The sequence below is a fragment of the Vibrio viridaestus genome (assembly GCF_003856525.1).
Lineage (GTDB): Bacteria > Pseudomonadota > Gammaproteobacteria > Enterobacterales > Vibrionaceae > Vibrio > Vibrio viridaestus.
Genome location: NZ_RJVQ01000005.1, coordinates 230,687 through 327,765 on the forward strand (window position 1 = coordinate 230,687; position 97,079 = coordinate 327,765).

Consider the following 97,079-nt stretch of genomic DNA (forward strand, 5'->3'; position numbering starts at 1 on the left):
GTCTTCAATTGCTGCTGCTAATTCTTCCTCAGTAGTTACTGAGTAAGTTTTACAACCATAGCCTTCAGCGACCTTAGCGAAGTCAACCATGACTAGTGGACCAGTCATCTTGCCAGTTTTAGGGTCGCGAGCACGGTTCTCAGTACCAAAGCTTGGAATACCATTACCCATTTGCAGGTTGTTGATACAGCCGAATGCTGCGTTATCAAACAACATAACGTTGATTTTGATTCCTTCCTGAATAGCAGTCTGGATTTCAGAGTGAAGCATCATGAATGAACCGTCACCAACCATTGAGTAAACTTCTTGGTTAGGACAAGCCACTTTAGCGCCCACAGCAGCGTTAATTTCATAACCCATACAAGAGTAACCATATTCAAGATGGTAAGTATCTTGTACTTTTGGACGCCACATACGTTGTAGATCACCAGGTAGAGAACCAGCAGCACCAACAACAATTGCATCATCGTCAAAATGTTTATCCATGATGCCAAGTACAGTTGTTTGGCATAGCTCAGTACCCAATGTTTCGCGGTATTCAGCTAATGAGTCTTCGAAGTGACCTTCAATCTCTGGCACAAATCCATCACCGAAACGAATGTTGTATAAACGATCCATTTCGTCGTTCCAGATTTTCTTAGCTTCAGCAATTTCATCTGTGTAAGCAGTTTTATAACCTGTTGCTTTCAGCGCTTCTTTCAGGGCGTTCAATCCAACTCTTGCATCAGCAACAATTGAAGTTGCGTCCATCTTCATTGCGTCAAACTCTGCAACGTTGATAGTAAGAACGTCCTCCGCACCAAATAGAGATTTAGATGCTGTTGTAAAGTCAGTAAAGCGAGTACCAACACCGATGATTAGGTCTGCTTCTTTCGCGATTAGGTTCGCACCCCAGTTACCAGTCGTACCCATACCACCGATATTTAATGGATGATCGAATGGGATAGCACTTTTCCCTGCCTGAGTCTCACCGAATGGAATGTTAAATTCTTCAGCAAACTCTTTAAATGCTGCGTGAGCTTCAGAATAGCGAACACCACCACCACATACGAGAAGAGGTTTTTTCTTGCGGCTGATAAGAGCCACTGCGTCTTTCAACATACCTTCTGTTGGGATACGACGCTCAAATCTGTGAACGCGCTTCTGGAAGAAGTATTCAGGGAAGTCATATGCTTCGCCTTGAACGTCTTGTGGAAGACAAACGGTTACTGCACCAGTATCTGCAGGATCAGTCAATACACGGAATGCGTTAATCATTGCAGTCATCAACTGTTCTGGACGGCTAACGCGATCCCAGAAACGTGACACAGGTCTAAACGCATCGTTAGTAGTTAACGAACCATCGTGGTATTGTTCCATCTGTTGCAACACTGGATCTGGCTGGCGAGTAGCAAATGTGTCACCAGGTAAATATAAAACCGGAATACGGTTTGCAGTAGCACAAGCAGCTGAAGTAACTAAGTTAGCGGCACCAGGACCAACTGAAGAAGTTACAGCGTAGATTTTTTTGCGTTTGTTTTGTTTAGCAAAACCCATCGCAATATGGCCCATGCCTTGTTCATTACAACCTTGGTGTACGGTCAAATCGCCTGGATCTTCTTCTAAAGCTTGTCCCAGACCAACAACGTTACCATGGCCAAATATTGTATATACGCCCTGTACAAATTTTTGTTCTACACCATCGACTTCGATGTACTGTTGATTCAAAAATTTAACTAACGCTTGTCCTACTGTCATTCTTATGGTGTTCATAACCACTCTCACTCCGAAATACCTAAAATTGGTAGCACCCAGTAAGCTCATAGAGCCGGATATGTCCTAAACATAATGCAACTATATGGAATATAATTTTCATTTCAATCAAATTTTGAAATAAAAACTTCTTTTGTGATCACGTTAAAATTGTGAGCATATTATTGTGTAAAACACTAACCAATAACAAAACGAGATTAAAAACCTATTTAAATTGAAACAAAAATTTCATAAAATCATTCTTGATGGAATTTATAATCCGATTGAGGATGTTCCCTACGTATTTGCATTAAGCAAGCAAGATTGAGGTTAGAAAATGTCAAAATTACTCTCCAAGTACCACGCTCCAGACGAAAATTACTGTACTCAAAAAATCACTCCAGAGAACGCTGGATGGGGCTATGTAGGCTTCCAAGCTTATGAGCTAACTGAAGGTCAATCAATTAGTATGCCTGCGTCAGACAACGAGTTTTGTCTGGTTCTTGTTGGTGGTAGAGCTACGATTACGACTGATTCTTGCACTTTTGAAGACATCGGCGACCGTATGGATCCGTTCGAGCGCAAAAAACCCTATTCTGTTTATGTGACCAAAGGTGAAGGCTTCACTGTTAAAGCGACAACAGCCCTTGAGCTAGCAGTATGTCAAGCGCCAGGTAAAGGTACTTATCCAACTCGTCTAATCGGTCCTGATGATGTTGGCTCAGAAAAACGTGGTTTCGGTAATAACAAACGTTACGTTCAAAACATTCTTCCTGATTCAGCTGAAGCAGACAGTCTACTTGTAGTGGAAGTGTTTACTGATGAAGGTTGTACAAGTTCTTATCCTAGTCACAAACACGACACAGATAATGAGCCAAATGAAACCTATCTTGAAGAAACTTACTACCACCGTCTGAACCCTAGCCAAGGCTTCTGTCTACAACGCGTCTACACAGACGACCGTTCTCTAGACGAAACTAATGCCGTTTATAACAAAGACGTTGTTAAAGCGCCTAAAGGTTACCACCCAGTAGCAACAATGGCTGGTTACGATAACTATTACCTAAACGTAATGGCAGGGCCAACAAGAAAATGGCTATTTACGTGGGAAGAAGACCATAACTGGGTTAATAGCGAAGTATATAAAAACAAACACGGTGAATAATTCACGACGTTGTTAAGAAAAAGCTGCCATTGGCAGCTTTTTTATTTTCGTTAAAAAATGGGCTCTCCTGCCTCATCTGCTTCAACAATGTCTGTTTCAGATAACGCATGTTCTACCCACTCTGCCAGTACCGGTGAATTTAAAACAAAATCAACATATTTCTGGGCATCATCTTCAAGAATCACCCGATATGTTTTAAATCGAAGGACAACGGGTATAAACATCGCGTCAGCAATCGAGAAATCACCAAATAACCAACCATCGTTAATCTCCTGATTATTCGTACGCATTCTTTCTGCAAAGATATCTTCGATACGTAAAATATCTTTCCTTACAGATTCAGAGACATCTACCCTGCGTTCAGCACGAATATTCATTGGCATTGCCGCTCTTAAGGCCATGAACCCTGAGTGCATTTCAGCGGCAATTGCGCGAGCTTGTGCTCTTCGCGCTAAATCTCCCGGCCACGCTTTTCCTGATAAGTATTTATCATTGATGTATTCACATATCGCCAGAGAATCCCAAACTGTCAGGTCATCATCAACAAGACACGGAACTTTCATACTTGGACAGACAAGTTTAAGTTCTTCATAAAACTGAGGAGTATCCAGAGATAACGGTTTTTCTTTAAAGTCTAGATTAAAAAAACGCATTACCATCCAGGCCCTAAGTGACCAAGTCGAATAGTTTTTGTTTCCAATGTAAAGTTCCATGACCTTTTCCTAGCTCTTTTTGTTGTTGTATCCTAATCCCTTCCAAGTAGCGAAACATCTTTGAAAGGACTATTTTAGAAACTTTCTTCAAAACTGTGAGGCAGTTTTATTTTCTTTAGCAGTGGCGTTAATTCTTCTGTCGATAACGGTCGATGAAATAAATACCCCTGGAAATATTCACAACCATTTTCGCTCAAAAACATCAATTGACTCTGCGTTTCAACGCCTTCTGCTACCGTTTCGAGATCCAAATTGTGAGCGAGACTAATTATGGTTGAACAGATCTTCCCATCTTCCATCAACACATCACACTCGTTGACGAAGGACTTATCTATTTTTAACACGTCAATCGGTAAGCGCTTAAGGTAGTTAAGCGAAGAATAGCCCGTGCCAAAATCATCTATCGATATTCTCATACCTAAAGCACGAATCGATGACATGGCAGATATACAACGCTCGATATCCGAAACGAGTACGCTCTCTGTGATTTCAATTTCGAGCAACCGTCCATCAACATCAGTTTCCTCTAGTTTGCTCTGAAGATAATGAATGAATCCTGAGGAAGTTAGCTGCTTTCCTGAGATATTAATTGATATAGGTACAACCGGTATTGCATCATTTTTCCATTGGCGAATCTGTTTACATGCGCTATCAATAACTCGTTCACCAAGCTCTATAATCAGGTTTGACTCTTCAGCAATGGGGATAAATTGCGCTGGCGAAACCATACCTTCTTCCCGATGGTTCCATCGACAAAGCGCTTCCATTCCAATAATAGTGCCATCCTGCATCACTTTTGGCTGATAAAGTAAAAAGACTTTATCTGTCCAAAGGTCTTCTCGTAAGTCGTGTTCGTATGTGTAACGCTGAGTTGTAGCCAAAGCCATGCTTTCTTCAAAAAATTGGTAGTTATCACGCCCTTTGACTTTAGCGTCATACATTGCAATATCAGCACACTGAATTAATTTATCAGCGGAGATTCCCTGAGTCTTGGTTATCGCAATACCAATACTCGTCGGGATATTAACAAGATAACCATCCAAATCGACCGGGCTGCGCATGATACTCAGGATTTCTTCTGCCTTTTGCCGGGCAAGTTCATGAGTGATACGCCCACGCATCAGGATAATAAATTCGTCCCCACCCCATCGTGTAATCACGTCTGACTCTCTGGTTACAGTCGTTAGACGGCTGGCGACTTCACAAAGCAATCCATCACCCGCTTTATGGCCCATGGTGTCGTTGATCCGTTTAAACTTGTCCAAGTCAAGAAAAAACACCACGATACTTTCTTCGCCAACCAGAAACTGCTTAAGGGCCTTATCAATACAATCAATAAGATAAGTTCTGTTATAGAGGCCGGTTAAAGAATCACTATAAGCGAGCTGACGTAACTTAGCTTGGAGTTTTTTATGTCGGGTCACATCTCTGATATTCAGAACGTACTCTCCGCGATTTCCCGAGAGCGATTTAGAATAGGTAATCGAAACTTCAGCGGGGAACTCAGAATCCCCTTTCCGCTTCATAGTAAGATTATTTCTTCGATTGAGTAAGAGTCCATCATGCATAGAGAATCGATGGTGAAGACTCTTTAATACATGGTATTGCTGTGACTTTGGAACCAGATATTCAATAAAACTTTTACCCTGAATTAAAGTTCGAGCCCAATCGAATGCCCTTTCAGCGGATGGGTTAAACTCTAAAATGGTCCCCATCTCATCAATTGTCACAATGCAATCCATTGATGAGTCTAAAATCGCACTTTTGCGTTGCTCACTCGACTGATACTGTTCTATCGCAGAGTCTCGAGCCTCAATCTCAGTGTTAACACGCTTTATCACTTGGTTATATTGCTGCGCGATAATTCCGACTTCTGTGAAAGGTTCTTCCGGTACAGGCTGAGAAAAATCCCCTTCTTTCTGCTGCGCTTGCATAGAAACAAGCAGATCCAGTAGCTCTGTTGCAGAATGGTGTTCTGAAACGTTCATTCCAATTTTTTCGTCTTTTAGCGAAACACGTAAAGGAATGAAACGATTTACCAATCTCAAACACACATATCCAACAGCAAAACACCACCCACAAATGACTAAAATGCCCAAAATTTGTACTAGAACTTGGTGTATGCGAGATAATCCCGTATCCATGATTGAGAGATCACCTAACAATCCGACAGACAGGACGCCCCAGATGCCACAAAATAAATGGGCTGGAATAACACCAATGGCGTCATCGATTTTCAAATGGAGCAACCAAAGCTCGCCGTAATAAACGATAATACCAGCGACAACCCCAATAATAACGGCACTGCTTGCACTCACAGCAAAGCAACCTGCCGTTATACCCACTAGACCACCAACAATACCATTCAGTAACATGGTGACATCAATATATTTATGCTGAACATAGTTAATCGCGCCTGTCATGATTCCACCAAAAGCAGCAGCAAGGCAGGTATTTAATAAAACAACAGGAACGCTTTGATCAAATATAAGTGAGCTACCACCGTTAAAACCGAACCACCCGAACCAAAGTAGTAAGACGCCAAGAGCAGAAAACGGAAGGTTACTACCCTGAGGCATTTGACGTTCGCGGCTAAAACGCCGAAATCTGGGGCCAATAATGAGAACGGCAACAAGGGAAACACAACCGCCTACACCATGAACAACCATTGAACCAGCAAAATCAATAAATCCCAGTCGTTGAAGCCAGCCCGCATTATTGTCATCTATTAACCCGCCCCAAGCCCAGTGACCAACAACTGGGTAGATAACCGCACTAAGGATACAGGCGCTCCATAGATAACCATTAAAGCTCATCCGTTCCGCTACAGCACCAGACATGATAGTCGTTGCTGTTCCACAGAACATAAGTTGAAAAAGAAAAAAACTGATTACCCAAGTACTGTGAGATTCGTCGAAGGCATAATCTGATACGCCAATGAGACCATGAAAGCTCTGACCAAACATGACAGCAAAACCTATCGCCCAGAACAGAGCAACAGCGATAATAAAGTCCGCAACGTTCTTGGCAGCAACGTTGATACTGTTCTTACTTCGAATCCTTCCGCTTTCCAAACATAGAAAACCGGCCTGCATCGTAAATACCAGTAAGGCAGAAATAATCAGCCAAAAATTTTCTTCCATGAGAGTCTCTTGAAGTACAAAAGTATCGCTATTCCAATAAGATACGCTTGATATTGATATTTAAAGTTATACCGATATCATACTTTTATCATATTTGATACAAAAACGTTTCACAAATGTTAAAAAATATTACAGAGATTATAGCTGCTGATATGCGGAGTTCTTTAGTGAATTCAAATTAGTTTTGTCTGAGTTGATGCAATTCATTGTCGTAAAGCTGACAAAATACGTTTCTAAGCTATCCCAAACGTACTGATACCGTTATAAACAAATGGTACACGAATTGCTGCAGAGTCTTGTTGATAAGCAATGTAGTGAGGAAAACTCGTGAAGTTATGTAAGCATGGTGAATTAGAATTGTCATCTCTGGACGAGAACTTTTCACACTTTAAAACTAGGAAGCTGGAAAAAGGGGCTATTCTCAGCTCACCTCGTGACCAAAACAATAGCGTATTTTTCCTTAAATCTGGGCGACTCAAAGTGTATTTGTGCTATGGCGATAAAGTATTGACTCTGAGTATCCTCAATCCAGGAGACATTTATTGCACTCACACACGCGCGTTCGTTGAAGCACTGGAAGATGTCGAAGTAAAACATTGTGACCTGCCGTCTTTTTCGAGACAGATCCATGACAGGCCCGAACTGATCACTACCGTTACAAGAGTACTTTCAGAAACCCTCTCTGGCTGTATCAATACAATAGAAAATTTGGCTTTTAGAGATGTGAAAGCCCGATTTGCTTGCTATTTATTGGGACAAATCCGGGCAGAACAGGAAGTCATCCAGTTGACTTTGAGTATCGAACAAATTGCCCAAATTATTGGCACAAGCCGACAAACACTCTCAACTCTAATTTCTGAATTACATAGAGATAGTATTGTTGAACGGGTAGAGAGGGGATCATTGAAGATTCTCAATCATCAGGAATTGGAAAAAATAGCGGCTTTTTAATGGAACGTCAGCTACCTGACAGACATATCGCTTAACTTTTCATAGAGTATGTAATATCAGGAACGAAGAATAAGGATATGACTATGCAAACCACGATAGTAAGAACTCAATCTCAATACAGCCCAATATCAGATGAAGTGAAAACAGAGGAGATGTTGGACAGAGTACTGGGACTCATTGATAACTTCAAACAAGACAACAAATTCTGGCAGCACTTTAAACAGAAAGCGATTGCGATGAAAAATGGCCAAGGCCCTAAAACCGATGCTCAGTTTCTCTTACATAGTAATGTCTACTATTTACGTGAGCTTTTCGAAGACTGTGAAGATGAGGAAGGACTGAACATTCTCGAAGAATTAGAACGAGATTGCTTTTAAAATAAGCCAGACGATTGTCTGGCTTATTCATGATACGGTTAAGCAGTGTTAGCGATTTTCAAAACGATTGTAATCAAGTAACCCATATTCGACTGGATCATTTTCTCGATACCACTTGTTAACTCGGTCACTAAACGACCAAAATTGAGAGTCAGTTCTGCGGACTCCATATAAATCGAGAAGATGGATATAATCCTCTTCAGATTTAAGGTTCTGCATAATATTAACAAATGCACTAACATCAGACTCTTGCAGAGAAATAAATGCTGCCGGGTAACTGCCTAGCACACCATGCACTAGAGTAAGCGTATCATTTCTATAGTCCCTGCTATCTTCTTCATCAAACAGACTCGAAATATTCTTATGGGCGTTGTTGTGCAGTAAAGTAAACAGTTCATCATGCCCTGACTCACTGCGTACCAGAATTGTAATTATCTGCGGCAACATAGAAATATTTTTACCTCTAACCAAACTAATTTGTTGTAGCCGTTTTTCGTTTGCGTCAGATAAGTTGGTATTCGCTATATCAAAACGTGTCGATAATACCGGTGCTAATTTTGCTCTGAGTTTATCGTATAGCTCAGCTTTGGGATTATCAGTTTGATACTCTACCGACGTTGGCTGATTGAAAGGTTCAACGTTTCGCAATAAGAAATCACTCAGGTTTGAGTCTTTGTCGCGATACCAACTAGAAAGCTCTGCGTGACGCATAATTTTTGGCAATAGCGCCATGAAGTTACTTTCACCTTCCAAACGCATAAAATCCATAAACAGTCGTGTCATTAATTGGTGACCAAAATTACCATATACATCAAACCCAGCGACTAACAGATAGTGGATACGTTCGAGAAGCTCATAGTCCATGATCCAAGCTGTTTTTGGCTTCATACCAACCAACCCCTGAACAACAGAAGCACTATCAAAGTGACGGTATACTGTCAGCGCAGCATTCGGATTCACTCCGTCACCATCCCAAATCAAATCAGTAGTCATGTAACGACCACCTTCAAACTGTGTATTGATGAATTTCGATTTGGCCTTTAGATAATTAGCCTGCTGGACCGAAAACTTAATCCAATTAGTCAATGGAAGTGTATTACTCTCATCTTCAGCCGGTAGTCGAAGATTATCGCGCTGAGACTGATAAAACTCGTTAACTTGTGGTACATCGGATTTATCTGGGTCGATAAAAAACACCCAGAAGTGATCATTTATAACGTTTAAAGCTAACTGACCACGACAGACGGGCCCTTTAATAAAGGACATTATTGTATTTTGCGCGTTGTCGAGCATAAAACGGAAACGGCTGTGTACAGGTAGTTGTGCAAAGGATGTCATCGGGTTTGCAGAAACATCCACTTTATAGCCAGGCAAACTATCTACAAGGTAGTCGGCATTCACAAACCACTTTCGCCAATCTTTCAATTTCTTGTTGTCAAGGGCATATGGCATATGAGTCTTATCGACAATCGTACTCACAACGGGAATAAATCGGTAATACACCCGTTCAACACCCGGATTATCGTAGGGTCTGCGAGTCGCGATGAGATCCACTTTTTGACCCGGTGGTGTTTTGGATCGAATCAGTTGAAAAAAGACAGGACGGCTGGCTTTTGGAGTTACATCCGCAAAATAGAGATGAGACAGAAAAAGATGCTCATAGATATATCGCGCCGCGAGTCTGTTCTTTAATGAGTTTTGGTTTAAAAACAGCTCAAAACGCTCTATTTGAGCATGCAGTGCAGCACTTATCTGCTCATGCTCAGGCATTTGAGCTCCCGACTTTAACCATGAGATTAACGTTTCATGTTCATCTTTGGTCAGGTTTGGCATCCCATAAGGCATCCCCCAGTCGGGATATTTTGCTTTATAAGCCGGATATTCTTCGATTGTGGGACATTGTTGGTCACGGTTGAGCGAAAAATCGAATCCATCGAGTACTTTTTCCTCTGGTAATGGATGCTCTTTCTTTTGTATCAACATCTGCGCCATCACACTCATTTCTATATTCGGCACAGGCGATTGATTTCTTTCGTTCAAAATAGGGCTAAAGCCCCCAGCTCGCCATTGTGAGGTCGTCTGAGCATCTTCAAAAAGTCGCGTGGGCATCTCTGCAACGAGTCTTGTTCCATCATAGACTTTCTTCTTCGTCGCGCCTCTGTCGATACCTTCAGTCGAAGAGAACTTCAATTGACATGGGGCATCGTAGCAAGCGTGGCATACGACACACCTTGAATCTAAAACAGGCTTAACTTCTTGTTCAAAAAACTTCCCAGCTTCACTATCGCGTGCGACAGTTCGTTCTCGCACAGATGACTTGCCATAAATATCGTCATAGTGAAACGCGGCATACACAGAACACCCGGAAAAAAGAAATAACACACTTAAGACAAACCACTTTTTCATTTTCATAGATACATCCACCATTGCTCACGCTAAGTTAAACAGCTTTTATCACGCCGCTCCAGTGATTCTTATGATCTTTTTGATAGCGAAGTAGGATCTTTCTGTCTAATTAGGTCAAAATCCTCTTTACAATTAGTAAGCATTACTTATTATCTGCATTAGATAATATATGTAATGGCAATATAATTATGGCAAAACCAACTCTGGGCTACCTAATGTGGGACATCATTCGAGAAATACGTAAATTATTTCAAGAAGATCCCAGACTATCTTGCTTAACGCTCTCTCAGGCTAAAGTTCTTTCGTGCATTTATCACAATGAAGGAATCAAACAAGTTGAACTGGCCGATTACCTTGACCTATCACCAATGACAGTAGTTCGATTAATCGACTTTCTAGTTGCAGAAGAGTTGATTTCTCGCCAGCCAGATCCCAGTGACCGTAGAGCTCACCTTCTTTATATCGAGCCAAAAGCCGAATCAATTATGGAGAAAGTCAAATTGGTCAGTGATGACATCTGGGCCAAAGCGCTAGAAGGCTTGAGTGCACAGCAAATTACGGGTTTAACAGCAAGTTTAGAGCAGATTAAAAAGAATTTAAGAGATAAAGAGAAGTAACATGGCAGTAGAAAACCAGACATCACAAGAACAATCCGCCTCTGTTGTTAAAAAGCCCAAGAGCAAATTAAAGCGAAACTTTTTCCTTTTCGCTTTGCCCGTTTTAGCTATCTCTGGTGGCGTAATCATCTACTTAAATAGTGGTCGATATGTTTCTACTGATAATGCTTACGTTAAATCCGACATTACGTCTATTGCCCCAGAAATTGCAGGACGAGTTAAGTCTGTCAGTGTAAAAGAAAATGAATCGGTGAAGTCAGGACAGTTGCTTTTTACGCTTGATAAGACACCGTTTGAGATAGCCGTTGAGAAATCCAAAGCCAACCTCAATGACGTAAAAACAGATCTTCTCACCATGCAAGCCAACTACGAAAGTAAAAAAGCTGAAATTGCCGTAGCAAAAAGCCAGCTATCCTACCTACATAAAGATGAGCTTCGCCAGAGAAACCTGCTGAAAAGAAAATATATCTCCCAAGCTGAATTTGATGCTGCACAGCAAAAAACAGAAGTTCAAGCTCTCCAGATAAAAGCGCTGGGTAAGCAATTGCAACAGATAAAGGAAAGCCTTACTGGACTGGTTGATTCTCCTATTACTCAGCACCCTAAATATCAAAATGCGTTAGCCGAACTGAATCAGGCACAAAACGACCTAACACACGTTAATATCTACGCGCCAACATCAGGTATTGTGACTAAAGTGCTTGAAACTGGTCAGTTTGTCTCACCTGGCAGTACTTCGATGATGCTGGTATCCGATCATAATATGTGGATTGAAGCTAACTTTACTGAGTCTGATATGACGCATGTAAAACAAGGCCAACCAGTCGACATCGAAATCGACTATGCTCCAAACCATGAATGGCACGGAACAGTAACCAGTATTGCGCCTGCGACAGGATCTGAGTTTTCCATTATTCCCGCTCAGAATGCAACCGGAAACTGGGTAAAAATCACACAGAGAATCCCAGTAAGAATTCACTTCCAAAGTCAATCTGATGCGCCAGAACTGAGAGCAGGACTGAGTGCGGTTGTCACCATCGATACTGGGTTTAAACGCCAGTTATCTCTTTAATCGATGGTGGAAGTTTAAGTGAGTAGCATTAGCTCCCCTACAAGCAATATCGATAGCAGTAAGCAGAAACTTATAACGTTCTCGATCATGCTTGCGACTATCATGCAAGCACTTGACACGACGATCGCTAACGTTGCTTTGCCTCATATGGAAGGCGCAATGAGTGCCACTCAGGATCAAATATCTTGGGTCCTTACTTCTTACATTGTCGCGTCAGCCATTGCTATGCCATTAACAGGACTGCTCTCTGCGCGAATCGGCCGGAAAAAGCTATTTCTGTACTCCATTGTGGGTTTTACCGTAACCTCAGTATTATGTGGTATGGCTCAATCGCTGGATCAGATCATCATATTTCGTTTACTTCAGGGGATCTTTGGCGCAAGTTTGGTACCTTTGTCTCAGTCAATACTCCTTGATACCTATCCTACAGAGCAGCATGGTTCAGCCATGGCACTGTGGGGCGTCGGTGTTATGGTTGGACCTGTATTGGGTCCCTCTCTCGGAGGATGGTTAACCGAATACTACAGTTGGCGCTGGGTTTTTTATATCAACTTACCTTTCGGCATTCTTGCCTGGCTCGGTATTGCTAATTATGTCTCCGAAACGCCTATCGATAAGAATCGACGATTCGATATTTTTGGTTTTACCTTACTCGCAATAGCAATCGGTAGCCTACAAATGCTTCTGGATAGAGGTGAATCGCAGAATTGGTTTAATAGTGTTGAGGTCGTTATCGAGGCTTGTCTTGCTGCTGTTTCACTTTATATGTTTATTACTCATAGCCTTACAGCAAAACAGCCATTTTTAAACCCAACAATATTTAAAGATAAAAATTTTGTCATCGGTTTAGTCTTTATTTTTATGGTTGGGATTATTTTGCTCGCCACAATGTCGCTACTACCACCTTATCTACAGAATTTAATGGGGTACCCTGTATTGGATGTTGGTATCGTGATGAGTCCAAGAGGATTAGGAACCATGGCTGGAATGATGCTGGTTGGTAAATTAGCAAATAAGGTCGACTTAAGACACCTGATTACCATCGGACTGATTTGTATGACGTACTCTCTCTGGGATATGACCCATTTTTCAGTCGACATAACAAACTACGACATTATCAGAACTGGCGTTATCCAAGGACTGGGCTTGGGGCTGGTTTTCGTGCCCCTATCAACATTGACATTCTCTACGCTAGCAAAAGAATTTCGTAATGAGGGAACCGCTCTTTATAGCTTAGTTAGGAGTATCGGCAGCAGTATCGGTATATCCGTTGTCACCACATATTTATCGCAACGAATACAGATAAACCATGCCAGCTTCGCCACTTACATTTCACCATTTAATGAAGGTTTGGTTCAAGCGTCATCGTCCGGGGCTCTGACAACTCAAACAACCTCTGGGCTTGTAACGGTAAATAACCTGGTCACGGAGCAAGCGACAATACTCGCCTATCTTCAGGATTTCCGCTTTATGATGTGGATTTGTATTTTCATGTTTCCACTACTCTTCTTACTTAGAAAACCTAACCAATAATTGCTTTATTATAAAAAGCCAGACTCTTTTATGAGATCTGGCTTTTTATTTGCTCTTTATCTCTTCACGAATTTATTCAATAATTTACTCTAACAAATCCAATGCATATGGCTTTCGAGAATTCTGATGATTCCAATAATAAAAAATGGGTATGCGCGATTTAAAGCACTACCCAAACTAATACGAGTATTAACCTATCTGCTCTCCACATACACCCTGTTTCTTCTGATTGTTGGCGTGTTAGTTCCTCAGATCGCTCAGAAGCAAATCCCGCAGCAGCTTAATAAAATAACGGGTAGAAACGTCTCTATTGGTGAAGTCCGAATTAACCCCTTCTTACTTAGAGGAACGTTAAACAAATTCAATATTCTTTCGCAAGACGGAAAGTCTACCTTTATTTCTTTTGAACAGTTCCAGATAGAACCACTGTTTTGGAAAAGTGTTTTTACACTCACACCAACACTCGACTATGCAGTATTAAAACAACCTGTCGTTAATGTCTCTTCAAATATTGATAGCCAGGGTAATACACGCTTTAGCTTTCAAGATATTGTGGATCATATCGCCCAAAATAGTGCTGAAGAGCCTAAACAACCAGAATCACAAACGTCAGAGCCCTTTGCATTTATTGCGCACAGTATCCAGTTAGTTGATGGTGAAATTTCATATTCAGATAAAAATAAGAATGTCGATTTCAACTACCCTAACCTCGATTTAGCAGTGGACAACATCAATATCGGAACCCAAGAAGCCCGGTCAGATCAGAGCGGTAGCCACAATGATTTTAGTCTGGCACTAGGTGGTTCCGACAATAAATTGTTGACGATTAACGGCGCGTTTCAGCTATATCCTTTAGACATAAATGGTAAGTTTGCATTCAATCAGTTTGATTTGACCAACGTTTGGCCGTACATAAAAGACTACGTTAACGGTAAGCTCACCAAGGGTATACTGTCTGTTTCAAGCAAGTTTAACGTTGTTGAACACAACGAGAATATTAATATCACCACCAACAGCGGTGAGCTAAGTGTAAAACAGTTAACATTGAAGTCAGCTAATAATGCACCAGCAATCTACCTTGATACTTTTGACATCAATAAAGTATCGATGAATTTAGAAGAAAAGCAGGTTTCTATCGCGTCTTTAGTGTTGGATAAACTGCAGGTCTATGGAAACTTGAACAAAAACGGTGTTGACCTAGCATCACTTTATCGTGAGCCCAAAAGCAAAGTTACTTCTAACACTACGGCAAAAAGTCAATCTGCTAAAAGTCAGACTGAGCAGAACACAATTGGAACAAAAGGTGACGACGATATTTGGTTGATAAAACTAGCCACATTCAAACTGAGCAACAGCAAAGTTTCATTGACTGATAACGCAATCGCAAATAATGTTAAATGGTCTCTGGATCCAATTAATGTCCAGGTGAATCATATCCAAAGTGACTTCCAAAAACCTCTAGATTACACCCTATCAGTTGGATTGTATGACAATGTAAATCAGGGGAGCAAAAATACCGTTGGTACAATAACCAGTGATGGTAACGTCAATATCCAAGAGCAGAATGTATCAAGTAATATTGCTATTTCAAACATCGACCTAAGTGATCTCCAGCCTTATATTTCTCCCTACGTGAATATTGACCTTAAAAAAGGGCTATTCTCAACTAAAGGGAAGCTATCAACCTCATTTGATGCAACACAATTGATCTACCAAGGCGACCTAGGTATCGAGTCCTTACATATTAATGATAAGCTTGAGAATCAGCCATTCCTGACCTGGGCTGATATGAATATTGATAGTCTTTCATATGACCAAAAAGGAAATACACTGAATATTGGTACCGTAACCTTCAATAAGCCTTATGCAAAAGTGTTGATTGATAAGAATCGTAATACCAATATCAACGATATTCTTAATACTAAGGAACAAAAAGCGACCAAAACTAACTCAAGTACAAAAGCCTCAGCTAAAGAGACAAAAACGGCCCAATCTGAAACGACAAAAGAGGCTCAGAGCAGCCTTAAAATTGCGGTACACAAAGTACTGGTGAAAAATGGTTCCGCCTACTTCTCCGATCTGTCTCTTACCCCTAACTTTTCTTCGGGTATAAACAGCATTAATGGTCAAATAGATAAGTTAACCTCAAGCGCTGAAACAACGGCCAACGTAAATCTGAAAGGGAAAATAGACCAATATGCGCCAATCACGATCAAAGGCGATATCAATCCTTTACTTGCTTCACCTTTTCTCGATCTTACACTCGACGTTAAGGGTGCAGAGCTAACTTCGATTAACCCTTATTCCGGGACTTATGCTGGTTATTATATTGATAAAGGTCAGATGTCATTAACCTTAAAATATCTTTTGCAAAACAATCAGCTTAATGGCTCAAATCATGTTTATATTGATCAGCTAAAACTGGGGGAACCAAGTAACTCTAAGGTGGCGACTAGCTTACCAGTCAAACTTGCCATAGCACTTCTGCAAGATAGAAATGGTGTCATCGATCTGGGTGTTAATGTATCGGGAAATGTAAATGACCCAAGCTTTGGTATCGGTAGTGTCATACTCACTGCAGTGAAAAATATCATTGTCAAAGCGGTCACGGCACCGTTCTCATTACTCGCGAACTTAATCGGCAGCGATGAAGATTTAAATATTATCAAATTTGCTCCTGGCTCCTCTGCCTTATCGACTGAAGAACAGAATCGACTGGATCAACTGTTCAAAGCATTACAGCAGCGGCCTAAACTCAAATTGAGTATCGCTGGATATGTTTCTCAGACACAAGATGCTCAAGCACTCGCTGAAACAGAAGTTAAAAATGAGCTGCAGAAACTGATGGGTGATGAAGCGCTTCCTCAAACATTGACGGCAAGTCAACTCCCCACTGAAGGTGACATAATCGATGCTCTGGAAACACTTTATGAGAATAAAGTTGCTGACGACTTATCTGAGTTAAGAGATTCCATCGAACAAAAACTAACACGGGATATGCCAGACAAAGAAATTAGCAGCGAAGACGTGGAAAAAAGACTGCACATTACGATGTACAACCAAATTGTTAACGCAGTCGATGTCCCATTACAAAGTCTAGGCTCGTTAGCTCATCAAAGAGCCTCGGAAGTTAAAAACTACCTTGTAAATACAAAAGGAATTGATCCGCAGCGCATATTCTTGGTGAATAGCCGTCCAACAGAAGATACTGATAAAAGTGAAGTCAGTATCGAGTTGGACAACTGATCTAGAACGGTTCACATTAATTGATTAGGCTCCGCAAGGAGCCTAATTTTTTTGAAATGGTTTCATTGCCTGAAGATAAGATCGGCCAGTTAATTTTTTCATTACAAAAACTGCAGATACGTGAATTAGTGCAGCAAAGAATGTTAAATTCGCTATGACTTCGTGAAAGTCTTCAAGCCAGTGAGGTACTCCATCCCATTTTTCCATTAACAAGCCAGTTATACCTAAAGTAAGAAGACCTAACCACAATAACCAAATCATAACGGCACCGGCAGGATTGTGACCCACGTGTTCATCTTTCCCCTCTCTCACAACGTCTTTAACATGCTCTATTGCTTTTGAAACAGAAGGGAGGAATCTTGTAAGCCTAGCTGGCGAATGTACAAATACTCCCCATATTAGGCGAGTAAGTACGATAACCGCCGCAGAATAACCCACCCATTGATGAATAGTGCTACCCGCTTCTGTAAGAAAATAGTTAATGATAAATAACACTGCCACACTCCAATGGGTAAATCGTACCCATGGATCCCAAATAAATTTGTTCATTTCAGCCTCTTAAACTCATCAAGATAATTTAGAAATCAAATTCAGATTAATCCTGATTTCTTAAGAGAGTCTTAAGTCTCAAAAGATAAAGTGCTCAGCACAATAACTTTAAAGTAGATAAGACTAATTCTCATGAAACCAGGAAACATCGGTATAAAAAGACTTTTTTATGCAGGAATCTATTCAGCACAAGGCCTGAAAGCTGCATGGAAAAACGAAGCGGCTTTCCGTCAGGAAATCATCGTAATCGTTCCTCTATGCTTAATCGCTTTGAGCCTGAAGATCACTGTTATTGAGCAACTCTTTTTAGTGACATCGCTTGTCTTCGTCCTCATTGCCGAATTATTTAATTCAGCGATTGAGGCTGTCGTGGACAGAATCAGTGATGAGCTTCATGAATTAAGCGGCAGAGCAAAAGATATCGGCTCAGCAGCTGTCCTTATCTCGATATTTCTAGCCATCTTTATCTGGGTGTGGGTATTACTATGAAGCTACTGAAGAAAATCAAAAATCAAGGTCTGTCATATCATATTATTACGATGATATTAGCAGCGTACTTTGCTTTGGTCTTGAATCTTCCGATATACAAAGACTTAGCGGGTATTTTCTCGAAATTGGAAACGGTAGATAAAGGCTTTATATTCTCAATACCGTTCTTCTTCTTCTTTGCGCTAACGTTGATTTTTAGTGTTTTCACCTGGCCTAAGATAACCAAGCTTCTTTTCTCAGTCGTTATTTTAGTATCAAGTATTGTCTGCTACGCCACCTTCAATTACGGCATTATTTTTGATGTCGATATGATACAAAATATTCTAGAGACAAATACAGGTGAGGCCTCATCATACCTCAGTATTACCTCGATCGTTTGGATTGTAGGACTCGGTATTTTACCCGTTGCCTTATTGGTTTGGGTTCCAATCAAACGAGAAAAAGTGCTGCCATTTTTCTTTAAAAAAATGGGAACGATGGTAATTGCTTGCTTGGGGATCGTATTAATTGCCTCGATGTACTATCAGGACTATGTCTCTGTTGGCCGCAATAACAGCTATCTCAGAAAACTCATTATTCCTACGTATTATGTCCATAGTATCGACAAATATGTTCGTAATACCTATTTCAGTAAACCTATTCCATTTAAATCGATCGGAACGGATGCAAAACAAGTGGCTGATATCGATAGCAATCATAAGCCAACCTTGATGGTTATTGTATTAGGTGAAACCGCACGCGGACAAAACTACCCATATAACGGCTATCATCGCAATACGACGCCATACACAGATAAAATGAATATGGTGTCGTTTAAAGACGTGCACTCCTGCGGTACCGCGACCGCGATATCTGTACCATGTATGTTTTCACGACTTGATCATGCAGACTATGATGAGCAACAGGCCTATCATCAGGACAATCTACTTGATGTGTTGAAAAGAGCGGACGTAGATGTGCTTTGGAGAGAAAATGATGGTGCATCAAAAGGCATTCCTGTTAACGTCAATTACCAAAATATAGAACGTACAGATAAACATCCATTATGTGATAATAGCAGTTGTCTTGATATGGCTTTACTGCAGGACTTCGACAAAAATGTTGACGACCTAAACGGAAATCGTCTTATTGTCTTACATCTTATTGGCAGTCACGGTCCAACTTACTTTAAACGTTATCCGGATAATTTTGCGTACTTCCAACCCGATTGCCCGAGATCAGATATCGAAAATTGCACTCAAGAACAGTTAATTAACTCCTACGATAACACGATTCGTTACACAGATTATGTTGTTTCAGAGGCAATTAATAAGCTCAAATCTCTCTCAGACAAATACAATACTGGTCTGATGTATCTTTCTGACCATGGGGAATCACTAGGGGAAGATGGGATTTATCTTCATGGGATGCCATATTCGCTCGCTCCAGTCTATCAAAAGCGAGTCCCTATGATGGTTTGGCTATCACCGCAGATGCAGCAAACGAAAGATATTGATGAAAGCTGTCTTCGTACAGAAGCCGGCAAAGGCGGGTTCTCTCACGATAATCTATTTGATTCTATCCTAGGCGTGATGGACGTATCGACGAATATTTACCGTGGTAAAACCGATATATTCGCAGCCTGTCGTGCGCATAGCCCTCTCACACTGGCTAAGAATTAAAAGCAATCTTTGTCTTATCATCACAAAGAGACGCTTTTGCGTCTCTTTTTTCATCTAAAATAGTCCACAAATTCCTACCACGGAAGTTCTTCACCATTGGAGTGCCAAAAGGTTCCTGTGGTCGATATAGATAAAGCATTAATTCGCTCAATCAAGCTAAATGCTGCTTCTTGCGCAGTGATATTCCCTCTTCCACCAACCATTTCAGTCTGTACGTATCCCGGATGGAGAATAGCGACTGCGATCCCCCTAGGTTTTAAATCAATAGACAGTGATTTTCCTGCGGCATTCAATGCAGCTTTTGACATTCGATAACCGTAGCGACCACCAGAAGAATTATCCGCAATTGACCCCATTCGACTGGTCACTAAAGCAATTTTACTACCTTTAGACATATTACCTAAGAGTGCTTCAGTTACTCTGAGCGGACCAAGTGTATTAACGACAAATTGGTCTTCTATGGACTGGTAATCAAGACAGCCTAATTGCTCATCTCTCAAAATTCCTGCGTTATTGATAAGCAAGTCAATTTCATAAGGTGCTAGCGCTTTTGATAATTGCGCGACTGATTCCGCATCAGAAACATCAATATTATTGATTACCATAACATCGAGTTCTTCAAGAGCGGGGCTTGCCTGCCGACACACAGCGTAAACCTTCCAACCCATTTCTACATAGTGTTTCGTTAATTCCAAACCTATGCCTCGGTTCGCTCCTGTGATGACTGCTATCTGGGACATACCCACTCCTTTTTGACTCGATGTTTCGAATTGCTTAAACGCTTATTCGACCATGTTAACCCTTTTGATGACTAAACCTCAAACTCAGACACCTGAAATCGATATATAGCATATGGGCTTAACATCACAAAACTCAATATATCTTATTGATTAGTATATACTAAAATATTCATAGAATTCATAATAACCTTTGCTTTTTGAATAATAGTCTCTATTCTTACAACAAAGAGTTAGCATCAATTATTTATGCGCATAAAAAATCTCACGGTCTTTACATGTATCTTTATTTTGGTTAATTTGATCTGCCTTGCTGGCGTTCTATTCAGTGCGTACAGAACGATTGAAATCAATGCAAATTCTTCCATATCCCAACGGTTTCATTCCATCACAGCTTTATCAGAGAAGTTTGAACGCGCCTACTTTGACGATCTTGTTGCGACCAATGGTGACTGCGAAGCTTTTTCAAGCAAGGCCAAAATGGTCACGTTTTACGAGCCTTATATTCGTGCGTTAACCTATGTTCAAGATAAACATTTGCGATGTGACTCATTGTACGGTGAAAGAAACATTTTCATTCGCGAAGCTGCAAACTCTTTTAGATCAGTGATGTTCTTTGCACATAGTGTTGTTGACCCGACATCTGCGGTCATTGCGTTTAACATATCAAAAGACGACGGAAAAACCGTTGTTTCTTACGGTATAAACTTATCAACTTTTCAAGATATCATGTTAACGCTAGAGCACTTTTACGATGTTAGCATGGTTATAGGGGACTATGAGATAACGACTTCAGGTTTCACTCATCTATCTCAAGATCTCAAGCAAAAGTTTATTAATAACACCATTGAAATGAACGGCTATCAGGTTCACTACGATATTACTTACAGCAAATTTTTAACGTTTACCTTAACCAACTACCGCCAGTTTATATTTATTCTTTTCTTCCTCTCATTTCCGATTACTTACTGGGTATATGGTGGGATCAAACGCTTAGACCTAAATGCACATAAAATTGCTAAAGGTATCAAAAGATCTGAATTTGAACCTTACTACCAACCTATATTCAATGCTAAAGGAAGCATAATTGGCTGCGAAGTGTTAGCTCGATGGAATAGCAAGTCAGGGTTAATACCACCCGATATATTCATTCCGCAAGCGGAAAAATCGGGTCAGATTCAGGCCATTTTTTCTCAGTTGGTAACAAAAACGATTCAAATGCTGTACACATCAGGTAGCTTACCGACGAAAGAATTTCATGTGGGAATCAATATTAGTGCACCTCAGATATCTCAGAGTCAATTTATCGAAGACTGCGTCAAACTCGCTCAGACACTCAAGCGTTACGATGCGATACTGGTCCTTGAGTTAACAGAAAGGATTCATCTCCCTGAAGACGAATTACTACAGCAAACTTTAAAAATACTGAGAGATGAAGGTATTAAACTCGCTCTGGATGACTTTGGTACTGGGTATTCATCCCTGCTTTATTTCGCAAAAATTAAATTTGATATCCTAAAAATAGACAAAACATTTGTTGACCTAATCAGCCAAGAAAATGACCAAAAACTGCTACTAAATAACGTTATTGACCTTGGCCGGCAATTAAAAATCCGAATTACCGCAGAAGGTATCGAAACGCTCTATCAATACGAATATCTCAAACAATATAATATCGATTACTATCAGGGATATTATTTTGATAAGCCTATGCGGGCGAAAGATTTCATGGCCCGTTATTTACTTAATTAAGATATCTAACTCTCGTTCAACCATTGTGTTATAAACTGATCTTTTGAAACCGGCTTTCCGAAGAAATATCCCTGAAATTTACTGCACTCTAAACGGCTTAACGTATCGACTTGCTCTTGCGTTTCAACGCCTTCAGCAATAACTGACATTCCCAGCTTAGTAGCCGTTGTAATAACAACCTCAATGATGGGCTGGGTACTTTTACTCGCACTTAATCCCTGAACAAACGAGCGGTCGACTTTGAGCACTTCTAACGGAAGCTCATTTAGATATTTCAAGGAAGAATATCCAGTACCAAAATCATCAATCGCGAAGGTAACGCCAGCTTGCTTCAGGGTAGCCATCTTATTCGTCGCGATGTCGAAGTTGTTAAGTAACATATTCTCGGTAATTTCTAACTCGATGAAGTCACCCGGAAGATCAAAGTTACGGAGCTGATTGAGAATATAGGAGACAAAATCGACCTGTTGAAAATGAATAGGACTTATATTGATGGATACCCTACCCAAATTGGCCATTAGGCCTTGCTCTCTACAGTGACTTAGAAAACGAATGCTTTCTCGTAAAACCCACTTATCAATGTCGACAATCAACCCACTCTCTTCAGCCTGAGGAATAAAAGCACCTGGCATAACTAATCCTTTAGTCGGGTGGTTCCAGCGTACTAAGATTTCAGCGCCAAACAGCTCTCCCCGCTCAGTAACTTGCGGTTGTAACCATATCGCCAACTGATCATAATTTAATGCAGCGTGCAATTCGTCCTCTAACTGCAAGATCTGCGTTGCATCTGACTGCATTTCATGACGATAAAACTCTATACTGTTTCTTCCCATCGCTTTTGCTCGATACATTGCAGTATCAGCACAACGAAGTAACTCTCCAGCATCAAGACCATCACCTGGGAAAAGACAAATCCCAATACTACACGTGCTGTGTAGAGTCAGTCCTCCGGACGTAAATGGGCGCGCTAGAACCTCCAAAAGTTGCTGGGCAAGGAGCTGTGCCTTTTCAGCCGCCACGATAGACTTATCCGCTAATTGGAACAGTGCGAGTACAAATTCATCTCCGCCTAGTCTTGATGCCATAGACTGATTGGGTGCTATCTGTCTCAGTCTGGTCGAGATTTCTTTTAGTAACGAATCACCAACCATATGTCCCATTGAATCATTGATATATTTAAACCTATCTAAATCAAAATACAGTAAAGCTCCATACTGATGATTCTTAATGTGAGATTCCATCTCACTTTCTAGTTTTTCCGTTAGCATTCTTCGATTCGCTAAATTGGTCAGTGAATCAAAATAGGCCATTTGATAAATTTGTCTTTCTGCCAACTTACGCCTGGTTACGTCTCTGACATTGACCAACACGTAGTCCTCAGCACTCAACGTCAAGGCAACAGCGCGGCATTCCAGGTAGTGGCTGGTGTCTTTAAAATAGACATCTTCGTACTCAACCACAGCCTCATTTGCTGTTTGGGCAAAAATGTTCTGCATTTCATCAGAATCGTACAACTCACTGTATGAGAACGCATATTTTCCAACAATCTCACTGCTGGGCTGACCTGTAATTTCGACGGCTAAACGATTTACCTGACAAATTTCTGTTGATGGCCTACACAAAAACATCGCATCGCCTGAGTTTTCCATAAGTGAGCGAGAAAACTTTTCGTTTCGACTGATTTGCTCAATAGCAGCTTCAAGTTTAGCGGATGCTGCATGATTAGCTTGCCATTCAAACTGAAAGCGCTCCACCAGCAAGCCAAGCTCATCCTTGATCGCGTAGGGCGGATTCTCTATATCCGCTCGAGTTTTAGCGCCACCAATCCAATGAGCAATATTGACTATAGGTTTGGAGAGTAGAAGATAGGACACAAAGAGAATCAAGACGGTTAAAATAGCCGTAAACAGGACGGTTGATGTCAGTATGATGGTCGCCCTAGACGTAATACCTTCAACTAGACTGATTTCATTTAAAGACACCTGAAGTGTTGCGAACCGTTGCTTTAAATTTGAAATGTCTAATTTATACCGCTTTTCAGCCGGGATATTGATAAAGTAAGCACCGAGCTTAGCGACCCAGTTAGGCTTGTCGGTTTTGTTGTTAGTCACAGTTGCTAGTGAATCACCAAAATCGTCAATTAACGAAGCCGATTGTATAATTGGGTTATGGGCCAAACTCTGCAGTGCTTCTTCTGCAAGTTTTTTGTCCAAGTTATAAACCGCACTTGCTAATGCCGGTCGGTGTAAACTGACAAACCTTTCTAGATTATCGAGCTGCCTACTCCGTTCACTGGTGATATCGAGATAGACTTGCGCTATTCCGGAAATAATCCCACATCCAAGCGCGAGTAACATAACATACAATGCCTGCCGGGTTGCTATACCTGTTTTCAACGTTGACACCCTTTATAAGGTGCTTTCTGAGTAACCAAAATATTTTGCTCTAATCTTTTGATAATGCCCATTATTTTTTATTTTCCTAAGCCCCTGATTAAATGTTTTTATGATCTCACTGCTATGTGGATAGTTTTGACTTACGCATAAATGCAGATGAAGTGGACCGACATCGTCAAGGTATGTCGCTTTTATATCTTTAAAGAGTCCCATTGATTTTGCCTGATAAAATACGGGATTTTCCGGTCCATAAAAAACGTCAATGCCACGATAGGCAATACTGATTAATCCGGAACGAAGATCTTTTGTTAAGTCATGGGGAATATTTGCATCTTTAAGCTGGGTTTGAACACCCCAACCATCGACAGCAACAACAGAAAAATGTTTGAGATCATCCAGTTTCGAGATTTCAGTAGTATCTGTAGACTTCAACGTTATCGCGACCTGACGAGGGGCACTGATTGGATCACTGAAATACATAAATGACTTGCGCGATTGACGAATACTACACGACATTGTTCCGGCTATCTCTCCGGCTTTCATGAGCTTTAATATACGCTTCCACGGCAAGACTTTAAATGTTACCGGTTGCCCCATTTCTGAAAAAGCAGCACGAACAACTTCTATATCAACCCCTGAGATGGTATTTTTTTCTAAGTCGACGATAAGATATGGCGGGTAATCAACCGCATAAAAAACCAAGGGTTCACTCGCTTTACTGCCAGAAGTAAAAAATAAACAGAGCAAGAGAAGTTGAGAAGACAGAAAGCCAAATTTCATGTTGTTAGTTTTTGTGTTCGTTTTATTAGTCTCATATTAGGGAATTATTCCTTTGTATTTCAATAGGCAAGTATGAATTTATGGCTAACTATCACTTTATGAATAAAATTATCGACAAAACAAGTCGTATTTGTGAGAAAAATCGACTCAAATAAACAATTAATAAGCAGGTATGTATGACTCAAGAACGTTTCTCAACAATACAGCAGCGTGCTCTAGAGCGAAAAGGAGGAAAGGATAACCTCAATAAATTACTCTCTAGCCCACTGAGTAAAGACCAAATTGCAGACATCACCGAAGATAGATGGTTAGCAGGATTTAGTCTTAAGGTTTTCCAGTCCGGTATTCGCTGGGATGTGGTGAGAAAAAAGTGGCCAGCCTTTGAAGAAGTATTCTTTAAGTTCAATCCTGATTCTTTACTGCTGTTATCAGATGAACAATGGGAGAGCAAAGCTCAAGACCCAAGAATAATCCGTCATCTCACCAAAGTAATGTCAATTCCGCACAACGCGCAGATGATAGTTGAAGCTCGACGCGAACATGGATCGTTTAGCGAGATGATAGCAAATTGGCCTTCTGACTCTATCTCAGAACTTTGGCTTTATTTAAAAAAACACGGTAAACGGCTAGGTGGAAATACGGGCCCCTATTCCCTTCGTCAAATGGGAGTGGATACATTCTTGCTGACTTCTGATATTGAGGCATACCTCAGAAATACCGATATCATCAATACGTCATCCGTTAGTAAAAAAACGCTGATATCGATCAATCAGGCATTCACAGAATGGCAACAGCAATCCGGGCTTCCATTCACTCAGATTAGTCAGATCATCGCCTATAGCGTTGGCGATAACACGCGATTCGCTCAATAAAAAAGGTGGCTGATATTAGCCACCTTACTAAATAGTTAAGCTATTGGATTAGATACTGCTTTTAAAAAATGAAAGTTCTTTTTTCAATGTAATCACTAATCCTGAAATATCGTCATTCGCGGTAGACGTTTGCTCCGTATTCTCTAAGTTATTCTGAACAATCGTATTAATTTGCTCTAAGCGTTGTGATATATCCTGTGTTACGGACGACTGCTCTTCCGAGGCAGTAGCAACCATCGAATTCACCTCCGATAGTAGCGAGACTTTGTCCCGAATTAGGCTAAATGCTTCAGCGATTTCTTGAGTAATCTGATGTGATTCGCCAACCAACTCAGAGTTATGAGTCATATAATCATCCGCTTTTTGTGATTGCTCTTGTAGCTGCACAATAATATTTTGAATATTAACGGTAGACTGCTGTGTTTTGGCTGCTAGCGCCCTAACTTCATCTGCAACCACTGCAAAGCCACGGCCTTGCTCTCCAGCCCTTGCAGCTTCGATAGCCGCGTTAAGTGCGAGCAAATTGGTTTGTTCTGAAATGTTATTGATGACCTCCACTACCGAGCTGATACTTTCAGCATGCAATCTCAATTCATTAACTAATTCAGCGGATTTACCCATCGATTCACTAACTCTGGCTGAAATCTCCTCAGAACGTCGCAACGTTTGAGTACTTGATTCGATAACTTCCATACTGATCGTAGTAGACGATTCAGCCTCCTGAGCATTCTGAGCAACATCTCCCGCAGTAGCCGAAAGTTCGGTTGCTGCTGTAGCAACCTGCTCTATCTCAGCTAATTCGTTTTGTGCGTTTTTATAGTTTGTTTTAATGACTTCTGAAATTTGAGTTTGATTCACACTCAACTGAGATAGTACCGAATCAGACGCATTAACAACACCTGCAACACTGGTCTGAAGCTTCGTCAAAGAACTCGTGATGATGTCGAGTTCATTATTCGCACTCGGGATATCAAATGAGTTAAATTTGCCCTGTGCCATATCCCCCAAGACATTAACCACATTAGGCAGATATCTAAGTTCTCTTTTCAGAATGATATAAACACAGATAGCCAGAATGACGCCAATAATAACCAAAGCAGAAATCATTAGAGTGATAAGGTGATTTGCTGTGGTAACCGCTCGGTCTAAATCGAGAATAGTGAATACAATATTGCCGTCGCTTAAGGTGTGCTTCGAAACACTAAACCATTTTTCTGAAGGTGCCTGATATTGAAGAGGTTCCTCTCCTGCTTCCTTATACACGGGTCTCACTTCATAAATATCTTTATATAACCAGTCTTTCGCCAAACCATCAGACAAAAGTACTTGCCCTTCTTTATCCGCTATCGCATAGCTCAAGCCAAACTCAGGCATGACGTCAGACAGAGCAACGTTAATACCAAACACACCGACTTTTTTATTATTCTGGATGATTGCAGAACTAATCGTGATCACCAGATAACCCGCTCGCGACTTATACGGAGTACTCACATTAAACGGGACATCGTGGTCCATCACACTGACAAACCACTCACGTTTTAGCTCACGAGCACTAAAATTCGCTAACCAACCACCACCATTTAATGTGCCGTATAATTCGCCTTTATCATTTGTAATGTAAACATCCTGAAATGCAGGGTTCGTTTTCTGAATATTTCTGAGCATCGACAACACTTTGTCTTGGTCGAAGTTTTCGTTAGGGTTAAATGAAACGGAATCGGCTAAGGCCTGAGACTGAGCACCCAACGAACCTAAAACAGTGGTATAGGCTTGAGAAATGGTGTTGACAATAACAGCATCAGATTCTTTCACATTATCTGTTCGCCATCCGGCCAGATACTGATAAACACCAAAACCACTTAACACAATTAAGACAGCCAAAATGGCCAGGAAGAACAGGTTAATTCTCTTTATCATAGGATCCACACTTAGCTAATAGAAACAGAACGTTGTAGTAGGAGACACTTTTATTTACTTATTAGTTATTATCGTCTGATGATGTTTAATCTTTATACAAAATAGTACATTTTTAGAAAAAAGATTTTACTTATATATTTTATGAAATTTAAATTTCGAGATGTAACTCAAAGAATATGAGTAACAAGATGAGTATTTAACTGATTTTCAATGAATAAATCACATACTTATAAATCTAACACATCTCATAGAAACCGGTTGCACATAAGGATAAACAAGCAACTAGGTAGAACTTTTTCTGTTTTAGAGGTATCTTAAGAACCGAATTTCCCGTGACATATTTTAATAGGTAAATAAGTGCAATTAAGTGAATTACAACAAGGAGAACTGGTCATTGTTTGTCGATTATATGGAGCACTCTTCTATTACTCGCCAAGTGATTTTGATAAAGTTCAGTTAAACACCTATTTTCAGCATGATGTTGAAACACCAATAGACGACATAAATACCGTTCTTAATGCGTTTAAACATGCTGATAAATACGCGCTTATCCAAGAATATGATCGTCTTTTTACTCAACAGTTCCCATACTGCGTGCCACCTTGGTCATCGGTATACCTCGATAACGGCAACCCACTTTTTGGATCCGCGACAACAAGCTACAGTGAATTCATCGAGCATTGCGGATTAAAGCTCCGAGAAAACGCAACAGACCCTGAAGACCACATTGGATTGATGTTGATGGTTCTGGCGATGCTAATTGACGACGACCAAGATCAACACGTGTCTGAACTGCTCGGCGAGTATCTTCTTCCTTGGTTCCCATTTTTTATTAGTAAAATGCAACAAGAATCGCGTCAAGACGCCTACATTCAATTAACCAAAGGAACACAAGATTTATTATCACTACTGCAAAAGAAGTATTCTGCAAGAGTGCTGATTAAAACTAACTACCTTCCGGTCGTGTAGTCCAGATGTAATATTGTGCTGCTTTAAATCCAGCACAATACATGTCCACTCAGTTAATATGGGTAATACAGCAAAAACAGCTAAGAAATTCGTGTTATAAATTCATCGACCAGCATAAATAACTTCGATATATACCTTTTTGCTTATACCATTCTAACTAACACAAATATCACTTTGTGTTGACATGCCAAATCTCATAGTTCCTTAGCTTGATATTAATAACAACTAGGGGGAAATCATCTAATGACGAAAAAGTGTATTTTTCCTGCTTTGAGTATTTTACTCATTAGCGGTTTTTCAGCCTGTGCATCAGCAGCAGATGATAGTGACCAAGACAAGGCGGCGGACGCTTTAAGCGGAACTGCAAAACTCGGTTTTCTATATTCAAAAGCAAGCGATACTTCAAGCTCGCTAAATTCTGGTCTAAACCTCAAATATAAGCCAGATGAATTTTCTCATGAGTTCAAAGCGAGCACTTACTATACTAACTCAAGCGATGATGATGATGGTGTTAATAAGTATGCGTTGAGTTACAAATTTTCTTATGATCTTGATCCTATCAACGCACTCTTTATTGATAACGAATATCAACATACACAGTATCAGACATACCGCCATACCTATTCTGTAACAGCTGGTCTGGAACACAAGATTATTGATACAAAAGCGACGCAACTCAGTATCGGTGGGGGCCCTGGTTACCGATACACCAAACGTCAGGCAGATGATAGTAGTTATCCAAACCAGGAAGAAAATGACATTATTGCAAATGGTTTCATCCAGGGAGCATCAAAAATTACAGACAACTTGTCGGTTGGTGGAGATGCCAATGTTGATTATGGTGAATCGAATACCACGTACACACTGGGTGCGAACGTCACCAACAAGTTAGTGAACAATATAGCTCTGGTTCTTGACACCCAATACATCTATAACACCGATGTATCCAGTGATGATAGTCACGACGAGATATACAGCTCGGTCAATCTTACATATGGGTTTTAATCATTCTGAGGCTCCTAATGTGGAGCCTTATTCTTTACAGCTATTCAACTCCACGTCTACTTACTTCCCACTGAAATCGGTATAGATAATTAGTAGCTGACGTTTATTTTATATTCGTTATAATTAAGCATCTTATTACATAGTGACGTCACAAGGGATGTGATGCCTTTACATACCATTTTTCGGTTATCAATAAGTATTTTTTTCTTACTTTGCACTTTTGCTATACCTCAGTATGCACATGCAAAGGAAATAATCTCGCCATCTCAAATGGCGTATGAGAATGTCCTCAACAGCAGTACTGACTCGGTAATAATTATCCATTCTGGTCAGTACCTTAAAACGCTCCGCCAAATTGAACACCCATCTAATTTAGCAGCAGCTTTCCCAGCAGCAGACTGGAAAGATATTGGTCATAAAACGCTTAACCTTGGTTCGTATTCGGGTTTTACCTGGGTTAAATTTACAGTTAGTACAGAAAGCGATTTGGGACACGATAAGTGGGTACTAAACATCCCTTGGCCAACCCTAAACTTTCTTGAAATTTACACATACGACACTATTTCGAATACATGGCAATTCATAAATCGAGTTGACCATTGGCAAACAGAGAAAGATTCGATTAACTCTATCCCATTTTCAATGGAGGTAGATTTACCAGCGGCTTCTCCCATCACCTTTTTCCTACAGTTAAAAGGTTCTGATAAAACTATCGTCCCGATTACCCTAACCAAACAGGTTCCGTTTGAACAACACAATCACCGTCTTCAATTTCTTTACGGTGGCTTCTTTGGTATTCTGCTGGCCATACTCGCTTATAACTTGATTATCGCCATTTATCTGAAATCCAAATCTTATGCATTTTACTGTGGTTATATTCTCTGCCTCATTGGGTACACTCTTTTCATTAGCGGAATTGGCACAGCGTATATATGGCATCATTTTGCTTGGATTAATCAATACGCTTTTTACTTTTTCATATCATGCGCATTTCTAAGCGCAGCTCTATTTATAAAAAGTTTTCTTCAACTAAATAGGTATCGTGGCTGGCCTAATTTGCTGGCAAACATGGTGATCGTTTCATGGATATTTATTGCATTAATTACTCTGGCTTTCAAATCTCCGCTCTTCATTTATTTCGCTGATTTTATGGGTATCGTCAGTTGCCTAACTGTACTCTTAGTCTCAGTGTATTGCTGGTACAAAGGTGATGCTGCTGCCAAGTTTTTATTATTCGCGTGGTGTATCGTCATCCTCGCAACTTTTTATCTGATGTTGTGTTTAATTGGTTACACGTCCTACACACCTATCGCTTTACATATTCAGTTTGTCGGTTTTGTTATCGAGGTATTTTTATTGTCTATGGCACTGGCCTATCGAATAAAAATGCAAAGATTGGCTTTACTTGACGAACAAAAGAAATCGATACAACTAACCATGCACGCTAAAGATGCAAAGGAGAAAGAGGTATTAGCCCAACAACGCGCTCTCGTTGCTGAACGTAACGCTCGGATCGAGCTTGAAGCAAAAGTGATGGAAAAAACGAAGGAGCTAAAGCTGACACTAATCGAGCTAGAAGATGCGAATAAAGAATTACATCAATTGAGTCAAACCGATGGACTCACTGCGCTTTCAAACCGACGTCATCTCGATACTACTCTACCCTTATTGGCGCAACAATCTTCTTTAACAGATACACCGCTATGTGTACTGATGATCGATATCGATCATTTTAAAATGATTAACGATCAGTATGGTCACCTTTGTGGAGATGACTGTATTCGATTTGTTGCTAATATCATAAAGCAGCATAAACAAGAAGAAAGTGACGTTGCAGTGCGTTATGGTGGTGAAGAGTTCTGTCTGATATTTCTGCAAAAAAACAAGCAGTCGATTATTAATCTGGCTGAGCAGATAAGAATCACCATAGAACAGCAAAGTTCATCTGAGCAGCAACTTGTTGAACAAGGGGTTCGCTTTACAGTCAGTATTGGCGTTTCGTGTGGCAAGGTTTCTGATTTGGCGCAAGCACATCAACTGCTCAAGTCAGCTGATGCGGCTTTATATGAGGCAAAACAAACCGGGAGGAATAAAGTCGTTTCAGCCTGAGAACTATATTGCGCTAGACTTTGCCGTTGAATCCAATTTCGTCACCAAAATTTGCTCAACACGAACCCCCTCTAGGTCTAAAACTTCGAATTTATAACCTTCATAAATGAAGAAGTCGGTTCTCTTTGGTAGTCTTTTCAACTGATAGATCATCAGGCCCGCTATCGTCTCGTACTGCTCTGTACCAGGGAAATCATCAATATCTAACGCTTTAGCAACATCATTAATTGACGTTAAGCCTTCGATTAACCAAGATTCTTTATCACGTTGGACTATTTGCTCTTCATCTTGTGGGGTGATCAACCCACCCATGAAGCTACTCAATAGGTCTTTAACCGTTGCAATACCAACAACAGTCGCATATTCGTTAACAATAACCGCAAATGGTTGTGGAGCAATCTTAAAGCTGTTGAGAGCCTCAGACAGTGATAGAGTCTCAGGTAAATAGAAGATATCTTTTTCTATTTGTGTTGGTTTTATGTGTTCAAGTTCACCACGAAGAACCAAACGCAGAATTTCTTTTGATTCAACCGAGCCAAGAATGTGATCAAGGCTTCCATCACAAACTAGAAAGTCATTATGAGGGTGTTCAATAATTTTCTGGCTAATATCATCGCCACTATCATCTACATCAATATAGATGATCTGATCCCTAGGAGTCATAGCGCTGGCTACGGTTCGATTTTCTAACTCAAACACACTACCAATTAACTGATATTCCTGCTCCTGAAGACTGCCGTATTTCGCTCCCGCATCCATCATTGCAATGATATCTTCAGTTGTTACGACTTCTTCACGTTCAGTTGGAAGGTTGAATATACGCAAAATAAGATTTGTCACGCCATTAAAAAACCACACCAAGGGGGTCAAAGCTAAGGTAACATTTCGCATCACCATGACTATTCTCATGGCAACAGTCTCAGGCATGATAATTGCGATTCGTTTTGGTAATAAATCGGCAAAAAGAATGAACAGCCCCGTAACCATGAAGAACGAGATCATGAAGCTTACTTTATCAAGAAGTCCACCTTGGTAAACTAGGCTGATCAGCTCTTTAATATAAGGGGTGAGTGCTTCTTCACCAATAATACCGCCTAAAATAGCAATCGCATTTAGCGCTATCTGAATCATAGCGAAAAATGCACCGGGATCATTTTGCATCTTAAGTACGGCAGCAGCTCGAGCATTGCCATCATCGGCCATAACTCGCAGCTTAACTTTGCGCGAGGCTGCGATCGAAATTTCTGACATCGCAAACAATGCGCTCACCGCAATGAGAACAATAATACTAACTAAATCACTCATGATATCTCCGGTAGGAACACGTTACGACGAGGGGTAAAGACATGCCCTGATTAATTTGCGCGCTATTATAGTGATTACTTTGTAGTTGTGTTAGTACTTTTAGAGCTAAATTATAAAACTTGATGCCATTCATTTTCTGCAAATAAAAACCGGAGTAATGCAATATTACTCCGGCCAGATTTGTCTTGATTCTATATCAACTCGACTTAATGACGATAACCACGGTCACCCATTGATTGGGAATAGCCGCGGTCATGCCCACCGTCAAAGTGAGGACCGCCAGGTCCGCCAGGCCCACCGCCTGGAGGTCCCCAGAAAGGGGCAACACATGCCGTCATTAATACCGATAGCGCACCAATGATAAATAGTCTAAACATGATTTAAAACCTCAATCGAACACCGTTCAATTAATACTATATTAACGATGAGAATAAATCTATAGCGTGATGTGTAAAGAAATGTCAGCAGCGAGTCATTTCAAAACTTCACCGATACGGCCACACCAACACCCTCTTTATTAATGATCGGGCTAACAGAGACGTTGGACATGTTCCCACGCGGATCGGCAAGCGATAGTGCGTATTGTGACAATGATGATAAAGCGGCACTCATAACCACGTTGTTCCAATCTTCCGGTTGGAGGTTATCGCCTTCAAAATTATCAGCAGCACTCGATACAACGTAGGCAGACATACCCAGAGTTAACCCATATTGATTCTGAAACTCTCTAGCGCCTTGATGTTGGCTAACCAGATTTTTCTGTGGAAGATCTGAATTGAGACTACCTGAGTTTACGACATAACCTTGTTGGCGTTCGAACATATTAGTCTGCTGAGCCTTAACACTAAAAGAAAGCAGCAGGATAAGCATTAGGCTTGTTGAGTAAAGAGTCTTTTGCATTTCACCACCACCATTATTTTGCCAGAATCAGCTTTGAACAAGCCCATCCAATTTTAGTGAGGCTACAATAACGAAAGATTCTTAATAAATACTTAAGAAAATAAAAAAGCGGACTACAGTGAGTCCGCTAGAAGAAAAGGAGTTGATTAGACTAGCTTATTTTTTTGAAAATAGTTTGTCTGTTGGTTTTACTGCGTATGGTCCATCACCAATGAGTGCAAGTGCAATCAGACCAATGATCCAAAATGCAGGATATTCCCAACCGCCGTTTGCGTTAGTGAAGAAGAAACCAGCTGGGCCATGGACCGTCGCGATAGCACCCAATAGAACAGGAACCATTGCTACAGCAGCAATACGAGTATAGAAGCCAGTCAATAAAGCGATTGCTCCAAGTAATTCCCAAATCATTGTTACGTACGCAAGCCAACCAGGTAATGAAAGTGATTGGAAAAATTGTGCAGTACCAGCAGGAGTAAAGACAAAGTATTTTAAGCCAAGGTGTGCAAAAAATAAGATAGCTAGGGATACACGTAGCAACAAAGCTGCATAAGGTGCGGTTCTTGAATCTGTCATAGTAAAATCCTCTCTTGAAGTTGATAGGAGTACTTTACCTTACTTCCTAAACAAAGATTATCCGTTTGATTTGGGGATATTTATTTCCATATTGGAAGTAATTACCAATCTCTAGATTCTCTCAACTGCTGAACAAGAAAATCGATAAACGCTCGCGAGGTTTGAGCTAAGTGCTTGGAAGGAGGATAAAGTGCAAACAGTCCCAACGCGGCTACCTCAAAATCTTCCAAGATAGGTGAAAGCAAACCAGCTTCTATAGCTTCATTAGCCACAAAGGAAGGCAGTTTCGTGATACCAAGCCCATCAATTGCCGCTTGCTGGCAAACCGTGGCATTAGAAAATCGTAAACGCCCGTCAACTCGGACATAAACAATCTCGCCTTTTTCATTATTAAACGTCCAGTGATTAGGGTCTCTGAAGTTCGAATCGATAACTAAGTGGTGCTCAGCTAAATCACTCAGTTGTGTTGGCGTACCATAGCGCTCAAGATAAGCGGGACTGGCGACAGTCATGACACGAATATCGGTGAGTTTTCTTGCAATTAAACTACTGTCGTTCAAAAGTCCAACGCGTAGCGCAAGGTCATAGCCCTCATCCACTATATTAACTGCTCTATCCTCATACTTGATATCAAGCGATATGCGAGGGTGACTTTTGGCAAACTGCATAAAATGGGGAGTGAGTACCGAGATACCAAATGTAACAGGAACCGAGACTCTTAAGCGCCCAGATGGGGTTTGCGCTGAATTGCGAACGGAATCATCCAGTGCATCAAAATTATCCAGGATTTGTTTGATACCATCATAGTAAGCGCGACCAACATCCGTAGGAACGAGAGATCGTGTGGTTCTTTTCAATAGCTGTACACCCAGATTCTGCTCTAGTTTTGATATGAGTTTTGACGCTTGCCCACTACTCGTGCCTATACGTTCGGCCGCCTTAGTAAAACTACCCAGCTCCATGACCGCAACAAACATACGATCACAATCAATCCGCTCCATACATACTCCCCCATGCTAACGGATTGATTATACTCATAGTCAGCTCTCATAGAACAACTTTAGATACTCAAGTATCTTGATTCATCGATATTTTTGGTCAATCACAACAGCATTGTGCGCATGTAAACTTTCCTGATGCTCAACTTTAAACCAATAGTCATTTACATGCTTTAATGATTCCAAAGCGATTTTTACTCTTCGGGCCGCGTCCTCACAAAACATTAAGTTTTTGGCATTGAGTTCAGCAAATGCCTTCTCATCAACCCTTTTAACTGCTGTCTGTACAGATGTTGCTAAAACGGATTCAAAATGACGCAGCATAGTTTCGATATGCTCAAATGGAGCTTGACTAGAAGTGAGTTTTATATAGGCGAAAGAGCGCTGACTATGAGGTGTCGCGATAGCATCAGACACTTCACTCAACCAACTTAAAAGCGCCTGTTTGTCTATCGTTGATCCGGGAAATGCAGACTCGATCGATTCACAATAAGAATGTCGTGATAGCGAAGCAGAACAAGGGCAAGTACTCGAGTAAGGAATAGTATAAGAGGAGAAATACTCAACGCCACTAGGCCTCTTTTCAACGGTAATACTGACCGGAAAATGTTGATACCCGTAGAGCTCACTAATGAGAGCCTTCTTTTTTAATGTATATTCAAATGTAAGATCGAGTTTAACGCAAGAGCTTAGCCCCTGTTGTGAACTCAAAAGCTCTTCTAACAACAAACCAATACTGTCGTTCCTGACTACCTTGCCCGCTAAATGTTCATTCAGCTTAAGATATAAACGCGACATATGGATACCTTTAGCAGTCGCGTCATCGAGACTAACAAATACATTTATTGTGGCAGATACGTCTATTATTGAGTCATCAGTGACCAACTTAATCGGGACCGAAATACCTTCCATTCCAACCCACTGTAAACTGTTCTGTTGAGCGATCCGATCCGTTGTGGTGATATCGGGTAGCGTATGATAGTTATCCATAAAATTCTCTTGCAAAGACTAACGTTGAAATAATAGAGGTTGGCTGGGAATACTAAGATCATGAATTCGATATCCATCAAATACTAACGTTCCGTTCACCCAAGTGGATACGATTCGGGATGAAAATAGCGTCCCTGTAAAAGGTGTCCACTGGCAGTGATAATACAGTTCTTCTTGGTCAACGTTAGTTCCGCCATTTGGGTCCACCAAGACCAAATCAGCATAGTAACCCTCTCTCAAAAAGCCACGCTTTTCGATACCAAACCGAAGTGCTGGATTATGGCTAGCTTTTTGCACAACCAGTTCGATAGAAAAATTACCGCGTTTGACATGTTCAAGAAGGGAAAGTAAGGCATGTTGCACTAATGGCATCCCTGCGGGAGAGGCGGAATAATCGACTTGTTTCTCCTGCCATGTGTGGGGAGCGTGGTCGGTGGCAATGATATCGATTTTCCCACTGTTGACGGCTCTAATTAAGGCTTGGCGATCACTTTCTTGCTTCACCGCTGGGTTGCATTTAATTAGATTTCCGAGATTTTGATAGTCTTGACTAGAGAACCACAGATGATGCACACACACTTCCGCGGTAATAGATTTAGTCGCAATATCGCCCGCACTAAAAAGAGACAGCTCTTTTTCTGTCGTCAAGTGGAGAACATGTAATTGAGTGCCATGTCGCTTGGCTAAGTCAACAGCATATGACGACGATGCATAGCAAGCTTCGGTATCCCGAATAATCGGGTGATCGAAAATAGTGGCCTCATGTTTAACTTTACGTCGATTCTCCGCAATGACACGAGAGTCCTCACAATGCGTTACAACTGGGATAGGAGAATGAGCAAATATGTTTTCCAATGCCGTTGGGTTTTCTACCAAAAGATCCCCTGTTGACGCTCCCATAAACACTTTAATACCACAAACTGTACGAGGATTTACCGATTTAATTTGCTCAAGGTTATCCTCCGTTGCCCCAAGATAGAATGAATAATTAGCTAACGAAGAAGAAGCGGCAATATTTATCTTTTGTTGAAGCGCTCGATTGGTGGTTGTCGATGGATTCACATTAGGCATTTCCATATAGCTGGTGATACCACCTGCGACGGCGGCCTTTGATTCACTTGCTATTCGCCCTTTATGAATTAATCCAGGCTCTCTGAAATGGACCTGATCATCAATCATTCCAGGCAACAAATACAAGCCATCAGCTTCAATAATTTGGTCATTTCGATTTGGCGGAATAAAAGGAGCAATAGCGTCTATAAATCCATCCTTTATCCGCACGTCGGCAATAAAACTCTTACCTTCATTTACAAGAGTCGCCCCTCTGATTAATGTTTCTCTCATGAATTACCTTTGTTCTGGTTAATGCGGCTTAACTTTCCTTTCTTCTTGATTATTGGAGATGCAATCACTGCATATGCATTCAAGCTCGACCTGAGGTGAAATCACCTCAAAATCATTTGGCTTACTCGTAGTGTCTAGCTGTTTTAACACCGAATCATCAACCGAGACCTCTTTGATTCGATGACAAACTTTGCATACATAAAATACAGAACAATGACGACGAGGTTCACGCAAGATATCGCTACAGACGACAAACTTATTGACCATATGAAGTTTGTGTACCAAATGCATGTCTTGAAGAAAATCTAATATGCGATAGACAGACATGGCTGGAATGATTTCATCGTAAGCGGTTTTACAATAATCCACTAATTCGTAAGCAGACAACGCTTTGGATGATCGATACAAACTACACAAAACAATTCGTCTTTTATGCGTTAATTGTGAGCCATGCGTTCGACAACTTCGCTCGGCTAATTCGACTACCTGCTGAATCGTCGCCATTTCCACACACTCCTTTTAATCATTTCAATGGGATCGCAAGTTCAATACTTCTAATCAATAATATCCAGTGTCATCAACAAACGACGTTGCTCAGGCTTAACAGTAGGCGAGCGATGAACAATGCCATTACCCTCATTGCCCGCCCATTGCTCACCCTTCAATAATGCCACGTGTCCAGTGTCAATATTATTGATTGAACAACTGCTGCCGCTGAAAAGATCACTTTCGGTAATGCTTGGTTTTCCTAACAATGATCGATTGACGTATCGATTTTCTAACCACTCCGTACCGGCACCAACAAAAGCAGTGACCAACCGACACCCCACTTTATCGACGTGAAAACGAGGACACATTGCGCTATCCATTGTTCTCAAACGCAGTCCCACTCGTTTTAAATCGAACAGTAGTGAAAACATCTCAACCAATTCATAGATATGCTGAACAAGCACGTCAGACGCAGAAAACTGCTCCAACTTATTGCCTATTATTTCTCTGACATCTTCGATAGAAACTGCCTCAGCTAGCTTAACCTGTGCACCTTGCTTCAGGTCTCGATCCAAGGCATCAACGAACGATGAAGGTAGGACTCGGTTCCAAACGGCTAAATTATAGCGCTCGTCATAAATACGAGTGAGAACCAATGGGCTCTCACCTCTAATGTATGAGTCATAAGTGCATTCTGTCAGTCTTTCATTTTGAATTTGTGCTGTAGACATCATGAAGCATAGCCCCACTCAGGAAATGGATCATCGAGCGTTTTCCAATGCTGTTGGCCTAGTTCAAGCTCATTATCATCAAGTAAACACTCTTCCAAAGCAGCCGTCATCGCCTTCTGATCCAAATTCTGACCAATAAAGACAAGTTCCTGACGACAATCGCCAAATGGTTCTGTCCAGCTAGATTGGATTGCTTCAAGGCTCTCGGCATCATCAGGCCAATGCTCTTTAGGAACAGCCTGCCAAAACATGCCTGCAAACCCATGTCGGGCTACACCACCAGCCTGACTCCACAGTCCTGCGAATTCAGGTCTGGACGCCAGCCAAAAATAGCCTTTAGAACGGAGTAACGTGCCAAAGTTTTGTAGATTATCGAGCAGTTCGAAGAACTTTTTCGGGTGGAACGGCTTACGAGCGACAAAGGTAAAACTGCCAATACCGTATTCTTCCGTTTCCGGAGTATGTTCACCACGGAGTTCTTTCAACCATCCCGGAGCCTGCTGAGCCTTTTCAAAACTGAAGAGCCCTGTCCCCAACACTTGGTTCACATCAATATTGCCTTGGCTAATTGGAATGATTTTCGCCTGGGTATTTAAACTACGAAGAACAGCCATCAGTTTTTGTATCTGCTCATTAGATGCAAGATCGGTCTTGCTGACCAATATCACATCAGAAAACTCCACTTGTTCGATAAGAAGATCGGCAACACTTCGTTCGTCTTCTTCTCCTAGAGATTCACCAGTTTCCTGAAGATCTTTTGCTTCTTCATAATCTTTAAGGAAATTCATGCCGTCTACCACTGTCACCATGGTATCGAGTTGAGCGACATCACCCAGGGAAATACCATCTTCATCGGCGAAGGTAAATGTTTCAGCAACAGGAAGAGGTTCGGCGATTCCTGTCGATTCGATAACTAAATAGTCAAATCGACCTTCACTAGCAAGACGACTCACCTCGACGAGTAAATCTTCTCGCAATGTGCAGCAGATACAACCATTACTCATCGAAACGAGCTTTTCCTCGCTACGATTTAGTGATAAGTCGCGATTAACTATTTCACTATCGATGTTAATTTCGCTCATATCATTAACAATAACCGCCACTTTACGTCCGGCTCGGTTATTTAATATATGACTCAGTACGGTTGTTTTACCTGCACCTAAAAAACCGGATAATACGGTTACAGGTAACTTGGTATTTTGACTTATGCTCATTTGTTATTGCTCTCAGGAACTTATTTTTAGTTATGTTATAACATAACAATTATTATTTACAACTCGTCGAATGCTGATCTTAATAAGGATTAATCAATAGATTTTCATTTGGGCCAAGGATCTGAAAATGATTCTCCCTCTCCCAAGCAGCTATTAACCGCCTTAATTTTTTCTCTTAAAATCTGTTTTTCATTCTCAGATAACGAGTTTTCAGGCTGATGTAAAATATGCTCTCGCTAATGCCCTACAATTTCTAACCCGATGCTAGCACCACTTTGATTCCACATAAGAGCCTGACTATCTCTGGTCGGAAGATAAAAGAATCCTTTACTCCGATAGACATCATTTGGTAAATGTTCTAGATACGTTTGCCACAAGCGTTGGGGATGAAACGGACGATCATCGTTTAAAACCATAGTGGTTATTACCGACTCTTCTTCCTCTCTTTGTCGTAATTCCAACGAGACTTTCTCAACCAAATGAAAGTTATATTCAGGTAATGCTTTAATCGTATCCCAGCTTAGGGAACCCCATGATGAGCTTTGATCCGCAATATAGGGATTAATCGTATGTGAAGTTTGTGCTATGGCTTTTATATTATCTGCCGTCACTTTATCGCTTTTTTAGAACCAAAAGGCTTGAAAAGAATATCGGCTCAATGAGATGGACAGGATGAGTACTTCCTGACGTTTCAATAATTTGCCACGGATTTTTCGCCTTTGAAAAATTTAGGGAATCGAAAGCATGAGTGATCTGGGTTATACCGGAAGCACCATTTAGGTTACTTCCGGTAAGAGAAACAAAGTTACTATCCGTAGAACTCACGATATCGGTATTGGAAATAACAACACCATCAACTTCGAGTTCGCTCATATCAATGACAATAACGTAAGGCGTAACATCAGCCTGAGCGTGTTTTGTTAAGAGATTTCGAAGTAACGTTGTTTTTCCGGCGCCAAGAAATCCATTGATAATTAGCACCGGTATCGTAAGTTCCACTGATTTAGCCTATCGCACTAATTACTTCATTGCTGCAGCAATCGTTTCTACGTTATGAGTAAAAGCTGCTTCGTATGTTGGTGCTTCACCCTTACTATCCGTTAGCGATTCTGGATAAAGTTCGCCACCAGGTTGTGCACCTGTCGCAGACGCAATTTGTTTTACCAAACGAGGATCAGTTTGGTTTTCAATAAAGTACGTTTTGATATGCTCAGATTTAATTTGCTGAATCAACTCACCAACATCGCTAGCACTCGCCTCAGCTTCAGTAGAGAATCCAACTGGAGCAAGGAATTTCACGCCATATTCGGAACCAAAATAGCCAAATGCATCGTGACTGGTAAGTACTTTTCGTTTTTCCTGAGGGATATTAGCAAACTGTTCTTTTGCCCAGGTATCCAGCTTTTCAAGTTTTTGAATGTATTCAGCACCACGTTTTTTAAAGTAATCCGCATCTTCAGGATCGGCTTTTACCAATGCATTCATCACATTGCGCGCGTAGATTTCGCCATTCGCTGCACTGTTCCAAGCATGTGGGTCAGTGATAGTTTCACCATCTTCAACCATAGTATGAGTCTTCACACCATTCGAAGCAGTAACCACTTCCCCTTGATAACCAGACGATTTAACCAGACGATCCATAAATCCTTCCAGACCAAGGCCGCTAACAAAAACGACATCAGCCTTTTTGAGCGTAACACTGTCTTTTGGTGCAGGTTCAAACGTGTGCGGGTCACCATTTGGCTTAACAAGCGATGTCACATTGACGTGCTCGCCACCGACTTGTTTAACAATGTCCGCCAAGACTGAAAAGCTAGCCACTGTATCAAGAGTTTTCGCCATAAGTGAAGGACTAGCGGCAACAGCTAAAGTTAACGCAGCAGTCTGCCAAATTTTCATATTGATATTCCTTAATTAATAGAAAGTACTTTTTTACTTTTTCTGACTGGGAAAATGCCTTTCTCAGCACCGAAGAAAACTGAGAAAAGAAAGAGAATTGTTGCTGTCAGGACGATAGCTGGACCTGCTGGAATAGATTGATACCACGACCATAGTAGCCCCAGAAACGAGCTGATAATTCCGATAAATACAGCGATAAGCAGAGTGACAGGTAGTTGGTTTGTCCAACAACGAGCTGATATCGCAGGCAACATCATTAGGCCTACTGTCATCAATGTACCTAGAATCTGAAAGCCAGCGACAAGATTCATTACGACCAAAGCCATAAATAGTCCATGAACCAACGATGGAAAGCGCTTATTCCTGACTTGCAAAAAGGCGGCATTAAACGATTCGAATACGATCGCTCGGTAGAATACAGCCAGTGCTAAAATCGTTATGGAAGTAATAATTCCGATGAAGATCAATGATTCATGATCAACCGCTAACAGAGAGCCAAATAACAAATGTAATAAGTCAACACCTGAACTACGCAGAGATACAAGTGTGACCCCTAAGGCCAAAGAGCCAAGATATAACCCTGCAAACGTCGAATCTTCATGTAGTTTCGTTGCAGAGCTTATCCAACTGGAACTCATAGCCACAACCAAACCAGCGATAAAGCCTCCAAGCCCCATAGCTAATAGAGACATCCCCGCACAAAGGTATCCAATCGCAACACCAGGAAGAACCGCGTGAGATAGCGCATCACCAATTAAACTCATGCGTCTTAGTAAAAGGAAAACGCCCAATGGAGTAAGGCTGACAGAAAGAGCTAGGCAAGCCACCAAAGACCTGCGCATAAAACCAAACTCAATAAATGCGTCAAAAATATGCATCGTCGTCATATCTGCTATCACCCGAACCTAACTGCCATACGATCTTGACGATGAAACAGCTTACAATTTGCCATAACATCATGAGTTTCACCCCAGTGAATACATGCATTGTTAATTGCGAGAGTGTCTGGGAAAAAATCTGCAACCATTTCAGGGTTATGCAAGACGGCAATAACGGTTTTGCCAGATTGGTGTAACTTACACATTAACTTGATCAGTACATCCTGAGTCTGGCTATCGATCCCAGTAAAAGGCTCGTCCATCATCATGACATCAGCATCCTGTACAAGAAGGCGCGCAAAGAGCATTCGTTGAAACTGCCCACCAGAAAGTTGGTTAACACTAAAATTCACTAAATCACGTATGCCGACTTCATCTAGTGCCGCATAGATTTTGGCAATATCAGCATCACGCAGAGAGTCCATCATGCTTTTTCTGGGCCAGCACCCCATAGCAACAACATCAAATACGTTTATAGGAAAACTTCTATCAATGTCTGCTTGCTGAGGTAACCAAGATAAACTCACAGCTTTATTGATACTTACAGAGCCAGATACTGCAGGTTGAATTCCACAAATAGTCTTGAGTAATGTCGACTTTCCTGCGCCATTTTCACCCATGATGGCGGTTAACGATCCCCGTTTAAAACCACCATTTATTGGTTCAGCCAACCCATATCCCTGATAACCAACAACTAAATTATGTAAGTGAATCATGGTAGAAGTACCGCCCAATAAATAGCACCCCACAGCATTGCAATCACTACACATGAAGAAACTGCGCGTTTCCATCCAGACAATGTCAGTACAGATTTAAAATAATGTTGCGGATGGCTTTTGGATTCAGGATTCACTGACAACATAGCTCAAACTTCGATCTAAACAATATGTTATAACATAACACTTTATTACAAAAAATAAAGAGCCAACTCGATAAATTTGAGAATTATTCTTATTTAAATAGAGGAAATAAATGAATGCAAGGGTGATAATTCACCCTTGATATGAAATTATGCCTTTCGTCGAGTTGCGGTTACACCCATTGCTGTCATTGCGATAGCGAGCATAGCCAATAATACAAATGCGAACTGCCAACTATGAAGATACTCATGTAATGTACCAATAAGCGTTGGCCCTGTTGAAGCGACAATATAACCGATACCCTGAACGAACGAAGATATCTTTCTGTTTTCATCGATATTTATCGATAGGTCCATAACCAACATAAAGACAACTAAAAATCCGCCCCCAGAACCAATACCGCCAAATACAATCCATAGTGGCCAAATAGCAGGAAGAACAATAAATCCAGCAATCATAATAAACCACGAGCTTCCGACAATCATGAATAGCATTGCTCGCGTAAATCGTGCTGTACCAGTCAACCATGGGATGAGGAAACATCCAATAATACTCACAATTTGGAAGAGTGATGCGACGGTACCCGCTTGTTCGATTGTCATCCCTCCAACTTCGATTAAATAAGTTGGCAGCCAAGCAGTTAACGCATAAAACATAAACGTATGAGCTGAGAAACACAACGCAATTAGCCAAACTTTAGAACGCTTCCAAACCACTTTTGCGTTAACTGAAGAATGAATCTCTTCTACAGAAGCCAATTCAACCGGCTGAGTTCTAATGCGAAAAAGGATTAGCCATAAAGCGATAGCAATAAAAGCCAAACCACTCCATAGGGCAAGAGATAACTGCCAGCCTAGTTTGGCGGCCAGCGGTGCCGTCAATCCTGCAGTCATCATTGCCCCAATGCTCATTGCAACGACGTAAATACTCGTTATGACATCAGACTTATGTTTAAAATCTCTCGAAATAACCATCAGAGCAACCAAGTTACCCATCGTAATCGATGCTCCCATTAGGATTGTTCCCAGAAATAAAAATGTCACGCCCCCAAACGAACGTATGATGACTCCAAGGGCAATGCCTGCCAAAGTGAATATTATCGACTTATCAATACCTAGCTTAGATACCAAAGGAGACATAACCGGCATAAGTAAACCAAAGCACAATATTGGAATTGAGCTCAGTAAACCCGCCACTTGCGAGTCAATATCGAGTGAAGACTTGATATAATCAATGACTGATGGCACCGATGTAATGGGTGATCTTAGATTCATTGCTAAAAATACAAAAGCACACAGCAGTATTGCCCGATACATAACCCCATCAGTCGATAAAGAATGACTTGGCGTATTATCAGACGTATCAGCGCTTTTCATGTTTACCACTACCCTACAAATTTTGAATGAAGAAGCACCACTAGAACGCTCTCTTATTACGAGTAAATACGAAGTGTCACAATATGAACTTGTTCAGAATCTATATTGTTGACTATTCAGAAATGATTCGCCAAACTGCAGGTAACGTTTGTTGAAGATGAAGCTAACGAGTGCTAGAAGCCTGTATTTTACCACTTATTGCGTTTCTGCATAGTAGCTCGCTAGCATGTTTGCCTCATTCTTAGCGAGAACAAAAAAATATGGCTGGTTCAACAACCTAAAACATTTACCAGCCAAATTGTAAGACAACCAATCATCTAAAAATCTCATACCAAACTTTCTGATTAATGAATTAATAATTTACGTTTCATTATAATGTGACTTTATGCATCTTATTGAACTTTTAAGGCCTAAAACGCGCATGGATTTAGGTTGATATTTGTATTAATAGTTACCAAAATGGTTCACTTACTCAGCAACTCTAACGAATTTGCAACGTAGGCAGAAGCGGATGCAAGTGCAATTAAGATACTTGCTACTTTTTCTGGGTATTCTAAGTGGACCATATGGTCAGCATTATGGATAATTAAGAAACGGCTATTAGGTAAATTTTTGGCGAATTCCTCAGCAACATCGATTGTTACATAAGGATCATATTCCCCAACACATACCGTAGCAGGTATATGCATTGAAGAAAGATCACACGGTTTATGTACCAGTAGACGCACCGAGTTTTCGAAGAACACATCTATTCGTTCTTGATCAAACTTGGCGATATTACGTTCTGTAGCACGTTTAATGGCCTTACTCCGTGGTATATCTGGTTCAATAGATGTCAAAGACTCCGTAAACGTTTTCGCAAAGTTAGTCGTGCTAACCATGGCCGATGCAATCATCTTCTTCGTTGCATCGCGGCCCGATTTAGGTATACCAGGTACTCCCCCGCAGATAGATAGGCTTTGAACTCCGGACCAAAGTCCGCACAGTTCTACCGTAATAGCGGTTGCGTACGAAAATCCTATCAAGTGAGCTTGTTTAATATCGAGATACTCAAGTAACTCTAATACCATAGCCGCCTGCTCCCTTATTGTCGTTGTCGACTCTACAGGGGCATTTAATCCGGTACCAGGTATCTCAACGGTTAGGCAATTGACATGCTGGGAAAACGCTTTGGAAAAAATATCTACAGATTCAATATCTTGAAGAGCACCAAGTAAAAAAACCGCGTACTCACTAGTATGAGCATTGTGGTCAATACGAAAGCGATATTGGTTTCCATTTAAGATCATGTATTGAGTTTCCATTTTCATCTCCTTGTGGTTAATGGAAATCTCAATATAAGCAATTGGTTTTATTTAACTACATTGCATAATAATTTTATTGGCTAGGACAATCATGAACGATTACTACATTGATAACGGAGAGAAAGCAGTGAGAGAGTTGCTGGCTGATCTTTTAGAGAAATTTAACAAACAAATCCAGGAAGGCAAAAGCCCAAAAACACGTATCCAATATTTTGGAGCTACGCTGGAGGTCAAATTACTTTCCTTCGAAGGAGTAGGTAACTTTCAAAAAGAGCCATCCTGAATAGGCGTAACAAGCTACAATTCTATTCTGCCTAAATTTCTCATCTGTCTTAAAACCCAGTGAGTCCGCTGACTAACGTAATACGTCATCGGACTGGGTTCCATTTTATAGGGATTAGGTAATACTACTGCTAGTTGCGCTGCCTGACTGCGTGATAATCGGCTTGCCGGAATACCAAAGTAATGTTCGCTTGCAGCTTCAACACCGTAAATACCAGGACCAAATTCAACGACATTAAGATACGTTTCCATAATTCTTTCTTTTCCCCAAATGAGCTCCAGAAGAAATGAAATGTAGAGTTCGTAAGCCTTTCTTACATACGTATGACTCGGAAAAAGAAATACATTTTTTGCCGTTTGCTGAGTAATGGTACTCGCACCGCGGGAAGGGCCTGATTCACCACTGTTTTCAATCACACTAAACAAAGCATGAAAATCGACCCCCCAATGCACAGGGAAACGCTGATCTTCTGACGCTATCACTGCCAACGTCATAAAATCGGATATATCGCTAATCGGAACCCATTCATGCTTGATTTTCGAAGGGTAACCTTCGGGTGGGAAAAGCGTGCGACTAATCTCCCATCCCCAAAATGGAGGGTTTACAAACTTAAGCAGAATAACGAGAACCAAAGGTGTACCGAGCAAAATGATCATCACCCGAAGCATTAGCCTCTTCAATTTCTGACCAATTGTCGTTTTCTTACCTTTCTTTACCACTCGCTGTATCCTCATCACATATAACCGCTCTACTCTAAAGTGTGAGCTAGGACAAATCAACTTCCTCACAGCTAAACATTCACACTGGTGATATCTAACAACGTAATGACAACAAAGACCACATCAGCCTCTATTAGAACGCATCTATCTTCTTTGTGATCACTTGGTATTCATTACTCAAAAAGCTAGGATAGAAATTATAACGTCACATACACAGACACGAGTATGGAATAATAGCTAGGGAGAATACGATGGAAAAGTTAACACAACTCACCGAAACAATTTCGGTTACCCCACAAATTACACCATCAGATATTAAAGAAATTGCTGAGCTTGGCTTTAAATCCGTCATTAATAATCGCCCCGATCATGAACAAGCGGAACAGCCATTGAATAGTGATATCGAACAGAGCGCAATCTCAATGGGTCTCAAGTTTGTACACCTTCCTATCGTCGCAGGAAAAGTAACAGCAGGACAGTGTCAGCAGTTTACCCAGCTATTAGAAGAGCTTCCAAAACCGATCTTGGCCTTTTGTCGCACCGGAACAAGAAGCACGGCAATGTGGACGATGAGCAGCAATGACGGCGAGAGCTTTGCTCACCGCATGGACATAGCAAAATCGTTAGGATTCGATTTGAATTGGGTGTCAAAACCAGAAAAATGAGCCGTAACAACGGGAGTGAGGCCACAATAATACTGTTGCCTCTTTCTCAATACATGACAATTATCATTCACCTGCATGATTTATTATACCAATATAAAAATAATGGAACCAATCCCTAACAAATAAAAACCATATATTATATATGTAGCTCATATGTGATTGATCTCCCCAATATGCAACTGATGAAATGCTATTTTAGACTATTCATCTTACCCCTGTTTATAAAGGAGATTTTAATGAAACGAGTCAACTCCCCTTATCTTTACTGTGTATTACCGATTCTACTAGCTACACCTATAACACTTTTAGCTGGTACGACAAATTCTCAGTGTAGCCCCCAGAACTATAATGCAGTCCCTGACGGTAAAACAGTGATAACCAAACAACTGCAAAAAACAATTGATGTATGTAGTCGTAATGGCGGTGGAATTGTGTCACTCGATAAAGGTGTTTGGCTAAGCGGACCCATTTCGTTAAAAGATAACGTCACATTACATTTGGCTGAGGGCAGCGTTTTACTCGCCACAAACATCAACAACGATTTTAAGCGCGCTTTTATTGGCTCAGAAGCACAGGAAGGTGAAGCATTTATTCTTGCTAACAATGTATCAAACGTTTCGATAACGGGAACTGGAACGGTAAATGGTTCAGGCAAAGAGATTTGGTGGCCGGAAGCTTTAGGAGTAAGAAATATCGTCAAAGTACAAGGCGATACCGACTATTTTTTACAACGATATCCTGGGATTCCTCTTGCAAATGGCGTACCTCGTCCTTGGTTAATCGAGTTTAACAATGTCACTAACGGACATATAGGCGGCATTCTTGCAACGAATTCACCAATGTGGAATATTGTGCTGAGAAACAGCCAAAACATTACTTTCAACGGAACACGAGTTCGTAACCCTGAATATAGCCCCAACAGTGATGGAATTGATGTTGTCGCCTCTCAACATATCTCGATGAAGAACCTCGATATATCGACCGGAGACGATAACGTTGCAATAAAGTCAGGGCTTGCGAACGTTCCTCTGATTGCCAGAGCAAGCTCAGATATAGAAATATTTGATTCTGTCATGCATGAAGGACATGGCATCTCGGTTGGCAGCGAGACAGCAAATGGTATTGGCTCGATCTACATTCATGATGTCAAATTTAATAAGACGCTAAATGGTTTTCGCGTAAAATCAGCCCGAGATCGTGGCGCTCAAATCGGACCGATTAAAGTAGAAAACTTGAAGATGGTCGATGTACACACCCCGATTCTATTTACAGAAAGTTATACGGGGCAGTCTGGCGCTTCCGACGAACCACTACCAACAATAGAGCCAGTCGCGGTTACAAAAACAACACCATTCATTCATGATGTCGCAATCACGAATCTCACCGCAGACAACGCCAGTATCGCAGGTGTATTTAGTGGATTACCAGAATCTCCACTCAAAAATATACAGCTAAATAATATTCATATTAGTTCTAAATTAGGGATCAAAACGGCTTACGCCGAGATTGCAGCCAAAAACATTGATGTGACTACCGAAGTCGGTAAAGCAATCAATAAAGGTCCTGAAACTTATTTAACCGACATAAAGTAGCCAGCATTGCACCCTTATTTCGGCACATCAATATCGAGCTATCAGAATTATACTGGTAGCTCGATCTAAACGTTTTCTGAAAAAATAAAAAATGCAACCGATCACTTATCACATTTGAATAATAATTTGATTTGGAATTCAAATTAAATTATCGTTACCCCATGGAGATAATTTGAATTTCAAACTAAATGATCAGTCTGAAACCAAATAATTTACTAAGGCATTTGTCTCTCCTATCTAGCAACTTCATAACAACCCTATTTGTAGAAAACACCAAAACCCCATAGGTACAAGCATACAGATGAGCCAGTCAGACAAAACATCGACGAATATCGCATCACAAAATATCGGCATATTGAGCACTATCGTAAGCCTTTTTCATCGCCAGCAATTTCAGAGTAGTATTCAAGTTCATCCCTTGCCTTTCTTTCGTAATGAGTTTCTCGCTGGTCTACAAACGGGGCTGACCTTAGTAATAGCACTTATCGTGGTGTATCTATCACCTTGGTCACATATGGTTGGATTCGCCGGATTGGGGGCCTTAATCGCTTTATTTGGACGTTTTGAATCTCGCTCCGGTCGAAACCGCATGTTATTGCAAGCCGCAGCCATTCAGACTGGCTCAGTATTGTTAATGTCCTCGGCTAAATGGGCAAGATGGGCACAACCGTCGCTACTTTTGCTATTAGCCGCACTGTGCGGTGTCTACTTATTCATTTGCGTTACAGGTCGTTACGGACCACCAGGACCACTCATTTTTGTATTCGCTGCGGGCTCTTCTATCGGGGGAGATATCACTCAGCAAATCATCATTGAAAGAACACTGGCAACGGGTGCTGCAGCGCTGTTAGGCTGGTTGATCTGTAACGCGACCTCGTTTTTACGTGATCTACCCAGTGAGAATAAACACTTTCCTACTGTCCCTCCTGCTCCCGCTGTAAGCCATAGGCTGATCGCAGCAATACGAACATTCATAGGCACAGCTATCGCAATGTTCGTTGTTTGCTATGCTTTCGATGCACATTATCCGGCATGGGCGGGCATGGGTGCGCTGGCTGTAACTCAAGGCGCATATCTGCATGTCAGTATGAATCGCGCGATGCAGCGTATGGTCGGAACCACGATTGGCGCCATGATGGCATGGGCAGTATTGCAGTTCGACCCGAATATCTGGGGACTAATAGCGGTTATCGGTATATTTCAAGTATTAACAGAGATGGTGATCGGTAAGAACTACGCGCTTGGCCAGATGTTTGTTGCTCCGATGGCACTGTTGATGACGCACTTAGCTGCACCTTGGTTTCCCAGTGATAGCTTGGTTCCTGAACGAGTTCTTGATACTCTTATCGGCGCCAGCATCGGTATGCTTGTCGCGGTCGTTTTATCCAGTTTAGACGATCGGCTCTATCTTGATAAATTGCGCCGGTCTGGAAACAAAGCGTAAAGTAATACCAACGCGCAGTAACTTTCAATTGACTAAAGTAGTGCCATGACGACATTTAATACTCCCCGCGCCCGTTTCGGATTGAGCTTCTCCTTAATTGCTCGCCAATGGCGTCGTGTAATGCAAACTAACCTGGCCTCGATTGGCTTGACTGATACAGCCTGGGTTCCTTTGGTTCATCTCAGCGAGTGCAAGGGTATTACCTTAAAAGAATTGGCTCTGCGAGTTGGTGTTGATAGTTCGAGTCTGGTCCGTATCATTGATTCTCTAGAACGTGATGGTTTGGTTGAAAGAAAGCGTGATGAAGAAGATGGACGAGTAAAACAGATCTATCTTACCCAGTCTGGTGAACAACAGGTGAATAGCATTCGTACCGAGCTATGCCGATTTGAAGAAACAATGCTGCCTGACTTCAGTGATGCCGAACTCGAAGTCATGCTTACGATGTTTGAACGTTTGCAGGTTCGACTGGATGATTATGAAGACAAACAAGACTGATCAACCACATCAATTGGCGAGATTTCCATGGTAGATGCCAGAGTAAAGCAGCTGCTTGCCGAATCAATCTCCGCGATTAACTCATCCAACTTTACGTCGAGACTCATGACTCTGATTGACTCAGTGTTGAGCTATGACAGTGCCGTCATTCTTGGACTGCGTAAAGGTAAGCGCCCCATTTATCTCTACGACTCTATCAAAAGTAACCGGGAATTGCTTTTTGAACGGTATCTGACTTCGTTATTTCAAGATGACCCGTTTTACAAAATGCTTAACAGTGATGAACAACAAGGCATTTTTTCATTAAAAGATATTGTGAAAAAAGATATCGACTATCAGGCTTACTGCTCTGAATTTTATCTTCAAACGGGTTGGAAAGACGAGCTGAGCATTCTAATTGAGATTGAGTCCAAGCGCTGGATAGGTATTTACCTTGGTTGCACGCAAAATGGACACTCTTTTTCCAGTCAGGATATTAATACCTTACGTTCATACTTCCACATTATTCAGTCGCTATGTCAGCAGCACTGGAAACAAACCGAATTTTACCTAGCTGAGCCCCTATTCCACCCGGAATATCACTCAGGTAAGAGACGCGAACTCATTGAAGGTGCTCTGAATACCTTTGGTCAGGGATTGCTCTCTCCACGTGAAAAACAAATCGCTGTTTTAATCGTACAAGGACTTGATTCTAAGGAGATAGCATCACAATTAGACATCTCAGAGGGAACGGTAAAAAATCATCGTAAACGGATCTATGCCCAGCTACGAGTCAAATCGCTGAGCGAATTATTTCAACTTTTCCTCAATCACATCATTACTCAATAAATATCACAAATTATCCCAAAAGGGACATATCAACCCAGACAGGCTCTTCGTAATCTGTAGTCATTGAGAACCAATCAAAACGGATAATGCAGATGACGTTTATCGAAGATCTACAAATACGCGGCTTAATCGCGCAAGCAAGTGATATCGAGGAAATTAAGCAAAGACTGGAAACGACTCAAACCGTTTACTGCGGCTTCGATCCGACCGCAGGCAGCCTACATATCGGTCATTTAGTTCCACTGATCATGCTCAAACGATTTCAAGATGCAGGTCATCATGCAATTGCGCTGATTGGTGGCGCAACCGGCATGATTGGTGATCCCAGTTTTAAAGCAACAGAGCGTAATTTAAATACGGAAGAAACAGTGAAGGGTTGGGTTCATCAGCTTACCGATCAGATCCAGAGTCTAATGACTCCGCATCTACACAATCCTCTGCAAATCGTAAATAACGCAGACTGGATGAATACAATCAATGTCATCCATTTTTTCCGCGATATCGGTAAGCATTTTTCAGTCAATACGATGATAAACCGGGAATCGGTTAAGCAAAGACTACAGCGACCTGAACAGGGCATTTCGTTTACAGAGTTTAGCTATTCGTTACTGCAATCCTTTGATTTTTCAGAACTTAATCGGTTGTATGGATGCAGTATCCAAATTGGCGGCAACGATCAATGGGGCAATATCGTTAGTGGAATTGACCTCACCCGTCGTAAGAATGGAGAGCAGGTGTTTGGTTTAACTCTGCCACTCATCACCAAATCGGACGGAACGAAATTTGGTAAAACAGAAGGGGGAGCAATCTGGCTCGACCCACAAAAAACCTCTCCCTACGCGTTTTATCAGTTCTGGATTTCAACCGAAGATGCCGACGTATATAACCTTCTACGTTATTACACTTTCCTAAGTTGCAATGAAATAAACGATCTTGAGTTGTCTGACAAAAGAAGTCATACCAAACCCGTCGCTCAGACTATCCTGGCACAACACATGACTCGCTTTGTTCATGGCGAAGAAGCCCTTATTAGCGCAGAACGCATCACCAACGCCTTGTTTACCGGTGAAATCGGAAAGCTCAGTTTAGCGGAATTACAACAGTTAGAACTTGATGGTATTCCGTGTATCGAAAGCGATCAGAAAGACATTGTAGAACTCATGATTGATTCTGGGTTAGCCAAGTCTAAACGTATTGCCAGAGAGCTCATCGAAACCAATTCAGTCAGTATCAATGGCGAAAAAGTGTCTCCGGATAGTTTAGAAATAGGCTTTGGCCTTTATGACCAATATTGGCTACTCCAACGCGGCAAAAAGAATTTCTGTTTAGTGAGGCGTAAAGCGAATTAAGCGAAGCATCTCGACACTAAGCGAATATTAGCAAACCAACAAATCAGCCTAAAGCAACCGTGGCGGCAATGTACTGCTGCGAAGATGGAATATACCCCAATATCAACAGGAGAAAGTGAATATGGCTACCGTAGAGTTGCTTCCAGAAGTAACCGCATTTTTGGCTCGTCAACAGGGTCACTTCATTCATGGAAGAGCGATTCCAGGCTCAACACATGATCGCGCAGAAATCAGAAATCCAGCAAACGGAGAACTCATTACTACCGTTGCCCGAGCAACCGAAGACGAAGTGGAAGAGGCTATCGCGTCATCTTACTCTGCGTTTAAAGGCACTTGGGCTCAAACCGCACCAGCAGAGAGAGAACGCATTTTGATGCGCTTCGCTGACTTAATAGAAGAACACGGCGAAGAGATTGCTCAGTTGGAAACGTTACAATCGGGGAAATTACTCGCTTTATCAAGAATGATAGAAGTCGGCTGGGCAGCACAATTTCTTCGCTATTATGCAGGCTGGGCAACGAAAATTTCCGGAGAAACACTGTCACCCTCAATCCCATCCATCAAAGGCGAGCAGTATACTGCGATGACGTTACGTGCTCCCATTGGTGTTGTTTTCGGTATCATTCCCTGGAACTTCCCTGTCATGATCCCCATTTGGAAACTCGGTGCGGCCTTAGCTACGGGTAATACTGCTCTACTAAAATCTGCGTCTCCTACACCTCTTTCATTGCTTAGGGTCGCTGAGTTAGGAAAAGAAGCAGGATTACCGGATGGTGCCCTAAATGTCATTAATGGACCAGGGAGAATTGGTGATCAAATCATTCCTGATGAGCGTATTGCAAAAGTCACGTTGACCGGCTCCGTGCGCACCGGAAATATCATCGCTGAAAAAGCGATGAAGGCGAATCTGAAGCGCGTGACACTTGAACTTGGCGGAAAAAATGCAGCGGGGTTCCTACCAGATATGAGTATCGAAGAAATAGTCGATGGCATATTTGAAGCAGGGTTCCTACATAGTGGTCAAATATGCGCTTCTGCCGAACGCTTCCTGATTCATTCAAGCCAAATCGACGACGTTGAAGCAGCCCTTCGCGAACGTCTTATCGGTATTGAAGCGGCCGACCCAATGGATGAAGAGGCGGCATTCGGACCAGTAGCTACCCAGGACCAATATGATAAGGTCTTAGAAGCATTCGATATCGCCAAAAAAGAAGGCGACCGTATCGTTGTCGGTGGTGAGGCCTATAATCGCCCTGGCTTTTACGTTAAGCCCACCGTTATTCGTCCCAAATCTCTCGATAGCACATCTTGGCGCGAAGAAATCTTCGGTCCCGTCGCGACTCTGGCTACATTTGACTCCGAAGAAGAGCTCATTCATGAGATGAACGATACACCTTACGGTTTAACCGCTTCGGTTTGGACTCATGACCTATCAAAGGCCATGCGACTAATACCACAAATTGAAGCAGGCACAGTGTGGGTAAACATGCATACTATCGTAGATCCTAGTGTTCCTTTCGGTGGCGCAAAAGGCTCCGGAATAGGCCGTGAATATGGATCTGCCTTTATTGAAGATTACACAGAACTTAAGTCTGTAATGATTCGATACTAATTGAGTTAAATCAGTAGCGTTTAGAGTGCTCCTTGATGAAAGTTCTTGGAGCACTTTAGCTACATTAAGAAATATACCTAGAAATACTTTTGAACCTAGTTTGAGACAGCAGAGGTAAGAATACTAGGCTTTTCAGATTTTAATACTATTTCTCCATTGTCTTTCCATTGCTTGCGCTCTTCATCTGTTGCCTTAGGAACAAACTTACCCAACGCCGCATAGACAAAGCCCAGTATAGGCGATAGCCAACAAGCAATACTGCAGACAATGTAGAGCAAGTTTTCGGTATGTCCTGCCGCGATGCCTAATCCCAGCGCATGGATTACAAATGCCCCACCCGCATTCCAAGGTATCAGAGGCGACAGCAGTGTACCTCCCTCTTCTACTGAGCGAGATAGACACAAAGTCGAATACCCCATCCCACGGTAAGCCTGGCTGTACATACGACCTGGTAATGCTATCGATAAATAAGGATCGCCTGCGACTAAATTCGTTCCGAGAGCGGTGCAAGTCGACGCCACCTGCAAACCAAAGATAGAGCGAACTCTTCCTAAAACAGCCAGAACAATGGTTTCTAAGCAGCGCGTTTTTTCTAGTACTCCGCCGAACCCTAACGTAATAAGGATAAGAGTTAGGATCCAGGTCATAGACTGTATACCACCACGATTAAGCAGTGCATTCGCATTACTGTTGCCAGTATCGACACTAAATCCACTTTGCAAATAGCTCATCGCATCATGAAAACTGGCACCTTGAACTAAAATCGCAATCAACATACTTACCAGAACAGAGAACATCAGTGTCGGTATAGCGGGCATCTTTTTTAAAGCGAGAAAAAGTACAATGAACACCGGTGCGAGAACAATCAGGTTAAAGTTGAAATGGTTCTCTAATGACTCACTTAACGCCTGAATTTTCACTAAATCGACATTCTGGTCATTGATAAGATTGAATCCAACAAAAAGATAAACACAGAACGCAATTACCATTGAAGGTATTGTCGTTGGAAGCATATTTCGGATGTGCGCAAACAGATTTGTACCCGTTACCGCCGGGGCAAGATTGGTTGTATCGGACAGAGGTGAAATCTTATCGCCAAAAAACGCACCTGAAACAACAGCACCTGCCGTCCAGTACATAGGGATACCAAACCCATCTCCCACCCCCATTAGCGCTAAGCCCACGGTGGCTGTAGTCGTCCATGACGTTCCTAAAGACACAGAGATAACTGAACATAACACCATAGCAGCAGCGAGAAATATCTGAGGAGTCAGAACCTTGAAACCATAATAGATCATCATCGGAACCGTCCCACTGGCAATCCAAATACCGATGATCATCCCTATAATCATGATGATTAATGTGACCGGAATCGCCACCTTAATCACATGAAATAGTCCTTGTTCAAGTTGCTTCCAACGATATCCTCGAAACCACGCAATAACGCAGGTAAAAACCAGACCAACCGCTATCGGCGTATGAGGCGTGAAATCATCAAAATAGAACAACTGAATGCCTAATAATACGAGTGTAAATAGAATAGGTAACACAGCTAAAAATAAACTGGGTCGTTCTATCTCAGCCTCAGAAATATCAGAATGGGGAGTAGACATAATGCCTCCTTGCAATATATGTTTAACCACTTTCCAGAAAGAAAATAAACAGAGTGAGTCAATGAAATACAACTACCATTGAAACGCATGGTAGCTATTAAAATCATTACCTTACGAAAGAAATCAACTTAGTATCCGACCCAACATCGTTAGTAAAACTACCAAAGAGATGCTACGTAAATCAGGGCCTCGTGGTTCAATCTACTACACAGACAATATTAAATAGGTTTCATTTACGTCATTATGCGTCTTTGGATGTCGCGATTGACTAAAAGCAAAATTTAGCAATATAGATGGGATAAATACTGTGGATAAATATAGATCTGGCTAAAAACCTTTCAGCCACGCCTTTTTATCGGATGACTGAAAGATATAAGATTAAATTATTGATGTGTCATTAATACGAACGAGGACTGGTTCCTATAATGTATCCTCTATTTGATTAGAGTTAACTACCGCAAATCCAACCTGGTCACCATGGCCTAGCCCATATCCCATAGGTTTACGACATAAACGATCTGCCTCACCAAAAGCAAATGCGGCAGCTACATGCGAATTAAAGCAATAGTCGAAGAAATTGGATCTCATTAATTTCATTCTCCAACTAAACAATTCCTGACCATAAAGACGAAGGCTTATGTTGTAACTCGTAAGTGGACAAAAGTGAGCTAGAGGCTTTGCTCTAGCTCTGGTGGTTGGGATTAGCATAAGTACGGCAAATGATACGTAAGACCTAACTTGTATTAGTTACGACTAGATCTGACACTTCGATTTGAAATGAAGAGGGTTACCCACTTTGATTAAAGGTGCTTAATCCGAAAACCGACATTCTATACAAGAGCGATAACTGTTCTAAGTGCGAATGTAGAACAACTAGTTTGACGGACTGCGCTAACGTAGTTAAGGTATACACATTAATCAGTTAGTCCCGCGAGTTGGCGAGATATCTCAGTCAATGCGCTCCAGTCTTTTTGCCCAAGTCCATTTGCATTTGCTGCTACTAAGTTGTCTTTAGCTCCAATAATTGCTGACGGTTTTACGCCACAAGCAGTGAACGCAGTTTCAAATATTAGTGCGTCTTTTAAACCCGCTGTAAGATCGAAGCCAACCGTATCAAAATCTCTAGCCGCGATTTTTTCAGCATAAGAACTCATGGCTTCATTTCCTGCAAAAAACATCTGAGCAACAGCCAATACTTGTCTTTTATCTAGCTGACTTTTCTCTGCAAATGTAAAGACTTCACCCAGCATTGCGAGTTGCGCCATAGCCATATAATTCACACATATTTTCATTCCATTAGCTGAGCTAGCGGTGTTGCCAACAGGTACTTGTTTCACTGTGTACGACTCTATTATCGGTTGAGCGGCTTCTATAGCTAACGATTCGCCTGCAAGGAAGGTAATAAGCTTACCCGCCGTCGCTGCATCAGGACGCCCAACAACAGGGGCTGCTATATATTGGCAACCACGTTTTTCATGCTCTGATTTTAGATGGTCTGCTGTTGAGGGTTGAATTGTCGTTAATCCAACATGGATTTTCCCCGTTGTCATCGAATCAAGAATGCCATCTTTAGCAATAGATAGTTCAATAATGGAATTGTCATCTAACAAGCTGGTAAAAATGATATCGGATTGCTCAACGAGTTCTTTGATACTGTGAGCGACCATTGCACCTCGCGCCTGAAACGGCTGAGTCTTCGATATCGTTCTGTTGTAAACCGCTAATTGGTATCCCGCTTTTTGAATATTTTCACAGATACCCGAACCCATTTTACCAAGACCGATAAAACCTACTTTCAGATTTTTTGTATTCATGCTGTGTTCACCTTTTATTGCCATAAGTTGGGAACACTTTATCGATAGACAGATTTACAGCCTTAACAATTGTTAACGGATCACTTATTTTTTGCTTTGATTCGACTTAACGACACAGGTGTCATACCTAAGTATGTCGCTACGTAGTGATGAGGAACTTTATCAAAGATATCGGGTTGAAGGTTGAGTAGCTCTCCATATCTTTGCTGTGGATTATTCTTTATTCGAGAGATGAATAGTGCTTGGTAATGGTACAAACGCTCTGCAATGTAGTCATCAACCGCCTGTTTTATGCTGCTATCGTTATCGAGTAATTGAACTAGCTCATTCTTAGACATAACGCGTAAACGAGCCTCTGTAATAGTTTCAATATTGTACAAAGCAGGGAGGTTGCGCTTAAGGCTTTCGAAAGAAGTGACTATATCCCCTTCAAAGAAGAACTGAAAAGTCACATCATGACCATCACCATTAAACCAAGATCTGACGCAGCCCTTCTCGATAATATAGACCGAATCGCAGATATCGCCTTCATTGAGCAACGTCTCTTTCTTTTTAAAATGATGAACATGTCCGACTCGAATAAGACTCGGAAACCTTGAGATGATTGAAGCAGTCATTACATGGCTCACTAAAAGTAGAAGAAAACTATGAAGGATTTAGGCTACCACATTGTAAACGTTGCCGTCTTTAAGGACGGTTTTGTCTTCATGTATACATGAGAATAATTTAGTCAAAATGATAACTATCATACGAGGTCCGTATGTGGTCTCAACACGGAAAGGGGCAGATTCAAGCTACAACTGAACTTTTCCTATATCGAGTTTAGATACGTACCACCATGATATATGTTTCTGTGTCATCACCCTTCTCACTGTGAATAACCTTAAAACCATGGCTCTCATACAACGGAACAATGCTTTCTTTACACTGGAGATATAGACGTGAAATTCCTAGTTCTTTCGCTTTGCTCTTAGCAGATAATACTAGTTGGTAGGCAATACCACTATTCCTATGATGAGGAGTCACAAAAACGCTACCAAGCCAGTGTTCATAATCAGGATATGCCATGTTTTCATGGTACTTCAATTCTACAACACCGACGACTTGTCCTTCTATTCTAGCAGTTATGGCTAACGGAATTTCATCCCTAGATAAGGACTTTTCTCTCACCTTTTCAAGAATTAGGCTTTCTGAAGCTTCTTTATTTAGATATCCCCATTCATTGAAATACCACGTTGCGATAATTTCACAGTCTTGCGGATTATCAGCTAGAAGAGTTAATTCCATTTCAATTTCCTTCACTGAATTGAGAAGCTAGTTGTCACTAACCTAACTAGCTTCCCAATCTGTAGAAAGCACAGACATTAATACTTTATCGACAAACTGACCATTACGGAAACCTGACTGGCGCATTACACCCTCATGTTGATAGCCTGCATTTTCATAGGCCTTTATCGCACCAAAATTCAGAGCACTAGCGGTAAGTTCCACTCTGTGTAAACCAAGCGTTCGTATAGCGTAGTCTGTGACTAGTTTTGTTATTAATGTACCAACACCTTTCCCCCAGAATTCTTTCTCACCAATAAGAAGAAAGAATTCACCACTACGATTTAACGTGCTTATATCTGATACTCCAGCGTAACCAATAAGTTGGTCATTTTGTTTGCAACATATGCCAAACGACACATTTTTCGTGCATGAATTAATCGTTGAGAGCCACTTATGTATGTCAGATTTAGATTGCGGGTATACGTATGAAGATAAGCTATATAAAGTAACTTCACGGTCACGAGACCAGTTGTAAAATAGTTCGCAATCATCAATATCCAATGAACGTAAATAGTAACTTTCTGATTCTAACTGCATGACTTTCCTTATTGATTTGAATGAGCATTTAACAGTTTTGGTCGATTAGACGGCGATTTATATTCCATTATGATGCTGCCTTCTTTTCCGTGCTTCGATTGTTCATCATTAGGTCAAAAAAATTACAAGGGTATTAAATTTCTTGATGAAAGATAGTCTTAATGATGCCGAGCTCATTTTGTTTCAGATAAATCTTGCTAGGGGAAAATCGGATTAACAGGATATGTATAAACATTTCCTCTGAAACACAATGGGGCAAAAGAGAGTTATAACGGATTACTTGACTCAGTACTGGCTTTGACAAACATTTCCATTTTAATCAAACCATCAGATTCGCCTAAATCTTGAAAACCAAATGTCTTGTAGAGACTTAAAGCTGGATTTTCACTAAAAACGAGTAGTCTAAGTCGACTTAACGAGCATAACTTAGCTTTCTCTAGCGCATAGCTTAAACATGAGTAACCAATATCAAGATTTTGGTATTTTGGTGAAATTTGAATATCTCGGATATAAAGAGCTTTTTCATCACTCGAAAATCTAATTATGCCGATCCACGCCCGCTGATATTTCACATCAAAATTCTCAAACTGAGACCAATTTTCTTCGTATTTTCTCTGATCCCAGATGATATTTCTTGCCTGATAGTACAGACGCATATTCGATCTTGTTAGTTCTGACGCTAACTCTATTGAATTCGATTTCTCAACTTCAATTTCCACAAAGTTCCCTTTAGATTCAGCAGTACATGAGGTTTGAGTTGCCAACTAAGTAGTATTCCTCTTGTGGCATCACTGAAGTTTGGCAAAGAAATACTACTTATATGCAATCAATTTGAAGAGCCTCTGAAACAAAGAATCGGTATTGAAAAGTTAAGCCATTTCCTTTAACGGATCGCCTTCCGGTAAGGCATTATTTATCCAAATAGCTAACCTCTTCTTGATACTCGCACCATCGAGTTTGTCGGCTGGTAATGGAGTGATTTGTTTGGCTTCTACCAAAAATAAATATACCGCTTTCGCTTGTACCGCTTGCGAATTGCTTGGTATATCAAACCCTTGCATTTTCGCTAATTTTATCCCGACTTCTAGCGCTTTCTTGACCAATTTCTCTTCATTTTTGATTTTTATCGTTTTAGACATAGTGAAACTACCCTCGAATTGGATAAGATTGTTTACTTACTTTATAGATAGAAAACAGAATCGTACAACGGATAATTCGTCAAAATGGGAATTAAAGGCAATTTGTACGATAAATAGACTTTGTCATACGCCATATCCGAACGTCCCCTCTGGTGCATTTGAGTAACGCCCAGCTAAGCTTAAATTATGATTCTTCATGGCTATTTAGTCGTAAGCTGCATTAAACCTCTGTGACATTGATCATTTCTTCATATTTAGAATCAGATACAATGCAAAGTATTATTCTAATAATCTTTAGAATATTTCCATTAAGGGATTTATTCGTGAAACAACACCAATTCATTGTTGGCAAACTGCCAGGAGAGATTTATGAAGATAGCATTTGATGTCGATGTGCTCGCGAAACAGATGAGCATTACCGATATGGTTCACCAAGTTGCGGACTGGGGATATAAATACATTGAGCAGTCACCTCACCCAAGGATTAATCCTTTTTATAAACATCCCCTCTTCTCACGGGAGTGCGAAGCAGAATACAAAAAGGCGTTGAGACAGGCGGGTGTAGATATCTCATCGTTTATTTGTGTTTATCGTTGGTCTGGCCCAACAGAAGAACAACGATTACATGCCGTTGCAAACTGGAAAAAACTCATCCAGATAGCGGTGGATATGGATGTTCAAGTTATCAATACTGAGCTATCTGGCGATCCAAATCAGCAGGAAATCTGCAACGGTATGTGGTTCCGCTCAATGGAAGAACTTTTACCTCTTTTTGAAAAAGAAGGGATCCGTGTAGAAATTCAATCGCATCCATACGACTTTTGTGAACTCAATAACGAGACATGTGACTTAGTAAAATCTTTCCGCTCAGAAAATTTAAAATACGTGTATTCTGCTGCACATGGATTTTTCTATGATGAAGGGAAAGGCGACGTCAAAAGCATGCTTGAATACGCAGGGGATGAACTGTCACATGTTCTTTTTGCAGATACGTTTAATCAAACGCTTGATACCAGATATATTTTAAACCCACCGTGGCTAAATGGTCGTGGCTCAGCCGATGTCACAGTGCACCAACACTTGGCTATGGGAGAAGGAGATGTCGATTTTGATGGTATTTTTGCTGCACTGAGAGAAATGAATTTTGCCAACAAATCCTTCAAGGTTGGTGGCGATGCAATTTCTTGTGTCTCTTACTTCGGGTTCCCTGAGAAGATGGCGATCCAAGCTGTGGAAGCAAGAGAACGTATTGAGCGTGAACTCCTCAAGTAAATGACAAAGGGTGAGCCATGCTCGCCCTTTCTCAAAATTATAGCTCTACATCATAACCCGCGTTTTGCCATTCCTGGAGACCATTCGGATATACTTTTACTTTGTATTTTTTCTCTAGTAGAAGCTGAACAGCATCTATGGCTTGAATACAGTAAACATTCTCACAGTACACAACGATCAGCTTATCATCATCATTGGAATAACTTTGACTCCAAACGTACAATTCTTCGACGGGCACATTTAATGCTCCTGGAATGTGTCCTTTACTGAAATCTTTCTCAGAACGAACATCAATAAGTAATGCACCATCAAATACAGCTAAAAATTGCTTGAGAGTAAGTGAATGCTCTCCACCGTTCACAATTGACGTCACTCCAGATGAAGCTTGGGTGATCTCTTTTACGTGATTGTAGAGTTCAAGAACATCACTATTCGCCAATCGGTAGTAGACTCTGACACCTTCTTTTCGGGTAGCTAATACCCCACTGGTTCTCATTACTCGAAGATGAGCAGAAATCAATTTGACGCTCGCCCCCATTACATACGCCAAATCTTCAACACAGCACTCACCAAAACTGAGTAATTCGATAATTTTCAGTCTATTTTCATGTGCTAGTGCTTTTAAGAGATCTGAAGCATTTTCATAGGAATAAGTAGCGATCAAACAAGGCTCCGAACAATAACGTTATACAACAGTGGATATAGTCGTAAATAATAACCATATTTACTAAGAATTTCACCACAATGAGCAATATTCTAGTAAAACGCAGAGAATACGTATTGTCCCACTGCAAACACGGCGTGAGCGATGATTAAATAAAGAATCATAAGCATCTGATTAGGCAGTTTACGACCCAATACACCCGCCCCTAAACCGGGCATCAATATCAGTAGTCCAGCGAGCGTGCTCACAACTAAACCAATAACGATTACGGCTTCCCATTGAGGATTATCTATAAAGCCTGTTCCAGCATACAGAATGAGCAATACTGCATAGGCGATACCAATAATGTAATGAAAAATCCAGCCAATCACTTTGTCACTTTGATTTAAATTCGAAGCATCGCCCAAGACTAACGAACCTTTAGGCAGACCTTTTAACCAGCGCCCAACAACAGACCAATTTGTTGGTGGTATTCCTGTCACTTTTTGAACCAACATAACCCACACGTCGAGCACTAGCGTCGAACCGATGCCCACAAAGATACAAAACTTTATAATATCGTTCATAAACTCACTCACTTTCTTTTTTATGAGTCATCCAAATAATCGCACATAATTGACGTGCGTCATGGTTTGACTATCTCTTCTAATGAATACTATATTCAAATAATCGTTAGAATATTAGTTTATCAAATTGGAGAGAACTATGAAAACTGATTTACTCGTAATTGGTGGTGGGCCCGCGGGACATGTTGCAGCAATAAAGGCAGTCGAATATGGCAAAAAAGCCATTGTTATTGAAAAGTACAAACTGGGTGGAACCTGTCTTCACCAAGGCTGTATACCAACAAAAACTCTACTTCACACCACTGAACTCTATGATGAATTAAAGCATTGCGAGCAAATCGGATTACACGTTGAGAACGCGTTTGTCGATCTGCAGGGATTACAAAGAAGAAAAAATGAAATCATTGATAATATTACTTCTGGAGTATCGTCACTCGTAGAAAAGAAAGGTGTTGATGTTGTCTATGGTCTGGCCGAACTTATTTCATTAAATCGCGCTAAAGTGACCCTTTCTGACGGTTCCGAGGAATACATTGATTTTGATAATTTGATATTGGCAACAGGTTCAGAGCCATTCATGTTGAACATCCCTGGCGCCGATCTTCCATCTGTTATTACAAGTAATGAAGCTTTATCGTTTACTGAGCTACCAAAAAAACTCGTTATTGTTGGCGGCGGTGTAATCGGCGTTGAATTTGCTCAAATGCTCAATCGCTTAGGCGTTAAAGTGTCAATAATTGAAGCCTACCATAAGCTGCTTCCGCATATGGATAACGAATTAACACAGCAGCTTACCGATATTCTGCGCAGTGAAGGGATTGATATTTACCTAAATGCTGTTGTTGAAAGCTTCGAATCACATAAAGAAGATACTATGGTGTACTTTAAACAAGATGGTATCCGTAAAGCTTTGGATGCATCGACCATTCTGATGGCGGTTGGACGTAAGCCTAATACCAACCACTTAAACCTCGAAAGTTTAGGAATAGAGCTCGAACGCGGGGCAATTAAAGTCAATCGCTTTATGCAGACTAACATCCCACACATCTATGCAGTTGGTGACTGTACCGGTGGCTTTATGCTTGCTCATGTTGGTTTTGAGCAAGCTGTGATAGCAGCAAAAAATATCACCTCTGGAAATCAGGAACAATTCGATGGTAAGACGGTACCGGCCTGTGTGTATACAAAACCAGAATTTGCCTGCGTTGGCTTATCTGAAGAAAAAGCTCGCCATATGTTCGACAATATTAAGGTTGGTACCGCGTCTTTGGCAGGCAACGCGAAAACGGTGATAGGGCAACAAACGGGTTACGTTAAATTCGTCGTTGACGGTGATTCATCAGAAGTTCTCGGGCTTCATATCTTAGGCCCTAGAGCTAGTGACATGATTCATGAGGGAGCCTTGGCTCTGAAAATGAACGCAAAAATAGAAGATATACTTGAAACCATCCATGGCCACCCAACCGTTGCAGAAGGGGTACATGAAGCAGCTCAAGATATATTTAAAAATGCGATTTACAAATTGTATGATTAATAAGTGAATAAACGACAGCACAACCAAACGAATGCCCTATCGCGGATAGGGCATTGCTAAAATAGAGTTAGTGAACGGTAATTAAAGGGACTCAAAGAGTAAATCACATGCGGCTAATAGCTCTTCTCGCGCGATTCCATCTCGAGTTTGAATAGAAATACCGTTGATAAATGTATCAATGATCATCATTACAGTATTAGCGCTGGCGCCATGCTTCCACTCATTTGATTCAAAACCTCTATCGACACACTGAATAAGCGCGGAACGAATCTTTTTTCTGACAGACAACGCTAAAGCTTCAACTTCCTTGTTATCATCGCAACAGTTAAGCCCAGAGAGCACGGCCATGCAGCCTGAGGGAGTTTGCGATGATGTTTGCAAATTAATAGTTTTCTTAAGCATATTCTGGATAGCAGTTTTTGCACTTACCGAATAATTCTCTAACTCCGAGAGAGTTTCACCACACGTTTTGGTATAGAGATCCAGACATTCTGCGTAAAGTACACTTTTGGAACCAAAAGCTGCATAAAAGCTTGCAGCGGAAAGGTTTAATGTCTTTCGCAAATCAGCAAGTGAGGTACCCTCGAAACCTTTTTGCCAAAACAGATTCATTGCTTTTTTTACTGCATCGTCTCGGTTAAATTCTCTTGGACGACCTGTCCTAGCCATAGCTATACCTCTGAAAAGCCGTTAAATATATCGATTTATCAAAAATATTCTAACTCAATTAGAACTGTCCGGGAAAACTAAATATATAAATTACCGAGGTAGCAACTACCCCGGCACTGTATTTCTATTCATTCCCACATATGATTGCCTCAAGTTCAGGCAATGGAAGCATTCCTGCAGAACGATTCACTTCTTTGCCATTCTTAAAGACAACAACAGTAGGAATACTTCTTACACCAAGCTTTGTGGCGATTACGGGATGCTCATCTACGTTCAACTCGGCCATAACGAGCGACTCATCGGTAATTTTGTCTGCAAGGGCCTGGTAAATAGGGGCCATCATTTTGCAGGGCATACACTAATCAGCCCAAAGACGAACGGCAAACGTGATATCTCTATTTACATTTTCTTCAAAGGTTGACTCATTCAACGCTAATACTGAGTTTGTCACAGTAATGTCTCCAAATTAAGGAACAATCAATCCATAATAAAGACACAACAGCCCTAATTAGTATTCTGTTAAACCGCAGAACTGTTTAAGTCTCAGATACTAAATGGATGTCATGTCGCTATAACAGCTTTTCAACTAACTTTTCCAAATCGCCTGTCAGCATTACTCCATCGACCCTTCGAACTTCTTTACCATTTTTATAAATCAAAATAGTTGGAATACTTCGAATTCGGCATCGCTCAGACAATTCCTGATATCGATCGGTATTGACGTCGTAAAACTCGGCTTTGCCATGGAGCTTTTTCTCAGTTTGTTGAAAGACCTTTGTCATCATTCTGCATGGTGCACACCATTGCGCCCAAAAACGAAATAGTACCACTCCGTGCTTTTGTTTAATGACCTGATTAAATCGTTTAGTGTTAGCAGCTAAAACTGGCATAGAAATCTGACTTATTGGACCTTAGACACAACAGCTTCCGCTGTTACCTCAACACCTGCTTTTCGGGCCAAATTTCCAACAACACAAATTTTGTCCGCTTTTTCTGTGTACGCCTTGGCATTTTCTGCATCACTCTCTGTTGATTCAGCTGACAAAATAACGTTAGCGACATGATGAATTGTAAAATTATCTCCTTCTTCATGTGCTTGAGTTTCCACTGTTAAAGACTCAATAGGGAGTTTTTTACCATCAGAAATTGCTGTTAATGTCGAAAGGAAGCAAGCTGCGGTAGAAGCAACATAAAGTTCCTTCGGATTACTGTATTCACCTAAACCGCCATAAACGGAAGGAATGCTTATTTTTGTAGAAAGACCCTCACTCTCAATTAAACCAGAGCCTTTCATCCCACCTTCCCATGACAGATCGAGTTTAATATCCATAATTTCTCCTTACTAGTTTATTAATATCTAATGAAATATGATTTACTTTTGTGTTGCTAAACGTTTTTCGTCTTTTGACTCTAAAACACCACTATAAACAATGAGTAATACGCTAATTGCTACTACAGCTGCCGCCGCTGGCGCCGTTGCTAATAGACCGTAATTAGCCACTACCACGCCGCCAACTGAAGCCCCAACAGCAATACCAAGATTAAAAGCCGCGATATTCATACTTGATGAGGCGTCAATAGCTTGGGGGAAATGTTTCTCTGCTTGCTGTACAACATACAACTGTAAAACCGGTACACTGCCAAACGCCGCCGCTCCCCAGATCATTACTAGCGGTATAACGTAGTATTTATTCGCCGCGGCGAAGCCAAAGAGAAGGAGCGTTAATGCAAGTGCGATAAAAATACCAGCAGATGCTTTTAAAGGCCCTTTTTTATCTGCCCATTTAGCGGCATATGTATTGCCAAATACCACCGCAATACCGTAAAAAATCAGGATGGTTCCAATAGCTGATGAAGAGAATCCAGTAATTTTTCCAAGAATCTCAGATAGGTAGGTGTAGGCAATAAACGACCCACCATAACCAATTCCAGTAATTAAAAATACGAGCAACATCCGAGGGACGCCAATGACTGAAAGTTGCTTAAGAACACTGGCCGGTTGCGGGCGTTTTAGATTCGAAGGTAGTAAGAACCAAAGTGAAATCATACTCGCAAAACCCAACACACTAATAAGAGCAAAAGCCGCTCTCCAGTTAAGCCATTCTGTGATAAAAGCACCTGCAGGGACACCAGACACAATGGCTATTGTCATACCTGAAAAAACAATCCCAATAGCTCTACCAGACTTATTTCTATCCACCAGATCAGAAGCGATAACAGTTGCGATAGAGTAGAAAACGCCCTGTACGACACCAGCCAACACTCGACCTAATAAAAGTAATGAATAGCTAGGAGCAAGAGTCGTCAAAAGATTTGCTAAAGCAAACAAGAGCATCAAGCCAACCGTTAATTTTCTACGATCAAATTGACTGGAAAGTGCGGTGAGAATTGGTGCTGCCACAGCTACCCCCAACGCATAATAGGAAACAAGTTGTCCTGCAGTGGGAATATCAACCCCCATATCACCAGCTATATTAGGTAAAATTCCTACAACGACAAACTCTGCCATACCAATACCAAATGCAGCAGCGGCAAGCGCATATAAAGCAACAGGCATAAAAAACCTCAAATTAAAGAATGATTGTTCCATAATTTAATAATAAGGAATCCTTCTGTCAATAAATTTATAGAACAGTCATTCCACAAATAATAAAACTAGACAGAATCTAATTATGAAAAGTCAAAGGGATTGAATAATGAATCGCAGCCAGTTACTAAACATAGCTAATGAAACCGGGCATAACAATAGAAGCCCATTTTGAAAGGATATAAAAATGCCTCTTCTCGCGCTAAATCGTCAATAAAGTTAGAGTAAGAAGAAGCAATATCAATTTATAGTTGTTTCAACAACAAGTGTTGAAACAACCATAAATTGATAATTAAGATTTCTTTTTATTCATTAGGTTATCAAAAATACAACCATATGATGATATGAGCCAATACAACCATAAGCTGATATTTTCGTGATAACTTGAATTGCTGTTCAATTTCTATGTAAGAAAGTTTCTTACATAGATAAACATCGATTTACCGCCAAACGACTAATGGGGTTTCTTGATCATAGAACTGAAGATTCGTATCGTAACTCATAAATGGACAATTCTGAGTTACGTTTTTTCTAATTTAGCAAAAAATGAATTAACTGAAGTATCGCAACTCGCTTAGTCGAGTGTCCAGTATCACTGGAGAAGTTCACATATCACCTCAATGTAATTGATGACATAAATAATCCCTATCTATAAAATAGCTTTAGTGTTTAGTTGCATATATTGGAGACGTATAACATGGCTAATGGGGCAAAGTTTCATCGAGGAGATCTACACATTCACAGCTTTGGTTCTGGTGGTTCATACGATGTTAGTGATGAGCAGATGACTCCTGAAGGCATCATCTCAAAAGCAATTGAGAAGGGCATCTCGATCATTAGCATCACAGACCATAACAAGATTGCCAATTCCATTGCAGCGTTTAAATTATCTGAAGGCAACAAAGATATTCTAGTTATACCTGGAATTGAAATATCGACGACACAAGGTCATCTACTTGCCTACTTCCCCACTACCCAAGATCTAGAAAGTTTCTACGGTAAATTGAACTTTGACTCTGATAAGAGATTCTCAACCCAAGGAATCTATGAGTGCTTAGAGTATGTTAAAAATTACAATGGTTTTGGCATCTTAGCTCATATAGAAGTAGATTCTGGGTTTGAAGCAACTATTGGCAAGTTCAACGAAATATTTGATCTAGCGTTTCAACACCCTTCGATATTTGCTCTCGAAATCAAAAATCATGAATCGGTGAATTTCTATACACAGGATGATGAGAATCCAGATAGAAAACATGCGATGAAAAAGAGAAATCAAAGCCTTGGGTTTCCTGACTGTAACAAGTTAGCCAAAGTGATGTCTTCGGATGCACATTCTATGAATGCATTCGGTAAAAATGCATCTGGTGCAGATCGTCTAACTCGATTCAAGTTAGATGAGCTAAGTTTCGATGGATTGAGAATAGCCCTAATTAGCCATGACTCACGAGTTAGGCTTGAAGATGATGTTCCTGTCGCCCTACCAAGATTTAAAGAAATCAAAGCTTCGGGGGGAATACTGGATGGGATAGCTATTCAACTAAGTAATAACATGAACTGCATTATCGGTGGTCGAGGAACTGGAAAATCTACTCTTGTGACAGCTATCCAAGAGGCATCGAACAACCCTGTAGATACCACGGCAGTTCAAAAAAGTAATGCTTGGCCATCAAAAATTGAACTCACATACGAGAATGAAGCTGGTCAAGAGTTCAACTACACACTTGAGCATGGCAACTTAGCATGTATCGATACAAATTCTAATGTCATCGATGGTCAAGTTTCATTAGAAGCTTACTCCCAAGGCTTCACCACATTTTCAAGTGGTGGTGACGAAGATGATAAAGACAAAAAGCTTCTGAAATTCTTTGATGGGTTTACAAACGTTAAGCACCTTAAGGATGAGGACAAATCAAAAATAGTCCAACTTTCTGCAAACTTTGAACATTTACAGAATCTAACCAATGAGGTCACTCAAAAAGCTAATGTAGACAAAGAACTGCAAGAGCTACAAAGCATGAAAACTGCTTACGAGAAGCAGAATGTAGGTGAGTTGATGAGGCTCCATTCTGGCTTAGTTGAGGAAGAAGCACTCAGAAAAGATCTAGAAGAGTCACTGGGTGCACTCAGCAAAAGATACAAGCAAGCCCTATCCGATAAAAGTGACATAACCGAGCTACTCAATATCGACAAAACCAAAGTTCATGTAGGTAAAGATCATGTGGATAATGTACTCAGTATCGTTCAAGACTTCTCTGACATCGTTGACAGACACAAAAAAGAGTTGAGTGATGAGTTAGAACAAAAGTTAAATCTTCTCAGGACTGAGGTTATAGCTTGGCGTGGCAAAGAGGGAATTGCGAAACAGCAGATTGAGGTTAAAAAGAAAGAGTTAGACGATAAGAGGATCCCTTACGATGAAGGGAAGTTCGTCACTCTTTCCAATAACATAACTCGCCTACAACAAAGACAAAAAGAGATTCAAAAGTCAGATAACAGACTCAAGGAAATTAAAGCTGATAGAACAAAGTTGTTTAAAGAGCGAGAGAGAGTTAGCAGCGAAATACAGAAACATAGGCTGGAATTTTGCACTCGAATTAACCAAGACCTTTCCGAGCCTGTTGATGGTTTGTTTGTCCATGCTAAGGTTGGTGATGGGTACTTATCCAAAGAGTTTTCAACATTCATCAAAGATGCCACTGGTTGGTATAGATGGGCAAATAGTGACAAGATTGCCAATGCCATATCACCTCTTGAGTTTTACAAGAATATGAAATTTAGGAGATATGATTTTCTATCTGGTTTGGGTCTGAGCGATATTGACATTGAAGATGTGAAGACAAACATTTGCGGATTAACGCTGGAAAAGGTTCTGTCGATACCATTCAGAGAAAGACCGAAATTGACAGTTACTCGTCACAACAAATCTCAGGGTGACGCAGATGTTAAGGACATCAGTGAATTGAGTTTGGGGCAGCAGCAATCGATTATGCTATCCATCTTAATTCAGTCAGACAGTAATCTTCCTCTTATCATTGATCAACCTGAGGATAATCTAGATTCAGAGTTCATATTCAATAGCGTGGTCTCTAACCTTCGAAAATGTAAAGAAAAAAGGCAGATCATTGTTGTTACACACAACTCAAACATAGGAGTTCTTGGTGATGCAGAGTTGGTAATCCCGCTTGTTGCTTCCAACGATAAATCTTCAATTGTTGGTATGGGTTCTATAGACAACAGATCGACCCAAGATCAGTGTTGTGAAATACTTGAGGGTGGCAGACGAGCGTTCTCGACAAGAAAAGACATCTATAGAATCTAAATATTTGAGCTAGAGCTTGCTTCTATAGATCTAATTAACAAGTCATTGGAGTTGACTGGCAGATTACTATTAGTTAACGAGCAACAGGCATCGGTATTAGTATGAACGGCGCATAACCTGAGCGACGAGCCGCACAGCCGACTAGATTTGCTATGGTGGAATTTGTTCAAAACAGCTGCGAAATTAGCTTACTCAAATCACTGTATAGCCCTGCTTTCCCAATGGAGCAGGGCTTTTTTTGCATAATAATAGTAATGAGTTTCGATGATGGTTGTAGCAAACTTTGGGGCAAATTCGAGTCAGCCAGAGAAGGCTTCCTAGATGACGCATTTATATGAAGGTTATTTTCTTAAGAGGCGAGCGAAGCACCTTATATCTTCAACAAATAATAGCGGTTCTTCCATCGCTGTGAAATGACCACCTTTGGCTATCTCATTCCATTGAACTACATTATATTTTTTTTCAGTCCATATCTTAGGCGGCAATAAAATATCGGCACCAAACCTGGCTATTGCACAAGGGACATTGAAATCGTCTAGCGATGGTAAACCATGCATATTTTCATAATACATATTTATTGATGAACCTATTGTTCCAGTAAACCAATAAATCATGATATTTGTAAGTAACTCATCTTTACTGTAACTCTCATTCAAATGGCCATCACAGTCACTCCAGCTCCTGAATTTCTCTATTATCCATGATGCTAGTCCCACAGGCGAATCGTTTAAACCAAATGCCAGAGTTGAGGGTTTAGTCGCTTGAAGTGACATATAGCCACCTTCCTGATTCAACCAATTCATCGCTGATTTTTTGTAGTTTAATTCTTCATCAGAACAATAAGAGTCTTGAATAGATAACAGATCCCTAATAATACCAACATCTGTAAGATGCAAACCAATAAGACTATTTGGATATTTCGCAGCAAGGTAACGAGAAACTCCAGAACCAATATCTCCACCTCCTGCCATGTAAGTTTTGTATCCTAGTATCTGCGTCATCAACTCGTGCCACAACTCAGCAACTTGGGAATTGTTCAACCCAGTACTATTTGAAGGCTCGGAAAACCCAAAACCAGGTATAGATGGAATAATTACGTCAAAAGAGTCAGCATTGCTGCCGCCAAATTGTTCAGGATCTGTCAACATTGGGATGATTTTATGATAACGATAAAACGAATCAGGCCACCCGTGCGTGAGAATCAATGGTGTCGGTGAATTACCTTTACCTCTCTGATAGATAAAATGCAATTTTTCACCTTTGACCTCACATTGATAATGAGAAAATTGATTTAGCTCTGCTTCTTGTTTTCGCCAGTCAAAGTCATCGATCCAGTATCTAACCAAAGACTGTAAGTAGTCCAAATCAGTACCACGTTTCCAATCATCATTTTTAGGTACAACTGGCCAACGTGTCGCTTCTAAACGCCTGTATAAATCGTCTAACTGTATTTGAGCGATAGCAATTTTAAATGGTTTTATGTCCATACCAACAACCTTCTCTTATAATCTACAATTCAGCTTTTATGTAAAGTATAGAAATTGATAGAAATGACCAAAAGGACATATAAACGACAAATTAGGACAAGTATCGTTGAGAGAATCGATAACGGTATTCTTCTGGCGTAACTTCCAGATGTCTTTCAAAAACACGTCGCAAATTTGTAGTGGATCCAAATCCAGCCTCAAGAGCCACTTGTTTAAGTGTTGAAGAGGATTGCTCCAGACGTCGTCTTGCGTCTTCTAACCTTGCTTCTTCTACATATTTTGCCGGTGTCAAACCTGATTCCTTTGTAAATACTCGAGTAAAATTACGCGGACTCATGGAAAATCTGTCAGACAAAGCGTTAATAGAAAGATCTTCAGCCAAATTATTAAGTATCCAATGATGAATATTATTAATTCGACTAGATTTCGGGACTTGGCTAATAAGTGATCGGCTAAACTGTGATTGATTACCCGGACGACGTAGAAACATCACCAAATCTTGGGCAATGTCTCGAGCTATTTCAAAACCAAGGTCATCTTCAACTAAAGCAAGTGTTAGATCAAACCCCGCACTAACCCCAGCAGATGTCCATATGTTTTGGTCTTGTACAAAGATAGGACTTTTCTCAACTTTAACACTAGGGAAACGAGACTGTAATTCATGTACTAACCGCCAGTGAGTTGTTGCATTTAGTCCGTCAAGAATACCTGCTTCAGCAAGTATAAGAGCACCACCACATATGGATACAATTCTGTTGTTATAAGGTTTAGACAGACTTATCCATTCAGCTACTTCTGTATTTTCTTCTGTCGAAAGTCCCCTGCCAGTCACAATAACAGAATGCCTCTCATAATCAGGTTTCAGATCGCAAAGACGCTTATCAGCTAGTAGCTTAAGATTTGACTGTCCGTGGATGACATGGTGCTTTTGTGTAGTTGCTACTGTAATAGAGTAATGAGGCTCTAAATTTTCAGAAACAACAAAGTGATTAGCTCGCTGAAAAATATCCACTACTCCCGCAGCTTCAAACAACATCCCACCTTCAGGTACGATAATAAGAATATCTTTCATTATAAGTCCTCAGTCACAGTTGGCTTTAATTGTAACACAAAACATATTGAGCCAGTGAATCAAAGGATTAGTAAAAGCAGGCCAATCAATGCCAAAAGAAGATTGTCCAACATTTTAGGTTAGCAAGAAAAGGGGCAAAAGCTAGTCAATGGTTACATATCAACTTCATCATGAGATCCTATAATCTCCGACAGATTGACACTATAATCTCTAAAAAATACAATGCGCATATGTTTCATATATAAATCGTATATCTATGGGTATTGTTAAAATTTCAGAAGAACTGCATGAAGAACTTCGTAAAGCAAGTTCGGTCATGTCACGTTCAATCAACTCACAAGCAGAGTTTTGGATCAAAATGGGCATGTTGGCTGAGTTACATCCTCAACTTTCATTCAATCAAATAATGGCGAATCTGATGCAATCAGCGAATGTTTCCGCTACAAACATCTCAACAACTGAAGAGCATTGTGATGCATAGTCAAGTAATAATTAAGTCTGAAGAAGATATTTCGTTAATGCGAGAATCCGGCAAGTTACTTGCGCAGGTTTTTAAGATGCTCGACGAATACGTCCAACCTGGCATCTCTACGATGGATATTAATAATAAAGTTGAACAGTATATTGTTAATGAACTCAATGCTCGTCCTGCAAGTAAAGGACAATACGATTATGAATATGTACTAAATTCATCCATTAATGAAGTTGTGTGCCACGGGGTCCCTAAAGAGACTGAGACTTTAAAAAGTGGCGATATTATCAACCTCGACATTACTCTAGAAAAGAATGGATTTATTGCCGATTCAAGTAAAATGTATGTAATGCCTTCAGCATCTCCGCTTGCTATTCAACTGGTAAAAACAACCTATAACGCTATGTGGGAAGGTATTAAGCAAGTAAAACCTGGGGTAAAACTTGGTGACATTGGCCATGCGATACAGCGACATGCAGAATCCCATGGATACAGTATCGTAAGGGAATATTGTGGACATGGAATAGGTCGTGAAATGCATGAAGAACCACAGGTACTTCATTATGGTCAGCCAAATAGTGGACTCACATTAAAAGAGGGCATGATATTTACTATCGAACCAATGGTTAATCAGGGAACTGCTAAGATCAAAACCAAAAAAGATGGTTGGACGGTGGTCACTAGAGACAAAAAACTCTCAGCTCAATCTGAACATACAGTACTTGTCACCAGTACAGGATATGAGGTTCTCACGTTAAGAGAAGAAGAAGAGCTTCCATAATTGACAGTGAAGCTTTCGACAAAACATGTGTAGCAATTCATAAGAAATAATAATAAAACCTACGCATATTCCAACCATCTATAACTATGCCTCAAAATCGTTTTGGGGCAGATTCGTGTCAGCCAAGATCTCACTGACACGTTGATGGACAGGTACATGTTAGAACGTCGACTGTATCACTCCACTTTCGTATGAAAATCCCTATGGGTTACTAACGCTGCTAGCAGGGGCAGACAAAGCATGCTGCAAATTGGCGGTCCTTGTTAGCACAGTAATTCCCATTTGTTCAGGTAGGGTGTTAAATCGCTTTTCATCACGCGTTTTTCTTCTTTCCACTGTTTCGTAATTGCTGGAACCTCACCACTTGGAACTACAAAAACATCAGGAGAAACACCCAAATCTTCGAATTTATTATTGTAAATAACGAAGATCAAAAAATGATTCGCCTTAGGTACAACGTTATTGACCACAAGTGATGAATAACCCCGAACAGCTTTCACATCAATTGAAATAGCTTTTTCATTTTCCAGAACTACACGGATATCAATTGCCTTCTTATTTCCTTGGCTGACATATGCCTCAACACCTCGGCGATATAACTGAGACAAGATGAAATACTCAGCAGCAATACCAGTATTGAATGAATTAGCTCTTTTTTTCTGTTCTGACATGAACTTCCCTATATAGTAACGCTGAAAGCAGTGGCGCCAACTCCAATTTCCAATATTGCACCAAAAAAAATACTATTTACAACAGACAACTAAGCGTTACATCCATTGGTTTTCTTTGTTAGAAGTGTTACTGGCTAACATATATGGCTCTGTCGATCACTGTTTGTTAGGTTTAAATCCAGACACCAGTAATTGCCAATAATGCAGCAAAAAACACACCAAGACCAAACATCGTATAGTTAAAATATCGATCTGACTTTAAATCCTTTAAAACTTTATCTTCGGACTTTTCTCGTATCACAGCTTCATATTTGGCATGTGCACATGCATTATGGTGAAATTATTCATTCGAATAGAACAAGCTAAGCATGTCGAAATATACAATCTTCACTGAAATTCCCAAGTCCACGTTAGGCATAGTTAAAGTGGTGCTTCATGAAAAAATCCAGAAGACATCCTCTCTCTAAAGCTCTTTCTTCAATTTGCTTCCATAACACCGGTAAATAGGTTTTCAGAACTTCCGCATCTGATTGGTGGTATTTATCTTCACAGTTCCCTACAGCAGCCTTTAGCCACTCTGAGGGGGTTAAAATAGCGAGTCCTTGATGAAAATACTCAGGAATCGACTTCCGAATAGATTCTTCGCTACCGCTAGCAACATAAATTGTGACACCTTCACCTGTTGCGTAATAATGGCTAACACCGATATAGAACATATCAACTCCTCAGAAATTATTGCTTGATGAAACATCGTTGTTGTTTATAAAAATGCGGAGACTACATGCTACGCTCACGAAATCGTCCTAACCAGATTTCATCAAAAATATCGTCAGAGCCCCGGCCTAATGTGGAATACTTGGATTGAACTTCCCATTATAACTGACTGTAATAATTGATATTTTCCCTAGTGTAGATTCAACTTCACCGCTTTGATTTGTTGCCTGCTACTCTGGAGCGTAATCTTCTTTACCGATTTTGGCAAAAAGGCAAGTTTAATTCGCCGTTCAAGGCCATCGAAATAAATAAAAACATATCCGATTGGAGTACCAGGATTATTGCGTTCGGAAGCTATCCAATCTAAGTATGCTCCTCGACATCTTTCAGTTAAAATAACTCGGCCATTATCCAAGTGAAGCAACTTAGTAAATCTCTGTATGATCTCCATCTATAGCGTTAGAAACCGGCAGTTTTTCACCAACTAATGATGACTCTGTTCCGTAGCCATCAAGGCTTCTCATTACTCCACCGAAGTAGAATGACCCTTTATTGAATTACCGTTTATTAATAGTTAAGTGTTCATTATCCCTAATCCATCGACCTTTTTGTTTATTCGAGGTGTTTTCTGGTTCCTACTTGTATGAATTGTGAATGTGGCAAAGTCGTTATCATCTATGTCATCGAATGAGGGAGTTGTTGATGAATCAGTAATTGATGAAGAAGAAATATTATTTTTGATTTTTGTGGATTTAGTTATTATTTTTTTCTGAAGGACTACCAGTTACCGTAATAGTTATTTTAGTCTTAGGTTTGAAATTTCTTGATATAATTTGATAAAGAATAAAAACAAAAACGATAGCTCTAATCAATAATTCTATCATCTTTCCTTGAATGTCAATGGAAGTGTTCTACAAGAAGGCTTTTTCTCTTTTCTTGTTAAGTACTCAACAAAGTGCATTTATGTATAGGATGTATCTATTACGAAATGTAAGGTAAAGTCTATGATTGAAAACTTCGGGGTAAAAATAACTAAATGGTTCTGGCGTATAGGCGAGTTAACTCGATTCGGGATGGCTTGCTAAACCAATAGTGCTCGCAGTATGGTTAGCTGTAATCAGTGATCAGAAGGTAAAGGCATAGCTATGAAGTCAACAAAGCAAATTACAAAAGCTCGAAATGCGAAAATTGAAAGCATGAAAGCAATTAAACTTGCTTACCTGCAGGCTAAGGCAGAAGGAAGCTTAAAGACCTATAGAATTACGCAAATCCGTTAGTTGAATTTAAGATAGACTAATAAGCTATAAATGGAAGAGGGATTTTTTAGTACATTGATGTCTACTCTGATTCCAGTTAAGTTAGTTGTTATATAACGAGGTTTCGGCATAGGGTTACGATGCTTAACGGATGTAGCCGATCAGACCGTAACTTCCTAATTTAGTTCCATCGAATTACGCAACAAAGCCGCGCCAAAACTGACATTGAAAGGGGTTGGAGCCAGATTCGACAAACGTTTTCTTCTCCTTGATTCATCTAGTTTAAAGTAAGTGTATTAAGGAGGATGACACGATTTAGTAACACGCCGGCCTAAGAAAGATAGTGAATGTTCGATAGCAAAAATAACTAACGGCTTGTCAACAAGATACTGGTTTCGCTATTCAGAACGCCATCAAGTTCACGAACTACTTTCAGCACTGCATCAAAGGCCTGCAAATCACTCGCACGAATTTCGACAACCAAATCCCACGCACCATTAGTTGTATGAATTTTGGTGAGTTCACGTATACCTTTCATTTTTTGAATAACCTGGCTGGTTGATTTCCCAACGACCTCAACCATCATAACGGCTCTGACTACATTTTTTTCAAGAGAATCATCAGTACGAATAGTGAAACCAAGAATCGCGCCACTGGATACTAAGCGATCGATCCTGTTTTGCACGGTGCCTCTTGATACTTTTAAATTGTTAGCCAAAGTGGATATAGGTGCTCTGGCATCACTTCGTAGTTCAGCAATCAGCCTTCTGTCTAACTCATCTTGTAAATATGGCATTTCTCACTCTTAATTAGCAATTTAACCATTATGGCCTTACATTATGACAAATATTTAATCAAATGTTATGTATTTTTAGCATTTCTTATAGCGGACCGCACCTCTATCATAAAAACGTTGGTTTACATTATCAGGAGAAATTTGTGTCAACTTTTATCTTATCCGCTAAAGAACAAGTACCATTTCTAGGTGTTAAAGACGTGTGTAAGCTTATTTCCGCTTATGGCATAGAAGCGTTTTTAAAAGATCTTGCTCAACAAATTGAACAGGATTTTATTCATTGGGAGCATCTGGACAAATCAAATCGCTATGCATCGCACTCGGCGGATGGCGTCATCGAATTGATGCCAATTAGTGATGGCACTTACTTCAGTTGCAAAACTGTTAATGGTCATCCCAATAACTACCTTAATGAATTACAAACTGTTGCCGCTTTTGGGGTTTTAAGTGATGTGGCTAGTGGCTATCCAATCTTACTCAGCGAAATGTGTTTATTGACTGCATTACGCACAGCAGCTACTTCAGCTTTAGTCGCAACTTACCTTGCACCAAAGCACAGAGAACAAATGACCCTCATTGGCAATGGAGCTCAGTCTGAATTTCAAGCATTAGCCTTTCGGGCATTATTAGGAATTAATCGAGTCTGCTTATACGATATCGATCATCAAGCATCAGAGAAAGCCTATCACAACTTACGTTCTCGAGGTTTTGATGTCATCATTCATGACTCAGTCGAAGCGGCTATTACCAATTCTCAAATAATAACCACATGTACCGCCGATAAAAAATACGCACAAATTCTCGATGATTCAGTAGTAAAACCAGGCGTCCATATCAATGCCATTGGTGGAGATTGTCCTGGTAAAACGGAATTGAACAAAAACATACTTACGCGCTCTGCTATCTTTGTTGAGTACACACCTCAAACCCGAATTGAGGGTGAAATACAACAAATGCCTGATAATTTTGCTGTTACCGAACTGCACGACCTCTTTACCGGTAGTCACATTGGCCGACGAAGCGAAGAAGAAATCACTTTATTTGATGGTGTTGGCTTTGCTAGTGAGGACCTCTCTGTTTTGCGCTTTATAAGAGATATCTTAGCCGATGAGCAGTATTTAAAAAAATCTGAGTTGTACACACTTGATATCGTGTCGAATCAGGTCGACCCGAAAAACCTGTTCTCTTTATTCCAATAAGCTAAAAATTCGTGGAGTCTGTATCAATGGTGACTAAACAACAATGTGGTTTGAAATGTACTCAGCTACAAGAATACAACCGCTGTCAAAGCACTCATCAAGTAATAATGGTTCGTCCTCATCAATTTCAGGTAAACCAGCAAACTTTGGTAGACAATGCGTTTCAAAGAGATAGTCAATCAGACGAAAAGACAATAAAAAACAGTGCTTATATGGAGGTAACACAAGCCGTAGCTATCCTGCGTTCTCACGGTATACATGTAAAATTATTTGAAGACACAAGCCTCAAAACACCAGATTCGGTATTCCCTAATAACTGGTTTACTACACACCATGACGGGTCATTAATCCTGTACCCGATGCTTACGCAAAATAGACGACTGGAAAGAAAAGGTTCAATTATTCAGTACCTTGAAAATCGTCCACAATACGTTAGCACTATAGACCTAAGCTATAATGAAACTGAAGGCCGCATTCTGGAAGGAACAGGCGTTATGATTTTTGATCATATGAATGATTGCTTTTACGTTGCTCGTTCACGCCGTACTTCAGATACTTTGATAGAAAAATTAGCCACGACATTGGGAATATCTCCCATTGCCTTTGATAGCGAAGATGAATACGGAACCCCGATTTATCACACCAACGTAATCATGGCTCTGGGAACCAATTTTGTTGTCATATGCCTAGATGTTATCAAAGATGCGACAACCCGAGCGCGATTATTAGATTCGTTTAAAAATACTAATAAGGAAGTCATTAACATTTCATGGCAGCAGGCAAAGCGGTTTTGTGGAAATGTACTCGAATTGCAGGGGAAACGTGGAAAAATTCTCGCTCTATCAACCACAGCCTATTCAGCATTAAGTGAGATGCAGAAACATCGTTTAAGCCAGCATGTCTTTCTACAGCCGATTCATATCCCTACTATCGAGCAAGCAGGCGGCTCCATACGATGCATGATTGCTGAATTATTTTGATGAAATTCTTTAGATGTTGTCTTTCACGAGTAGGTTCTAATTTAACAATCAATAGGAATGGCCGAACAAATCGGCCATATTCTGGAGAAAATTATTAAATGAACCTATGAGTGGTCAGACAAATATTTAACATTATCTAAATAGTAATTTAAACCTAAATCCGTTAGTTGAATCGAGTTATGAACCATACTGATAAATGCTCTTTGAGCACAATACATTAAAACTATTCTAGGATCAGAAGTTAGCCATGAAACTTGCTTCTTCATCATCTCAGATAATTCAATATCACCTTGAGGTTGGTGTACCAACTTGTAAAGTAAGTAAATAACATCCGATCGGATTGAAATGGCAGTCAACATTTCAGCCAATAAACCCTTTATTTTTTACTAATACTCTGCTCAAACCTCAAGTGATAACGAACCAAAGCATTCAGTCCAATCTTGTTGAAACTGATCGATAGCCTCATCGACACACGAATTAGTCATCATTTGATAAGCGATATCAACAGGAATAGTGACACTCGAATTCCCGACACTCAGGCAATCAATAACTTGCTTCGTATTTTTAAAACTCGCCCCTAAAACCTGGCATGATTGAGCATGATTGGAAAGTAAAAGAGAAATGCTTTTAACCGTTTCGATTGCATTTCCGGAAAGCATATCAATTCTATTAAAATAAGGTGCAACAAATGATGCCCCTGCTAACGCCGCTATAATCGCTTGTTGTGAAGTGTATATAGCTGTACCCAGGGTCGTAATTCCTTCTTTTTTTAACACTTTGATCGCTTTCACTCCCTGCATAGTGACAGGCACTTTCACCACAAAATTATCGGCCATCTGATTAAGCCTCAGTGCTTCTTCTACCATTTCATCGCAGTTCTGACTGAGTACTTGGCCAAAAATCAATCCATTTCCCCCCAAAGCTTCACGAATTTTGGGGAGTAGTACTGTCATCTTTTCTCCCGATTTAGCAACTATAGTAGGATTAGTTGTAACTCCTGAGATAGGTAACAAATCTGATAATGTCTTGATCTGATTAACATCACTTGTATCAAGATAAATAGACATAATTAATTTCTCCAATTCAATCGTAATAAGGCTAATACAGGTGATAAGGAATAAAGAAAACCTTTATTAGCGTATAATACGTTTTAAATAACTAATGAACACCAGCCTGATGAATAGCGCTAATATTGACAACGCCTAAAAAGACTTGACTATCTCTATCAATAACGGGCAATGCGGTAATTGAGTATTTATGCATATCGTTAGTCGCATTACTGCATAATTGGTCAGAGAAAGAATATTTGAAACTTGCAGTCATAACGTTGCTAATTGGTAACATTAGGTCATATCCCAGGTGAATCGTTCTCCGTAGATCACCATCAGTAAAAACCCCAACGACTTTAGTCTCTGATACGATTGCAAGTAGCCCAAGCCCTGTTTTACACATTAAGGATATTGCATCAGCAATTTTTGTATTAAGACTACAAAATGCCTGTTGCTGCCTCTCACCGATTAATCTATCCATAGTGAGTAACAGAGCATTACCTAATGCTCCAGCAGGGTGTGATAAAGCAAAATCATGTTTGCTAAACCCTCTCATTGTCATGACTGTAAGAGCGATAGTATCACCCAATATCAATGTGTTAACCGTACTCGCACTTGGAGCGAGCCCTAATGGACAAGCTTCTTTATCGACAGCAGTTGATATACGATAGTTACATTGATTGGCTAAAAAGCTATTAAGGTTTTGTGTTATCGCCACCGTAGCAACTGCTTTTTTTGTCAAGATAGGTGACATTACTTTGAATTCTTGTACTTCCCCTGAATTTGAGATAAAGATCATCATGTCAGAAGATTCAACCATCCCTAAATCACCATGCAGAGCTTCGCTCATATGAATAAAAAATGAAGGTGTTCCGGTTGATGCAAAGGTAGCTGCGATTTTCTTCCCAATATGTCCCGACTTCCCGATCCCGGAAATGATGACTTTACCTTTACAATCCAGTATGGCTTGACAAATAGTGACCAAATTATTGTCTACCGCATTGATGAGTTTACTCGCTTGATCTAACTCGTCTCGAATGATGTTAAGAGCAGTAGAGAGTATTGTTTCAGTAGTGTTCATTTCTTCCATTCTTCAAACAACCTTTCACCATGAAAGATTTTTTTCATTTGGCAAAAATTCATTTTAAATTACATTCATTTTCTCCCTATTTCAATCATATAATTTTTTCATTGTTGAAATAAACAAAAAAATAGTTATAAATCATTGAATTAAATAGCCTCCCTTTAAAAAGCATTTTTTATTATTTTCATTTTCCTTTCATTTGCTTTCACAATGTGAGCCAAATCACTTTCACAATAAAAGTTTATATGCATAATTCAGTCACCAAATAACGAAAAGGTGGAACAAATATGGATACAATAATTTTAGGGGCGGAATGGTTTATAGGACTGTTTCAAAAAGGTGGAGAAACATTGCTAGGTATGATGACGGGCATACTCCCACTCTTGATTTCACTGCTTTGTGCAATGAATGCACTTATTGCCTTTATTGGTGAACATAGAGTAGAGAAATTGGCCAGTAAATGTGCGAATAACCCTGTCTCACGTTACTTAATATTACCGGTAGTGGGTACTTTCATTTTCTGTAATCCAATGACGCTTTCATTGGGTAAGTTTTTGCCTGAGCGCTACAAACCAAGTTATTACGCTGCAGGTTCTTATTCCTGCCACTCTATGAACGGTCTCTTCCCACATGTAAACCCAGGTGAACTATTCGTATATCTCGGTATCGCTAGCGGTATCACAACATTAGGGTTGCCATTAGCTCCTCTCGCTGTCGCTTATTTGGCCGTTGGTGTTATTTCGAATTTCTTCAGAGGTTGGGTAACAGACTTTACAACCATGCTGGTCGAAAAACAGCAAGGAATTCAGTTAGATCACGAAGTGCGTTTCAGTTAATGAGGAAAAGATTATGACTACCACATTAAAAATTAAAGCAGGAAAAGGCGGCTGGGGTAAAGAGCTTATTGTCGACTTCCCAAAAAATAAAAAAATTATGTACATGGTTGGCGGAACACGACCAGCTTTGGTTGACCGATTAGTTGAATTAACTGGACTCGAAGCTGTCGATGGATTTTCAGATGGCTGTGACTACTCAGAGATGGCTGTAGCTGTCATTGATTGCGGCGGTTCAATGCGCTGTGGTTTATACCCTAAAAACAACGTTCCTACCCTAAATGTCATGCCTACAGGTAAATCAGGTGTCATGGCGAAATACATTAACGAAAACAACTACGTATCTAATGTGGATGTCGACTGTGTCAGCCTTGCAAACGAATCAGGAACTGCCACCAAAAATGCCCCCTTAATATCAGGTGAAGTGTCAATCGATTCGAGCGGTGGCGCAACTCTAGTTGACGGTAACTTTATTGATACCAACAAAAAGTTAACTGAACAGTCTGATGGTTTATTGGCGCGTATAGGGATGGCGATGGGCAATGTAATGGCCGTATTTTTTCAGGCAGGCCGTGACACTATTGATACAGTGATTTCAACCATTATTCCATTCATGGCATTTGTTTCTATGCTAATAGGCATAATTTTAGCTAGCGGCATCGGAGATGCTATTGCTCATGTCCTTGTACCACTAGCAACCAACCCTATAGGTTTGATTGTACTCGCGCTGATATGTTCTTTCCCTTTTTTATCTCCATTCTTAGGGCCTGGCGCAGTCATCGCTCAAGTTATCGGTGTTTTGATCGGCACTCAAATAGGGCTCGGAAACATTCCGCCACATCTCGCATTACCAGCACTATTCGCTATAAATGCTCAGGCAGCTTGCGACTTTATCCCCGTTGGTTTAGGTCTTGCCGAAGCTAAACCAGAAACTGTTCGCGTCGGCGTCCCATCCGTTCTTTATGGGAGATTCTTAACAGGTGCACCAACGGTACTATTAGCATGGTTTGCATCTATGTTTATTTACAATTAGAGATATCAAAATGAGCTTATATGACATTGAAATTATTCAAGTTGGTAACAGCGCTTTGGAAGCATTAGAAGACGATATGCTTATTCTATTTAATAAATCTGTACCTGCCGATGCTGCCGAGTTCTGCTTCGTTCATACCCACGATAAATTGAAAGGTGAAATCACTGTGGGAGGAAAGGTTGTAATTGATAACACAAGTTATCCAATAACCGCTGTCGGGGACGCTGTTAATCAAAACCTGGGAAATTTGGGACACATTACGTTGCGATTTGATTCAGCTAATCAAGCTGATTTCGTTGGTAGCCTTCATTTAGCAGGAGCTCAACCAAACACACTAGGCGTTGGTTCAACTCTTAGCTTTTATTAATTTTTTAGAAGGTGTGTTTCAGCACCTTTTCATAGAAGGAAATTTGTTATGAAAACAGCAGTCGTAGTCGGTGGTGGTCAAACACTTGGAGAGTATCTTTGCAAAGGTCTCGCAGCAGATGGATACAAAGTTGGCGTGGCTGACCTCAATGCAAGTAACGCATCAAAGGTAGCGGATGACATCTGTTCATCACACGGTGAAGGAATATCTATCGGAGTACAGGTAGACGCCACTAATGAACAAAGTGTCGCAGACGCATTTAAATCCATTAAAGATCAACTCGGCAGTATCGATGTTCTGGTATACAGCGCAGGTGTTGCCAAAGCGACCAAAATTACTAATTTCACACTTCAAGATTTTAATTTTAATGTGAACGTGAACCTAAACGGTTACTTCTTGTGTGCACGTGAAGCTGCTCGCTATATGGTAGAGCAAGGAAATGGCGGGCGTATTATTCAAATCAATAGTAAATCAGGAAAAGTGGGCAGCAAACATAATGCTGGTTATAGCTCTGCTAAATTTGGTGGAGTTGGTTTAACTCAATCCATAGCTCTTGACCTAGCGGACGACAAAATCACAGTAAATAGTCTGATGCTAGGTAATTTACTTGAATCCCCAATGTTTCAGAGTCTGATTCCTCAATATGCGAAAAAGCTCGGACTTGAAGAGCATGAAGTGATGCAATATTACATTGATAAAGTCCCTCTGAAAGCAGGATGTGGATACGACGACGTATTAAATGTCCTTAAATTCTACATCAGTGAAGGGGCTAAATACTGTACTGGGCAGTCCATTAACATTACTGGTGGTCAAGTGATGTTCTAATGACTATCCATTTATATGTAAGGGGCTGTAAAGCTCCTTACCTTTCAGTAATTAAGGAACGTCACCTCATGAATACAATACTTACTATTGGATTGCTACTCGTCATGTGTTGGGGAACAAAATTATTCCTGAACCATATGAGAATCACGCCAAAGGTAAAAACAGAAGAAAACCACATCAATAATCATTAGAATACGGTTATCACACTAAAAATAATGATACAGACTTTCTATCATTAATTTCATAAACCAGTACATTCAATCATGGCCTAAAAGGTAAACTATGGATTCGACTTCATTATTAATAATCGTAGCTATTGTTGCCTGGGCAGCACAGATAGTTATGGGCTTTTTCCAAATTCGTGCTTTCAACAGAATGATCCAATCAATGGCAAAAAAAGGCAATGTCAAAATCGGTCGAACTAGAAGTCGTTGGAAAGCCAGAACAATAGTGGTTTTAGTGGAAGGAAATGACGGAGTAATTATTGATGCTAGAGTACTTAATGGAATGACTGTCTTTGCCCGTCCCAAAGCACTAACCGAGCTTATTGGTTACGCTTTTCCGTTTGATAAAGAACGGTTGCACGGACTGAGCCAGAGTACGCAAGAAGCGATTGACGTGGCCTTTCATAATGAATAAAAACTTTCAAATCACTTTCAACTCGTTAACTATCTAGTATAAAATGGCTTAAAACTAATCGGCAGACAGAATGATGAGCATAGATAGCAGACAAAATCAGTTGGTTTCCTACCTTCAACAACATGGCAAAACAGCCGTCAATGACCTTGCATCCATTTTCCATACATCAGGGGCAACCATTAGAAGTGATTTAAGATCTTTAGAAGAAAAAGGCATCGTTGCAAGACGATATGGCAGTGCAGAAGCGATTCATTCTAACGTCAGTGTTCCTGAAGATATCGCTATAGATGAAAAGAAAACTCTGAATTTGGATAAAAAAATCCGAATAGCGAAAAAGGCAGCCGAGTTAGTTCGAGACGGAGACTCCATTATTTTAGACTGTGGAAGTACCACCCTACAAATGGTTCCTGAATTCGAAAAAGTCATGTCATTGACTTTGATGACCAATAGCATGGATATTGTTCAGGCTATGAATGAGCTAAATTCCGAGCATACTGTTATTATGCCCGGCGGAACATATCGCAAACGTTCAGCTTCATTTCACGGCAATTTAGCTGAAAATGCTTTTAGTCATTTTACATTCGATAAACTATTTATTGGTGCTGACGGTTTTGATTTGATGCAAGGTTGCACGACTTACAATGAGGCCTACCAAGTCAGTCAAGCTATGTGTAAATCTGCAAATCAAATTATTGTCGTACTCGATTCATCAAAATTTGGCCGTAAAAGCCCGAATATTGTTGTACCTATTGATCTGATTGATGTCGTCGTCACTGACAATGAAATACCAGAAGAACATTTACAGGGACTAAAAGAGAAAGATATTACCGTTTATCTTGTGTGATATTTTTATTTTAAAAATTTCTTTGATGATTGAAATCACAATTCAAAACACTACTTCTGTTTAGCAAGCCATTCTGTATCAAAATAGCTCCTATGATGTATAAGTTTAGATGTGAGCTTTATGGAGTATTTCACTCTCAGCGCTGAGTGGTTTTTTGGGCTTTTTCATAAAGGCGGGGAAGTCCTTTTAGGCATGATGACTGACGTTCTGCCGCTACTCATTTGTTTGTTGGTTGCCATGAATTCGTTAATACGTTTTATCGGCCAACACAGAATTGAAAAACTGGCTTCGAAATGTACTAGCAATCCAATAACCCGGTATTTCATTCTTCCTTTTTTGGGAACATTTGTGTTTTGCAACCCAATGACGCTAAGTTTAGGGAAGTTTCTTCCTGAACGTTATAAGCCTTCTTATTATGCGTCTGCTTCCTTTAGCTGCCATACCATGAGTGGTATGTTTCCTCACGTAAATCCTGGTGAGCTGTTCATTTACATTGGTGTAGCTAATGGGCTTAGCCAACTTGGATTATCCTTAGCTCCGCTGGCAATGGGGTATTTACTGGTTGGTTTAGTTTCGAATTTCTTCAGAGGCTGGGTCACTGATTTTACTACCTCAATGGTATCTAAGCAGCGAGGCAAGGTCCTTTCGGATACCGTGGATTTTTCGGTGAAAGGTAACCAGTCATGAAACAATCATTAAAGATCATTGCAGGAAAGAATGGTTGGGGGGGCCCACTTTACATACCGATTATTCCTGGGAAAAAAGTACTCTATATCACCGGAGGAGCCAAGCCTGCCGTTGTCGATTATATCTGCCAAATTACTAAGCTCGAATCTGTTGATGGATTTAAAAGTATTATTAAAGATGAAGAAGTTGCCTTAGTCGTCATTGATTGCGGTGGAACTCTTCGATGTGGTTTATACCCTAAGAAAAACCTATACACCCTTAATATTCATGCCACAGGGAAATCGGGACCACTTGCTCAGTTCATTCATGAAGGCATCTATGTATCGTCAGTGAACAAGGATTGCGTCAGTCTCGTTGATGTAAATAACGAGTCGACAGAAGAAAGTGAAGAGCGTACAGCATCTAAACCAGTGCAATCCACACATCAGTCTATATCTTATGATATGACTAAAAACCTCTGTGAACAGAGCGGAGGTATAATAGCCCAAGTTGGTATGTCAATGGGCAATATCATGTCCACATTTTATCAAGCTGGGCGAGATACTATTGATACCGTGCTTAAGACTATACTACCCTTTATGGCGTTTGTTTCAATGTTAATAGGTGTGATCATTGCTTCTGGTCTTGGCGACATCATAGCAAATTTGCTTAGTCCTTTATCTACCAACCCATTGGGACTAGTCGTATTAGCATTGATTTGCTCATTCCCGCTATTTTCTCCCTTTTTGGGCCCCGGTGCTGTTATTGCTCAAGTGATTGGCGTATTAATTGGTGTTCAAATAGGAACAGGTGTGATCCCTCCACATTTAGCACTACCTGCGTTATTTGCTATTAACTCACAAGCAGCCTGCGATTTTATCCCTGTAGGATTAGGTCTCGCAGAAGCTAAACAAGAAACTGTAGAGATTGGGGTTCCCTCCGTACTGTATTCTAGATTTATCACTGGTGCTCCAACAGTGTTGTTGGCGTGGTTCGTTTCTATGTTCATTTATCACTAAACTATCTCAATGTCTTTACAATTCAAAGCCTCCATTATTGATATAGGCTCTCTAGCGATGGAATCGTTAGAAGAGAACATGCTAATTTTATTCAATCAAAGCGCGCCAGACGATGTTAAAGAGTATTGCTTCATTCACGATCAAGGAATAGATGCCGGAGTGATAAGCACGCAAAGCACTTTATTGATTGGTGAAAATGATTTTGTTGTTACAGCGGTTGGAAGTTCAGTGAATCAAAATTTAGCGAACCTAGGTCATATAACAATCAAGTTTGACGGCCAACTTAAGCCAGAACAGCCAGGAACTGTTCATGTCATTGGGTGCGGCCCAAAAAGTATCAACATTGGCGATGAAATTATATTCGGTTAAGAAAAAGTAAGTAAAGACCAGTTAACTCAATATTCAAAACTAGCAGTACGAAACATCGGTATAAACACTATCTATGACTGACGAATTCGTAAGCTATCAAAAAGAAGGAAGTAACCAAGTTATTTAAAGCTCCTTTTCGTTCAGTAACTGGCGAAAAGTACGCTTGAACTGTAGTTATTCTGCATTAGCTAAAACATAACTTTTTATTTCTAAAGTAGTACACTCGTAATTATATCCATTAGCTCTTTACAAATCATGAACTGTGTAATTCCCTTTTTCCATTGACAACATAATTATACGCTACAGCGTATATTTTCATTGATGATTCTATAATATTATGGAAAAGCCATTATGTACGTAAACAATACTCAACTCACTTAGCGGCAGATTATTACACAGTTTTAAGAATTACATGATTTGGACTGCCCCCAATATCATTGATATACCGTTCATCGTTGAATACAACGCACCGATTTGCTCTAGCTATCTGCGCGGTAAAATTTAGATGGTGGTTTCAATTTTTATCGGGAATGAATCCTGAATCCTTCCGCTTATTTAATTCGCCAACATCTATTCCCGGAACGACGAAGGACAACATGAGCCTTCGTCTATCAATCGCGAGCGGGAATAACTTTAAATCGACCAGTTATTGAGCGGATTAAGCCAGATAACGAGCTTGGGGGGATCTGAGCTTAGACGTGATCCATCAAAATTAAGACCGAGCGTCCCCCACTAACTCACCAACGACTTCAGATACGTAGTCTGCTCCTTTTAATATTTCCTCAATAATTGTAGCCGCTTCTCTTATCAAATTAGAGTTGGTATTAGCATCATCCGATATTTGACTCATGTTCAACATCACCTTTTCGACCAGGGCCCTATTCTTCTCGACCATTTGCGTTATATCTTCCGTTGATGTCGACGTTCTTGATGCTAACGTTCTCACTTCGTCGGCAACAACAGCAAACCCTCGCCCTTGCTCACCTGCGCGAGCCGCTTCTATTGCAGCATTGAGCGCTAGCAAGTTAGTTTGATCGGCAATTCCGCGTATCGTAGACACAATGTTTGTAATTTCTTGAGATTGCGTATTCAGCTCGGAGACAATAGATGCCGTTGCTTCAATCTGTTTAACGGATTTTTCAGAGTTGGCAATATTTGAGTCTAGGATACTGGCTCCGCGAGTTGATACCTGAGCGGTTTCGACAGACGTAGAATGCGCGATTTCTGCTGCGTGCTGAATGCGTTGTTGCCTCTCCACTCTCTCAGTAACATCACTAGCCAGTTTTGTGATTTTGATAACCCTATTGTTCTCATCAAAAATAGGATTGTAAGTCGCCTCAATCCAAACCGTATTCCCAGCTCGTCCCATTCGTCTGAATAGCCCATCTTTGACTTGTCCCCGAGCCAAGTCTTGCCAGAATGTGGGATTTTCTGCATAAAATTCCTCAAAACAGAAAATTGAGTGGGGCTTACCTATAATGTCATTTTTATTGGAATACCCAAGAGCTCGTACAAAGTTGTCGTTAGCGTTCAACACAGTACCATTGGTACTAAACTCAATAACCGCATTAGAGCGATTAATCGCCTCCAAAAGCGCCGTGTTGTCACGGCTTTTACGTACCTGGTCAGATACATCTTGCGCAATTTTCAAAATACCCACAACACGACCATTGTGTCTGATGGGGATATAGCTTGCCTCTAGCCAGATAGTTTGCCCGTCTTTCCTAATACGAGGGAACGAGCCTGCTTGAGTTTTCCCGTTCGCTAAATCTGACCAGAACTGACTATATTTAGGGGAACTTACAATTTGATCTGAGCAAAGCTCTCTATGTCTTTTACCAATAAGCTCTTCTTTTGTATAGCCTACAATCTTCGCAAACTGCTCACTTACATCTGTAACAACACCGTCAGTAGTGAACTGAATAGTGGCGCACTCATTGTTAATACTTGCTATGGTAGTAACTTGTTTTTCTAAATTTGCAATAACATCTAAAGTCTCATTATTTCTTTTCTTGAAAAACATAAACCACACCTATGCAAATTGATGATGAAACCATACTTGCATTAATGCGATTCAGCGTCAATCTAATCAACTTTTTATTGTCCAATTGGAAAGTAAACATACTGTATATATTTCATTTTTTTGATATGAGCATATGCATTCTAAACAACGATGAGGCATTTCGATTTAAAATAGCGGCGTATTACTGTCATCATTGTTGTACAAGTGACAAATGTTGGGAGTAGCCGAAAATAAGCACTACGTACTAGTACATTCAAAAATCATGACCACTGTCATATTATGAAGTCTATCAGTAGAGTAGAGTAAACAAGGTAATTCGCTTTCCCATAGTTGAATTACAACTAGAAACAAGACGTTGTCGATCGATTGTATATCCCCCCAAAGATACAATATCGTATCGCATCACCATCCCTTAAGCAGTATTGCTTAGGGGATTTTTTATCCAACATTCAATCAATTAATCAATAAGTTATAAAAAACAAGACTTTAGAATGCACTGTTTCGAAACGTGGTCCCGACACAGTTTAGAAATAATTTTGACATTATGAATATGAGTGAACAGAATACCTAAGGACCTCTAAGAAAAGTGTTCTTTCAGAGCATCAACAAAACAACGAACTTTTGCTATCGGACGGTGAGTAGGCGGTGTCAGAATGTGCATCGGACGCGATGGAGCTTGGTAATCAGTTAGGATTTGAATGAGGTTCCCCTCATCTATCTCTTTCTGCAAAATATCTTTTGGTCCTAGCGTAATACCATAACCTTCAATAGCGGCATGAAGCAGTGCTTTCCAGTCATTAGAACGAAATCTTCCTTTTGGTTTTACTTCTTCTTTTATACCATTTTTGCTAAAAATCCAACGACATGGTATAGAATCCGCCCACATCCCATAAATTAAACATGAATGTTTTGATAAGTCAGAAGGACATTGAGGCTTTCCATTGCGCTTGATGTAATTTGGCGATGCACAAGCTATTAATTGATATGGTCTCAATGGATAATTGGTCAAAGAACTCTCTTCTAATTCACCTATCCTGATGATGACTTCATATCCTTCTTGTATCGGGTCAACCAGCCTATCGTTCAACGTTAACTCAATTTCCGTTTCTGTATATCGACCAAGGTAGTCTGTAATAAATGGGGTGAGTGATGTTGACCCAAATGTGACGGGTGCACTGACTTTTTAAATACCAGAAGGATAAGATTTTAAGTCGCTGACAAGTGAGTCCGACAACTTAACTTCAGCGATGATAACCTTACACTGTTCATAATATCGTTGACCAACATCCGTTAGTTGTTGGCGACGTGTTGTACGGTTGAGTAACGTTGTACCTAGCCTCGATTCTAATCAGGCAATATGTTTCGAGACTATTTTCGCCGACAGATTCAACGATTCTGCAGTTAAAGCAAAAGAGCCTAACTCTGCCGCTTTAACAAATACTGACATGCTGGTACGAATGAACAAAGAGCAATGAGAACAAACTCTGGTTAACACTATACGTATTCATCGGCGTCTTTAAACTTCTGTTTTATTGAACCGCGATTCAGTATCTTGGTGAGTTCATCTACCTCCGATAACACTTTTAATCGCTGCTCAAGAACATGCTGTTGAGTGATGTTTTTTGCAATCCAAAGTACCGTTCTTTGGCTGTTGAACATAAGAGGGAGGGGTTTAATCGTTCCCTAGAACCAAATCTCCTGTGGATGCGGTACGTCAGCGGGCAGCTCTATCATGTCCGTCTCGCCAAACCGATATTTCACTTTCTGTGTCATATTCTCCGCTAAGGCTTTGGCGACAAATGACAAGAACATATCCGCCATCTCTGGCGGCGCAATATCGTGCAGTGTCCGGCCAATAAATGGCTTACAATCAAACCCTGTTGCATTTCCGTCGCCACCAAACACATCAACATACACACCTGTTTCTGAAAAGACAAAGATATGGTCAGGTAAGGCATCTAAAATAGTAAAGTAGTGTTTATCATCGTCCATAATCTTATCGTCCCAAAGCGTCACTCGGCCGTCGTGGTATGGAATTTTCCTATCCCTTCAAACTCAAGTAAATTAATTTCGAGCTCAGCGCCAAAATAATGCAGTTTCACTTTGGGCACTCTACCCGACTCAATTTGCTTGCCAAATCTCTCCAGTAARTCCGCAATTAACTCTCTTACTGTCTGCTCACCATCATCAATATAAAAATTCGTCATATCCCTAACCTACCAAGCTTATATTAAAATATACGCATAAAAACCAACAGCCTATATTGAGATTTCCATTAACCMAAAGGAGAAAAAAATGGAAACTCAAAAAATCGTTATCAACAACAAYCACTTTCGTTTCAAACTCTACCCCAATACCAGCACAACGGAATACGCGGTATTTTTACTGGGAGCCCTTCAAGATATCGAATCGGTTGACAACTTCTCTAACGATTTCTCMAAGCACGTTAATTGCCTRACGGTTGAAATTCCTGGGACTGGACTCAACGCCCCTTTAGACTCTACCGTYACCATTCACGAACAATCCATGATGCTACTCGACCTATTGGAGTACCTCGACATCCGAAAAGCCCACCTMATTGGYTTTTCCTACGCCACGGCCATCACAGTTGAGGTGTGTAGCGTCTGGTCTGGCGCTCTAAGCCTATCCATCTGCGGCGGCGTCCCCGGCATTCCTAAATCTGGTCGAATGGCCACAAAACAGATGATTGCATCGGCGATGGTCAGTACACAAAACTTCGCCAAAACCTTTACAGATTCGCTCACGTCCAATGAACCGGGCATCCCTCGCAGTAAAGCCATTAAACGAGCCACAGAAAGAAACATCGCTCACTTTGACCAAGAGCGCGTCGATGTCTTCTTTGAAAACTCCGTCCGCCTTCTGGTTCATAAACCCTGTGATTTATCGAAATTAACCTTACCTGCGACCGTTTGCGTCGGCGAGTTTGACCCCTATGTCACCAAAGACATTGCTCAGGACTTTGCTCGTCAGTTACCGAACAGTCGTTTCCTCATCATTAAGGATGCAGACCACATGGTGCACTTGGAATTTCCAGATAAAGTCGCATCGTTGTTGATTGCGCTAGCGGCCGCATCAGCTCAGGTGTCTCATCTTTTTGATGTAATGGCTAATGAGGTATTGTGAATACGAATTAATCACATCACAACCCAAAATCATGCGCGTTTTTCACACTAAAAACGCATGTGATGATTTAAATCACATTATTTATTGTGATAACTGTGATTAATGTTATTAATTAACTGTTAGGAGAGATTAAGTAATTGTATTCATTGTAGTTAATGAATAGTTATTGAGAGGGAGTATTTCTCCCTCTTCTTAAATGTATCTGACGTGTATTTATTTTTGCGTAAAAATAATGACTTAGCGTTATTATGAGTGTCTTAGCACAGCATTTTGTGGTACGTTAATTTCGTGCTTAGGATTAGCAGGACATGTATAGGAAACAAACGGATAGTCATTTTTCTTATTTATTTTCTTGGTCTTAGCGTCATCGCGGTATTTACCCTCTTTAAATACATTGATGATGCCCGCACCAATCGTCATAACGTCTCGTTACAAGTACAGCATACCCTCACCCGGCTCATAGAATACTATAACAGTACTATCTTGCCCGATGTCCCCGCCAATGACTGTATGCGGTTTATTGCTAAGCATAACAATATCGTGTTTTCAGACCCGTATGTGAGAAGCTTAAGTATTAATGACCATGGAATCGTAACGTGCAGTTCTGTTTCAGGTAACACCCCCATCGTCGTGCCAAACTGGCAAAGTGAACACCACAGTATCCGATTTTTT

At 40.6% G+C, this 97,079-nt stretch carries 95 protein-coding genes and 1 pseudogene (1 of these 96 cut by a window edge); 39 read left to right on the forward strand and 57 right to left on the reverse strand.

Annotated elements, in window-relative coordinates; genetic code table 11:
• Nucleotides 1-1,752 carry the 5' portion of a 3D-(3,5/4)-trihydroxycyclohexane-1,2-dione acylhydrolase (decyclizing) gene (gene iolD / locus EES38_RS13370; protein ID WP_124937710.1) on the reverse strand. The gene continues 177 nt to the left of window position 1, outside the view, so 1,752 of the gene's 1,929 nt are visible here — the first part of the coding sequence; the start codon lies at nt 1,750-1,752; its stop codon lies beyond the left edge, outside the window.
• Between the two features lie 316 nt (nt 1,753-2,068).
• On the opposite strand from iolD, the gene iolB reads away from it, so the two are divergent.
• Nucleotides 2,069-2,896 carry a 5-deoxy-glucuronate isomerase gene (gene iolB / locus EES38_RS13375; protein WP_124937711.1) on the forward strand — a complete coding sequence of 276 codons (828 nt, stop codon included), beginning with the start codon at nt 2,069-2,071 and terminating at the stop codon, nt 2,894-2,896.
• 50 nt (nt 2,897-2,946) lie between these two features.
• On the opposite strand, the gene EES38_RS13380 is transcribed toward iolB, so the two are convergent.
• Together EES38_RS13380 and amt are read right to left on the reverse strand one after the other, a co-directional pair.
• Nucleotides 2,947-3,609 carry a glutathione S-transferase family protein gene (locus EES38_RS13380; protein WP_124937712.1) on the reverse strand — a complete coding sequence of 221 codons (663 nt, stop codon included), beginning with the start codon at nt 3,607-3,609 and terminating at the stop codon, nt 2,947-2,949.
• Nucleotides 3,610-3,683: 74 nt separating this feature from the next.
• Entirely contained in the window at nt 3,684-6,752 is a 3,069-nt protein-coding gene (amt, locus tag EES38_RS13385) for an ammonium transporter (RefSeq protein ID WP_124937713.1), read from the reverse strand.
• Nucleotides 6,753-7,079: 327 nt separating this feature from the next.
• Between amt and EES38_RS13390 the strand changes: the two genes are divergently transcribed.
• Together EES38_RS13390 and cowN are read left to right on the forward strand one after the other, a co-directional pair.
• Entirely contained in the window at nt 7,080-7,703 is a 624-nt protein-coding gene (locus EES38_RS13390) for a Crp/Fnr family transcriptional regulator (protein ID WP_124937714.1), read from the forward strand.
• Between the two features lie 83 nt (nt 7,704-7,786).
• The gene (cowN, locus tag EES38_RS13395; RefSeq protein WP_166434267.1) at nt 7,787-8,080 is read left to right on the forward strand and encodes a N(2)-fixation sustaining protein CowN; all 294 of its coding nucleotides are present in this window, start codon (nt 7,787-7,789) and stop codon (nt 8,078-8,080) included.
• 48 nt (nt 8,081-8,128) lie between these two features.
• Here cowN and EES38_RS13400 read toward each other — a convergent pair whose 3' ends face one another.
• A complete protein-coding gene (locus EES38_RS13400; protein WP_124937716.1) occupies nt 8,129-10,492 on the reverse strand; it encodes a fatty acid cis/trans isomerase in 2,364 nt (787 codons plus the stop codon).
• A 182-nt stretch (nt 10,493-10,674) separates the two neighbouring features.
• Between EES38_RS13400 and EES38_RS13405 the strand changes: the two genes are divergently transcribed.
• From EES38_RS13405 to EES38_RS13420, 4 genes are all read left to right on the forward strand, one after another.
• Nucleotides 10,675-11,103 (forward strand): MarR family winged helix-turn-helix transcriptional regulator, encoded by a 429-nt coding sequence (locus EES38_RS13405; RefSeq protein ID WP_124937717.1) that lies wholly within the window; start codon nt 10,675-10,677, stop codon nt 11,101-11,103.
• Nucleotide 11,104: 1 nt separating this feature from the next.
• Nucleotides 11,105-12,175 (forward strand): HlyD family secretion protein, encoded by a 1,071-nt coding sequence (locus tag EES38_RS13410; protein WP_124937718.1) that lies wholly within the window; start codon nt 11,105-11,107, stop codon nt 12,173-12,175.
• A gap of 18 nt (nt 12,176-12,193) precedes the next feature.
• The gene (locus tag EES38_RS13415; RefSeq protein ID WP_124937719.1) at nt 12,194-13,708 is read left to right on the forward strand and encodes a DHA2 family efflux MFS transporter permease subunit; all 1,515 of its coding nucleotides are present in this window, start codon (nt 12,194-12,196) and stop codon (nt 13,706-13,708) included.
• A 126-nt stretch (nt 13,709-13,834) separates the two neighbouring features.
• Nucleotides 13,835-16,954 carry a DUF748 domain-containing protein gene (locus tag EES38_RS13420; RefSeq protein ID WP_124937720.1) on the forward strand — a complete coding sequence of 1,040 codons (3,120 nt, stop codon included), beginning with the start codon at nt 13,835-13,837 and terminating at the stop codon, nt 16,952-16,954.
• Nucleotides 16,955-16,996: 42 nt separating this feature from the next.
• Here EES38_RS13420 and EES38_RS13425 read toward each other — a convergent pair whose 3' ends face one another.
• Entirely contained in the window at nt 16,997-17,503 is a 507-nt protein-coding gene (locus EES38_RS13425; protein WP_124937721.1) for a cytochrome b/b6 domain-containing protein, read from the reverse strand.
• A gap of 132 nt (nt 17,504-17,635) precedes the next feature.
• On the opposite strand from EES38_RS13425, the gene EES38_RS13430 reads away from it, so the two are divergent.
• Complete coding sequence (locus tag EES38_RS13430) at nt 17,636-17,992, forward strand: diacylglycerol kinase (RefSeq protein WP_124937722.1); 357 nt, start codon at nt 17,636-17,638, stop codon at nt 17,990-17,992.
• On the forward strand, nt 17,989-19,653 hold the full coding sequence (locus EES38_RS13435; protein WP_124937723.1) for a phosphoethanolamine transferase: 1,665 nt from the start codon (nt 17,989-17,991) through the stop codon (nt 19,651-19,653). Before EES38_RS13430 ends, EES38_RS13435 begins: the two co-directional genes overlap by 4 nt.
• Before the next feature lie 74 nt (nt 19,654-19,727).
• Here EES38_RS13435 and EES38_RS13440 read toward each other — a convergent pair whose 3' ends face one another.
• On the reverse strand, nt 19,728-20,393 hold the full coding sequence (locus tag EES38_RS13440; protein WP_124937724.1) for an SDR family oxidoreductase: 666 nt from the start codon (nt 20,391-20,393) through the stop codon (nt 19,728-19,730).
• A gap of 246 nt (nt 20,394-20,639) precedes the next feature.
• Between EES38_RS13440 and EES38_RS13445 the strand changes: the two genes are divergently transcribed.
• Entirely contained in the window at nt 20,640-22,142 is a 1,503-nt protein-coding gene (locus EES38_RS13445) for an EAL domain-containing protein (protein ID WP_124937725.1), read from the forward strand.
• A gap of 5 nt (nt 22,143-22,147) precedes the next feature.
• Here EES38_RS13445 and EES38_RS13450 read toward each other — a convergent pair whose 3' ends face one another.
• Together EES38_RS13450 and EES38_RS13455 are read right to left on the reverse strand one after the other, a co-directional pair.
• The gene (locus EES38_RS13450; RefSeq protein WP_124937726.1) at nt 22,148-24,538 is read right to left on the reverse strand and encodes a putative bifunctional diguanylate cyclase/phosphodiesterase; all 2,391 of its coding nucleotides are present in this window, start codon (nt 24,536-24,538) and stop codon (nt 22,148-22,150) included.
• 12 nt (nt 24,539-24,550) lie between these two features.
• Nucleotides 24,551-25,318: a substrate-binding periplasmic protein gene (locus EES38_RS13455; RefSeq protein ID WP_124937727.1), complete on the reverse strand. Its 768-nt coding sequence runs from the start codon at nt 25,316-25,318 to the stop codon at nt 24,551-24,553.
• Between the two features lie 176 nt (nt 25,319-25,494).
• Between EES38_RS13455 and EES38_RS13460 the strand changes: the two genes are divergently transcribed.
• A complete protein-coding gene (locus tag EES38_RS13460; protein WP_124937728.1) occupies nt 25,495-26,190 on the forward strand; it encodes a DNA-3-methyladenine glycosylase I in 696 nt (231 codons plus the stop codon).
• 48 nt (nt 26,191-26,238) lie between these two features.
• Here the strand turns inward: EES38_RS13460 and EES38_RS13465 are convergent, their stop codons facing one another.
• Nucleotides 26,239-28,107, reverse strand: coding sequence for a methyl-accepting chemotaxis protein (locus tag EES38_RS13465; protein ID WP_124937729.1), 1,869 nt, complete (start codon nt 28,105-28,107; stop codon nt 26,239-26,241).
• 357 nt (nt 28,108-28,464) lie between these two features.
• Between EES38_RS13465 and EES38_RS13470 the strand changes: the two genes are divergently transcribed.
• The 3 genes from EES38_RS13470 to EES38_RS13480 all read left to right on the forward strand — a co-directional run bounded on the left by EES38_RS13470 (nt 28,465) and on the right by EES38_RS13480 (nt 32,190).
• The gene (locus EES38_RS13470) at nt 28,465-29,076 is read left to right on the forward strand and encodes a TorD/DmsD family molecular chaperone (RefSeq protein ID WP_124937730.1); all 612 of its coding nucleotides are present in this window, start codon (nt 28,465-28,467) and stop codon (nt 29,074-29,076) included.
• Nucleotides 29,077-29,319: 243 nt separating this feature from the next.
• Nucleotides 29,320-30,081 (forward strand): DUF481 domain-containing protein, encoded by a 762-nt coding sequence (locus EES38_RS13475; protein ID WP_124937731.1) that lies wholly within the window; start codon nt 29,320-29,322, stop codon nt 30,079-30,081.
• A gap of 270 nt (nt 30,082-30,351) precedes the next feature.
• The gene (locus EES38_RS13480) at nt 30,352-32,190 is read left to right on the forward strand and encodes a diguanylate cyclase (RefSeq protein ID WP_166434268.1); all 1,839 of its coding nucleotides are present in this window, start codon (nt 30,352-30,354) and stop codon (nt 32,188-32,190) included.
• Nucleotides 32,191-32,193: 3 nt separating this feature from the next.
• Here EES38_RS13480 and paeA read toward each other — a convergent pair whose 3' ends face one another.
• The 17 genes from paeA to EES38_RS13560 form a co-directional block, all read right to left on the reverse strand.
• Complete coding sequence (gene paeA, locus EES38_RS13485; RefSeq protein WP_124937733.1) at nt 32,194-33,495, reverse strand: polyamine export protein PaeA; 1,302 nt, start codon at nt 33,493-33,495, stop codon at nt 32,194-32,196.
• Between the two features lie 206 nt (nt 33,496-33,701).
• The gene (locus tag EES38_RS22170; protein WP_166434269.1) at nt 33,702-33,872 is read right to left on the reverse strand and encodes a hypothetical protein; all 171 of its coding nucleotides are present in this window, start codon (nt 33,870-33,872) and stop codon (nt 33,702-33,704) included.
• Nucleotides 33,873-33,972: 100 nt separating this feature from the next.
• Entirely contained in the window at nt 33,973-34,395 is a 423-nt protein-coding gene (locus EES38_RS13490; protein ID WP_124937734.1) for a hypothetical protein, read from the reverse strand.
• 156 nt (nt 34,396-34,551) lie between these two features.
• Nucleotides 34,552-34,968 carry a DoxX family protein gene (locus tag EES38_RS13495; protein WP_124937735.1) on the reverse strand — a complete coding sequence of 139 codons (417 nt, stop codon included), beginning with the start codon at nt 34,966-34,968 and terminating at the stop codon, nt 34,552-34,554.
• Between the two features lie 101 nt (nt 34,969-35,069).
• Nucleotides 35,070-35,969, reverse strand: a complete 900-nt coding sequence (locus EES38_RS13500) for a LysR family transcriptional regulator (RefSeq protein WP_124937736.1) — start codon at nt 35,967-35,969, stop codon at nt 35,070-35,072.
• A gap of 81 nt (nt 35,970-36,050) precedes the next feature.
• Nucleotides 36,051-36,956, reverse strand: a complete 906-nt coding sequence (folE2, locus tag EES38_RS13505) for a GTP cyclohydrolase FolE2 (RefSeq protein WP_124937737.1) — start codon at nt 36,954-36,956, stop codon at nt 36,051-36,053.
• 18 nt (nt 36,957-36,974) lie between these two features.
• Nucleotides 36,975-38,300 carry a dihydroorotase gene (locus EES38_RS13510; RefSeq protein ID WP_124937738.1) on the reverse strand — a complete coding sequence of 442 codons (1,326 nt, stop codon included), beginning with the start codon at nt 38,298-38,300 and terminating at the stop codon, nt 36,975-36,977.
• An 18-nt stretch (nt 38,301-38,318) separates the two neighbouring features.
• Entirely contained in the window at nt 38,319-38,804 is a 486-nt protein-coding gene (locus tag EES38_RS13515) for a Fur family transcriptional regulator (RefSeq protein ID WP_124937739.1), read from the reverse strand.
• 50 nt (nt 38,805-38,854) lie between these two features.
• The gene (locus EES38_RS13520; RefSeq protein ID WP_124937740.1) at nt 38,855-39,523 is read right to left on the reverse strand and encodes a DUF1826 domain-containing protein; all 669 of its coding nucleotides are present in this window, start codon (nt 39,521-39,523) and stop codon (nt 38,855-38,857) included.
• Nucleotides 39,520-40,734: a zinc metallochaperone GTPase ZigA gene (gene zigA / locus EES38_RS13525; protein WP_208020446.1), complete on the reverse strand. Its 1,215-nt coding sequence runs from the start codon at nt 40,732-40,734 to the stop codon at nt 39,520-39,522. Before zigA ends, EES38_RS13520 begins: the two co-directional genes overlap by 4 nt.
• Before the next feature lie 236 nt (nt 40,735-40,970).
• Nucleotides 40,971-41,345, reverse strand: coding sequence for a CobW C-terminal domain-containing protein (locus EES38_RS13530; protein ID WP_124937741.1), 375 nt, complete (start codon nt 41,343-41,345; stop codon nt 40,971-40,973).
• A gap of 1 nt (nt 41,346) precedes the next feature.
• Complete coding sequence (locus EES38_RS13535; RefSeq protein WP_124937742.1) at nt 41,347-41,733, reverse strand: GTP-binding protein; 387 nt, start codon at nt 41,731-41,733, stop codon at nt 41,347-41,349.
• 21 nt (nt 41,734-41,754) lie between these two features.
• Complete coding sequence (locus tag EES38_RS13540) at nt 41,755-42,633, reverse strand: metal ABC transporter substrate-binding protein (protein ID WP_124937743.1); 879 nt, start codon at nt 42,631-42,633, stop codon at nt 41,755-41,757.
• A gap of 11 nt (nt 42,634-42,644) precedes the next feature.
• Nucleotides 42,645-43,520, reverse strand: coding sequence for a metal ABC transporter permease (locus EES38_RS13545; protein ID WP_124937744.1), 876 nt, complete (start codon nt 43,518-43,520; stop codon nt 42,645-42,647).
• A gap of 8 nt (nt 43,521-43,528) precedes the next feature.
• Nucleotides 43,529-44,227 (reverse strand): metal ABC transporter ATP-binding protein, encoded by a 699-nt coding sequence (locus tag EES38_RS13550; protein WP_166434270.1) that lies wholly within the window; start codon nt 44,225-44,227, stop codon nt 43,529-43,531.
• 293 nt (nt 44,228-44,520) lie between these two features.
• Complete coding sequence (locus EES38_RS13555; RefSeq protein WP_124937746.1) at nt 44,521-45,747, reverse strand: MFS transporter; 1,227 nt, start codon at nt 45,745-45,747, stop codon at nt 44,521-44,523.
• Between the two features lie 464 nt (nt 45,748-46,211).
• Nucleotides 46,212-47,051, reverse strand: coding sequence for an alpha/beta fold hydrolase (locus EES38_RS13560; RefSeq protein ID WP_124937747.1), 840 nt, complete (start codon nt 47,049-47,051; stop codon nt 46,212-46,214).
• Between the two features lie 91 nt (nt 47,052-47,142).
• Here EES38_RS13560 and EES38_RS13565 point away from each other — a divergent pair, with 91 nt between their 5' ends.
• On the forward strand, nt 47,143-47,334 hold the full coding sequence (locus EES38_RS13565; protein WP_124937748.1) for a hypothetical protein: 192 nt from the start codon (nt 47,143-47,145) through the stop codon (nt 47,332-47,334).
• Nucleotides 47,335-47,348: 14 nt separating this feature from the next.
• Here the strand turns inward: EES38_RS13565 and mtgA are convergent, their stop codons facing one another.
• Complete coding sequence (mtgA, locus tag EES38_RS13570; protein ID WP_439333257.1) at nt 47,349-48,002, reverse strand: monofunctional biosynthetic peptidoglycan transglycosylase; 654 nt, start codon at nt 48,000-48,002, stop codon at nt 47,349-47,351.
• A gap of 302 nt (nt 48,003-48,304) precedes the next feature.
• On the opposite strand from mtgA, the gene EES38_RS13575 reads away from it, so the two are divergent.
• The 7 genes from EES38_RS13575 (at nt 48,305) to EES38_RS13605 (ending at nt 56,041) form a co-directional block, all read left to right on the forward strand.
• A complete protein-coding gene (locus EES38_RS13575) occupies nt 48,305-48,718 on the forward strand; it encodes a protein tyrosine phosphatase family protein (protein WP_124937749.1) in 414 nt (137 codons plus the stop codon).
• 236 nt (nt 48,719-48,954) lie between these two features.
• Nucleotides 48,955-50,310: a glycoside hydrolase family 28 protein gene (locus EES38_RS13580; RefSeq protein WP_166434271.1), complete on the forward strand. Its 1,356-nt coding sequence runs from the start codon at nt 48,955-48,957 to the stop codon at nt 50,308-50,310.
• A gap of 301 nt (nt 50,311-50,611) precedes the next feature.
• Nucleotides 50,612-51,754: an FUSC family protein gene (locus EES38_RS13585; RefSeq protein WP_124937751.1), complete on the forward strand. Its 1,143-nt coding sequence runs from the start codon at nt 50,612-50,614 to the stop codon at nt 51,752-51,754.
• A 45-nt stretch (nt 51,755-51,799) separates the two neighbouring features.
• Nucleotides 51,800-52,252: a MarR family winged helix-turn-helix transcriptional regulator gene (locus EES38_RS13590; RefSeq protein ID WP_124937752.1), complete on the forward strand. Its 453-nt coding sequence runs from the start codon at nt 51,800-51,802 to the stop codon at nt 52,250-52,252.
• A gap of 27 nt (nt 52,253-52,279) precedes the next feature.
• Entirely contained in the window at nt 52,280-53,080 is an 801-nt protein-coding gene (locus tag EES38_RS13595) for a LuxR family transcriptional regulator (RefSeq protein ID WP_243694194.1), read from the forward strand.
• A 92-nt stretch (nt 53,081-53,172) separates the two neighbouring features.
• Nucleotides 53,173-54,429 carry a tyrosine--tRNA ligase gene (gene tyrS, locus EES38_RS13600; protein WP_124937753.1) on the forward strand — a complete coding sequence of 419 codons (1,257 nt, stop codon included), beginning with the start codon at nt 53,173-53,175 and terminating at the stop codon, nt 54,427-54,429.
• Nucleotides 54,430-54,550: 121 nt separating this feature from the next.
• Entirely contained in the window at nt 54,551-56,041 is a 1,491-nt protein-coding gene (locus EES38_RS13605) for an aldehyde dehydrogenase family protein (protein ID WP_124937754.1), read from the forward strand.
• Nucleotides 56,042-56,136: 95 nt separating this feature from the next.
• On the opposite strand, the gene nhaC is transcribed toward EES38_RS13605, so the two are convergent.
• From nhaC to EES38_RS13640, 8 genes are all read right to left on the reverse strand, one after another.
• Nucleotides 56,137-57,654, reverse strand: a complete 1,518-nt coding sequence (gene nhaC, locus EES38_RS13610) for a Na+/H+ antiporter NhaC (protein WP_124937755.1) — start codon at nt 57,652-57,654, stop codon at nt 56,137-56,139.
• Nucleotides 57,655-58,074: 420 nt separating this feature from the next.
• On the reverse strand, nt 58,075-58,242 hold the full coding sequence (locus tag EES38_RS22175; protein ID WP_166434272.1) for a hypothetical protein: 168 nt from the start codon (nt 58,240-58,242) through the stop codon (nt 58,075-58,077).
• A gap of 326 nt (nt 58,243-58,568) precedes the next feature.
• A complete protein-coding gene (locus tag EES38_RS13615) occupies nt 58,569-59,468 on the reverse strand; it encodes an NAD(P)-dependent oxidoreductase (RefSeq protein ID WP_124937756.1) in 900 nt (299 codons plus the stop codon).
• Between the two features lie 80 nt (nt 59,469-59,548).
• On the reverse strand, nt 59,549-60,085 hold the full coding sequence (locus EES38_RS13620) for a Crp/Fnr family transcriptional regulator (protein WP_124937757.1): 537 nt from the start codon (nt 60,083-60,085) through the stop codon (nt 59,549-59,551).
• A gap of 205 nt (nt 60,086-60,290) precedes the next feature.
• Nucleotides 60,291-60,755, reverse strand: coding sequence for a GNAT family N-acetyltransferase (locus EES38_RS13625; RefSeq protein ID WP_124937758.1), 465 nt, complete (start codon nt 60,753-60,755; stop codon nt 60,291-60,293).
• A 42-nt stretch (nt 60,756-60,797) separates the two neighbouring features.
• Nucleotides 60,798-61,334 carry a GNAT family N-acetyltransferase gene (locus EES38_RS13630; RefSeq protein ID WP_124937759.1) on the reverse strand — a complete coding sequence of 179 codons (537 nt, stop codon included), beginning with the start codon at nt 61,332-61,334 and terminating at the stop codon, nt 60,798-60,800.
• Between the two features lie 266 nt (nt 61,335-61,600).
• Nucleotides 61,601-62,098, reverse strand: a complete 498-nt coding sequence (locus EES38_RS13635; protein WP_124937760.1) for a GNAT family N-acetyltransferase — start codon at nt 62,096-62,098, stop codon at nt 61,601-61,603.
• Nucleotides 62,099-62,203: 105 nt separating this feature from the next.
• A complete protein-coding gene (locus tag EES38_RS13640) occupies nt 62,204-62,473 on the reverse strand; it encodes a DUF5062 family protein (protein WP_124937761.1) in 270 nt (89 codons plus the stop codon).
• 369 nt (nt 62,474-62,842) lie between these two features.
• Here EES38_RS13640 and EES38_RS13645 point away from each other — a divergent pair, with 369 nt between their 5' ends.
• Nucleotides 62,843-63,745 carry a sugar phosphate isomerase/epimerase family protein gene (locus EES38_RS13645; RefSeq protein WP_124937762.1) on the forward strand — a complete coding sequence of 301 codons (903 nt, stop codon included), beginning with the start codon at nt 62,843-62,845 and terminating at the stop codon, nt 63,743-63,745.
• Between the two features lie 37 nt (nt 63,746-63,782).
• Here the strand turns inward: EES38_RS13645 and EES38_RS13650 are convergent, their stop codons facing one another.
• Both EES38_RS13650 and EES38_RS13655 read right to left on the reverse strand, forming a co-directional pair.
• A complete protein-coding gene (locus tag EES38_RS13650) occupies nt 63,783-64,409 on the reverse strand; it encodes an ArsR/SmtB family transcription factor (protein ID WP_124937763.1) in 627 nt (208 codons plus the stop codon).
• Between the two features lie 92 nt (nt 64,410-64,501).
• Nucleotides 64,502-64,975 carry a DUF2938 family protein gene (locus EES38_RS13655; RefSeq protein ID WP_124937764.1) on the reverse strand — a complete coding sequence of 158 codons (474 nt, stop codon included), beginning with the start codon at nt 64,973-64,975 and terminating at the stop codon, nt 64,502-64,504.
• Between the two features lie 139 nt (nt 64,976-65,114).
• Here EES38_RS13655 and lpdA point away from each other — a divergent pair, with 139 nt between their 5' ends.
• Nucleotides 65,115-66,509, forward strand: a complete 1,395-nt coding sequence (gene lpdA / locus EES38_RS13660) for a dihydrolipoyl dehydrogenase (protein ID WP_124937765.1) — start codon at nt 65,115-65,117, stop codon at nt 66,507-66,509.
• An 81-nt stretch (nt 66,510-66,590) separates the two neighbouring features.
• On the opposite strand, the gene EES38_RS13665 is transcribed toward lpdA, so the two are convergent.
• The 5 genes from EES38_RS13665 to EES38_RS13685 form a co-directional block, all read right to left on the reverse strand.
• Nucleotides 66,591-67,178: a TetR/AcrR family transcriptional regulator gene (locus EES38_RS13665; protein WP_124937766.1), complete on the reverse strand. Its 588-nt coding sequence runs from the start codon at nt 67,176-67,178 to the stop codon at nt 66,591-66,593.
• Nucleotides 67,179-67,302: 124 nt separating this feature from the next.
• Complete coding sequence (locus EES38_RS13670; RefSeq protein WP_341824552.1) at nt 67,303-67,533, reverse strand: thioredoxin family protein; 231 nt, start codon at nt 67,531-67,533, stop codon at nt 67,303-67,305.
• 214 nt (nt 67,534-67,747) lie between these two features.
• Entirely contained in the window at nt 67,748-68,068 is a 321-nt protein-coding gene (gene trxA / locus EES38_RS13675; protein ID WP_124937767.1) for a thioredoxin, read from the reverse strand.
• 11 nt (nt 68,069-68,079) lie between these two features.
• Nucleotides 68,080-68,508 carry an OsmC family protein gene (locus EES38_RS13680; protein ID WP_124937768.1) on the reverse strand — a complete coding sequence of 143 codons (429 nt, stop codon included), beginning with the start codon at nt 68,506-68,508 and terminating at the stop codon, nt 68,080-68,082.
• Nucleotides 68,509-68,550: 42 nt separating this feature from the next.
• Entirely contained in the window at nt 68,551-69,735 is a 1,185-nt protein-coding gene (locus EES38_RS13685; protein WP_124937769.1) for an MFS transporter, read from the reverse strand.
• Between the two features lie 727 nt (nt 69,736-70,462).
• Between EES38_RS13685 and EES38_RS13690 the strand changes: the two genes are divergently transcribed.
• Nucleotides 70,463-73,084 (forward strand): TrlF family AAA-like ATPase, encoded by a 2,622-nt coding sequence (locus EES38_RS13690; protein WP_124937770.1) that lies wholly within the window; start codon nt 70,463-70,465, stop codon nt 73,082-73,084.
• A 341-nt stretch (nt 73,085-73,425) separates the two neighbouring features.
• On the opposite strand, the gene EES38_RS13695 is transcribed toward EES38_RS13690, so the two are convergent.
• Together EES38_RS13695 and EES38_RS13700 are read right to left on the reverse strand one after the other, a co-directional pair.
• The gene (locus EES38_RS13695) at nt 73,426-74,571 is read right to left on the reverse strand and encodes an epoxide hydrolase family protein (protein WP_124937771.1); all 1,146 of its coding nucleotides are present in this window, start codon (nt 74,569-74,571) and stop codon (nt 73,426-73,428) included.
• Nucleotides 74,572-74,662: 91 nt separating this feature from the next.
• Nucleotides 74,663-75,643, reverse strand: a complete 981-nt coding sequence (locus tag EES38_RS13700; protein ID WP_124937772.1) for a GlxA family transcriptional regulator — start codon at nt 75,641-75,643, stop codon at nt 74,663-74,665.
• 256 nt (nt 75,644-75,899) lie between these two features.
• Between EES38_RS13700 and EES38_RS13705 the strand changes: the two genes are divergently transcribed.
• Nucleotides 75,900-76,124 carry a ParD-like family protein gene (locus EES38_RS13705; protein ID WP_047101829.1) on the forward strand — a complete coding sequence of 75 codons (225 nt, stop codon included), beginning with the start codon at nt 75,900-75,902 and terminating at the stop codon, nt 76,122-76,124.
• Nucleotides 76,117-76,896: a type I methionyl aminopeptidase gene (gene map, locus EES38_RS13710; RefSeq protein WP_124937773.1), complete on the forward strand. Its 780-nt coding sequence runs from the start codon at nt 76,117-76,119 to the stop codon at nt 76,894-76,896. The genes EES38_RS13705 and map overlap by 8 nt, the downstream gene beginning before the upstream one ends.
• 263 nt (nt 76,897-77,159) lie before the next feature.
• Here map and EES38_RS13715 read toward each other — a convergent pair whose 3' ends face one another.
• The 4 genes from EES38_RS13715 to EES38_RS13730 form a co-directional block, all read right to left on the reverse strand.
• Entirely contained in the window at nt 77,160-77,567 is a 408-nt protein-coding gene (locus EES38_RS13715; protein ID WP_124937774.1) for a hypothetical protein, read from the reverse strand.
• 410 nt (nt 77,568-77,977) lie between these two features.
• Nucleotides 77,978-78,283, reverse strand: coding sequence for a hypothetical protein (locus EES38_RS13720; protein ID WP_124937775.1), 306 nt, complete (start codon nt 78,281-78,283; stop codon nt 77,978-77,980).
• A 188-nt stretch (nt 78,284-78,471) separates the two neighbouring features.
• Nucleotides 78,472-78,732 carry a TerB N-terminal domain-containing protein gene (locus EES38_RS22700; RefSeq protein ID WP_369333374.1) on the reverse strand — a complete coding sequence of 87 codons (261 nt, stop codon included), beginning with the start codon at nt 78,730-78,732 and terminating at the stop codon, nt 78,472-78,474.
• A gap of 1,172 nt (nt 78,733-79,904) precedes the next feature.
• Entirely contained in the window at nt 79,905-80,333 is a 429-nt protein-coding gene (locus EES38_RS13730) for an Lrp/AsnC family transcriptional regulator (RefSeq protein WP_124937776.1), read from the reverse strand.
• Between the two features lie 143 nt (nt 80,334-80,476).
• On the opposite strand from EES38_RS13730, the gene ocd reads away from it, so the two are divergent.
• Together ocd and ctlX are read left to right on the forward strand one after the other, a co-directional pair.
• On the forward strand, nt 80,477-81,532 hold the full coding sequence (ocd, locus tag EES38_RS13735; protein WP_124937777.1) for an ornithine cyclodeaminase: 1,056 nt from the start codon (nt 80,477-80,479) through the stop codon (nt 81,530-81,532).
• Nucleotides 81,533-81,558: 26 nt separating this feature from the next.
• Nucleotides 81,559-82,512, forward strand: a complete 954-nt coding sequence (gene ctlX / locus EES38_RS13740) for a citrulline utilization hydrolase CtlX (RefSeq protein WP_124937778.1) — start codon at nt 81,559-81,561, stop codon at nt 82,510-82,512.
• A 398-nt stretch (nt 82,513-82,910) separates the two neighbouring features.
• Here ctlX and EES38_RS13745 read toward each other — a convergent pair whose 3' ends face one another.
• On the reverse strand, nt 82,911-83,579 hold the full coding sequence (locus tag EES38_RS13745; protein WP_124937779.1) for a transaldolase family protein: 669 nt from the start codon (nt 83,577-83,579) through the stop codon (nt 82,911-82,913).
• A gap of 91 nt (nt 83,580-83,670) precedes the next feature.
• Entirely contained in the window at nt 83,671-84,651 is a 981-nt protein-coding gene (locus EES38_RS13750; RefSeq protein ID WP_124937780.1) for a KpsF/GutQ family sugar-phosphate isomerase, read from the reverse strand.
• 281 nt (nt 84,652-84,932) lie between these two features.
• Here EES38_RS13750 and srlA (EES38_RS13755) point away from each other — a divergent pair, with 281 nt between their 5' ends.
• The 9 genes from srlA (EES38_RS13755) (at nt 84,933) to EES38_RS13795 (ending at nt 91,240) form a co-directional block, all read left to right on the forward strand.
• Nucleotides 84,933-85,481, forward strand: a complete 549-nt coding sequence (gene srlA, locus EES38_RS13755; RefSeq protein ID WP_124937781.1) for a PTS glucitol/sorbitol transporter subunit IIC — start codon at nt 84,933-84,935, stop codon at nt 85,479-85,481.
• Nucleotides 85,482-85,494: 13 nt separating this feature from the next.
• Nucleotides 85,495-86,511: a PTS glucitol/sorbitol transporter subunit IIB gene (gene srlE / locus EES38_RS13760; protein ID WP_124937782.1), complete on the forward strand. Its 1,017-nt coding sequence runs from the start codon at nt 85,495-85,497 to the stop codon at nt 86,509-86,511.
• Between the two features lie 10 nt (nt 86,512-86,521).
• A complete protein-coding gene (locus EES38_RS13765; protein WP_124937783.1) occupies nt 86,522-86,878 on the forward strand; it encodes a PTS glucitol/sorbitol transporter subunit IIA in 357 nt (118 codons plus the stop codon).
• A gap of 48 nt (nt 86,879-86,926) precedes the next feature.
• Complete coding sequence (srlD, locus tag EES38_RS13770) at nt 86,927-87,703, forward strand: sorbitol-6-phosphate dehydrogenase (protein ID WP_124937784.1); 777 nt, start codon at nt 86,927-86,929, stop codon at nt 87,701-87,703.
• Between the two features lie 282 nt (nt 87,704-87,985).
• Complete coding sequence (locus EES38_RS13775) at nt 87,986-88,342, forward strand: transcriptional regulator GutM (protein ID WP_124937785.1); 357 nt, start codon at nt 87,986-87,988, stop codon at nt 88,340-88,342.
• A 70-nt stretch (nt 88,343-88,412) separates the two neighbouring features.
• Nucleotides 88,413-89,186, forward strand: a complete 774-nt coding sequence (gene srlR / locus EES38_RS13780) for a glucitol operon DNA-binding transcriptional repressor SrlR (RefSeq protein ID WP_243694196.1) — start codon at nt 88,413-88,415, stop codon at nt 89,184-89,186.
• Between the two features lie 120 nt (nt 89,187-89,306).
• Nucleotides 89,307-89,873, forward strand: coding sequence for a PTS glucitol/sorbitol transporter subunit IIC (gene srlA, locus EES38_RS13785; protein ID WP_124937786.1), 567 nt, complete (start codon nt 89,307-89,309; stop codon nt 89,871-89,873).
• Nucleotides 89,870-90,871 carry a PTS glucitol/sorbitol transporter subunit IIB gene (srlE, locus tag EES38_RS13790; protein ID WP_124937787.1) on the forward strand — a complete coding sequence of 334 codons (1,002 nt, stop codon included), beginning with the start codon at nt 89,870-89,872 and terminating at the stop codon, nt 90,869-90,871. The genes srlA (EES38_RS13785) and srlE (EES38_RS13790) overlap by 4 nt, the downstream gene beginning before the upstream one ends.
• Nucleotides 90,872-90,880: 9 nt before the next feature.
• Nucleotides 90,881-91,240, forward strand: a complete 360-nt coding sequence (locus EES38_RS13795; protein ID WP_124937788.1) for a PTS glucitol/sorbitol transporter subunit IIA — start codon at nt 90,881-90,883, stop codon at nt 91,238-91,240.
• Between the two features lie 712 nt (nt 91,241-91,952).
• On the opposite strand, the gene EES38_RS22630 is transcribed toward EES38_RS13795, so the two are convergent.
• The 5 genes and pseudogenes from EES38_RS22630 to EES38_RS13815 form a co-directional block, all read right to left on the reverse strand.
• Nucleotides 91,953-93,263, reverse strand: a complete 1,311-nt coding sequence (locus EES38_RS22630) for a methyl-accepting chemotaxis protein (RefSeq protein WP_124937789.1) — start codon at nt 93,261-93,263, stop codon at nt 91,953-91,955.
• A 577-nt stretch (nt 93,264-93,840) separates the two neighbouring features.
• A pseudogene (locus EES38_RS22330) lies at nt 93,841-94,434 on the reverse strand (LysR substrate-binding domain-containing protein); the annotation flags it as partial.
• Between the two features lie 177 nt (nt 94,435-94,611).
• The gene (locus tag EES38_RS22705) at nt 94,612-94,710 is read right to left on the reverse strand and encodes a helix-turn-helix domain-containing protein (RefSeq protein WP_369333375.1); all 99 of its coding nucleotides are present in this window, start codon (nt 94,708-94,710) and stop codon (nt 94,612-94,614) included.
• A gap of 236 nt (nt 94,711-94,946) precedes the next feature.
• Nucleotides 94,947-95,255, reverse strand: coding sequence for a hypothetical protein (locus EES38_RS13810; protein ID WP_124937790.1), 309 nt, complete (start codon nt 95,253-95,255; stop codon nt 94,947-94,949).
• 20 nt (nt 95,256-95,275) lie between these two features.
• Entirely contained in the window at nt 95,276-95,470 is a 195-nt protein-coding gene (locus tag EES38_RS13815) for a hypothetical protein (RefSeq protein ID WP_124937791.1), read from the reverse strand.
• A gap of 88 nt (nt 95,471-95,558) precedes the next feature.
• On the opposite strand from EES38_RS13815, the gene EES38_RS13820 reads away from it, so the two are divergent.
• Nucleotides 95,559-96,407, forward strand: a complete 849-nt coding sequence (locus tag EES38_RS13820) for an alpha/beta fold hydrolase (RefSeq protein WP_124937792.1) — start codon at nt 95,559-95,561, stop codon at nt 96,405-96,407.
• Between the two features lie 246 nt (nt 96,408-96,653).
• Here EES38_RS13820 and EES38_RS22180 read toward each other — a convergent pair whose 3' ends face one another.
• Both EES38_RS22180 and EES38_RS22335 read right to left on the reverse strand, forming a co-directional pair.
• Nucleotides 96,654-96,827: a hypothetical protein gene (locus EES38_RS22180; protein WP_166434273.1), complete on the reverse strand. Its 174-nt coding sequence runs from the start codon at nt 96,825-96,827 to the stop codon at nt 96,654-96,656.
• 47 nt (nt 96,828-96,874) lie between these two features.
• On the reverse strand, nt 96,875-97,079 hold a 205-nt coding region (locus EES38_RS22335; RefSeq protein ID WP_208020449.1), incomplete at its 5' end, for a hypothetical protein.

Excerpts from the sequence above, each read along its gene's own strand:
- EES38_RS22170 (WP_166434269.1), bottom strand. The coding sequence starts at position 33,872 with ATGTTTAGACTATTTATCATTGGTGCGCTATCGGTATTAATGACGGCA.
- EES38_RS13575 (WP_124937749.1), top strand. The coding sequence starts at position 48,305 with ATGGAAAAGTTAACACAACTCACCGAAACAATTTCGGTTACCCCACAA.
- EES38_RS13605 (WP_124937754.1), top strand. The coding sequence starts at position 54,551 with ATGGCTACCGTAGAGTTGCTTCCAGAAGTAACCGCATTTTTGGCTCGT.
- EES38_RS13380 (WP_124937712.1), bottom strand. The coding sequence starts at position 3,609 with ATGGAACTTTACATTGGAAACAAAAACTATTCGACTTGGTCACTTAGG.
- tyrS (WP_124937753.1), top strand. The coding sequence starts at position 53,173 with ATGACGTTTATCGAAGATCTACAAATACGCGGCTTAATCGCGCAAGCA.
- EES38_RS13430 (WP_124937722.1), top strand. The coding sequence starts at position 17,636 with ATGAAACCAGGAAACATCGGTATAAAAAGACTTTTTTATGCAGGAATC.
- srlA (WP_124937781.1), top strand. The coding sequence starts at position 84,933 with ATGGATACAATAATTTTAGGGGCGGAATGGTTTATAGGACTGTTTCAA.
- EES38_RS13510 (WP_124937738.1), bottom strand. The coding sequence starts at position 38,300 with ATGAGAGAAACATTAATCAGAGGGGCGACTCTTGTAAATGAAGGTAAG.
- EES38_RS13765 (WP_124937783.1), top strand. The coding sequence starts at position 86,522 with ATGAGCTTATATGACATTGAAATTATTCAAGTTGGTAACAGCGCTTTG.
- EES38_RS13565 (WP_124937748.1), top strand. The coding sequence starts at position 47,143 with ATGAACGATTACTACATTGATAACGGAGAGAAAGCAGTGAGAGAGTTG.
- EES38_RS13425 (WP_124937721.1), bottom strand. The coding sequence starts at position 17,503 with ATGAACAAATTTATTTGGGATCCATGGGTACGATTTACCCATTGGAGT.
- EES38_RS22700 (WP_369333374.1), bottom strand. The coding sequence starts at position 78,732 with ATGGAGATCATACAGAGATTTACTAAGTTGCTTCACTTGGATAATGGC.
- EES38_RS13810 (WP_124937790.1), bottom strand. The coding sequence starts at position 95,255 with ATGGACGATGATAAACACTACTTTACTATTTTAGATGCCTTACCTGAC.
- EES38_RS13690 (WP_124937770.1), top strand. The coding sequence starts at position 70,463 with ATGGCTAATGGGGCAAAGTTTCATCGAGGAGATCTACACATTCACAGC.
- EES38_RS13795 (WP_124937788.1), top strand. The coding sequence starts at position 90,881 with ATGTCTTTACAATTCAAAGCCTCCATTATTGATATAGGCTCTCTAGCG.
- EES38_RS13500 (WP_124937736.1), bottom strand. The coding sequence starts at position 35,969 with ATGGAGCGGATTGATTGTGATCGTATGTTTGTTGCGGTCATGGAGCTG.
- zigA (WP_208020446.1), bottom strand. The coding sequence starts at position 40,734 with ATGAGCATAAGTCAAAATACCAAGTTACCTGTAACCGTATTATCCGGT.
- EES38_RS13440 (WP_124937724.1), bottom strand. The coding sequence starts at position 20,393 with ATGTCCCAGATAGCAGTCATCACAGGAGCGAACCGAGGCATAGGTTTG.
- EES38_RS13475 (WP_124937731.1), top strand. The coding sequence starts at position 29,320 with ATGACGAAAAAGTGTATTTTTCCTGCTTTGAGTATTTTACTCATTAGC.
- paeA (WP_124937733.1), bottom strand. The coding sequence starts at position 33,495 with ATGAGTGATTTAGTTAGTATTATTGTTCTCATTGCGGTGAGCGCATTG.
- EES38_RS13585 (WP_124937751.1), top strand. The coding sequence starts at position 50,612 with ATGAGCCAGTCAGACAAAACATCGACGAATATCGCATCACAAAATATC.
- EES38_RS13645 (WP_124937762.1), top strand. The coding sequence starts at position 62,843 with ATGAAGATAGCATTTGATGTCGATGTGCTCGCGAAACAGATGAGCATT.
- EES38_RS22705 (WP_369333375.1), bottom strand. The coding sequence starts at position 94,710 with ATGTCAGTATTTGTTAAAGCGGCAGAGTTAGGCTCTTTTGCTTTAACT.
- EES38_RS13590 (WP_124937752.1), top strand. The coding sequence starts at position 51,800 with ATGACGACATTTAATACTCCCCGCGCCCGTTTCGGATTGAGCTTCTCC.
- amt (WP_124937713.1), bottom strand. The coding sequence starts at position 6,752 with ATGGAAGAAAATTTTTGGCTGATTATTTCTGCCTTACTGGTATTTACG.
- EES38_RS13400 (WP_124937716.1), bottom strand. The coding sequence starts at position 10,492 with ATGAAAATGAAAAAGTGGTTTGTCTTAAGTGTGTTATTTCTTTTTTCC.
- lpdA (WP_124937765.1), top strand. The coding sequence starts at position 65,115 with ATGAAAACTGATTTACTCGTAATTGGTGGTGGGCCCGCGGGACATGTT.
- EES38_RS13410 (WP_124937718.1), top strand. The coding sequence starts at position 11,105 with ATGGCAGTAGAAAACCAGACATCACAAGAACAATCCGCCTCTGTTGTT.
- EES38_RS13540 (WP_124937743.1), bottom strand. The coding sequence starts at position 42,633 with ATGAAAATTTGGCAGACTGCTGCGTTAACTTTAGCTGTTGCCGCTAGT.
- mtgA (WP_439333257.1), bottom strand. The coding sequence starts at position 48,002 with ATGCTTCGGGTGATGATCATTTTGCTCGGTACACCTTTGGTTCTCGTT.
- EES38_RS13620 (WP_124937757.1), bottom strand. The coding sequence starts at position 60,085 with ATGACTGCTTCAATCATCTCAAGGTTTCCGAGTCTTATTCGAGTCGGA.
- EES38_RS13750 (WP_124937780.1), bottom strand. The coding sequence starts at position 84,651 with ATGGAAGAAATGAACACTACTGAAACAATACTCTCTACTGCTCTTAAC.
- EES38_RS13680 (WP_124937768.1), bottom strand. The coding sequence starts at position 68,508 with ATGGATATTAAACTCGATCTGTCATGGGAAGGTGGGATGAAAGGCTCT.
- EES38_RS13495 (WP_124937735.1), bottom strand. The coding sequence starts at position 34,968 with ATGACAGATTCAAGAACCGCACCTTATGCAGCTTTGTTGCTACGTGTA.
- nhaC (WP_124937755.1), bottom strand. The coding sequence starts at position 57,654 with ATGTCTACTCCCCATTCTGATATTTCTGAGGCTGAGATAGAACGACCC.
- EES38_RS13545 (WP_124937744.1), bottom strand. The coding sequence starts at position 43,520 with ATGACGACGATGCATATTTTTGACGCATTTATTGAGTTTGGTTTTATG.
- EES38_RS13595 (WP_243694194.1), top strand. The coding sequence starts at position 52,280 with ATGGTAGATGCCAGAGTAAAGCAGCTGCTTGCCGAATCAATCTCCGCG.
- EES38_RS13420 (WP_124937720.1), top strand. The coding sequence starts at position 13,835 with ATGATTCCAATAATAAAAAATGGGTATGCGCGATTTAAAGCACTACCC.
- EES38_RS13465 (WP_124937729.1), bottom strand. The coding sequence starts at position 28,107 with ATGATAAAGAGAATTAACCTGTTCTTCCTGGCCATTTTGGCTGTCTTA.
- EES38_RS13580 (WP_166434271.1), top strand. The coding sequence starts at position 48,955 with ATGAAACGAGTCAACTCCCCTTATCTTTACTGTGTATTACCGATTCTA.
- EES38_RS22175 (WP_166434272.1), bottom strand. The coding sequence starts at position 58,242 with ATGAGATCCAATTTCTTCGACTATTGCTTTAATTCGCATGTAGCTGCC.
- EES38_RS13685 (WP_124937769.1), bottom strand. The coding sequence starts at position 69,735 with ATGCCTGTTGCTTTATATGCGCTTGCCGCTGCTGCATTTGGTATTGGT.
- EES38_RS13445 (WP_124937725.1), top strand. The coding sequence starts at position 20,640 with ATGCGCATAAAAAATCTCACGGTCTTTACATGTATCTTTATTTTGGTT.
- EES38_RS22180 (WP_166434273.1), bottom strand. The coding sequence starts at position 96,827 with ATGACGATTGGTGCGGGCATCATCAATGTATTTAAAGAGGGTAAATAC.
- EES38_RS13775 (WP_124937785.1), top strand. The coding sequence starts at position 87,986 with ATGGATTCGACTTCATTATTAATAATCGTAGCTATTGTTGCCTGGGCA.
- map (WP_124937773.1), top strand. The coding sequence starts at position 76,117 with ATGCATAGTCAAGTAATAATTAAGTCTGAAGAAGATATTTCGTTAATG.
- EES38_RS13460 (WP_124937728.1), top strand. The coding sequence starts at position 25,495 with ATGACTCAAGAACGTTTCTCAACAATACAGCAGCGTGCTCTAGAGCGA.
- EES38_RS13555 (WP_124937746.1), bottom strand. The coding sequence starts at position 45,747 with ATGAAAAGCGCTGATACGTCTGATAATACGCCAAGTCATTCTTTATCG.
- srlE (WP_124937782.1), top strand. The coding sequence starts at position 85,495 with ATGACTACCACATTAAAAATTAAAGCAGGAAAAGGCGGCTGGGGTAAA.
- EES38_RS22630 (WP_124937789.1), bottom strand. The coding sequence starts at position 93,263 with ATGTTTTTCAAGAAAAGAAATAATGAGACTTTAGATGTTATTGCAAAT.
- EES38_RS13720 (WP_124937775.1), bottom strand. The coding sequence starts at position 78,283 with ATGTTCTATATCGGTGTTAGCCATTATTACGCAACAGGTGAAGGTGTC.
- EES38_RS13705 (WP_047101829.1), top strand. The coding sequence starts at position 75,900 with ATGGGTATTGTTAAAATTTCAGAAGAACTGCATGAAGAACTTCGTAAA.
- iolB (WP_124937711.1), top strand. The coding sequence starts at position 2,069 with ATGTCAAAATTACTCTCCAAGTACCACGCTCCAGACGAAAATTACTGT.
- EES38_RS13560 (WP_124937747.1), bottom strand. The coding sequence starts at position 47,051 with ATGGAAACTCAATACATGATCTTAAATGGAAACCAATATCGCTTTCGT.
- EES38_RS13615 (WP_124937756.1), bottom strand. The coding sequence starts at position 59,468 with ATGAATACAAAAAATCTGAAAGTAGGTTTTATCGGTCTTGGTAAAATG.
- srlR (WP_243694196.1), top strand. The coding sequence starts at position 88,413 with ATGATGAGCATAGATAGCAGACAAAATCAGTTGGTTTCCTACCTTCAA.
- EES38_RS13730 (WP_124937776.1), bottom strand. The coding sequence starts at position 80,333 with ATGCCATATTTACAAGATGAGTTAGACAGAAGGCTGATTGCTGAACTA.
- EES38_RS13405 (WP_124937717.1), top strand. The coding sequence starts at position 10,675 with ATGGCAAAACCAACTCTGGGCTACCTAATGTGGGACATCATTCGAGAA.
- EES38_RS13715 (WP_124937774.1), bottom strand. The coding sequence starts at position 77,567 with ATGTCAGAACAGAAAAAAAGAGCTAATTCATTCAATACTGGTATTGCT.
- EES38_RS13630 (WP_124937759.1), bottom strand. The coding sequence starts at position 61,334 with ATGCAGTTAGAATCAGAAAGTTACTATTTACGTTCATTGGATATTGAT.
- EES38_RS13625 (WP_124937758.1), bottom strand. The coding sequence starts at position 60,755 with ATGGAATTAACTCTTCTAGCTGATAATCCGCAAGACTGTGAAATTATC.
- srlE (WP_124937787.1), top strand. The coding sequence starts at position 89,870 with ATGAAACAATCATTAAAGATCATTGCAGGAAAGAATGGTTGGGGGGGC.
- EES38_RS13745 (WP_124937779.1), bottom strand. The coding sequence starts at position 83,579 with ATGTCTATTTATCTTGATACAAGTGATGTTAATCAGATCAAGACATTA.
- EES38_RS13700 (WP_124937772.1), bottom strand. The coding sequence starts at position 75,643 with ATGAAAGATATTCTTATTATCGTACCTGAAGGTGGGATGTTGTTTGAA.
- EES38_RS13520 (WP_124937740.1), bottom strand. The coding sequence starts at position 39,523 with ATGATGTCTACAGCACAAATTCAAAATGAAAGACTGACAGAATGCACT.
- EES38_RS13480 (WP_166434268.1), top strand. The coding sequence starts at position 30,352 with ATGGCGTATGAGAATGTCCTCAACAGCAGTACTGACTCGGTAATAATT.
- trxA (WP_124937767.1), bottom strand. The coding sequence starts at position 68,068 with ATGCCAGTTTTAGCTGCTAACACTAAACGATTTAATCAGGTCATTAAA.
- folE2 (WP_124937737.1), bottom strand. The coding sequence starts at position 36,956 with ATGGATAACTATCATACGCTACCCGATATCACCACAACGGATCGGATC.
- srlA (WP_124937786.1), top strand. The coding sequence starts at position 89,307 with ATGGAGTATTTCACTCTCAGCGCTGAGTGGTTTTTTGGGCTTTTTCAT.
- EES38_RS13550 (WP_166434270.1), bottom strand. The coding sequence starts at position 44,227 with ATGATTCACTTACATAATTTAGTTGTTGGTTATCAGGGATATGGGTTG.
- EES38_RS13490 (WP_124937734.1), bottom strand. The coding sequence starts at position 34,395 with ATGCAAAAGACTCTTTACTCAACAAGCCTAATGCTTATCCTGCTGCTT.
- srlD (WP_124937784.1), top strand. The coding sequence starts at position 86,927 with ATGAAAACAGCAGTCGTAGTCGGTGGTGGTCAAACACTTGGAGAGTAT.
- EES38_RS13655 (WP_124937764.1), bottom strand. The coding sequence starts at position 64,975 with ATGAACGATATTATAAAGTTTTGTATCTTTGTGGGCATCGGTTCGACG.
- EES38_RS13455 (WP_124937727.1), bottom strand. The coding sequence starts at position 25,318 with ATGAAATTTGGCTTTCTGTCTTCTCAACTTCTCTTGCTCTGTTTATTT.
- EES38_RS13695 (WP_124937771.1), bottom strand. The coding sequence starts at position 74,571 with ATGGACATAAAACCATTTAAAATTGCTATCGCTCAAATACAGTTAGAC.
- cowN (WP_166434267.1), top strand. The coding sequence starts at position 7,787 with ATGCAAACCACGATAGTAAGAACTCAATCTCAATACAGCCCAATATCA.
- EES38_RS13640 (WP_124937761.1), bottom strand. The coding sequence starts at position 62,473 with ATGTCTAAAACGATAAAAATCAAAAATGAAGAGAAATTGGTCAAGAAA.
- EES38_RS13665 (WP_124937766.1), bottom strand. The coding sequence starts at position 67,178 with ATGGCTAGGACAGGTCGTCCAAGAGAATTTAACCGAGACGATGCAGTA.
- ctlX (WP_124937778.1), top strand. The coding sequence starts at position 81,559 with ATGGTGACTAAACAACAATGTGGTTTGAAATGTACTCAGCTACAAGAA.
- EES38_RS13515 (WP_124937739.1), bottom strand. The coding sequence starts at position 38,804 with ATGGCGACGATTCAGCAGGTAGTCGAATTAGCCGAGCGAAGTTGTCGA.
- EES38_RS13435 (WP_124937723.1), top strand. The coding sequence starts at position 17,989 with ATGAAGCTACTGAAGAAAATCAAAAATCAAGGTCTGTCATATCATATT.
- EES38_RS13670 (WP_341824552.1), bottom strand. The coding sequence starts at position 67,533 with ATGCCCTGCAAAATGATGGCCCCTATTTACCAGGCCCTTGCAGACAAA.